The sequence below is a fragment of the Ideonella benzenivorans genome (genome assembly GCF_020387415.1).
Classification (GTDB): domain Bacteria; phylum Pseudomonadota; class Gammaproteobacteria; order Burkholderiales; family Burkholderiaceae_C; genus Ideonella; species Ideonella benzenivorans.
On record NZ_JAGWCB010000008.1, the window covers coordinates 308,417 to 422,510 of the forward strand.

Below are 114,094 nucleotides of genomic sequence, written 5' to 3' on the forward strand. Positions count from 1 at the left end.
GGACCTGGATCGACGATGCCCCCTGGGGCTTCGCGCCGTTCCACTACGGGCGCTGGGTCTACTGGGGCACGCGCTGGGTCTGGGTGCCGGGCCACTATGTGCGCCGGCCGGTCTATGCGCCGGCGCTGGTGGGCTGGGTCGGCGGGCCGGGCTGGAGCGTCACGGTCAACACCGGGGCTCCCACGGTGGGCTGGGTGCCGCTGGCCCCGCGCGAGGTCTATGTGCCGGTCTATGGCTACTCGCCGCTGTACTACCAGCGCATCAACGTCGGCCAGCCCCTGCCGCCGCAGCGCCATCCGCTGCCGGGGGCACGGCCGCCGATCGACCTGCGCAACCGCTGGGCGCCGGGCGGCTACACCGCGGTGCCAGCCCCAGTGATCCAGGCCCAGCAGCCGGTCTGGCGCGCGCTGCGCCCGCAGGAGCCGGACGCCGCAGGCCGTGGCGCCCTGGTGCCGATGCAACCGCCACCGCGCCCCTCCCAACCGACCCCGGTCCCGGGACGTGGCGAAGGGCATGGCCGTGCACCCAGCCTGCCACCGAACTGGAAACCCGTGCCCTGGCCCGGCAGTGGCCAGCCGCCCTCGGGCGGCAGTGGTGAGCGCACGCCACCCGTGCGCAAGCCCTTGCCGATCCCGGTGACGCCAACCACGCCCTCCGTGCCGGCCCAGCAACCGGCCTGGCCCAGCGCGCCGATCCACGATCGGCCTGCGGCCCCCCAGCCCACCGCGCCGGGGCCGCGCTTCCATGAAACGCCGCGTGAGGACACCCACCGTCCGCCCCCCCGGCCGACGGTGCCGGCGCCGTCGGTCGCGCCGTCGCCCCGGGCCGAGCAGCCGGCCTGGCCCGGCACGGTGAATCGCCCGGGGGGGCCGTCGGGCGAGCGCGACCTTCCTGCTGAAGACCGGGGGAATGTCCGCCAGCCGCAGCCAGTGCGGCGCCCACCCCAGCCCGTACGACCGGTGCCGATGCAGCCACCGGCTGCGCAGCCGCCGGTCCGGTCGCCGGCGCCGGCCTACCAGCCGGTGCCCGTCCGTCCGGCCCCGCCGGCCAACAACGGGGCCAACCGCGATGGGCTCGGCGGCAAGGCGCCGGGGCGGAGTGACGAAGACAAGCCCCGCGACCCGGCGCAGCGTTGAAGGGCAGGGTCAGCGCAGCAAGGGCTGCAGCGCCGGCCAGACGTTGTCCAGCAGCAGCGGGTGCGCCTTGGCCAGCGGATGGATGCGGTCGGCCTGGAACCAGGCATCGGCATCGGGCCGGTCGGCCACGCCCTTGAGCAGAAAGGGCACCAGCGCGGTGTGGCGTTCGCGGGCCACGCTGCCGAACACGCCCGCGAAGTCGCGGGTGTAGGCCGCGCCATAGTTGGGCGGCACCTGCATGCCCAGCAGCAGCACCTTGGCCCCGGCGCTTTGCGCGGCCTCGGTGATGTGCAGCAGGTTGTCGCGCGTGCCGGTCAGCGGCAGGCCGCGCAGCGCATCGTTGCCGCCCAGCTCCACCACCACGATCCGGGGTCGGTGCTTTTGCAGCAGCGCCGGCAGGCGGCTGCGACCACCCGCGGTGGTGTCGCCGCTGATGCTGGCGTTCACCACCTGCCAGGGCTTGCCCGCCTGGGCCAGGCGCTGGGCCAACAAGGCCACCCAGCCGGTGCCGCGGGCCAGGCCGTATTCCGCCGACAGGCTGTCGCCCAGCACCAGCAGCGTGCCCGGTGCCTTGGCCGCCAGCGCCGGCCAGGGCAGGGCCGCCGCCACCAGCAGGCTACAGTGCATGCTCAGCCACCTGCGACGTGTCACGCCGCCCATCCTGTCGTTCCGACCTTGCCTCATGAATTCACCCATCATCGCCGTCGAACACCTCACCAAGCGGGTGAGTGATGCCACCGGAACCCTGACCATTCTCCACGACATCAGTTTCACGCTGCAGGCGCGGGAATCGGTGGCCATCGTCGGGGCCTCCGGTTCGGGCAAGAGCACCTTGCTGGGGCTGCTGGCCGGCCTGGATGTGCCCACCGAAGGCACGGTGCGCCTGGGCGGTGAGGATCTGTTCGTCCTGGACGAGGACGCCCGTGCTGCGCTGCGGGCCCGGCAACTGGGCTTCGTGTTCCAGAGCTTTCAGCTGCTGTCCAACCGAACCGCGCTGGAGAACGTGATGCTGCCACTGGAACTGGCGGGCCGGCGCGATGCGCGCGCAGCGGCGGCGGACATGCTGCAGCGTGTGGGGCTGGGGCAGCGCCTGGGGCACTACCCCAAGCTGCTGTCCGGCGGCGAGCAGCAGCGGGTGGCGTTGGCGCGGGCCTTCGTGGTGCAGCCCAAGGTGCTGCTGGCCGACGAGCCCACCGGCAGCCTGGACCACGCCACGGGCGAGACGGTGATGCAGCTGATGTTCGAGCTCAACCGCGAGCGGGGCACGACGCTGGTGCTGGTGACGCACGACCGCAGCATCGCTGCCCGTTGCGACCGGCAGCTGCTGATCGACGCCGGCCGGCTGGTGGCCCAGGGCGAAACCCTGCAGGCCTGAGAGCCGACCGGATCCGTCAGTGGGCGGGTTGGCCGCGCAGCCGGCCAATCAGGCTGACGCCCACCAGCACCAGCGCGCCCGCCAGCACCCCGAGCAGCGCCGGCACGAGCAGCCGGACCATGGGCGCCAACCCGGCCGCGCTGGCTTCGGCCAGGGCCTCGACACCGTGGTGCAGGAACGGCAGGCCGTGCGCCAGGATGCCGCCGCCCACCAGGAACATGGCCGCCGTGCCCAGCACGCTGAGGGTCTTCATCAACCACGGCGCGGCCTGCAGCAGGCCGCGGCCCAGGGTGCGCACAGCGTTCCAGCCAGCCCCTTGCCCCGGCAGCCGGGACAGGGCCAGTCCCGCGTCGTCCATCTTCACGATGGCCGCAACCAGGCCGTAGACCCCCAGGGTCAGCACCACGGCCACCAGCGCCATGACACCGAACTGGGTGGCCAGCGGCGCCCCGCTCACGCTGCCCAGCGTGAGGGTGATGATCTCGGCCGACAGGATGAAGTCGGTGCGGATGGCCCCCTTGATCTTGTCCTTCTCCAGGGCCACCAGGTCCACCGAAGGATCGGCCAGGGCGCTGATCAGCGCCGCGTGTTCGGCATCCGGCGCCGCGCCGTGGCGCAGCCGGTGCCAGACCTTCTCGAAGCCCTCGAAGCAGAGGTAGGCGCCGCCCAGCATCAGCAGCGGCGTGATCAGCCAGGGCGCCCAGGCGCTGATGGCCAGCGCCGCGGGCACCAGGATGGCCTTGTTCACCAGCGAACCCTTGGCCACCGCCCAGACCACCGGCAGCTCCCGGCTGGCGTCCACCCCGGTCACCTGCTGGGCGTTGAGAGCCAGGTCGTCGCCCAGCACACCGGCGGTCTTCTTCGCGGCCACCTTGGTCAGCACCGAGATGTCGTCGAGCACGGTGGTGATGTCGTCAATCAGCGCAAGCAGGTTGGCAGCAGCCATATCGGGGCAGAGGAAGGGAGAGGAGTCGGGATGCTAACCGGCGGGACGGGCCCGGCGGCCGCGCACCGCCAAAAAACAAGGCACCCGAGGGTGCCTTGCGCAGGGGGGGCCGGGGGCTTATTCGCCGGCCGAGAACTTGTAGTCGGTCTTGGCCGCGTTCTTCAGATCTTCCTGGTACTTCTGCAGCTTGGTCTGGGCCAGGCGCTGCAGGATCTGGGGCTTCACTTCTTCGAAGGCCGGGAACTTGGCTTCGCGGGTGTCTTCCAGTTTGATGATGTGGTAGCCGAACTGGGTCTTCACCGGGGCCTGGGTGTATTCACCCTTCTTCAGCGTTGCCAGGGCCTGGCCGAATTCCGGCACATAGGTCTCGGGCTTGGCGAAGTCCAGGTCGCCGCCGTTCTCGGCCGAGCCGGGGTCCTTGGAGTTCTTCTTGGCCAGCTCTTCGAAGCTGGCGCCGGCCTTCAGCTGCTCGATCAGCTTCTTGGCTTCGTCCTCGGTTTCCACCAGGATGTGGCGGGCGTGGTACTCGGTGCCGGAAGAGGCCACCTTGATCTTCTCGTACTCGGCACGGGCCTCCTCATCGGTGGGCTGGTGCTTCTTCTGGTACTCGGTGAACAGCTCGCGGATCAGCACGGTCTGGCGCAGCAGTTCCAGCTGGGCCTTGTAGTCGGCGGTGGCGGCGATGCCTTGCTTCTCGGCGGCCTGGGCGAAGATCTCACGCAGCACCACTTCATCGCGGGCGCGGGATTCCATTTCCGGCGTGACCGGCTGGCCGCCGCGGTTGGCCTGCTGCAGCAGGGTGGTCACGCGGGCCTTGGGGACCGGCTTGCCATTGACGATGGCGATGTTCTGGGCCTGGGCCGCCAGCGGCAGGATCACGGCCGTGGCCGCCAGCAGGACAGTGGACTTCAGCTTCATGGTGGATGTCGCCTTTCGGGGGACTCTTGTCTTCAGGAAAAGGAATGACAGCAGAGGAGGGCGCGAAGCGGTACGGCAGGTCGACGTGAAACCCACGTGAAGTCCGTCCGATGCCTGAAGCGCCCGGGGCTCAGTGTTCGCCCGGTGCGCGGGTGTCCAGCGCCAGCGCGTGGATTCCCTGGGTCATCAGGTCGCGCAGGGCATCATACACAAGGCGGTGACGGGCCACCCGGCCCACCCCCACGAATCGTTCGCTGACGATGCGCACGCTGAAATGGCTGCCCTCTCCGGCACCGGCGTGACCGGCATGGGCGGCGCTGTCGTCGCGCACCTCCAGCGCCTGGGGCGCCAGCGCGGCTTGCAGGGCGGCTTCGATGCCGGCGGCGGTGGGATGGCTCATGGGGTGCTCTGGTGGGAATCGGCCGCGGCGCCATCTTCCGGTACGGATTCCGGCAGGTGGCGGCTGATGTAGACCCCCTGGGCCAGCATGAACAGCAGCATCAGGCCGGTGGCGCCGAACAGCTTGAAGTCCACCCAGGTCTCGGTCGTGAAGCTGTAGGCCACCCACAGGTTGAGCAGACCCATCAGCGCGAAGAAGGCGATCCAGGCGAAGTTCAGGCGGCGCCAGAGGGCGTCGGGCAGCGGCAGCTCCTGGCCCAGCGTGCTGCGCAGCAGGTTCTTGCCGAACAGCGCCTGGCTGGCCCACAACGCCAGACCGAAAGCCCAGTACAGGCCGCTGGGCTTCCACTTGATGAAGGTTTCGTTGTGGAACCAGATGGTCAGCCCGCCCAGGCCGACGACCAGCGCCAGGCTGAACCACAGCATCAGGTCGACCTTGCGGCCGCGGGCCTTCAGGTAGACCACCTGGGTCAGGGTGGCGACGATCACGACCAGGGTGGCCAGCAGCACCGGCGCTTCCTTGGGGGCGACCACGCCACCGGAGACCAGGCCCCCGAAATACTGCGTGGCAAAGGCTCCGGCCCAGTCCTGGTGCCCATCCGCATAGCGGAAGGTGGCAAAGAACAGAACGATGGGCAACAGGTCGAACAGAAGTTTCATGGCGTTCCGGAATCCGGCGCAAAGTGTATCGCTGCCGAATTGATGCAGAAGCGCTCACCGGTGGGGGCGGGGCCGTCATCGAACACATGCCCCAGGTGCGAGCCACAGTGGGCGCAGCGCACCTCGACCCGGGTCATGCCGTGAGAGGTGTCGACCACGCGCTCGACCCGGCCTTCCTCGATGGCTTGGCTGTAGCTGGGCCAGCCGCAGCCGGCGTCGAACTTGGTGTCCGCGCTGAACAAGGCCTGGCCGCAGCCCACGCAGCGGTAGACGCCAGGCTCCCAGTGGTTCCAGTAGACGCCAGTGAAGGCGCGCTCGGTGGCCGCCTGGCGGGCCACGGCAAACTGCACCGGATCCAGCTGGGCGCGCCATTCGGCTTCGGTCTTGTGGACCGGGTAGCGGGCGTCGTCATGGTCGTGTGGGTCGTCGCGAGAAGAGTCGTTCATGAGGAGCAGGACACGGAAAGTTGCTGCGCCCAGTCGGGCGGGAAACCGGCATCGGCAGCCGTGCCGCTGTCGTCGTCAAAGGGGCGGCTCAGCACCGCCAGCAGGCGTTGGACCTCGCTGAAGTCACCTTGTTCCGCGCGCTGGATCGCGGTCTCGGCCAAGTGGTTGCGCAGCACCACCCGCGGGTTGGCCCGGCGCATTGCGGCCTGGCGCGCGCTGTCCACACTGTGCTCGGCGGCCAGCCGGGCGGCATAGCGCGCGGCCCAGGGATCGAAGGCGCTGCGGTCCAGGAACACGTCGCGCACCGACCCGACCGCCTGGGGCGAGAACTCGCACAGGCGCCGCATCGCGATGGTGTAGTCCGCCTTCTGTGCCTCCAACAGGCGCAGCCAGTCGTTGACGAGGTCCTGGTCCTCGGCATGGGTTTCCCGCAGGCCGAGCTTGGCGCGCATCTGGGCGGCCAGGGCCTCGCCGAACACCGGCTCGAAGGCGGCCAACTCGGCGCGGATGGCGGCCACGTCTTCGGGCGTGCCCTGGCCGTCCCCCACCAGCGGCACCAGCGCCTGGGCGAAGGCATGCAGGTTCCACCAGGCCACCTTGGGCTGGCGGGCGTAGGCATAGAGGCCACCTTCGTCCGAATGGTTGCAGATGTGCTGCGGGTCGAACGCATCCAGGAAACCGAAGGGGCCGTAGTCGATCGTCAGGCCCAGCAGCGACATGTTGTCGGTGTTCATCACCCCGTGGCAGAAGCCCACCGCCTGCCACTGGGCCATCAGGCGGGCGGTACGCCGGGTCACCTCGCCCAGCAGGGCCAGCACCGGCTGGGCGGCCTCGCGGCAGGCCGGAAAGTGGTGCTCGATCGCATGCTCGGCCAGTTGCCGCAGCTCGTCATAGCGACCCTGGTGGTAGAAGTGCTCGAAGTGACCGAAGCGCAGGAAGCTGGGGGCCACGCGGGTGACCACGGCCGCGCTTTCCACCCGCTCGCGCCGCACCGGCAGGGTGGAGCCGGTCAGGCACAGGCCCCGGCTGGTCGGGATGCCCAGGTGGTGCATGGCTTCGGAGCACAGAAATTCGCGGATCGACGAGCGCAGCACCGCCCGCCCGTCGCCCATGCGCGAGTACGGCGTGCGCCCGGCACCCTTGAGTTGCAGTTCCATGGGGCCCTGCGGTGTCTCGACTTCGCCCAGCAGCAAGGCACGGCCATCGCCCAATTGACCGGCCCAGACACCGAACTGGTGGCCGCTGTACACGGAGGCCAGCGGCGCCATGCCCGCCCAGGTGGCGTTGCCGCTGAAGACCTGCAGGGCCTCCGGCCACCGCTGCCACCAGTCGGCAGGCCAGCCCAGCAGGGCGGCGCAGTCTTCGCTGGTGGCCACCCAGTGCGGATCTGGCAGGCCAGCGCCGTGCATCTGGGTGTGGAAGGTCGGGCCCAGCGCCGCAAAACGGTTGGGCCAACGCGCCGCCTCCGGCGGCGGCGGCAGGCGCGACGAGAGGGGAGGGCTGCGGTCGTTCATTTCCGGCAGTGTAGGCATGGCGGGGGAGCCCGACCGGAGGTGGGGCTTTCCGCGTCCGGCGGCACCACGGCTGCCGTCCTGGGGAGGGTGCGGGCTCAGGGTTTGCGAGAAGATGCCCGCATGAGCCACCCCGTTCCGACGCCCCAGGCCTTCCCGATCCCCATCCCCTTCGCCCATCACCTGGGCCTGCAGTTCTACGGTTGCACCGAGGACACCGCCGAGGTGAGGGTCTGGCTGCAGCCACCGCACCTGAACGGCTGGGGCGTGGCGCATGGTGGGCTGCTGCTGACGATGATGGACATCTCGATGGCCTTGGCCGCGCGCAGCGGTCACATGGAGGGACCGGGCGTGGCCACCATTGAGCTCAAGACCAGCTTCCTGCGGCCGGCAGAGGGCGAACTCCGGGGCATCGGGACCGTGCTGCAACGCACCGTGAGCATGGCCTTCTGCGAGGGGCGGGTGCTCAACGCCCAGGGGGATTTGTGCGCCCATGCCACCGCCACCTTCAAGTTCCTGGGCGGTGCCACGCCGCCGGCCCGTCCGCCGCGCTGAAGGACGGGAAGGGCGGGCCTGCGGTGGACAATCCCGTCCACGATGACGACGAGCCTGCCTGACATCCGCTGGACCTGGTGCCGCTTTCCCGACCTGGGTCTGCAGGATCTTTACGACGCGCTGCAACTGCGCGCCCGCGTGTTCATCCTGGAACAGGGCCCCTATCTGGATCCGGACGGCCTGGACCAGCACAGCTGGCACCTGCTGGGGCGCCTGGGCAGCGACTGGAACGGCCTGCCGGCCGGCACATTGGTGCTGTATCTGCGGGCGGTGGAGCCAGGGCAGAAGTTCGACGAGCCGGCCCTGGGCCGGGTGGTGAACCACCCTGCGGTGCGGGGCCTCGGCCTGGGCCGGGTGCTCGTGGGGGAGGGCGTGCGCCGCTGCGACCTGACCTGGCCCGGCCAGGCCAACCGCATCAGCGCGCAGGCCCATCTGGGCGATTTCTACGGCAGCTTCGGCTACCAGCCGGTGGGCCCGGTCTACCTGGAAGACGACATCCCGCACCAGGAGATGCTGCGGCCGGCTGCGGCTTGGGCATAGGCCAAGGTCGCCGGCGCTGCTTCAGCACCTTGTCACGGATTCTCCCTACAACGGGAGGGCGGGGCCGGATGTCCCAGTGCCCGCTGCTGTGGAGACTCCGATGACCAGCCTTCCCCGTATCCGTGTTGCGCGCGCCCTGGCGGCGGGCGCCTTGTCGGCTGTTGCGCTGAGTGCCTGCGCCACCGGCCTGGGCGACTATGAAATCGGTCTGTGGGGTGATATGCCCTATTCGGACCTGCAGGCCCAGGTGGGCGTGCCCAACCTGATCGCCGACATGAACGCCCATGCCCTGGCCTTCACCGTGCATGACGGTGACCTCAAGGCCGGCAACAGCACCGCAGGCTCCGTCACGCCCACCACCTGCAGCGATGCGCTCTACACCCAGGGCCTGGGCTACTTCAACGCACTGCGGGCGCCGGCCATGCTGACGCCGGGCGACAACGACTGGACGGACTGCGACCGCTCGTCGAACGGGGGCTACAACGCGCTGGAGCGTCTGGACCATGAGCGTCAGGTCTTCTTCTCGACGCCGTATTCGATGGGACAGCGCCGCCTGCGCCAGGAGGTGCAGACCGACAGGCTGTGCCTGGACCACAACGGCGCGGCCACCGCCTGCGTGGAGAACCGCCGCTGGACTTACCGCAACGTCACCTACGTCACCGTGAACGTGCAGGGCTCGTGCAACAACCTGTGCGACACCGCACCGGATGCCGCCGAGTGGACGGCGCGCAACAACGCCAACATCGTCTGGCTGCAGCAGAGCTTCGCGCAGGCCAAGGCGCGGGGTTCGGCGGCCATCATGCTGATTTCGCAGGCCAACCCGGGCTGGGACCAGGCCGACCCGACCCGCGCGCCGCTGCGCGACCCCAAGACGCTGGCCGAGACCGATGGCCAGCCCGATGGCTTCCAGGCCTACCTGCTGGCCCTGCGCGACCTCACCATCGACTTCCAGAAGCCGGTGGCCTATGTGCACGGCGATTCGCACTACCAGCGCATCGACAAACCTTTCCTGGACGCCCAGGGCCGCCGCCTGGAGAACTTCACCCGCGTGGAAACCTTCGGTGACAACGCGGGCAATGGCACCAACGACGTCCACTGGCTGCGGGTGCGGGTGCGCCCCGAGACGCGCGAGGTGTTCTCCTACCAGCCGATGATCGTGCCGGCCAACCGCGTGGCCGTTCCCGCGCCCTGAAAGAGGCGCCGGGAAAGGCGCCGCGGCCGGTCGCGGACCGAGGTCCGGCCGCGGATCTGGCACACTGCCGCGCTTTCCCGGTCTCTTGCGCGGGCGGCAGCCTGCGCCTTCAGGTTTTGGACAAGATTCTTCTGCAGATTGCCGCCGAACTGAGCGTTCGGCCGGCTCAGGTGAAAGCCGCCGTGGACCTTCTGGACGGTGGCGCCACGGTGCCCTTCATCGCCCGCTACCGCAAGGAGGCCACCGACGGCCTGGACGACATCCAGCTGCGCGAGCTGGAAGCCCGGCTGGGCTACCTGCGCGAGCTGGAGGAGCGCCGCGAGGCGGTGCTCAAGAGCATCGACGAACAGGGCAAGCTCACGCCGGAGCTGCGCGCCGCCATCGAGGCCGCGCCCACCAAGCAGGAGCTGGAAGACCTCTACCTGCCCTACAAGCCCAAGCGTCGCACCAAGGGCATGATCGCCCGCGAGGCGGGGCTGGAGCCGCTGGCCGACAAGCTGTTTGCCGACCCCAGCCTGGACCCGATGGCCGAGGCCGCCGCCTTCCTCAACCCGGACGCCGGCTTTGCCGACGCCTTCGCGGTGCTGGACGGTGTGCGCGACCTGCTGTCCGAGCGCTGGGCCGAGGACGCCACCCTGGTGGGCAAGCTGCGCGAATGGCTGTGGGCCGAGGGCCTGTTCCAGTCCAAGCTGGCCCCGGGCAAGGACGAGAACCACCCGGACCACAGCAAGTTCCGCGACTACTTCGACTACGACGAGCCCATCCGCACCGTGCCCAGCCACCGCGCGCTGGCGGTCTTCCGCGGCCGCACGCTGGAGATCCTGGACGCCAAGCTGGTGCTCGACGAAGAAGTCGTGCCGGGCCAGCCCACGCTGGCCGAAGGCCGCATCGCCCAGCACCTGGGCTGGCGCCACGCCAAGCGCGCCGGCGACGAGCTGATCCGCAAGACCATCGCCTGGACCTGGAAGGTCAAGCTGTCGATGAGCTTGGAGCGGGACCTGTTCGGCCGTCTGCGTGAAGAGGCCGAGAAGGTCGCCATCAAGGTGTTTGCCGAGAACCTGCGCGACCTGCTGCTGGCCGCGCCCGCCGGCAAGCGGGTGGTGATGGGCCTGGACCCGGGTATCCGCACCGGGGTGAAGGTGGCGGTGGTGAGCGACACCGGCAAGGTGCTGGCCACGGCCACCGTCTACCCGCACGAGCCCAAGTGCGACTGGGAAGGCAGCTTGCACACCCTGGGCCGCCTGGTGGCCACCCACGGCGTGAACCTGATCGCCATCGGCAACGGCACCGCCAGCCGCGAGACGGACAAGCTGGCGGCAGACCTGATCAAGCGCATCCAGGGCATGGCCCCGGACGTGAAGCTGGAGAAGGTGGTGGTCAGCGAGGCCGGCGCCTCGGTCTACTCGGCCTCCGAATTCGCCTCCAAGGAGTTGCCGGACCTGGACGTGAGCCTGCGCGGCGCGGTGTCCATCGCCCGCCGCCTGCAGGACCCGCTGGCCGAGCTGGTGAAGATCGAGCCCAAGAGCATCGGCGTGGGCCAGTACCAGCACGACGTGAACCAGAGCGAACTGGCCCGCACGCTGGATGCGGTGGTGGAAGACTGCGTGAACTCGGTGGGCGTGGACCTGAACACCGCCTCGGCCCCGTTGCTGGCCCAGGTCTCGGGCCTGTCCACCGCGGTGGCCAACAGCATCGTGCGCTGGCGCGACGCCAACGGCGCCTTCCGCAACCGCCAGCAGCTGCTGGACGTGGCCGGCCTGGGCGCCAAGACCTTCGAGCAGGCCGCGGGCTTCCTGCGCATCCGCGATGGCGACAACCCGCTGGACCTGTCGGGTGTGCACCCGGAAACCTACCCGGTGGTCGAGAAGATCATCGCCGCGGCCGGCCGGCCGATCCAAGAGCTGATCGGCAATGCGGACGTGATCCGCAAGCTGCGGCCCGAGGCCTTCGCCGACGAGAAGTTCGGCGCCATCACGGTCAAGGACATCCTGGCCGAGCTGGAAAAGCCCGGCCGCGACCCGCGCCCGGACTTCAAGGTGGCCCGCTTCAACGACGGCGTCGAGGACATCAAGGACCTGCAGGAGGGCATGGTGCTCGAAGGCACGGTGTCCAACGTGGCCCAGTTCGGCGCCTTCGTGGACCTGGGCGTGCACCAGGACGGCCTGGTGCATGTGAGCCAGCTGTCCAACAAGTTCGTCAACGATGCCCGCGAGGTGGTCAAGACCGGCGACATCGTCAAGGTCAAGGTGCTGGAGGTCGATCTGGCCCGCAAGCGCATCAGCCTGACGATGAAGCTCGACGCCGCCGCGCCCGGGCCGAAGAGCGGCAGCCGTGGCGACAACAGCTACCGTCCCGCCGCGCGAGGCGAGCGAGCCCAGTCCGGTCGTGGCCACCAGGCCGAGGCGCCGAGCGCGATGGCCGCGGCTTTCGCCAAGCTCAAGCGCTGAGCGGGCGGCGCCGGGCATGGCGATGAAGGCCCTGCGTGTCCTGGCCGGTCCGGCCGCGCTGGCACGCCTGCGCCAGGGCCCGCTCACGTCGGCCGAGGTGCGAGTGGTACCGGGCGCCGCCGGTGGCCCCAAGGGCCTGATCCTGGGCCCGCTGGACCAGTTCCTGTTCGGCGATTGGCTGCCGCGCGGCGGCCACACGGTGCATCTGCTGGGCGCCTCGATCGGCTCCTGGCGCATGACGGCCGCCTGCCTGCCCGACCCGGTGGCTGCCCTGCGGCGGCTGAGCGAGGACTACATCACCCAGCGCTACGAGCATGCACCGGGCCAGCCGCCGCTGCCCAGCCATGTCAGCACGGTGTTTGGCGCCAAGCTGCAAGAGCACTTTGGCGGCCAGGAGGCGGCGTTGCTGGCCCACCCGCGGTACCGGCTGCATGTCTTCACCAGCCACGGCCGCCGTTGGCTGCGGCGCGAGACCACCCGCTGGCGAACCAGCCTGGGCTATGGCGCGGCCTTTGCCAGCAACCTGGTCACCCGCTCGGCCCTGGGCGGCTGGCTGGAGCGGGTGGTGTTCTCCGACCCGCGCGACGCGCTGCCGCTGCCACTGAACGACCTCCGCGGCGTGCAGGTGCCACTGACGCCACAGAACCTGATCCCCGCGGTGCTGGCCAGTTGTGCGATCCCGTTCTGGCTGGATGCGGTGCATGACATCCCGGGCGCACCCGCCGGTGCCTACTGGGACGGTGGCATCACCGACTACCACCTGCACTTGCGCTACGACCGACTGCTGGCCGGCGAGGGGGGCGATCCGGGCTGGGTGCTGTACCCGCACTTCCAGCCCACGCTGGTGCCGGGTTGGTTGGACAAATCCCTGCGTTGGCGCCATCGGGCCACCGGCGCATTGGACCGTGTGGTGGTGCTCGCGCCCCGGCCCGAGTGGCTGGCCACGCTGCCTGGGGGGCGCCTGCCCAGCCGCGAGGACTTCAAGGTCCACCTGGACGACGATGCGGCACGCGAGCAGGCCTGGCGCCGCGCGGTGGCCGAGAGCCAGCGCCTGGCCGACGAGTTCCAGGCCTGGGTGGACGGCAGGGCCACGCCCGAGCTGCAGCTCTTGCCCTGAGCCGGACCGGTCAACCCGCGGGTTCGACCTCCGGCTGGGGCGGCGCCGCAACGGTCACGTCCTGCCGGCCCTGTCGCGCCGCCACCATCCACGCAGCCGCCCGCTCGGCCATCATGATGACCGGGGCGTTGGTGTTGCCGCTGACGATGCGGGGCATCGCCGAGGCGTCCACCACCCGCAGGCCCGACAGGCCGTGCACCTTCATCTGGGCGTCCACCACCGCCAGCGGGTCGGCGCCCATGCGGCAACTGCCCACCGGGTGGTAGATGGTGTCGGCGTGGTTGCGGATGAATTCGGCGATGGCCTGCGGGTCTTGCGCCTGCGCCAAGGGGCCGCGTTCCTGGCCCCCGAGGGCCGCCATGGCGGGCTGGGCCAGCAGGCGGCGGGTCTGCTGCACGCCACTGACCAGCCGGTCAAGGTCGTCACCCTCGGCCAGGAAGGCCGGGTCGATCACCGGGGCGGCCTGCGGGTCGGCGCTGGCCAGCGTCACCCGCCCACGGCTCTGGGGCCGCAGCAGGCACACATGCACCGAGTAGCCGTGGCCCCACACCGCGCTGCGCCCGTGGTTGACCAGTTGGCCCACCACGAAATGCCACTGCAGGTCCGGCACGGCCTCGTCCGGCCGGCTGCGGAAGAAGCCACCCGCTTCGGCGAAGTTGGAGGTCAGCAGGCCGCGCCGCTCGCGCCGCCACTGGCCGATGGCGCGGGCGATGTCCCAGCCACCCCCCAGGCTCAGGCCGAAACTCTCGCGCGCCTGGGGCGCCTTCAACACCATCACCACGTCCGGGTGGTCGTGCAGGTTGCGGCCCACGCCGGGCAGGGCGTGGCGCACTTCGATGCCATGGCGCTGCAGCTCGATCGGGTCGCCCACGCCCGAGAGCATCAGCAGCTGCGGCGACTGGAAGGCGCCGGCGCACAGGGCCACCTCCTGGCGGGCCATCAGCCGCAGGCGCTGACCGCGCTGCAGCAGTTCCACGCCGCGCACCTGCCGGCCGTCGAGAATCAGCCGCTCGGCCCGGGCTTCGGTGAAGACCTGCAGATTGGGGCGGCCCAGATGAGGGCTCAGGTAGCCTTTGGCGGCGCTGAAGCGCTCGCCGTTCTTGTGCGTGACCTGGTACATCCCCACGCCTTCGAACGTGGCGCCGTTGAAGTCCGGGTTGACCGGCCAGCCAGCTTGGCGGCCGGCTTCGACGAATCGGCGCGACAGCGGGTTGGGGTCGCACAGGTCCATCACATGCAGTGGGCCGCCCTGGCCATGCCAGGCGTCGGCGCCGCGCGCGTTGTCCTCGGCCCGCTGGAACCAGGGCAGCACGCTGCCCCAGTCCCAACCGGGGTTGCCGGCGGTGGCCCAGGCGTCGTAGTCGCTGCGGTGGCCACGGATGTAGATCATCGCGTTGATCGAGCTGGAGCCCCCCAGCACCTTGCCGCGGGGCTGGTAGCCGCGCCGGCCATTCAGTCCGGGCTGGGGTGTGGTCTCAAAGCACCAGTTGGCCTGGCCGGTGCGGGCCATCACGCCCAGGCCTGCCGGGCAGTGGATCAGCACGCTGTGGTCGGCCGGGCCGGCCTCCAGCAAGGCGACGGACACCGAAGGGTCTTCACTGAGCCGGCCGGCCAGCACCGAGCCGGCGCTGCCGCCACCGACGATGAGGTAGTCGAAGGTCTGGGACGGGGGAAGGGGAGTCATGGGCAACATCGGTTGGGGGTTCCAGGCGAGGGCAGTGTCCGAAGCCCGGCTGCGTGCTTCCACCGATGGCCATGACAGCCGATCGTCCTAAAGTGACAAGCGCGGGTTTGTCCGGCCTGCTGTCCGACGTTCCACCATGTCTGCTGCCGCCCGCCTGCCCGAAACCGATGCTCTGATCCATCCGGTCTATGCCCGGATGCTGCGGCGTCTGCTGTTGCAGACCGCGGTGGATCCGGCGCCAGTGCTGGCGGCGGCGGGGCTGTCGGCCGAGACCCTGGATCAGGAGGACCGGCCCCTTTCGTTGGACACCACCCAGCGGCTGGCACAGGCGGCGATGACCGCCACGGGGCGCCCCTGGTTGGGGCTGGACCTGGGCGGGCAGACGCCCGTGTCCATGCATGGGTTGATCGGCTATGCGGCGGTGACGGCGCCGGACCTGGGCGCGGTGTTGCAGGTGTTCGCGCGCTACAGCACGGTGCGCAATGAGGCCTTGGTCTGGTCGCTGGAATCGGGCGAGGCCGGGGGCGCCGTGCTGCGCGGGCGCGAATGCGCGGACTGGGGCGCTGCACGCGGCTTCTACCTGGACGCCGTGGTGAGTGCGACGCTGCGCTTGGTGGAGGCGGCACTGGGGGAGTTGCCCGACGGGTTGTGGGTGGACTGGCCGCTGCCGGCCCCGCCGTGGTTGGCGCAGTACCAGCGCTTTGCGCCGGTGCGCTTCCGTTTCGCGGCGGCAGCGCTGGCGGTGTCTGCCGAGGCCCCTGCGCTGGCCTGGCCCTGCCTGGGGGCGGATCCACGCGCTCATGCCGCGGCCTGTCGGGCCTGTGAGGCCGAGTTGCGCACCTTGGCCGAACGCAGCCTGTCCCGGCGCGTGGCCGGTTTGCTGCGCAGCCAGCCGGCCGGGCGCTATCCCAGCCTGACCGAGGTTGCGGTTCATTGCGCACTGGGGCGCCGAACCCTGATGCGTCGCCTGGCGGCCGAAGGCACCTCTTTTCAGGCGCTGCTGGACGAGGCCCGGCAGGCGCGGGCACTTTGGCTGCTGCGCCGCACCCGCCTGCCGGTGGAAGAGGTGGCGGCCCAACTGGGGCTGGCCGACACCTCGAACTTCAGCCGCACCGTCCGACGCTGGTTTGGGTGCACGCCGGGCGAACTGCGTCGGCAGGCACCCGCTGCTGCCGGTGAAGCGGTGCAGCCGGGCTATACTTGATGCCTCAATCACCCACAGCACAGAACCGGGAAAGGCAGCACGGGTTATGACACCGCGAACTCGCTCGATCTTCTTCCAAGAGGTCTGATCGGCCGCGGTGCACTTCTGCGTCTTTCGTTTGTGCTTTCGCAACGCGGCCCCGGTGGCCGCGTTTTGCTTTTCTGCGCCGGCCGCTTCGGACCTCGCCCGACACAGGCTCTGCCTTTGGCAGGGCGTCCCCTCTGAAAAATTCAGCACGGCACCGGTTGGTGCCCCATGAGGAGTTCCTGATGCTCACGATCACCTTGCCCGATGGCTCGAAACGCGAATACCCGGCCCCGCTGACGGTGGCCGAGGTGGCGGCGTCCATCGGCACCGGCCTGGCCAAGGCCGCCCTGGGCGGCAAGGTCGGCAGCGGCGAGGCGGCCAAGCTGGTCGATACCAGCTACCGCATTGAGGCGGACACGGCGCTGGCCATCATCACCGACAAGCAGCCCGAGGGGCTGGAGATGATCCGCCACTCGACGGCCCACTTGCTGGCCTATGCGGTCAAGCAGCTGTTCCCCGAGGCCCAGGTGACCATCGGCCCGGTGATCGAGAACGGTTTCTATTACGACTTCGCCTACAAGCGCCCGTTCACGCCGGAAGACCTGGCCGCCATCGAGAAGAAGATGGCCGAGCTGGCCAAGAAGGACGAGCCGGTGGTGCGCCGCGTGCTGCCGCGTGACGAGGCGGTGGCCCACTTCAAGGGCATGGGCGAAGCCTACAAGGCCGAGATCATCGGCAGCATCCCGACCGATCAGGACGTCTCGCTCTACCGCGAGGGCGACTTCGAGGACCTGTGCCGCGGCCCGCACGTGCCCAGCACCGGCAAGCTCAAGCACTTCAAGCTGATGAAGGTGGCCGGCGCCTACTGGCGCGGCGATCACCGCAACGAGATGCTGCAGCGCATCTACGGCACGGCCTGGGCCAGCAAGGACGAACTGCAGCAGTACCTGCACATGCTGGAAGAGGCCGAGAAGCGCGACCACCGCAAGCTCGGCCGCGAACTGGATCTGTTCCACATCGACGAGCATTCGCCGGGCACCGTGTTCTGGCATCCCAAGGGCTGGTCGGTCTGGCAGGAAGTCGAGCAGTACATGCGCCGTGTCTACCGCGACAACGGCTACCAGGAGGTCAAGGGCCCGCAGATCCTGGACAAGGGCCTGTGGGAGAAGACCGGCCACTGGGACAAGTACCGCGAGAACATGTTCACGACGGAATCGGAAAAGCGCGACTACGCGCTCAAGCCGATGAACTGCCCGGGCCACATCCTGATCTTCAAGCAGGGCATCAAGAGCTACCGCGACCTGCCGCTGCGCTATGGTGAATTCGGCGCCTGCCACCGCAACGAGCCCACCGGCGGCCTGCACGGCATCATGCGGGTGCGCGCCTTCACGCAGGACGATGGCCACATCTTCTGCACCGAGGACATGATCCTTGATGAGTGCGTGGCCTACACCGAGCTGCTGCAGAAGGTCTACAAGGACTTCGGCTTCACGGACATCCTCTACAAGGTCGCCACGCGGCCGGAAAAACGCATCGGCGCCGAGGAGATCTGGGACAAGGCCGAACATGCCCTGATGGAGAGCCTGCGCCGCTCCGGTTGCGATTACGTCATTGCCCCGGGCGATGGCGCCTTCTACGGCCCGAAGATCGAATACACGCTGAAGGACGCGCTGGGCCGCCAGTGGCAGTGCGGCACGATGCAGGTCGACTTCTCGATGGCGCAGCGCCTGGACGCCGAGTACGTGGCCGAGGATGGTTCCCGCAAGCACCCGGTGATGCTGCACCGCGCCATCGTCGGCAGCCTGGAGCGTTTCATCGGCATTCTGATCGAGCAGCACGCCGGTGCGCTGCCCGTCTGGCTGGCGCCGACGCAGGTCGTGGTGTCCTCGATCACCGATGCCCAGGCGGACTACGTGGAAAGCGTGGTGAAAGCGCTGCAAAAACAAGGAGTTAGGGCGCTGGCGGATTTGCGTAACGAGAAAATTACGTATAAAATCCGCGAGCACTCGTTGCAGAAGGTTCCGTACATCCTCGTCGTGGGTGACAAGGAGAAGGCAAGCGGGGCCGTCGCGGTGCGCGCCCGAGGCAACCAGGACCTGGGTGTCATGTCCCTCGCAGAGTTCCAAGAGAAGCTCGCGAACGACATCGCCACCAAGGTTTGAGGCAACCTCGGTTTTTTGCGTTCCAGTCTTTTCTAACGGGGTTTTCCTCTTGCCGGAAAGCCCGCATGAGGGGTTTTCACCATCGCTACCTTTGCCGACCGTCGGATGCCGAACGTCGAGCGCAAGCATCGACTCAACCGCGAGATCACCGCACTCCAGGTGCGACTGAATGGCGTGGAGAACGAGCCGTTGGGCATCGTCAGCATTCAGGAAGCCTTGCGGCTGTCAGCCGAGCACGACGTCGATCTGGTCGAAATTGCTGCCCAGGCCGATCCGCCGGTATGCCGGCTGATGGACTATGGCAAGTTCAAGTACCAGGAGCAAAAGCGCGCTGCCGAGGCCAAGGCCAAGCAGAAGGTCATCGAGGTGAAGGAAGTCAAATTCCGTCCGGGCACGGACGAAGGCGACTACAACATCAAGATGCGCAATCTGCGCCGCTTCATCGCCGAGGATGGCGACAAGGGCAAGGTCACGCTGCGCTTCCGCGGACGTGAAATCACCCACCAGGACATCGGCATGCGCTTGCTGGAACGCATTCGCGACGAGCTGGCCGATGTGGCGGTGGTGGAGCACATGCCCAAGCTCGAAGGTCGCCAGATGATCATGGTGCTGGCCCCGAAGAAGAAGTAAGCGTTTTCAAGGTTTCACCGCCCGGTCTGGTCATCGGGTGGTTGAAGAGAAGCCACTGCAGGCCATCAAGTGCAGCGTAGCCGCGCTGCCGCCCAGCAGAGGTGTCATAAAAGGAGCATTCACATGCCCAAGATGAAGACCAAGAGCAGCGCGAAGAAGCGTTTTCGCGTCCGTCCGGGTGGCACCGTCAAGCGCGGTCAAGCCTTCAAGCGTCACATCCTGACCAAGAAGTCCACCAAGAACAAGCGTCACCTGCGTGGTGCAGTGACTGTGCATGAGACCAACATGGGTCACATGGCGCAGATGCTGCCGTTCGCCGGCCTGTAATCCACCAAGACTGAAGGAGAAATCACATGCCTCGCGTCAAACGTGGTGTTACCGCCCGCGCTCGTCATAAGAAGGTTCTGGCCCTGGCCAAGGGTTTCCGCGGCCGCCGCAAGAACGTCTTCCGCATCGCCAAGCAGGCGGTGATGAAGGCGGGCCAGTACGCCTACCGTGACCGCCGTGCCAAGAAGCGCGTGTTCCGCCAACTGTGGATCGCCCGTATCAATGCCGGCGCCCGCAGCCTGGGACTGACCTACAGCAAGTTCATGGCTGGTCTGAAGAAGGCCTCGATCGACATCGACCGCAAGGTCCTGTCGGACATGGCCATCCACGATCCGGCCGCTTTTGCCGCCATCGTCGACAAGGTGAAGGCCCAGCTTGCTTGATAACCCTGCTGGGTGACCGGGGCCTGCTCTGCAGGCTTTGGGAACCCTCTCAGGCTCTCAAAGGCCGTCACCCCCGGTGTCGGCCTTTTTTCATTGATTTGCACCGAACATGAACGATCTCGACCAACTGGTGGGTGCCGCGCAGGCAGATTTCGCCGCGGCCGCCACGCCAGCCGAGCTGGAAAACGCCAAGGCCCGTTATCTGGGCAAGGCCGGTCAGGTGACCGAACTCCTCAAGGGCATGGCTGCCTTGTCGCATGAGGAGAAGAAGACCCGCGGGGCCGAGATCAACCAGACCAAGCAGCGCATCGAGGCGCTGCTGACCGCGCGCCGCCAGGCCCTGGCCGAAGCCGAAATGCAGGCCCATCTGAAGGCCGAGGCGCTGGACGTGACGCTGCCCGGTCGCCAGCATGGCGTGGGTGGCCTGCACCCGGTCTCCCGCACGCTGGAGCGCATCGAGGCCATCTTCGGCTCCATGGGCTTCGAGGTGGCCGACGGCCCCGAGATCGAGGAGGACTGGTTCAACTTCACCGCGCTGAACACGCCGGCCGACCACCCCGCGCGCTCGATGCACGACACCTTCTACGCCGACACGAAGGCGCCGGACGGCAGCGGCCACCTGCTGCGCACCCACACCAGCCCGATGCAGGTGCGCCATGCGGTGCAGCATGTGAAGCGCCACGCCGCCGCGCTGGCGGCCGGTCAGGCCATGCCCGAGATCCGCGTCATCGCGCCGGGCCGCACCTACCGGGTGGACAGCGACGCCACCCACTCGCCGATGTTCCACCAGTGCGAAGGCCTGTGGATCGGCGAGAACGTGTCCTTCAAGGACCTGAAGTCGGTCTTTGCCGACTTCTTCCGCAACTTCTTCGAGACCGACGACCTGGAGATCCGCTTCCGCCCGTCGTTCTTCCCGTTCACCGAGCCCTCGGCCGAGGTGGACATCGCCTTCGCTTCCGGCCCCCTCAAGGGCCGCTGGCTGGAGGTGGCCGGCTCCGGCCAGGTACATCCGAACGTGGTGCGCAACTTCGGCCTGGACCCGGAGCGTTACATCGGCTTTGCCTTCGGCATGGGCCCGGACCGGCTGACCATGCTGCGTTACGGCGTGAACGACCTGCGCCTGTTCTTCGACGGTGACCTGCGCTTCCTGAGCCAGTTCAAGTGAGCCGGGCAGGGCGGTCCACCGTCCTGCCGCTTCCGCCGTTTTCCAGAACATCTTCGGATTCCCATCATGCAATTCCCTGAATCCTGGTTGCGCGAGTTCTGCAACCCGCCCATCACCACCCAAGAACTGGCCGACCTGCTGACCATGGCCGGGCTGGAGGTGGAAGAACTGCGGCCGGCCGCCCCCGCGTTCAGCAAGATCGTCGTCGCCGAGATCGTCGAGGCCGAGCAGCATCCCAATGCTGACCGCCTGCGCGTGTGCCGGGTCGATGCCGGCGCGCACAGCAAGGATGGTCTGCTGCAGATCGTCTGTGGCGCGCCCAATGCCCGCGTGGGCATCCGCGTGCCGCTGGCATTGGTGGGCGCCGAGCTGCCCCCGGGCGAGGATGGCAAGCCTTTCCAGATCAAGGTGGGCAAGCTGCGCGGCGTGGAGAGCTTCGGCATGCTGTGCTCGGCCCGCGAGCTGCAGCTCAGCGAGGACCACGGCGGCCTGCTGGAACTGCCGGCCGATGCCCCGCTGGGCCAGGACATCCGTCAGTACCTGAACCTGGACGACACGCTGTTCACCCTCAAGCTCACGCCCAACCTGGCGCATTGCCTGAGCGTGTATGGCGTGGCGCGCGAGGTCTCCGCGCTGACCGGCACGCCGCTGAACACGCCCCGCTTCGATGCGGTGGCGCCTGCGCTGCAGGACACGCTGGCGGTGGACGTGCAGGCCGCGGACCTGTGTGGCCGCTTCTCCGGCCGTATCGTGCGGGGCGTCAACACGAAGGCCCAGACGCCGGCCTGGATGGTGCAACGCCTGGCGCGTTGCGGCCAGCGCTCGGTCAGCCCACTGGTGGACATCTCCAACTACGTGATGTTCGAACTGGGCCGCCCGTCGCACATCTTCGACCTGGACAAGATCCACGGCGGTCTGCAGGTGCGCTGGGGCCGGGCTGGTGAGACGCTCAAGCTGCTCAACGGCAACACCATCACGGTCGATGGCCAGGTCGGCGTGATCGCCGACGACCAGGCCGTCGAATCGCTGGCCGGCATCATGGGCGGTGATGCGACCGCGGTGTCCGACGACACCCGCAACATTTACATTGAGGCGGCCTTCTGGTGGCCCTCGGCCATCGCCGGCCGCTCGCGCCGCTTCAACTTCTCGACCGATGCCGGCCACCGCTTCGAGCGCGGCGTGGATCCGCAGCAGACGGTGGAGCACATCGAGCGCATCACCGCGCTGGTGCAGCAGATCTGCGGCGGCCAGGCCGGCCCGATCACCGACGTGCAGCCGGCCATGCCCGAGCGCAAGCCGGTGCGCCTGCGCGTGGCCCGCGCGGCCAAGGTCATCGGCATGCCCGTCACCCAGGCCGAATGCGCTGGCGTGATGCAGCGCCTGGGCCTGCGCTTCACGGAAGGCGAGGGCGAGCTGACCGTCACGCCGCCGTCCTGGCGTTTCGACCTCACGATCGAGGAAGACCTGATCGAGGAAGTGGTGCGCGTGCTGGGTTACCAGCGCCTGCCGGCCACGCCGCCGCTGGCCCCGGTGACGGTGAAGGTCCGCCCGGAAGCGCGTCGCAGCGGCCATGCCGTGCGCCATGCGCTGGCCGCCCTGGGCTACCAGGAGACGATCAACTTCAGCTTTGTCGAAGAGCGTTGGGAGCGTGAGCTCTCGGGCAATGACGACCCGATCAAGGTGCTGAACCCGATCGCCGCCCCGCTGGCGGTGATGCGTTCCAGCCTGATGGGTAGCCTGGTCAATGTGCTCAAGTACAACCTGGCCCGCCGCGCCGCGCGGGTGCGGGTGTTCGAGGTCGGGCGTGTGTTCTGGCGCGACGCCGCCGTGGCCTCCACCGACACCAGCGTGGCCGGCGTGAACCAGCCCATGCATGTCGGCGGTCTGGCCTATGGCCAGGCCCTGCCGCTGCAATGGGGCGAGGTGGAGCGCAACGTCGACTTCTTTGACGTGAAGGGCGATGTCGAGTCGCTGCTGGCACCGTACAAGGCGAGCTACCAGGTGGCCGAGCATCCGGCCATGCATCCGGGCCGTTGCGCGGCCGTGCTGCTGGATGGGGTGGTGATCGGCCATGTGGGCGAACTGCATCCCAAGTGGCGCCAAGCTTATGATCTGCCGCAGGCGCCGGTGCTGTTCGAGCTCGACATGGCGGCGGTGCAGGCCCGTCCGGTGCCGGTGGCCCAGCCGGTGCCGCGTCAGCAAAGCACCTTCCGTGACCTGGCGCTGGTGGTGTCGGACAAGGTCTCCCACGAGGCCCTGACCAACACCTTGCGTGACGACCCGCAAGGGCTGGTGCGTGGTGCGGTGCTGTTCGACATCTACAAGCCGGCCCAGCCCACGGCCGACATTCCGGCGGGCGAACGCAGCCTGGCTGTGCGCCTGGAACTGCTGGACAACGAGACCACGCTCAACGACGAGCGCATCGAGGCGGTGATGGCCGCTGCGGTGGCCCGTGTGCAGTCGGCCCATGCGGCTCGCCTGCGCGGTTGATACGCAACAAAAAGGAACCCATGAGCATGGACTCCCAGGACGACCTGCCCGGCGGTGAGCGCGTGCTGCTCACCTCCGTCGAGACGCCCACGCTGACCAAGGCCGAGCTGTCCGAACTGCTGTTCGAGCGGCTGGGCCTGAACAAGCGGGAATCGAAGGACATGGTGGAAGCCTTCTTCGACATCCTCACCGACGCCCTCGTCAAGGGGGAGGATGTGAAGCTCTCCGGGTTCGGGAATTTTGCAATTCGTCGCAAAGCCCCGCGCCCGGGACGGAACCCCCGCACCGGCGAATCGATCCCAATCAAGGCCCGCAATGTCGTGACCTTCCATGCCAGCGCCAAGCTCAAGGCGGTGGTGCAGGGAGAAGTCCCGCCGTCGCAGGACTTCGAGTAAAGTTTTCTGCCCAGCATGCCTTCGCCATCTCGGCCGAAGGTTTCAAGGCTGTTGAACCACCATGTCAGACGCCCCCCGCGAGCTGCCGGCCATTCCCGCCAAGCGCTACTTCACCATTGGTGAGGTGAGCGAGCTGTGCGGCGTGAAGCCTTATGTGCTGCGTTACTGGGAACAGGAATTCACCCAGCTGCGGCCGATGAAGCGACGCGGCAACCGGCGCTACTACCAGCACCATGAGGTGCTGCTGATCCGCCGCATCCGCGAGTTGCTGTACGACCAAGGCTTCACCATCAGTGGCGCCCGCAACCGCCTGTTGGAGGCGGGGGCTGAGCCGACGCCGGTGGTGCCACTGGCCGCCGAGGCGGAGGGTGATGACGCGGTGACCCTCGCCGAGCCGATCGGGGCGGTTCCCGTGGCGGCACTGTCCCACCATGTCGCGATGGCCGAGTTGAGCGTGCGTCCGCCGCTGCCGGCCAACCCCAGCCTGGCCCAGCTGCGCGACGAATTGCAGTCCATTCACGAACTCCTTTCCATCTGACAAATTTTCGGTATATACTTTTAGCTTCAGTCGGGGTGTAGCGCAGCCTGGTAGCGCACTTGCATGGGGTGCAAGGGGTCGCGAGTTCGAATCCCGCCACCCCGACCAAAGAAAAGCAAAGCCCGGTTCCGAAAGGAGCCGGGCTTTTTGCGTTGTGGCGCCTGGCTCGCTGCTTGAGCCTGCAGCCTGGCAAGCTCACGGCCGATTGCATCCGCCCGATACTTGCACCATGAGCGCAACCCTTCCCACCGGTCTGCTGGTTCTGCACGGCAACCGCGCCGAACTGCTGGCCGACACCGTCGCCGGCTGGCTGGCCCGTCAGCCGCTGGGACCGCTGGAAGACGAGATCATGCTGGTGCAGAGCAACGGCATGGCCGAATGGCTGAAGATGACGCTGGCCAGCACGCAGGGCGTGTGTGCCGCGTCGCGGGTGGAACTGCCAGCGCGCTTCCAGTGGTGGCTGTACCGCCAGGTGCTGGGCCGTGATGGTGTGCCGCGCGAGTCGCCGCTGGACAAGGCGGCGCTGACCTGGCGCTTGGTGCGGCTGTTGCCCGCGCTGTGCGACCAGCCGGGCTTCGCCCCGGTGGCGGGCTTTCTGCACGACGACGACCCGGACCGCTTGCTGCAACTGGCCCGCCGGCTGGCGGACCTGCTGGACCAGTACCAGGTCTACCGGGCCGATTGGCTGGAGGACTGGGCCGAAGGGCGGGACGTGCTGCGCAATGGCCATGGCCAGGCCCCGGCGGTGCCGCCGGACCAGCGTTGGCAGCCCTTGCTGTGGCGCGCCTTGCTGGCGTCGGTGGGGCCGGATGCGCTGGGCGCCTTGCGCCCCCGCTTGCACGGCTTGGTGCTGAGCCGTCTGCGGGAGGCCGGCCCGCTGGCCGGGCGTCTGCCGCGCCGCATCGTGCTGTTCGGCATGACCCATGTGCCGCTGCCCACGCTGGAGCTGCTGGCCGCGCTGGCCGGCCACAGCCAGGTGGTGCTGGCGGTGCCCAACCCCTGTCGCTACCACTGGGCCGACATCATCGACGGGCGGGAGCTGCTGCGCCAGCAGCGCCATCGCCAGCCCTTTCGCCAGGGGCGTGACCTGTCGCAGACCCCGCTGGAGGCGCTGCACCTGCATGCCCACCCACTGCTGGCCGCCTGGGGGCGCCAGGGTCGGGACTTCGTGCGCCAGCTCGATGCCTTCGACGATGCGGAGCAGGCACGCCAGCGCTTCGCCCTTCCGCGCATCGACCTGTTCGACGAGGAGGGGGCGGACGATGGTGCGGTCACGTTGCCGCTGCTGCGCCAGGTGCAGGCCCACATCCGCGACCTGACACCGCTGGCCGAACATCCCCATCCGACGCTGGCGCCCGAAGACCGCTCCATCGTCTTCCACATCGCCCACAGCGCGATGCGTGAAATGGAGGTGCTGCACGACCAGCTGCTGGCCTTGCTGGCCCAGCCGGCCGCCCCGGGTGCCCGACCCCTGGCGCCGCGCGACGTCGTCGTGATGGTGCCCGACATCGAGGCCATGGCACCCGCCGTGCACGCGGTGTTCGGCCAGTACGGCCGACACGATCCGCGCCACATCCCGTTTGACATCGCCGACCTGAGCGCGCGACGCAGCAGTCCGGTGGTGGCCGCGCTGGAATGGCTGCTGTACCTGCCCCAGCAGCGTTGCACCGCCAGCGAGCTGCGCGACCTGCTGGAGGTGCCGGCGCTGGGGGCGCGCTTTGGCCTGTCGCAGGAGACGCTGCCGCGGCTGGTGCAGTGGATGGGCGATGCGGGGCTGCGCTGGGGCCTGTCCGAGGCCCAGCGCAGCCGTCTGGGCTTGCCCGAATGCGGGCCGGCCAACAGTGCCTGGTGGGCCATGCGCCGCATGCTGATGGGCTATGCCAGTGGCGAGGCAGCGCCGGCGCAGGACAGGCCGGATGCCGAGCCGTTCGCCGGCATCGAGCCCCATGCCGACGTGGCTGGCCTGGAGGCCGAGCTGGCCGGCGGGCTGGCCGAGCTGCTGACCCGCCTGAACCACTGGTGGCCGGTGCTGGACACGGCCGCCACGCCGGCCAAATGGGCCGAGCGCGGGCGCCAGTTGCTGGCCCAGCTGTTTCGCGCCACCAACGAGGACGAGCGCCAGGCCCTGCAGGCGCTGGACGAGGCCTTGTCGCACTGGCTGCGTGACTGCGCGCTGGCCGGCTTCGACCAGCCGGTGCCGCTGGCCGTGGCCCGCGAGGCCTGGCTGGAGGCGCTGGAGGAACCGGCGCTCAACCGCCGTTTCCGCGCCGGCGGCGTCACCTTCTGCACCCTGATGCCGATGCGCGCGATCCCCTTCGAGGTGGTGTGCCTGCTGGGCATGAACGAGGGTGACTATCCCCGCCGCGCGCCGCGCAGCGACTTCGACCTGATGGCCCAGCCCGGCCAGGCCCGGCCCGGTGACCGCGCCCGGCGCGATGACGACCGCCAGCTGATGCTGGAGGCCTTGCTGTCGGCCCGCCGGCAGCTGTATGTGAGCTGGACCGGCCGCAGCGTGCGCGACAACACCGCGCAGCCGCCGTCCGTGCTGGTGGCCCAACTGCGCGACTACCTGGCCGCGGGCTGGAGCCCGCAGGCGGTGGCCGAGCGCACCACGGAACATCCGCTGCAACCCTTCAGCCGGCGCTATTTCGAGCCCGGCACGCCGCTGCTCACCTATGCCCGCGAATGGCGGCAGGCCCATGTGGCGCAAGAAGAGGGCGCGCTGACGCCCGTGGCGCCGGCCGAGGCGGCGCGGGAAGAAGAGACCGCGCCCACCACGCTGACGCTGGAGGCGCTGGCCCGCTTTCTGCGCAACCCGGTCCAGGCCCATTTCCGCCATCGGCTGGGGGTGGTGTTCGAGGCGGAACAGGCCGCGGCCGAGGACGAGGAATGCTTTGCGCTGGACGGCCTGGCGGCCTACGGGCTGATCGACCAGCTGATGGGGCAGGCGCTGGCCGCGCTGCAGGTGGCCACGACGCCACTGGGCGAGGCCAGCGTGCAGGCCCAGGTGGCGCGGCTGCGGCGCCAGGGCGCCTTGCCCTTGGGTGGGCCCGGCGAACGCACCGCGCGTGAACTGGGCGAGGCCTTGCAGGCCATGTTGAGCGCCTGGCAGCGCGAGCTGAGCCAATGGCCGGACCTCGCGCCCCACCTGCCGGTGGAGGCCCAGTCCGGCCCGGTGCAGCTGCAGGACTGGTTGCAGGGCCTGCGCCGCCAGGGGACCAGCCTGCCCGTGGCCCTGCTGCCCACCGCGCGCCGCCTGTGCAAGGGCAGCCTGGACGACCCCGCCCCCAGGCCCGAGGCGCTGTTGCAGCCCTGGCTGATCACGCTGGCGGCGGCGGCCATGGGCACCCCGGTTTCGGCCGTGCTGGTGGGGCGGGATGCCACCGTGCGCTGCACGCCACCCGAGCCGGCGCAGGCCCGGCAGCTGCTGCCGCAGCTGCTGGCCGCCTGGCAGGCCGGCATGGCGGCGCCGCTGCCGGTGGCCGCGCGCACTGCGCTGGCCTGGGTCAGCGACGAGCGCCCCACGCCGCAGGAGGTCTACGACGGTAGCTTCAACACGGAAGGCGAGGGCCGCGAGGCCTGCCTGGCGCGCTTGTACCCGGACCACGAGGCGCTGACGGCCGACGGCCAGTTCGCCCACTGGGCCGAGGCGCTGTACCGGCCGTGGTGGCAATGGGTGCGCACACAGACTCGGATCGAGGTGCACGGCAGCGGGCTGCTGGATGCCGAAGCAGCTGAAGATCGGGAGGACCGCGCTTGAGCCACCCCCTGCACCCCCTGCGCTTCCCGTTGGCGGGCAGCCAGCTGATCGAAGCCAGTGCTGGCACCGGCAAGACCTGGACGATCGCGGCGCTCTACCTGCGGCTGGTGCTGGGCCACGGTGACGCCTTGGCGTTCTCGGGCGGCCCCTTGCGGCCGGACCAGATCCTGGTGATGACCTTCACCCGGGCCGCCACGCGCGAGCTGTCCGACCGCATCCGGGCCCGGCTGTTGGAAGCGGCGCAAGCCTTCCGGGCGCCGGAGGACCAGACGGTGTCCGACCCGCTGCTGGCCGAGCTGCTGGCCGCCTACCCCGATGCCGGTGAGCGCCAACGCGCCGCCTGGCGGCTGGCCCTGGCGGCCGAGGGCATGGACGATGCCGCGATCCACACCATCGACGCCTGGTGCCAGCGCATGTTGCGCGAGCACGCCTTCGACAGCGGCCAGCTGTTCGAGGAAGAGCTGGCCCCCGACGAGGCCCAACTGCTGACCCAGGCGGTGCACGACCACTGGCGGCGCCAGGTCTATCCGCTCACCGGCGAGGCGCTGGACACGGCCCTGGCGCTCTGGCCCCGGGTCGAGGCGCTGGAAGCCGATGTGGCCCCCTTGCTGGACCTGCCGCGTCCGGCCGATGCGGGGCAGGGCACGCTGGGCGAGGTGCTGGCCCGCGCCACCCAGGGCCGCGCCGAAGCCCTGGCGCGCTTGCGCGTCGGCTGGACCGAGCAGGCCGCCGGCCTGCGCGACTGGTTGCTGACCCAGCTGGCCGACCACAAGGCCGACTGGGACGGCCGCAAGCTGAAAGCGGCCAACGTCACCGGCTGGCTGGACACACTGGCGGCCTGGGCGCAGGGCGACTCCGCGGTGGGCGAGCTACCCGACCTCAAAGCCGGCTGGAATCGCCTGAGCCAGGCCGGCCTGCGCGAGGCCCGCAAGCCCGGGGCACCGGAGCCAGCCTGGCCGCCGTCGCTGGCGGCGCTGGAAGCCCTGGCGGCGTCATTGACCACCTTGCCCTCGGTGACGGAGGCGCCGCGGCTGCATGCGGCCGCCCGCATTGCCGATCGCCTGGCCCTGCTCAAGCGCCAAGCGGCCCAGTTCGGCTTTGCCGACCTGCAGCGCCGCCTGCTGCAGGCCTTGCAGGGGCCGCGTGGCGAGGCGCTGCGCCAGCGCATCATCGGCCAGACGCCGGTGGCCCTGGTGGATGAATTCCAGGACACCTCGGCGTTGCAGTACGCGCTGTTCGACGGCCTCTACCGCGTGTCGGCCAACAACCCGGCCACAGCGCTGCTGCTGATCGGCGACCCCAAGCAGTCCATCTACCGCTTCCGCGGCGCGGACATCGGCAGCTACCTGCAGGCCCGCGAGGCCACCGAGGGCCGCCACCACATGCTGGGCACGAACTACCGCTCGACCCAGGCGCTGGTGGCGGCCGTCAACCACTGCTTCGCCCAGGCGGAGGCCCGGCCCGGCGCGGGCGCCTTCGACTACCGCGACCCGCAGACCGGGCACAACCCGGTGCCGTTCGAGACGGTGGCTGCCCAGGGCCGGCCCGAGCGCTTCGTGCATGCCGGGCAGGCGGTGCCGGCGCTGACCTGGGTGCACGACCTGCAACCGGCCTCGGCCGACGGCCACCTGCGGCCCTTTGCCGAGCGCTGCGCCGAGCAGATCGTGCAGTGGCTCAACGAGCCGGCCACCGGCTTCGAGCGCGCGGGCCAACCGCTGCAGCGCCTGCGGCCGGCCGACATCGCCGTGCTGGTGCGCAGCGGCCGCGAGGCGCGGGCGGTGCGCCAGGCGCTGCGCCGGCGGCAGGTGGCCTCGGTCTACCTGTCGGACCGGGAATCGGTGCTGGCCAGCGACGAAGCGGCCGACCTGTTGCGCTGGCTGCGCGCGGTTGCCCAACCGCAGGACACCCGGCTGGTGCGGGCGGCGCTGGCCACCACCACGGTCGGCCTGTCGCTCGACACGCTGGCGCGCCTGGCCGACGATGACGAGGCCTTCGACGCCTATGCGGAGCAGATGCGGGCGCTGCAGGCCATCTGGCAGGGGCAGGGCGTGCTGCCCTTGCTGCGCCAGACCGTGCACCGGCTGCAGCTGGCCGCGCGTTGGCTGTCGCAGCCCGAAGGCGAGCGCCGTCTGACCAATGTGCTGCACCTGGCCGAACTGCTGCAGACCCAGAGTGCCCAGCTGGAGGGCGAGCAGGCCCTGATCCGCTGGCTGGCCGAGGCCATCGACGATGCCCAGCAGGGCCGGGGCAGTGGCGGGGACGAGCAGATCGTCCGCCTGGAAAGCGATGCCGATCTGGTGCAGGTCATCACCGTGCACAAGAGCAAGGGGCTGGAGTACCCGGTGGTCTGCCTGCCCTTTGCCGCCAGCGTGCGCCAGGCCGACAAGAAGAGCACGCCCTTCGTGCTGCGCGAGGCCACGCCGGGCGGCGGCCTGCAGCTCAAGCTGGCGCCCGATGAGGAGGACCTGCTCTGGGCCGAGCGGGAGCGGCTGCGCGAGGACCTGCGCCTGTTCTACGTGGCCCTGACCCGGGCCCGCCATGCGCTGTGGCTGGGTCTGCCGGCCCTGACGATCGGCAACAGCAAGGAGTGCAAGACCCACCGCAGCGCGGCCGGCTGGCTGGTTGCGGGGCCCGAGGCCCGCACGCCCGAGGCCCTGGGCGCGGCGCTGCAGGCCATGGCCGAGGGCTGCCCGTCCATGGCTTTGCAGGCCGCGGCGGCGGACATTCCGGTCACCCCGCTGGCCCCGCGGGAGCCGCCGCCGGCTCTGGTCGAGGCGCCGGTCTACGACGCCACCTTCGACCGCCGTTGGGGCATCGGCAGCTTTTCGGCCCTGGTGCGCGATCTGGGCGGGCTGGACGGCACCGGTGGCCTGGCCGCCACCCATGCCTGGCGGCCGGCGGACGACGAAGTCACCGCGACGCCCGAGGGCGCGGCGCGGCCACCGGAGGCCACTGCGGCGCCCTGGCACCGTTTCGAGCGCGGCGCGCTGGCCGGCAACTTCCTGCACGACCAGCTCGAATGGCTGGCGGGCGAAGGCTTTGCGCAGGCCGAGGCCCCGGGCGTGGCCGAGGCGCTGCGCCGGCGCATCGAGCGCAGCGGCCGGGCCGAGGCGGCCCCTGACGTGCTGCAGTGGCTGCAAACCCTGTGCCGCACCCCCTTGCCGGGGCTGGAGGCGCCGCTGGCAGCGCTCACCGAGTTGCTCCCCGAGATGGAGTTCTGGCTGCCGGCCGAATGCCTGCCGGTGGCCGAGCTGGACGCCCTGTGCCGTGCCCACCTGCTGCCCGGGCGCGATCGTCCGGCCCTGACCGCGCGCGAGCTGCACGGCATGCTGATGGGCTTTGCCGATCTGGTGTTCGCCCACGATGGCCGCTACTGGGTGCTGGACTACAAGAGCAACCAGCTGGGGCCGGATGGCGCGGCCTACAGCGGCCGGGCGCTGGAGGACGCGATGCTGCAGCACCGCTATGACGTGCAGGCGGCGCTCTACCTGCTGGCCCTGCACCGGCTGCTGCGGGCTCGGCTGGGCGACGCCTACCAGCCCGAGACCCAGCTGGGCGGTGCGCTCTACCTGTTCCTGCGCGGCATCGACGGCCCCACCCGCGGTGCCCTGCACCTGCCGCCGCCGATGGCCTTGCTGGACGCCCTGGACCGCTGGTTGGGGCAAGGCGAGGAGACTTCATGCTGAGTGATGCATTGACCCTGCCGCTGTTTGGCGACGACCCGCCACCGGCCACGCCGGTGCCCGACCGCGCGGCCCTGCTGGCGACCCTGCAAGCCTGGATGGATGCCGGCTGGCTGCGTCGGCTGGACTGGGCCCTGGCCAACTTGGTGGCCGAGCTGGACCCCGCGGCCGAGCCGGCGGTGCTGCTGTTGAGCGCCGTGCTGGCCCAGTTGGAAGGCCACGGCCACACCGGGCTGGACCTGCACGCGCTGGCCGAGCGGCCGGAGACGGTGCTGGCCTGGCCCAGCGAAGGGCTGCAGGCCTTTCAAACCCTGTGGCAGGACGGTGTGGGCAGCGTGACGGCCGCCACCCAGGCCCTGGCCCGCAGCACGGCCGTGCGTGGGGTGGCGGTTGCGGCCGATGGCGGCCAGCCCCTGGTGCTGGACGGTGACATGCTCTACCTGCGTCGCTACTGGCACCACGAACGCGCGGTGGCTCAGGCGGTGAACCAGCGCTGCGCGGCCGAGACCGTGCTGGAGGCCGCCGCGGTGGCCCGGGCCCGGGACTGGCTGGACCGCCTGTTCCCGCCCGCTGCCGAAGCGGCGGCGGGGCCGGACTGGCAGAAGGCCGCCTGCGCCCTGGCGCTGCGCGGCCAGCTCACCGTGATCACCGGCGGGCCCGGCACCGGCAAGACCTACACCGCCGCCCGGCTGCTGGCCCTGCTGCTGGCCCAGGCGGACGACCCGCAACGCCTGCGGGTGGCCCTGGCGGCCCCGACCGGCAAGGCGGCGGCCCGCCTGAAGCAGGCCATCGACAGCGCCTTGACCGGCCTGCAGCAGCGCCTGGGCGAGGCGCTGGACCTGCGCGGCCTGACCGAGCGCATCGGCGCCGCCCGCACGCTGCACGCCTTGCTGGGCGCCCGGCCGGACACCCGCGCCTTCCGCCACCATGCGCAGAACCCGCTGGAACTGGACGTGCTGATCGTCGACGAGGCCTCGATGATCCACCTGGAGATGATGGCCGCCGTGCTGGCCGCGCTGCCGCCCACGGCCCGGCTGGTGCTGCTGGGCGACAAGGACCAGCTGGCCTCGGTGGAGGCCGGGGCGGTGCTGGGCGACCTGTGCCGGGATGCCCAGGCCGGCCGCTACGACGCGGCCAGCGCCGCTTACCTGCAGGCGGCGGCCGGCGTGGCGGTGCCGCCTGCCTTCACCGACCCGCAGGGCCCGGCCCTGGCTCAGCACACGGTGATGCTGCGCGAGAGCCGCCGCTTTGGCGGCGACATCGGGCGCCTGGCCCTGGCTGTCAACGCCGGCGACGCGGCCACCGTGCAGACCCTGCTGGCCCAGCCGCCGGGCGGCGCCGTGCAGGCCTTGCAAGGGGGCGCGCCGGACGCGGTGCTGGCCCTGGCGCGCGCTGGCCGGGCCGGCGCACCGGGCGGCTATGGCGCCTATGTGGCGCTGCTGGCCCAGGCGCCGGCCGGTGCGGACGGGGTGGCCACGCCGGCCGCTCACGAAGACTGGGTGCGCCGCGTGCTGCAGGCCTTCGACCGTTGCCGCCTGCTGTGCGCCGTGCGCGAAGGCCCGTGGGGCACCGACGGGCTGAACCGGGCCGTGCCGCAGGCGCTGCGCTCCCTGGGGCTGAAGGCGCAAGGGGAGTGGTACGTGGGCCGGCCGGTGATGGTGACCCGCAACGACCCGACGCTGGGGGTGTTCAACGGCGACATCGGCATGGTGCTGCCCAGCGCCCGGGGCGGTACCTTGCGCGCCTGGTTCCTGGACGGCGACCAGCTGCGTTCGGTCGGTGTCGGGCGCCTGGCCCATGTCGAGACCGCATTCGCCATGACGGTGCACAAGAGCCAGGGTTCGGAGTTCGCGCACACCGTCCTGGTGCTGCCGGAGCAGGCCGGGCCCTTGCTCAGCCGGGAACTGGTCTACACCGGCATCACCCGGGCCCGCGAGGCCTTCACGCTGGTGGCGGCCCGTGCCGGTGCGCTGGAGGCGGCGATGGCCCAGCCGACCCGGCGGGTCAGCGGTCTTCTCCGGATGCTGGGGCAGGCTGGGTCTCGGCCGGCCGCAGCTCTTCCACCCGCAGACCTTCCTTGAGCAGGGCGCGGCGGAGCCACTCGGGGTGGGCGCCGCTGCCGTCCCAGGTCTCGCCGGTCACCGGGTGGCGGTACTTCACCGGCCGCGGCCCGGCGGGCGCCTCGGGCGCCACGACCGGGGTCGGCGCCTCCAGGTCCTCGACCGTGATGCCCCAGTACTCCATCAAGGCCTGGATGCGCGCCAGCACCGCCGCACGTTCGCGGCGGGACAAGGGCAAGGACGGGGCCTCGACGTCCGGGGGCAGTGGCATTTCGCCGCCGAAGGGGTGAAGCGGTTCACCCGGCGGGGGCGGCTCGGCGTCGTGCATGGACTGCTTTGAAAACAAAAACGGCGCACCGTGTTTGACGGTGCGCCGATCAGGCGATTTCAGGGTTTCTTGGTCGCCAGCATCTCTTCGAGCTCTTTGCACGAAGGCGCGCACACGGCTTGGGATTTACCGAGCAGCTTGCGCGATTTCAGCTGAGCCCGGGGGCGATGCTTGCCACACAGGAAACACGACATCGTGGCGGCGCCGAAGGCACCTGTCGCGGAGAAGGGGGAACCCGCCACTTTCGAGCGGTAACGCAGACCACCGGCGTCGATGGCGGTCTTGGGATCGTCCTTGGCCAAATACGCTCCTCAAACGAAAAAGTACAACAACCGGTTCAGCAGGGCGGGTTGCCTTATGGGTACCCAGGCCAGCCTCGATAACCTCTTATTATCGCTCGTCTGCACAAATCGGGCCAGCCTTCTGTGCCAGTAATTACCCGTGAACTGGGGATATTCGGCCTGGAGCGGGCTGGCGTTTGATCTGACCCAAGAAATGGCCAGGTGTTCCGCGCCGGAACACACTGGCATCGGGGCTTGTCCCAGGCTTCTGACCCGGGCACGGGCTGCCTAAGCTGCGTGGCATGCCGGGGAGGCGGACATGGGGTCCGCATCGGTCCGGCCCCTTCGACGCGAGCTGCCATGCATCCCCAGTCCTCCACCGCCGCCTTCCTGCAGGCCCGCCAGTTCCTGCAAGACCACCGGGAAGACTACGACACCGCCTACGCCGGTTTCCGCTGGCCGGCGCTGGACCGCTTCAACTGGGCCCTGGACTATTTCGACGTGATGGCGCGCGACAACCCGGCCACCGCGCTCTGGATCGTCGAGGAGGACGGGCGGGAGGAGAAGCTGAGCTTCGCTCAACTGTCGCAGCGTTCCAGCCAGGCGGCCAACTGGCTGCGCGCCCAGGGCGTGCGGCGCGGTGACCGCGTGCTGCTGATGCTGGCCAACGAGCGGCCGCTGTGGGAGGCCATGCTGGGCCTGATCAAGCTGGGCGCGGTGATGATCCCGGCCACCACGCTGCTGGTGGGCGACGATCTGCGCGACCGCTTCGACCGGGGCGATGTGAGGCATGTGATCGTAGGCCACGCCCATGCCGCCAAGTTCGACGAGATGCCTGGCGCCTACACCCGCATCGTGGTGGGGGCCGAGGTGGCGGGCTGGCAGCGCTTCGAGCAGGCCTACAGCACCCCGGTGGACTTCACGCCCGAGGGGGAGACCCGGGCGACCGACCCCTTGCTGCTCTACTTCACCTCTGGCACCACCTCCAAGCCCAAGCTGGTGCTGCACAGCCACCAGAGCTACCCGGTGGGGCATCTGTCGACGATGTACTGGATCGGCCTGAAGCCCGGCGACATCCACCTGAACATCTCCTCGCCGGGCTGGGCCAAGCATGCCTGGAGCTGCTTCTTCGCCCCCTGGAACGCCGGGGCCTGTGTGTTCATCTACAACTACAGCCGCTTCCAGGCACCGGCGCTGCTGGACGTGTTGCGCGACAAGGGCGTGACCTCGCTGTGCGCGCCGCCCACGGTGTGGCGCATGCTGATCCAGCAGGATCTTTCGGCCTGGAAGGTGGCGCTGCGCGAGCTGGTGGGGGCGGGCGAGCCACTCAACCCCGAGGTCATCGAACGGGTGCGCCAGGCCTGGGGCCTGACCATCCGCGACGGCTTTGGCCAGTCGGAAACCACCTGCCAGATCGGCAACACGCCTGGGCAGCTGGTGAAGGAGGGCAGCATGGGCCGCCCGCTGCCGGGCTACCGGGTGGTGCTGCTGGACATCGACGACCAACCCGCCGAGGAAGGCGAGGTGAGCCTGGAACTGGGCGAGGCCCGCCCGCTGGGCCTGATGCTGGGCTATGCGGGCGACCCGGAAAAGACGGCCCAGGTGATGCGCAACGGCCGCTACCGCACCGGCGACGTGGCCCAGCGCGATGCCCAGGGCTACATCACCTATGTCGGCCGGGCCGACGACGTGTTCAAGTCCTCGGACTACCGGCTCAGCCCCTTCGAGCTGGAGTCGGTGCTGATCGAGCATCCCGATGTGGTGGAGGCGGCGGTCATCCCCAGCCCGGACCCGCTGCGCCTGTCGGTGCCCAAGGCCGTGATCGTGCTGCGCGACGAGGTGGTGGCCGGGCCCGAGGCGGCGCTGTCCATCTTCCAGTTCTGCCGCGAGCACCTGGCACCCTACAAGCGCATCCGCCGCATCGAGTTCGCCACGCTGCCCAAGACCATCTCCGGCAAGATCCAGCGCGCGGTGCTGCGCAAGGGCGAGGCCGCCCGCGTGGCCGAGGGCCAGCGCGGCGCGTTGGAATTCTGGGAGGAGGATTTCCCCGCATTGGCGAAGCGCTGACAGCGGCTAGGCTGGGCACTGTGCCTGCCGCAGTCCTGGCGGTGTCCGGGCCTTCTCGTTCATGTCGCCACCTGTTTCTCTGACGACCCTCACCGCCGGCCCCTTTTTCTCGACGCCCGAACAGCGATGGGCGCTCGCGCGCGAACGCTTCTTCGATCAGGGGCAGCGCCCCACCGGCCTGGTGCCCGAGGCGGTGCTGCAGTCCTGGATCCGCTGCCAGACCCTGGGGTTGCAGGCCGACCGGTGGCCGGGGACGACGATGATTTCTGGGCTGCGGCTGGACACGGCCCGCCGCCATGCCCGGGACCTGCGGCAGGCCGCCGAGGCGCCGTTGCAGGAACTCCGGCAGGCCTTGCGGGCCAGCGCGATCGGGATCGCCCTGGTCGACCCGAAGGGGGTGTTGCTGGAAGCTTGGTCAGGCGCCCCCGGGCTGACGGCCGGTGAAGACTGGTCCGAGGCCGCCCAGGGCGGCACCGCGGTGGCCCTGGCGCTGCAGCTGGGGCAGCCCCAGCAGGTGCGTGGCCCGGAACATTTCTTCCAGGTGCAGGCAGGGCAGCAGAGCGCTGCAGCGCCGGTGCTGGACCGACAGGGGCAGGTGGCGGGGGGGCTGTTGTTGGTGGCTCAGGCGGAGGGTTTTGGCTTCGACCCGGTGGCGGTGGCGGGCCAGTATGCTTCCGCGATCGAGCACCGCTTGCTGCGGCTGCAGGCGGGGACGGAGGCCCTGGTGCTGGAATTCCAGACCTCGCCCGAACTGTTGGGCACGCCGCTGGCCGGCCTGTTGTGCATCGACGCACCGGACCGGGTGGCCTGGCTCAACGGCGTGGCGCGCCGCCTGACCGGGGTGGTGGGGGAGGTGCTGCCCGACGTGCCGACCCTGCTGGGCCTGGGCGGAGCCGCACTGGCGGCCTGGGCCCAGGACCCACAGGCCCGCCCCCTGGGCTTGCCCAACGGCCTCACGGTCTGGCTGCGGCCAGCCGCGCGGCGGACGCCACCGACCCTGCCGGAAGTGCCGGCCGCGGAGCCGCCCACCCCCGAGGCGCCCGCCGCCGAACGGCTGGACGAGGCCAGCCGCGCCTTGATCGACCGCACGCTGAGCGCCTGTGCCGGCAATGTGTCCCAGGCGGCCAAGCAACTGGGCATTTCGCGGGGCCGCATCTACCGGCATCTGCAGACGCAGGGGCGGGCCCGTGACCCCGTGGAAAGGAACCCGTCGTGAGCACAGACCTTGTGGACGCCCCGGTGACGGTGGAGGGGGTGGCCGGCTTCCTGGCCGCCCGCCGCTGGTTGCTGGACCATCGCGAGGACCTGGCCACCGCCCGCGCCGGCTTTCGCTGGCCGCGGCTGGAACGCTTCAACTGGGCGCTGGACTATTTCGACCCGATGGCCCGTGGCAATGACGCGGTGGCGCTGTGGATCGTGCATGAGGACGGCCGGGAGGAGCGGGTGAGCTTTGCCGAGCTGTCCCGGCGCTCCCACCAGGTGGCGGTGTGGCTGCGCAGCCAGGGCATCCAGCGGGGGGACCGGGTGCTGCTGATGCTGGGCAACGAGCGGGCGCTGTGGGAATCGATGCTGGCCTTGATGAAGCTGGGGGCGGTCATCGTGCCGGCCACCGCCCAGCTGGTGCCGCAGGACCTGGCCGACCGCTTTGCCCGGGGCGAGGTGCGCCATGTGATCTGCGCCGCCCACCAGCGCGGGAAGTTCGAGGCCATCGCCGGCGACTACACCCGCATCGTGGTCGGGCAGGCGGCCCCGGGCTGGCGGGCCTACGATGAGTCCGCTGCGGCCTCGACCGATTTCCAGCCCGAGGGCGAGACCCGGGCCAGTGACCCGCTGCTGCTGTACTTCACCTCCGGCACCACCACCCAGCCCAAGCTGGTCGCCCACAGCCATGAGAGCTATCCCGTCGGCCATCTGTCCACCATGTACTGGCTGGGCCTGCGGCCGGGCGACCTGCACCTGAACATCTCCAGCCCGGGCTGGGCCAAGCACGCCTGGAGCACCTTCTTCGCGCCCTGGAATGCGGGAGCTGGCGTGTTCGTGCTGAACCGGTCCCGCTTCAGTGCGCCGGCGCTGTTGCAGGCCCTGGCCACCCATCCGGTCCGCTCGATGTGTGCCCCGCCGACGGTGTGGCGCATGCTGCTGCAGGATGGGCTGGGGCCGCGCCCGGTGTCGCTCACCGATGTGCTCAGCGCCGGTGAGCCCCTGCAGGCCGACCTGATCCAGGCGGTGCGTGCGCACTGGGGGCTGTGCCTGCGCGATGGCTATGGCCAGACCGAGACGACCTGCCAGATCGGCAATCCGCCCGGGTGCCCGCTGATTCCCGGCTGCATGGGCTGGCCCATGCCCGGCTACCGAGTGGAGCTGCTGGAAGCCGAGGACCACCCGGCCCGCGAAGGCGAGATCAGCCTGCCACTGGATGGCCCGCTGCCGCCCTTGATGCTGGGCTACGCCCACGACCCGGAGCGCAACGGCCGCGCCACCCGGGCCGGCCACTACCGCACCGGGGACTTGGCGCGGCGTGATGCCGACGGCGGCTTCTACTACCTGAGCCGGGCCGACGATGTGTTCAAGTCCTCCGACTACCGCATCAGCCCGCCGGAGGTGGAGGCGGTGTTGCTGCAGCATCCGGCCGTGGCGGATGTGGCGGTGGTGCCCTATCCGGACGAGACCCGTCTGGCCTATCCCAAGGCCTATGTGAGCCTGAAGCCGGGCTGGACGCCCGGCCCGGCGCTGGCCCAGGACCTGATGCGCTTCGGACGCGAGCACCTGGCGCCCTACAAGCGGGTGCGGCGGATCGAATTTGCCGAGCTGCCGCGCACCATTTCCGGCAAGGTGCAGCGCGGCCTGCTGCGGGCCCGTGAGCTGGGTCGGGCCGCCTGCGGCACCCGGGCCGCGCAAGAATACCGGGAAGAGGACGACGGGGCCGCTTGAGGCCGCCGTGCTTACTGGGCGCGCAGCGCCTGCGCCACCTCGGCCGCACTGGGGCGTTGCTGCGGTACGGGGCTCAGGCAGGCATCGCGCAGCGCGGCCAGGGCCGGCGCGGGCGCCTCGGTGCAGCGTTCCAGCAGTTCCTCCAGCAGGCAGCCCAGGGCACGCACGTCCAGCCGCTGCAGGGCCAAGGCCTGGGCGGTCGGCAGCGGGGCCAGCAAGGTGGCGGCGCCGAAGTCGCCCAGGCGGGCGTGGCCCGCTGCATCGTGCAGGATGTTGTGGGCGTAGAAGTCCCCGTGGGCCAGGCCGCGCGCATGCAGATGGCTGAGCGCCGACGCCATGTCGCTCGCCAGTTGGCGCACGGCGGCGGGCGAGAGGCGCAGCGCCTGCGGGTAAATGTCCCGGGTGCAGGAGGCTAGGCTGGGCGGGCCGGCCAGCGGCTGGAACTCGGCCCCGATGAGCGGCATCAGCAGCCCCTGGGCCTGGGCGGGATGGCCGGTGAGCCGGGCCTGCACCGCGATCAGCGCGGGGTGGGTGCCGGCCTGCAACCAGGTCGCCAGCTCGGTGCCGGGCAGACCGTCGCTGGTCAGCTCGCCCTTGAACACTTTCAGCGCGGCGTCGTGGCCTGCCGCACCGCGGACGTGGTGGATCTGGCCGGAGGCGCCTTCGCCCAGCAGCCGCAGACACTGCAGGGTGGACCAGGCGACCTCCGGCAGTTCGGAGTGCTGCCGCACTGCCGCCTCCTGGTCCAGGCTCATCGGGTTGCCGCCACAGGCCAGCCAGGCCAGGCGGGGCAGGGCCAGCAGGCCGTCGGGCAGGGCGGTCAGCTGGTTGGCGGCGATGCGCACCAGCTCCAACTGCTGGCAATCGGCCAGGCTGTCCGGCAGGGATTGCAGTCGGTTGCCGGCCAGGGCCAGCTTCTGCAGCCGTTCACGCTGCCCCAGGGCCTCCGGCAGCGTCTCGAGTTGGTTGTCGGTCAGGATCAGCCAGCGCAGACGGGGTGGCAAGGCGGCGGCCGGCACCTCGCGGATCTGGTTGGCCTTGAAGCCGATCATCTCCAGCGACGGACAGCGCCCCAGCACCTCGGGCAGGCGGGTGAAGCGGTTGTTCGAGCAGAACAGGATGCGCAGGCGGTGCAGCCGGGGCAGGTCTTCCGGCAGTGTGTCCAGCGCGTTGCCGCTCAGGTCCAGCACCTCCAGCGTGTCGGCCAGATCGTAGACCTCGGCGGGCAGTTCGCGCAGACCGCAGCCGGTCAGCGTCAGGCGGTGCGTGTCCGGGCTCAGGCCTTCGCGCAGCGATTCAAGCGGGTTCAAACGAGGGCTCCCGGCGCAGGCTCAAGAAAAAAGCCCCATTCACTTGCGCGAATGAGGCTTCAGATTTGGCTCCCCGACCTGGGCTCGAACCAGGGACCTACGGATTAACAGTCCGGCGCTCTACCAACTGAGCTATCGGGGAACGGTATTTATGTCAGCCAAGGCATGCGGTGGCACCTTGGCGTCTTGTCAGTGTCTGAGTGACACCTTCGAATTTTGGCTCCCCGACCTGGGCTCGAACCAGGGACCTACGGATTAACAGTCCGGCGCTCTACCAACTGAGCTATCGGGGAAGTGAAGCCTTAGATTATAGACACAGCTCTGGATGTCTTACAAGCGGGCCTGCAAAGAAATTCGAAACGTGCGGGGATCGACCGGGTAGAGGTAGACGTGGTCGTACTGGGTGGGGCTTTCCTTCCAGGCCCGCACGTCGAACAGGTTGTCGACCCCGGCCCGCAGGGTGTAGTGCGTGCGCGCGCCATGCCATTGGTAGCGGGTGGCCAGGCCCCAGGTGGTCCAGCTGGGCAACTGCAGGCTGTTGTCGGCCAGCACCTCGCGCTGGCCCTGGTGCTGCACGCTGGCCTGCAGGCTGAGGCCGGGCCAGGCTGGCACGGCATAGTCCAGCGCGGCGCGCAGGGTCTGGCGGGGCACGTTGGTCGGCGTGCGTTCGTTCAGGCCGGCGTCGCTGGAGCCTTCGCGGCGCGCGCGCAGCCACATCGCGCCGGTGTCCAGGGTCCAGGCGTCCCAGTGGCCCGACAGGCTGGCCTCCAGGCCGCGGTGGTGGTCGTTGCCATCCTGGACCTGGGTGCAGCTGCTGTTGCAGTCGCCAACGTCCCGGGTGGCCGGGCGGTGGATGTCAAAGCCGGTGAGGCTCCAGGCCCAGGTGTTGTCGGCGTATTTCAGGCCCAGTTCGGACTGACGGCTCTTTTGGGTGCGGCCCTGGCCGGCGTTGCTGTAGGTGGGCAGGTTGGGCACCACCGAGCTTTCCGCACCCTGGCCCCAGCTGGCGTAAGCCATCAAGGCCGGGGTGAGCTGCTGGCTCAGCGCCAGCCAGGGGGTGGTGAAGGCCTGGGTCGAAGCCGTCGCCTCACTGCCATCGATCCGCACCGTGTCACGGTGCAGCGTGGTGTGGCGCAGGCCCAGCCACAGGCGCGTGGGTTCGGCCAGGGTCACCACGTCCCGCAGCGACCATTCCAGGCTGCGCTCGGTGCGGTTGGTGTTGGCGCCAGACGCGTCTGGGTTTGCGGGCAGCTGTACGCTGCCATCCATTAGGCCGCGGCCTTCCACCTGGTTGAAGGCTTGGGGGCCAAAGCGGCCGTGGTAGTCGTCCCACAGCACGCCGAGGGCGAGCTCATGCGCCATCCCGCCCCACTGGGCCTTGCCCTGCAGTTCGGAGGACACGGCCCGGCTGGTGCGGTGCTCGTGCTCGCTGCGGTAGTCGTAGAGGTCGAAGCTGCCGTCGCTGCAGTAGCTACTGGGAAGGGCTATTCCGCAGCCGAAGGGGAAGGCGGCCCGGTCGTTGTTGGTCAGGCGCTGCACCATGGCCTGGGTCTGCAGCCGCCAGTCGCGGTCGAGCTGCTGGGTCCAGCGCAGGCTGGCGGTGCTGCCGTCGAACACCACCGGCAGGCTCCAGCGCTGGTTGTTCAGGTTGATGCGCGGGTTGATGCTGCCGGCCTGGGGCAGCACGCCGCCCAGCAGGCTGAACCCCGGCTGGCTGGGCTGGGACTGGTGGCTGAGCTCCACCTCGGCCTCGAGCAGCGTCTCGGGCGAGACGCGCAGCGTGCCGGCCGCAGCCAGCAGGTGGCGGTGGCCTTGCGCGTCGCGCAGCGCCGGGTCCAGCTTCTCGACCGAGGCGTTCAGGCGCAACCCGGCCTGGCCCTGGCTGCCCAGGGTCTGGTCGATGTCGGCTGCGGCCTTCAGGCTGCCGCGCTGGGTGTAGCCGACGAAGAAGGTCTTCTGATCCCCGCGGGGGCGTTTGACCACGAAATCCACCAGCCCACCGGGGGCGCTGGTGCCGGCCTGGATGCCGCTGGTGCCGCGCAGCAGGTCGACCCGCTCCTTGTTGTCGAGCGAGATGGCGGTCTCGGCGTTGATCGGCAGGCCGTCGCGGCGGTAGTTGAAACGGTTGTCCAACGCATAGCCGCGCAGGCTGAACGAGGCCCAGTAGCCGGCCGAGTTGTACGCATCACCCAGGCCCGGGTCCAGGCGGGTCAGCTCGTTCAGGGCGGTGATGCCGGCATCTTGCAGAGTGGCCTGGCTGTAGCCGGCGGTCTGGAACGGTGCGCGGGCGGCGGGCACATCGCCAAAGCCCGCCACGCCGGTCGAGGGCGCGGTCAGCGCCTGGCCGGTGACGGTCACCACGCGGGCGGGTTCGGTCGGCGTTGTCTGCGCCCAGGCGGTGGAGCCGATCAGGCCCAGGGCCAGGCACAAGGGCGTGCGGGAAGGAAGGGAACGGCAAGCAGCCATCGTGGACATTCCATGTCGATGGCAGAGAGGCAAGTGTCAGGAGAGGCGATACCGCACGAACGGCGGCACGCGACAAACACGGCTTCCCTGCGCGAGGATTACCTCAATCAGGTTCAAAGGGACTCTCTCAGTCGGTCTGCCGAAGCAGGCCAACACCCCCAGCGAAGTGGCCGCGTGTTCACACGGCCGGCATGGATTATCGCCCGGACATGCGCCAGACACGCTTTGAGCGTGACGGTCAGACAACAAAAAGCCCGCCAGGGGCGGGCTCTTGGAGCGGATCAGCAAGGCGACCTGTTGGCCGCCGACGATCAGCGGATGATCTCGCCGATCTTGTTCTTGCGGTCCTTCCACTCTTCCGCATCGGGCAGCGGGGCCTTGCGCTTGGTGATGCTGGGCCAGACCTTGGCCAGTTCAGCATTCAGACCGATGTAGGCCTGTTGGTCGGCGGGCACGTCTTCCTCGGGCAGGATGGCGTTCACCGGGCACTCGGGGATGCAGACGGCGCAGTCGATGCACTCGTCCGGGTCGATGGCCAGGAAATTGGGACCTTCGCGGAAGCAATCCACAGGGCAAACATCGACGCAGTCGGTGTACTTGCAACGGACGCAGGCTTCGGTGACGACGTGGGTCATGGGGCGAACTGTGATGGATGAAAGAAGAGATGCGCCCCCGGAAAAGGAACGCGGGTCAGGCAGGCACGCAAACACCCACCCTGACCAACAATGAAATTCTAAGTCCTGTCGGCCTCGCTGGATTGATGGGAGTCAATCGCAGCCAGTGACGCCGGCTGGGCGCGGGCCGCTGGCGTGGCCCCCACGCCGACGATGACCACGGCCGGTCGGCCGGCGTGGGCCGAGGTCGCCTCGGCCAGAGAGGCCACCGTGTGGAGCGAACTGCGCGCGTCGGGGCAACCCGCCCGCGACACCACACTGACCGGGGTGGTGTCCGGCCATCCACACTGCAGCAGGCTGTCGGCCAGGCCTGGCAGCTGTTGACCCGCCATGTAGAACACCTCGGTGTCGGCATGGTGGCCCGCCTGCAGGGCGTGCTGCAAGGTCATGGCCGTGGTCAGGGCCACGGTGCGGCCGCCGCCCCGCCGGGTCAGCGGGCGCTGGCTTTGGGCCGCCGCCGCCAGCGCGGCCGTCACCCCCGGGATGACCTCGCAGTCGATGCCGGCCTGCGCCAGCACTTGCAGCTCCTCTTCCAGGCGACCAAACAGGCTGGGGTCGCCCCCCTTGAGCCGGGCCACCGCCCGGCCGGCCAGCGCGTGCTCGACCAGCAGGGCGTTGATGTGGGCCTGGCCCGTGGCATGGGCAAAGCCGCGCTTGCCCACGTCGATCCACTGCGCATGGGGCGCATGGGCCCGCAGGGCCGGGTCGGTCAGGGCATCGGCCAGCACCACCTCGGCCTGTTCCAGGGCCCGCAGCCCGCGCACCGTGATCAGATCGGCGGCGCCGGGACCGGCACCGATGAAGACAACGCGACCCAAGGGCATGCGAGGTTCAGGCGTGGGCCGGGGCCTCTTTCCGGGGGGGATCGACCGGGTGGGCGGCGCTGACGTGCAGGCCGCATTCCTTGGCCTTCTCGTCTTCCCACCACCAGCGGCCGGCGCGGAAGTCCTCGCCCACCGCAATGGCGCGGGTGCAGGGTGCGCAGCCGATGCTGGGCATGAACTGGTCGTGCAGGTCGTTGTAGGGCACCTCGTGGCTGGCGATGTAGTGCCACACATCGGCCCAGGTCCAATCGACCAGCGGGTTGTATTTGGCGCGGCCGTTCGGCTCAATCTCATGGGCCGGCATGTCGGCCCGGTTCTTCGATTGCTCGTGGCGCAGGCCGGTGACCCAGGCCGTGCGCCCATCGAGCATGCGGCCCAGCGGCTCCAGCTTGCGGACCTGGCAGCAGCCCTTGCGCAACGCCAGGCTCTGGTACATGGCCTTCTCACCGTTCTGGCGCACGAACTGGATCACGGCCTCCGTGCGGGGGCGGTAGACCTCGACCGACAAGCCATAACGCAGCTCGATCTTCGGAATCAGCGCGAGCGTTTCGGGGTGCAGGGCGCCCGTGTCCAGCGTGCCAATGGCGATGGGGATTTGATGGCGGGCGATCAGGTCGGTCAGCACCATGTCCTCGGCGCCCAGGCTGTTGGCCAGCACCACCCGACCGGGGTGCTCGGCGGCGGCGCGGCGCAGCCAGTCGAGCGCGGCTTGCACGCGCGATTCGTGGCCGGGGGTGTGGCGGGCGTAGAGCTCAATGGCACTGGCGCGGGCAGCGCCGGGCAGCACGGACAGGTCGGTCATGTCAGGCCATTCTTGCAAATTGGGGGCGGGGCTCACGCACATCGCCCTGGTAGTGATCGGTGATGAGGCCCAGCGCGCGGCGGGCACTGGCCTCGTTCTCGCCGGCGCGCAGCACCACCGCGGTGAAACCGGTGCGGGCCAGCAGCGGCAGCATGTCCACCAGCACGTCGCCCGTGGCGCGGATCTCGCCGGCAAAGCGCAGGCGGGCACGCAGCAGACGGGCTTGGCTGTATGCACGGCCATCGGTCCACTTGGGGAAGGGCAGGGTGATCAGGGCCAGGCGGGGCAGATCGCTGGCCAGGTCCTCCACCTCATCGGTGTTGGCCAGGGCCAGGCCCACGGGCAGATCGGCCGGCCAGGTGGCGCGCGCGGCCTGCCATTGGGCGACGCTCAGCAGCGCATGGGCCACCGGCTGGGCCGGCCCCTCACCGTCCAGGCGCTGCCAGCGGTCTTGTTGGGCTTGGATGAATTGCATGACGGTCCTCACACGGTCTCGGTTTCGGCCGTGGCGGGCTGGGCGGTGGCCTGGCGCACGGCATCGGTGGCCGCGCGCAGCGGCGCGATGCCGAGGCGGCGCACGGTGTCGACGAAGTGCTCACCCGGCGCCTTGTGGGCTTGGTAGACCTCGATCAAGGCCTCGACCACATCGGCCACTTCTTCGGCCGCGAAGGCCGGGCCGATGACCTTGCCGGGCACCGCCGGGCCAGACAGCTGGCTGCCATCGGAGCCACCCACCGACACCTGGTACCACTCCTTGCCGTCCTTGTCGACGCCGAGCACGCCGATGTGGCCGGTGTGGTGGTGGCCGCAGGAATTCATGCAGCCGCTGATGTGCAGGTCGATGGGCCCCAGCTCGTAGACCGCGTCCAGATCGGCGAAGCGCTCGCTGATGTCGGCCGCCACCGGGATGGAGCGGGCATTGGCCAGGGCGCAGAAGTCGCCGCCCGGGCAGGCGATGATGTCGGTGAGCAGGCCGATGTTGGGCGTGGCGAAACCGGCCTCGCGGGCGGCGTGCCAGACGGCCAGCAGATCGGCCTCGCGCACCCAGGGCAGCAGCAGGTTCTGCTCGTGGGTCACGCGCAACTCGCCCAGCGAGTAGCGGTCGGCCATGGTCGCGGCAATGTCCATCTGCTCGGCCGTCACATCGCCCGGGGCCTGGCCGGCGCGCTTGAGCGACAGGGTCACGGCGCGGTAGCCCGGCACGCGGTGGGCGTGCACGTTGCGCTCCAGCCAGCGCAGAAAGGCCGGCGGGGTCTGGCCGCCGCGGTGCGGGTCGAAGCCGTTGGTGGCCGGACGCACGCCCGCCGGGTCGACGAAGCTGCGCGACACGCGTTCCAGCTCGCCCACCGGGATGATGTGCTCACGGCCGTCAGCGTCCTGGTTCAGGATCTTGTCGAACTCGGCATTCACCGCGTCGAAGAACTTCTGCCCCTCGGCCTTCACCAGGATCTTGATGCGGGCCTTGTAGAGGTTGTCGCGCCGGCCGAAACGGTTGTAGACGCGGACGATGGCTTCCAGGTAGACCAGGATCTCCTGCCAGGGCACGAAGGCGTTGATCACCGAGCCGATGACGGGCGTGCGGCCCATGCCACCACCGACATAGACCTTGAAGCCGACCTCGCCGGCCTTGTTCTTGAGCAGTTGCAGGCCGACGTCATGCCAGGCAATGGCGGCGCGGTCCTCGGCGGCACCGCTTACCGCGATCTTGAACTTGCGCGGCAGGAAGGCGAATTCGGGCTGCAGCGTGCTCCACTGGCGCAGGATCTCGCAGTAGGGGCGGGGATCGACGATCTCGTCCGGGGCGATGCCGGCCAGCGCATCGCTGGTGATGTTGCGGATGCAGTTGCCCGAGGTCTGAATGCCGTGCATGTCCACCTCGGCCAGCAGGTCCATGGCATCGGCCGAGCGCTCCAGCGGGATCCAGTTGAACTGCAGGTTCTGGCGCGTGGTGAAGTGACCGAAACCGCGGTCGAGCTCGCGGGCGATCACCGCGAGCTGCCGCAGCTGGGCCGAGGACAGCTCGCCATAGGGCACGGCCACCCGCAGCATCGGCGCATGGCGCTGGATGTACCAGCCGTTCTGCAGCCGCAGCGGGCGGAAATCGTCGTCGGCCAACTCCCCCTTCAGGTTGCGTTCAAGCTGATCGCGGAACTGGGCGGCCCGTTGGTGGACGACTTGGCGGTCAAAGGAGGTGTACTGGTACATGGCGCAGAGTGCGGGCGCTGGAACGGGTCGGATTGACCCATGGCCATGACTCTAGGGAGGATCCATATTCCAGAAAAGAATTTTTAAGTTGAATGCTTATTTCCGATATCGATATGCGAAAGAGGAGCAGCCCACCGCAGGCCTAGAATCTCCGCCATGCCATCCGCGTTTGTTCCGGCCCGCCGCCTCCTGTTGAGCGGCCTGGGCGCCGGTGTCCTGGCGCTGGCCGGTTGCCAGACGCCTTCCACCCCGCCTTCCGTTCCCCCCAAGCCGCCCACCCCCCCTCGGCCCCCCCGCATCGGGCTGGCCCTTGGCGGAGGGGCGGCCCGTGGGTTTGCCCACATCGGGGTCATCCAGGTGCTCGAAGAGCACGGCATCCGACCTGATCTGGTCGTCGGCACCTCGGCGGGCAGCTTGGTGGCCGCGCTGTATGCCTCTGGCAAGAACGGCACCGAACTGGCCAGCCTGGCCCGCAGCATGGACGAGTCGGCGCTGACCGACTGGGCCTTCCCGGGACGAGGCCTGTTGCGCGGCGAGGCCCTGGCCCGTTATGTCCACACCCAGACCGGTGGACGCCTCATCGAGCAGATGCCGATGCCCCTGGGCATCGTGGCCACCGATGCCGGCAATGGCAACCCGGTGATGTTTCGGCGTGGGGACACGGGGACGGCCGTGCGTGCCTCCAGTGCGGTCCCGGCCGTCTTCCAACCGGTGCGCATTGGCAGTCGCGAGTATGTGGACGGGGGGCTGGTCAGTCCGGTGCCGGTCCGCTATGCGCGTGAAATGGGAGCCGACTTGGTGATCGCGGTGGATATTTCATCGCCACCGGACCCGAATTCCATCGGTGATGCCTTCCACCTGCTGATGCAGACCTTTTCGATCATGGGTCGCAGCATCAACCGCTGGGAATTGAAGGACGCGGACATCGTGATCCGGCCCGCGCTGGTGGGCGTGTCGAGTTCGGATTTCTCGGCCCGCATGAAGGCGCTGCAGTTCGGGCGGGAGGCCGCACAGGCCCAGCTCGGTACCCTGAAGGCCCGCATCGCCGCGCTCACGCGCTGAACCGCGGCCAAAGAAAAGCCCGGCGCGAAGGCCGGGCTGAAGGTACCTTGAGAGTGAGTCTCAGGAAAGGTACCGAGGAGACGTGTCTCCCATGGAGGCCAGGGCGGTGGCAACTGCCGAGGCACTCGGGAAGACCCGCAGCAGGGAAGGAAGTTCCCCACCACAGAGTCTGCGGACCTGTCAGGCCGCGGTGCGACGCGGCGCCTTGGGGGCCGCCTGGGCCGCCTTGACGGCCGTGTTGGTCATGGCCTGGAAGTTGGCTTCGGCCACGTCAGCGGCTTGCTTGGCGGCCTTGTGCACCGACTCGTAGGCGTTGTTGGCGGCGGCCATGGCCGACTTCACCAGGGCGACAGCGTTCTCGGTGCCGGCCGGGGCGTTCTTGACCGCGGTGTCCACACCGGCCATGAACTTCTTCTGGGTGTCAGCCAGCTGGGCTTCGATGGCCTTGGTCATCTCGGCATTGGTGCTGGCGGCGATGTCGTACAGGTGACGGCTGTAGGCAGCAACCTTTTCGGCCGCGGGTTGCAGCAGGCTGGCTTGCAGCGACAGCAGTTCCTGCGGATCCTTGGCGGCGATCGCGGCCTTGGCGGTTTCAGCGGCTTCGCCCATCGAGGCCTTGGCCACTTGCATGTTCAGTTCGACGAGCTTCTCCATGCCTTCGAAGGCCTTGCCCGCCAAATCCATGGCGGTTTCAACATTGGCCTTTTGGGAAGCGATCACTTGTTCGGCAGTCAGCATGTCAGTCTCCAAAGGTGAGGGTCAGGGTTTCAAACACCGTGCAGCCCAGCGGGTCTTGAACAGCCACCCAGAGGGTTTGTGCGCTGCAACATGGAGAGAAGTATAGGTGGCGGCTTCTGGAAAGCAAGCGCCGTTTTGTTGCATTGCATCAATCTAGTGACGACACTCTAAATCCCTGGCTGACCGAACTTCGGCGGGGGCGGCGGCAGAATCGGCGCCGATGCAGGCCTTCACCTCGGACCACCATGCGCTGCCATTGCCGCCGGGGCATCGCTTTCCGATGCCCAAGTACGCGCTGTTGCGCCAGGCGGTCGAGACGCAACTGCCCGAGGTGCAACTGCAGCCCGCCCCGGCGGCCAGCGAAGGCGAGTTGCTGCTGGCGCACACGCCCGAGCATGTCTGCGCGGTGCTGGAAGGCTGGCTGAGCCCGGCCCAGCAGCGGGAGATCGGCTTTCCCTGGTCCGAGCGCATGGCCGAGCGCTCGCGCCGCTCGGTGGGGGCGACCATCGCGGCGGCCCGCGCGGCGTTGGCCGAGGGCGTGGCCGTCAACCTGGCCGGGGGCACGCACCATGCCAGCGCGGACCGCGGTTCGGGCTACTGCGTGTTCAACGACGTGGCGGTGGCCGCCCGGCTGATGCAGGCCGAGTGGCACCGCCGTCATGCCAGCCTGCTGCGGGTGCTGGTGATCGACCTGGACGTGCACCAGGGCAACGGCACGGCCGCGATCTTTGCCGACGACCCGACGGTGTTCACGCTGTCGCTGCACGGCGAGCGCAACTTCCCGTTTCGCAAGGTGGCAGGTGACCTGGATGTCGAACTGCCCGATGGCTGCACCGATGCGGCCTATCTCCAGGCGCTGGACGCCGCACTGGCGCAGACCTGGCACCGCCACGCTGCCCAGCCGCCGGGCCTGGCCTTTTACCTGGCCGGGGCCGATCCGCACGAGGGCGACCGGCTGGGTCGCCTGAAGCTCAGCGCCGCGGGGCTGGCCGAGCGGGACCGACGCGTGCTGGCCGCCCTGCGGGAGCGCCGCATTCCGGTGGCTCTGACCATGGCCGGTGGCTATGGCCGGGACATCGGGCAGACCGTGGCGCTGCAGCTGGAAACCGTGCGCCAGGCCGCGCAGGCCTGGGAGGCCTGGCCGGTGGTGGGGCTGTCCCAGGGCACGCACAATCCGACGACGCGCTGACTCCCTGCGCCGGCCCCTTGTTCGACCGCAACCGAACCTTCCGGATGAACCCCTCTCAGCCTTCCCGTCCCACCATCCTGGTCGCTCGACCGGTCTTTCCCGACACCGTGGCCCGGCTGCGGCAGCACTTCGAGGTGGACGTCCACGACAGCGAGACGCCGCTGCAGGGCGACGCCCTGGCGCGGCGCCTGCAGGGGAAATCGGGGGTCTTCGTGGCCGGTGTCGAACCCATCGACGCCGCGCTGCTGGCGGCCTGCCCCGAGCTCAAGGCCGTGTGCAGCATGGCGGTGGGCTACAACAATATCGATGTGGCCGCCTGCACCGCCCGCGGGGTGCTGGTGACCAATGCCCCCGGGGTGCTGACCGAGACCACGGCAGACTTTGGCTTCGCGCTGATGATGGCCACCGCCCGGCGCATCGGCGAGGCCGAGCGCTTTCTGCGCCGCGGCGAATGGACCCATTGGTCCTACGACCTGATGGCCGGCCAGGACATCCATGGCGCCACGTTGGGGGTGCTGGGCATGGGCCGCATCGGCCAGGCGGTGGCGCGGCGCGGCGCGCTGGGCTTTGGCATGAAGGTGGTCTATCACAACCGCAGCCACCTGCCCGAGGCCGAGGAGGCGGCCCTGGGAGCCCGTTGGCTGCCCCTGCCCGAGCTGATGGCCCAGGCCGATCACCTGGTCATCGTGGTGCCGTACGGCCCGGCCAGCCACCATCTGGTGGGCCGCGAGCAGTTGGCCTGGATGAAGCCGACCGCGACGCTGACCAACATCGCCCGCGGCGGCGTGGTGGATGACGCCGCGCTGGCCGAGGCCCTGCGGGCTGGCCAGCTGGCCGCCGCCGGGCTGGACGTGTTCGAGGGCGAACCGCAGGTGCATCCGGCCTTGCTGACGCTGCCCAACGTGGTGCTGACGCCGCACATCGCCAGCGCCAGCCTGGCGACCCGGCGGGCCATGGCCGATCTGGCCGCCGACAACCTGATCGCGGCGCTGACCGGCCAGCCGCCGCTGACGGCCCTCAACCCCGAGGTGCTGGCCCGCGGCTGAGACAATCGCCGCCATGTCCTTGTCTCCCTTTGAACTCAGCACCCTGGTGCTGCTGGGTCTGTTGCTGCTGGCGGTGCTGGCCTTGTGGTTGCGTGCCGGCGGCACCGAACCGTCGGGTGTGCCGGATGCGTTGGAACGTCTGGAGCGCGAGCTCCGCGCCGAGGTCCAGTCGAGTGCCCGCACCGTGCGGATGGAGCAGTCCCAGGCGCTGGCCCAGTTGCAGCAAGGCCTGGTACACCAGGCCGGCGACGCGGCCCGCACCCTGGCCCAGGCCCGCGAGGCCCAGGACATGGCGCTGCAGCGCCTGGCCGATGCCCTGGGACAGCAGCTCAAGGCGGTGACCGAGGCCATCGAACGCCGGCTGCTGTCGCTGCAGGACGGCAACGAGAAGAAGCTCGAGCAGATGCGGGTCACCGTCGACGAGAAGCTGCACGCCACGCTGGAGCAGCGCCTGGGCGAGAGCTTCCGCCAGGTGGCCGAACGCCTGGAGCTGGTGCACAAGGGCCTGGGCGAGATGCAGGGCCTGGCACGCGATGTCGGCTCACTCAACCGGGTGCTGACCAACGTGAAATCGCGCGGGGTGTTTGGCGAACTGCAGCTGGCGGCCCTGCTGGAGCAGGTGATGACGCCCGAGCAGTACGCCGCCAACGTCGAGACCGTGCCGGGCAGCGGCACCCGGGTCGAGTTTGCGATCCGACTACCGGGCCGCCGCGACGATGGCCAGCCGATGTGGCTGCCCATCGACGCCAAGTTCCCGCGTGAAGACTACGAGCGGCTGCTGCAGGCGCAGGACCAGGCCGACCCGGTGGCGGCCGAGGCGGCGGGCCGGGCGCTGGAAGGCCGGCTGCGCGCCGAGGCCCGCAGCATCCGTGAGAAGTACGTGGCGCCACCGCACACCACGGATTTCGCCATCCTGTTCCTGCCCACCGAAGGCCTGTATGCGGAAGCCCTGCGCCGGCCCGGGCTGATGGAGGCGCTGCAGCGCGATCACCGCATCACGCTGGCCGGCCCGACCACCTTGCTGGCCACGCTCAGCAGCCTGCAGATGGGCTTTCGCAGCCTGGCCCTGGAGCGACGCAGCGCCGAGGTCTGGGACGTGCTGGGCGCGGTCAAGACCGAGTTCGCCAAGTTCGGCGAAGTGCTGGCCAAGACCAAGAAGAAACTGGAAGAGGCCAGCGCCACCATCGACAGCGCGGAGGTGCGCACCCGCGCGATGGCCCGCAAGCTCAAGGGCGTGGAACAGCTGCCCGACGCGCAGGCCCGTCAGCTGCTGGGCAGCGAGGCTGACGGCAGCGACGCCTGAGGCGGCAGGGTCAGAAGCGGATGGCGGGCGTGCCGGGGGCCGTTGGCGCGTTCCGGTTTTCCAGCGCCGGGCCGGGCGCGGAGGCTGGCACCGCGCCCGGCGGCACCGGATTGGCGGCCCCCACCAGCGGGGTGGGCAGCGGGCGGCGGTAGCCGGCTGGCAGCACCGAGGTCTTCGGGTAGCCCGCGGCATCCAGATAGCTGTTCCACTCGTTGAGCGAACCGGACTTGATCTGCTGGCTGCCCACCGTCAGCATCGGCAGGCTGCGCCCCCCGCTCAGCTGGACATAGGCCTCCAGATCGAGGCTGCTTTCCACCCGCTTCTCACTGAACGGAACACCGCGCTGCACCAGCAACTCGCGGCCGATGTCGCAGGGCGGGCAGCTCTTGGCCGCATACAGCGTCACCGGAAAGCGGCTGACCGCCTGCCGCAGCGCCGGCGGCAGGGCCGCCAGTTCCGCACCGCCGCTGCCCACCGCGCCGTGGCCGGACATCACCTGGACCTGGGCCTGGCTGGAGGTCGGCGGCCGGTCGGTGTAGGTGACCTTGCCGTCCGGTCCGATGACCTTGTACTGGGCCATCGCCAGCGGCGACAGACCCAGACAGCACAGGGCGACAAGGCGGGCAGTGTTCGGTGTCATGGGCGGTCAAGCAGTCAATACAAGGCGAAAGGACTATACGCTGCGGGCGGGGAGCCGGCTTCAAGCCATGCCTTGATGCCGCAGCAGCGCGTCGATGCTGGGTTCACGGCCGCGGAAGGCCTTGAAGCTCTCGATGGCGGGACGGGCGCCACCCGCCTCCAGGATTTCGCAACGGTAGCGCCGCCCGGTGTCCGGGTTGAGCACGCCTTCTTCCTCGAAGGCGCTCCAGGCATCGGCCGACAGCACCTCGGCCCACTTGTAGGAGTAGTAGCCGGCCGAGTAGCCACCCGCGAAGATGTGCGAGAAGGTGTGGGCCATGCGGTTGAAGGCCGGCACCGGCAGCAGCGAGACCTCCTGCCGCACCTCGTTGAGGATGGCCTGGACGCGCTGCGGGGCATCGGCCTCGGTGTGCAGGCGCATGTCGAACAGGCCGAACTCGACCTGGCGCAGTGTCTGCAGACCACTCTGGAAGTTCTTGGCCGCCAGCATCTTGTCGAACAGCGCCCGCGGCAGCGGCTCGCCGCTGTCCACATGGGCGCTCAGGTGGCGGATCACCTCCCATTCCCAGCAGAAGTTCTCCATGAACTGGCTGGGCAGCTCCACCGCGTCCCACTCGACACCATCGATGCCGGACACGCCCATCTCGTCCACCTGCGTCAGCATGTGGTGCAGGCCGTGGCCGAACTCGTGGAAGAGGGTGGTCACCTCGTCATGGGTCAGCAGGGCCGGCTTGTCGCCCACGGGGGACGAGAAGTTGCACACCAGGTAGGCCACCGGGGTCTGCAGCTGGTGCGAGTCGGCGCGCAGCCAGCGGCTGCGGGCGCTGTCCATCCAGGCGCCCGGGCGCTTGCCGGGGCGGGCATGGGGATCCAGGTAGAACTCGCCCACCACCTGGCCGGCCCGCTCGATGCGGAAGAAGCGCACCGACGGGTGCCAGACCGGTGCCTCGGCCGGCTGGATGCGCACCTCGAACAGGGTCTCGGCGATGTGGAACAGGCCGTCCAGCACCTTGGGCAGCGGCAGGTAGGCCTTCACCTCCTGGTCGCTGAAGGCATAGCGGGCCTCCTTGAGCTTCTCGCCCGCATAGGCCAGGTCCCAGGCCTGCAGGTCGGTCAGGCCCAGTTCGCGGGCGGCGAAGTCGCGCAGATCGGCCAGGTCCTTCTCGGCACTCGGGCGGGCGCGCTGGGCCAGGTCGCGCAGGAAGTGCAGCACCTCGGCCGGGGTGCCGGCCATCTTGGGCGCCAGCGACACCTCGGCCGCATTGGCAAAGCCCAGCAGGGTGGCTTCCTCGGCACGCAGGGTGAGCAACTCGCTCATCACCGCGGTGTTGTCGCGCTCGGCCGGGCCCAGCTCGCTGGCGCGGGTCACATAGGCGGTGTAGAGGGTTTCACGCAGGGCCCGGTTGCGGGCGTACTGCATCACCGGGAAGTAGCTCGGGAAGTGCAGCGTCAGCTTGTGGCCGGGCTTGCCTTCGGCTTCGGCGGCGGCGCGGGCTGCAGCGACCACGTCGGCCGGCACGCCGTCAAGTTCCTCGGCGGTGGCGTAATGGGCAAAGGCGTCGGTGGCGTCCAGCACATGGTTGGAGAAGGCCTGCGACAGCTCGGCCATCCGGTCCTGGAGGGCCATGAAGCGGGCCTTGGCCTCGCCCTGCAGGTCGGCCCCGCCCAGGCGGAAGTCGCGCAGCGCGTGGGCCAGCGCCTGCCGGCGGGCCGGGCTCAGGGCGGCCGCGGCCGGGCTGGCCGCGATGGCCTTGTACTTGGCGTACAGGCGCTCATCGCTGCCCTGGCGGGTGTAGAACTCGGTGATCTTGGGCAGGTTCTCCGCATGCACCGCCCGCAGTTCGGGCGTGTCGGCCACATGGGCCAGGTGGTTGACCACACCCCAGGCCCGGCCCAGACGTTCCACCGGCACTTCCAGCACCAGCGACAGCGCGTCGTAGTCGGCCGGCACGTCCGGCCCCACCGCGCGGTCCAGCGCCGCGTTGGCCTCAGCCAGCAGCACGTCGATGGCCGGCGTCACATGTTCAGGGCGCACGGCCGCGAAGTCGGTGAGCGGGGTGGTTTCCAGCAGCGGATTGGTCATCAGCAAAGTCCTGTCCAGGGCGCGGTGGCGCCGTTTCCTATCAAACCTGTCGGGCGGCCCGTTCGGCGGCTTCCAGGGTGTTCACCAGCAGCATCGTGATGGTCATCGGGCCCACGCCACCCGGCACCGGGGTGAGGTGCGAGGCCACGGCGCTGACCGAGGCAAAGTCCACGTCGCCACAGAGTTTGCCTTCGTCATTGCGGTTGATGCCCACGTCGATCACGATGGCCCCGGGCTTGACCATGTCACCGGTCAGCGTGTTGCGGCGGCCCACGGCCGCCACCACCACGTCGGCCTGGCGGGTGTGATAGCCCAGGTCCGGGGTGCCACTGTGGCAGATGGTGACGGTGGCGTTGGCTTGCAAGAGCAGCAGGGCCATCGGCTTGCCAACGGTGTTGCTGCGGCCGATCACCACTGCATGCTTGCCCTTGAGCGACACGCCGGTGCTTTCGATCAGCTTCATGCAGCCATAGGGCGTGCAGGGGCGAAAGCCCTCCAGGCCCGCCATCAGTTCACCGGCGGACAGCACCGAATAGCCATCCACGTCCTTGGCGGTGGCGATCGCCTCGATCACCTTGTGCGGGTCGATGTGCTTGGGCAGGGGCATCTGCACCAGGATGCCGTGGATGGTCGGATCAGCGTTGAGCGCGGCGATGCGCTCCAGCAACGCGGCCTCGGTCAGGCTGGCGTCGTACTTCTCGAACACCGAATGCACGCCGCTGTCCTGGCAGGCCTTGACCTTGTTGCGCACATAGACGGCCGAAGCGGGGTCGTCGCCGACCAGGATGACCGCCAGGCCGGGCGGGTGACCCTGGGCGGTGAGGGCGGCCGCGCGCTGCGCGACCTCGGCACGGAGTTGGCGGGACAGGGCGTTGCCGTCGATCACTTGGGCGGTCATGGGCGGTTCTCTTTCAAGTCTGGGAAGGATCGGGTGCAGGGCGGTTCGAAAACGGCGGTCCGAAAATGGGAAAGGGGCCTCGAAGGCCCCATGTTCCCGATGCGGCCTGTGGACTCAGGCCTTGTGTGTGGCGCCCAGGGCGATCTTGAGCAGATCGGCCACGGTGTTCGCATTGAGTTTTTCCATGATGTTGGCCCGGTGGGCCTCCACCGTCTTGATGCTGATGCCCAGGTCGTCGGCGATCTGCTTGTTCAGGCGGCCGGCGACGATGCGTTCCAGCACCTGGGCTTCGCGGGTGGTCAGGCGCGACAACAAGGCGTCTCGGCTGGCCTGCTCCTGGTGCTGCGAGAAGGCTTGGCGAGCCAGGTCCAGCATGCGCTCGACCAGGGCGACCAGTTCCTCTTCCTTGAAGGGCTTCTCGATGAAATCCATCGCGCCCTTCTTCATCGTGTTCACGGCCATCGGCACGTCGCCGTGGCCGGTGATGAACACGACCGGCAGCGGGCTCTTGCGCTCCAGCAGGCGGTCCTGCAGGTCCAGGCCGCTCATGCCCTCCATCCGGATGTCGGTGATCAGGCAGGCCACCTCGCGGGGGTCAAAGCGCGAGAGAAAGGACTCGGCGGACTCGAAGCACTTGACGCGGTAGTCCTTGCCTTCCAGCAGCCATTGCAAGGAATCACGAACGGCCTCGTCATCGTCCACGACGTAGACAGTACCCTTTTTTGGAATCAGGCTCATGGTGCAGCGGCGTGAGGGTTGGACGCAGAAACGGCGGACGACACCCGGGGTGCCGGCAGACGCTCCGCAGGGGGAGTCTGATCGACCGGCAAGGTGAAGGCGAACCTGCACCCGGTCACGGTCGATCCATTGTAGAGGTTCTCGGCTCGCATCCGGCCCTGGTGCGACTCGATGATCGAGCGGCACAAGGACAGGCCGATACCGAGGCCCTCGGCCTTGGTGGAGAAGAAGGCTTCGAACAGGCGCGAGATCACGTCCTCGCGCATGCCCGGGCCGGCATCGGTGACGGAGAACTCGATGACGTGGCCTTCGTCGGTGGATTGCCGGGGCACCACCTGCAGCTCGATGTGGCGCCGCTCGGTGGGCATGTCGGCGGTGTCGATGGCCTCGGCCGCGTTCTTCAGCAGGTTCATCAGCACCTGCTCGATCAGGATCGGATCGACCCGCAGCAGTGGCAGGCGCTGGGCCACATAGGTGTGGATCGAGACCTTGCGGCGGCGCAGCTCGATGCCGGCCAGCTCCACCGCGTCCTCGACGATGTCCTGCGCCTTCGCCAGCTGGCGCTGCGGCTCGCTCTTCTTGACGAAGGCCCGGATGCGGTGGATGACCTGGCCGGCCCGTTCGGCCTGCCGAGCCGTCTTCTGCAGCGCGGCCACCAGCTCCTCGGTGGTGATGGCGTTGTTGCGCACCCGGCTGACGATGCCGTTGCAGTAGTTGGTGATGGCCGTCAGCGGCTGGTTGAGCTCGTGGGCCACCGAGGAGGCCATTTCACCCATCGTGACCAGCCGGCTGGTGACCTGGGCCCGCTCAGCCTGTTGCTGCGCCTGTTCCTCGATGCGGCGCCGGGCCGTGATGTCGGTGGCGATCAGCATCTGCGCCAGGCGGCCGTCGGTCCACTGCAGGTAGCGGGTGCGGACATCGAACCACATCTGCAACGATTCGACATACACCTCGCGGGGGTGGGTGCCGATGTCGGTCAGCTCCTGGGTCGGCAGGCCGGACATGGCATCCACGTCGTCTTCCGGCACCTCGGTGTAGCCCGCATCGCCGTTGGCCAGCAGGTCATGACCGCGCGCGTCGGCGCCGAACCAGAGCCGGTAAGAGCGGTTGGCGAACAGCAACTCGCCTTGTTGCACCGACAGCACCGACACCGCCGCATCCAGCCCTTCCAGCACGGTGGTGAAGCGCTCGTGCGAGGCCGAGAGCTGGTCGCGGATGCGCTTGGCCTCGGTGATGTTGGTCATCGAGGTCATCCAGCCGGTCTGCTGGCCGCGCGGGTCGATCAGCGGCGAGACGTACAGCCGGGCGTCGAAGTTCGAGCCATCCTTGCGCTGGACCTTGACCTCGATGCCCCCGGCCGGGCTGCGCCCCTGCAGCTCCTGCTGGAAGATGCGCATGTGCTCGTCCACCCGGTCGCTGGGCCAGTAGGGGAAGGGCGGCAGCATGTCCAGCAGGTCCGACTCGGCATAGCCGGTCATCGCACAGAAGGCCGGGTTGACGTAGGTGACCCGGCCATCCATGTCGGTGGCACGCATGCCGGTGAGCATGGAGTTCTCCATCGCCCGCCGGAAGTTGGTCTCGTTGATCAGCGCGTTCTGGATCTGGGCCCGGCGCCGCATGTGGCGCCAGGTGGCCAGCAGGGTCCAGACCGTCAGGGCCGACAGCGCCACCACCATCCAGAACAAGGTGTTGCCCACCAGCCCGGCCGAGGTCCGATAGCCCTGGCCGCGCAGCACCAGGCCGTTGGCCGCCGGGGTCAGGGGCAGGTCGATGCTCATCGAGGGCGGCGCCTCGCGCCGACCGGGCAGGTTGGTGACGGTGCTGACCAGGGGGCTGAAGTCCGCGCCCAGGATGCTGATCGGGTGCCGCCCGGTGACTTCGGCCGGTACCACGCTGCGCAACAAGGCGTCCAGCCCGTACTCGGCCACCAGCACACCGGCAAAAGCGCCACGGTCGATGATGGGCACCTGGACCTGGAACAGCCACAGGCCGTCCGGGTCCTTGAACGGCCGTGAATAGGCCGGCTGACGGCTGTTGCGGGCCGCATCGAACGCGGCTTCGGCGGCCAGGGGGAGGGGGGCCGCCAGGCCATTGGCGACACTGCCCTGCGTCGCGTCGCCGCTGTCGTCCAACCCGGCCGCGGATTGCAGCGCCTGGGCCGCCTTCAGCTCGCCGTGCGCGTTGCGCCAGGCCAGTGAGCGGACATCCGGGCGGGCCTGCAGAAAGCTGGCCGCCTGGTTCACGAACTGATCGGGGGTGATCGCCCGGGTAGCCACCTCGCGTGCAATGCGCAAGAGTTGCTCCTGGTTGTCCACCAGGTGCAGACGGATCTGCTGCTGGGCCACCTCGGTGTCCCGTCGCAGCAGTTCGGCGGCGCGGGTGGTCTCTTCGTTGCGCAGGTACCAGAACGCCACCGTGATGGCGGCCAGGAACAGCAGCACGGAGCTCAGTGGCGCCAGGGTGGCAAGACGGTCCTGGCGCGAAGGAGACAGGCGGCTCCACCAGCGGCGGAGCACCCGGTTCAGGCGCCCCGAAGGCCAGGGAGGAAACGCATCACGGAAAAATTGCATCAACGTGAATTATCAAAGGGGGACCGGGCCTCCCCGGGGTCTCCCGCCGCGATTTGGCCTGGGGTTTTCACCGATTGGAGCGTTGTTTCTTGATCGGCATCGTATCGCATCATGAAATCAACATTCGCCATTTGAAAATTCAAGCGGGCTATGCAACACTCCGCCCGCAATCCGAAACCCCTTCATTGCGGGCCGCTTCCACTTGGCCTGCACAACCCAGGAGACAAGCATGTCCGCTCTGCCCGAATCCTCCATGGGCACCCCGGCCAACGATGCCGACGCCCAGGAGACCCGTGAATGGCTTGATGCCCTGACCGCCGTCATCCAGGCCGAAGGCCGTGAGCGGGGTCACTTCCTTCTGGAGCAGTTGCTGGAGCAGGCGCGCCAGAACAGCATCGACATGCCGTTCTCGGCCACCACGGGCTATGTGAACACGATCGAGCCCGACGAGGAAGCCCGCTCCCCCGGCAATCTGGACCTCGAGGGCCGACTGCGCGCCTACATGCGCTGGAACGCCATGGCCATGGTGGTCAAGGCCAACCGCCTGCACCCTGAGGATGGCGGCGACCTGGGCGGCCACATCTCCTCCTTCGCCTCGCTGGCCCACATGCTGGCCGCCGGCTTCAACCACTTCTGGCACGCCGACGACACCGACCAGGGGGGCCAGCACGGTGGCGATCTGCTCTACATCCAGGGCCACAGCGCGCCGGGCATCTACGCCCGCGCCTTCCTGGAAGGCCGCATCAACGAAGAGCAGTTGCTCAACTTCCGCCAGGAGGTCCACGGCAAGGGCCTGTCGAGCTACCCGCATCCGAAGCTGATGCCCGAGTTCTGGCAGTTCCCGACCGTCTCGATGGGCCTGGGCCCCTTGATGGCCATCTACCAGGCCCGTTTCCTGAAGTACCTGCATGCCCGCGGCATTGCCGACACCTCCGAGCGCAAGGTCTGGGCCTTCCTGGGCGATGGCGAAATGGACGAGCCCGAAAGCCTGGGCGCCATCGGTCTGGCCGCGCGTGAAGGCCTGGACAACCTGATCTTCGTCGTCAACTGCAACCTGCAGCGCCTGGACGGCCCGGTGCGCGGCAACGGCAAGATCATCCAGGAACTTGAGGGCGACTTCCGCGGCTCGGGCTGGAACGTGATCAAGCTGATCTGGGGCAGCAACTGGGATCCGCTGCTGGCGCGCGACAAGGACGGTGCGCTGCGCAAGCTGATGATGGACACGCTGGACGGCGACTACCAGGCCTACAAGGCCAACGACGGTGCCTTCGTCCGCAAGCACTTCTTCGAGCGCGACCCGCGCACGGCCAAGCTGGTCGAGCACATGAGCGACGACGACATCTGGGCGCTGCGCCGCGGCGGCCACGATGCGCAGAAGGTGTATGCCGCCTTCCACCGCGCCTTCCACCACAAGGGGCAACCCTCCGTGCTGCTGGTCAAGACGATCAAGGGCTACGGCATGGGCAAGAGCGGCGAAGGCAAGAACACCGCGCACCAGACCAAGAAGCTGACCGACGAGGACATCAAGTACTTCCGCGACCGCTTCAACATCCCCATTCCCGACAGCGAGCTGGCCAAGATCCCGTTCTACAAGCCGGCCGATGACACGCCGGAGATGCAGTACCTGCACGCCCGCCGCAAGGAACTAGGCGGCTACCTGCCGCACCGCCGCACCAAAGCGACCGAGCAGTTCACCGTGCCGTCGCTGGAGATCTTCAAGGCGGTGCTGGAACCGACGGCCGCCGGGCGCGAGATCTCGACGACCCAGGCCTATGTGCGCTTCCTGACCCAGCTGCTGCGGGATCAGGCCATCGGGCCGCGCGTGGTGCCCATCCTGGTGGACGAGGCCCGCACCTTCGGCATGGAAGGCCTGTTCCGCCAGATTGGCATCTACAACCCCAAGGGCCAGCTCTACACCCCGGTCGACCGTGACCAGGTCATGTACTACAAGGAAGAGGCCAACGGCCAGATCCTGCAGGAAGGCATCAACGAGGCCGGCGGCATGGCCAGCTGGATTGCCGCGGCCACCAGCTACAGCACGAACAACCGGATCATGATCCCGTTCTTCGTGTACTACTCGATGTTCGGCTTCCAGCGCATCGGCGACCTGGCCTGGGCGGCCGGCGACATGCAGGCCCGCGGCTTCCTGCTGGGCGGCACCTCGGGCCGGACCACGCTGAACGGCGAGGGTCTGCAGCACGAGGATGGCCACAGCCACATCCTGGCCGGCACGATCCCCAACTGCGTCAGCTACGACCCGACCTTCGCGCACGAAGTGGCGGTGATCATGCACCATGGCTTGAAGCGCATGGTCGAGAAGCAGGACAACGTCTACTTCTACATCACGCTGCTCAATGAGAACTACGCGATGCCGGGCCTGAAGCCGGGCACCGAAGAGCAGATCATCAAGGGCATGTACCTGCTGGAGGAAGGCGCCAAGAAGACCCCGCGCGTCAACCTGCTGGGCAGCGGCACCATCCTGCGTGAATCGCTGGCCGCCCGCGAACTGCTGGGCGCCGACTGGGGCGTGGCCGCCAACGTCTGGAGCTGCCCGAGCTTCAACGAGCTGGCCCGCGATGGTCAGGACTGCGAGCGCTGGAACCTGCTGCACCCGACCGAGACGCCGAAGGTGCCCTTCGTCACCGAACAGCTCGCGCCGCACGCCGGTCCGGTGGTCGCTTCGACCGACTACATCAAGGCCTATGCCGAGCAGATCCGCGCCTTCATCCCCAAGGGCCGCAGCTACAAGGTGCTGGGAACCGATGGCTTCGGCCGCAGCGATTTCCGCAGCGAACTGCGCAAGCATTTCGAGGTGAACCGCCATTACATCGTGGTGGCCGCGCTGAAGGCGCTGGCCGACGAGGGCACCGTGCCCGCCACGGTGGTGGCCGAGGCCATCGCGAAGTACGGCCTGGACGCCGACAAGATCAACCCGCTGCACGCCTGACGCAGCCACGGAGACACAGACATGGCATTGGTGGAAGTGAAGGTCCCCGACATCGGGGATTTCAAGGACGTCGCCGTGATCGAGGTGCTGGTCAAGCCGGGTGACACCATCCGGGCCGAACAGAGCCTGGTCACCGTCGAGTCGGACAAGGCTTCGATGGAGATCCCGTCCAGCCACGCCGGCGTGGTCAAGGAGATCAAGGTCGGGTTGGGCGACAAGGTCAGCGAAGGCAGCCTGCTGTTGCTGCTGGAAACGGCCGACAGCGCCGCCGTGCCGGCGCCGGCCGCTGCGCCGGCGGTGGCCGCAGCACCGGCGCCCGCACCCGTGGCCGCCGCCCCCGTGGCGGCAGCGGCGGTGTCCGGCCCGGTCGAGGTGCGCGTGCCCGACATCGGCGACTTCAAGGACGTGGCCGTGATCGAGCTGCTGGTCAAGCCGGGCGACACGGTGAAGGCTGAACAGAGCCTGATCACCGTCGAGTCGGACAAGGCCTCGATGGAGATCCCGTCCAGCGCCGCCGGCGTGGTCAAGGAACTGAAGGTGGCCCTGGGTGACAAGATCAACCAGGGCAGCCTGATCGCGGTGCTCGAAGGTGTGGCCACGGCCCCCGCAGCGGCTGTGGCGGCGGCACCGGTGAGCGCCTCTGCGTCAGTCCCGACCGCTGTGCCGGCGGCGGTGGCCACCCCGGCCATGGCCTCGGCCGCCTTGCCGGCCCACATGCCGACGGTAGCCCCCAGTGCGACCTTGCCGCACGCTTCGCCCAGCATCCGCAAGCTGGCCCGCGAGCTGGGGGTGCCGCTGGCCGAGGTGAAGGGCAGTGGCCCCAAGGGCCGCATCACGGTCGAGGACCTGCAGGGCTTCGTCAAGCGCGTGATGGCCGGCCAGATGCAGACGGCGGCCCAGAAGGCCGCGGCGCCGGCGGCAGAGCAGGGCGGTGGCATCCCCGGCCTGTTGCCCTGGCCCAAGGTCGACTTCGCCAAGTTCGGCGAGATCGAGACGGTGGCCCTGTCGCGCATCAAGAAGCTCAGCGGCGCCAACCTGGCACGCAACTGGGTGATGATCCCCGCGGTCACCTACCACGAGGATGCCGACATCACCGGCCTGGAAGCCTTCCGCGTCCAGATCAACAAGGAGAACGAGAAGGCCGGCGGCACCAAGCTGACCATGCTCGCCTTCCTGGTCAAGGCCTGCGTCAAGGCGCTGCAGAAGTTCCCCGAGTTCAACAGCTCGCTGGACGGCGACAACCTGGTCTACAAGAAGTACTTCCACATCGCCTTTGCGGCCGACACGCCCAATGGCCTGGTGGTGCCGGTGATCAAGGACGCCGACAAGAAGAGCGTGATCGAGATCGCCGCCGAATCGGCCGCGCTGGCCAAAAAGGCCCGCGACGGCAAGCTGGGCCCGGCCGACATGCAGGGCGCCTGCTTCACGATCTCCAGCCTGGGCGGTATCGGTGGCACCTATTTCTCGCCGATCATCAACGCGCCCGAGGTGGCCATCCTGGGCGTCAACAAGAGCGTGATGAAGCCGGTCTGGGACGGCAAGGCCTTCCAGCCGCAGCTGACCCTGCCGCTGTCGCTGACCGCCGACCACCGCGTGATCGACGGCGCCCTGGCCACCCGTTTCAACGTCTATCTGGCGCAGTTGCTGGCGGATTTCCGCCGCATCGCCCTCTGAGCGGGAGCACAGCATGGCATTGATCGACGTGCGTGTGCCGGACATCGGCGACTTCAAGGACGTGGCCATCATCGAGTTGCTGGTCAAGCCGGGCGACACGGTGAAGGCCGAGCAGAGCCTGATCACCGTCGAGTCCGACAAGGCCTCGATGGAGATTCCCAGCAGCCACGCCGGGGTGGTCAAGGAACTGAAGGTGGCCCTGGGCGACAAGGTCAGCCAGGGCAGCGTGATCCTGACGCTGGAAGCGGCCGACGCCGCTGTGGCGGCACCGGTGGCGGCCCCCGTGGCAGCAGCACCTGCGGCTGCACCGGCCCCCGCGCCGGTGGCGGCCCCCGTCGCCGCCGGCAGCTATGCCGGCCCGGTGGATTTGAGCTGCGATGTGCTGGTGCTGGGTGGCGGCCCCGGCGGCTACTCGGCTGCCTTCCGCGCTGCCGACCTGGGCCTGAACGTGGTGGTGGTCGAGCGCTATCCGACCCTGGGCGGTGTCTGCCTGAACGTGGGCTGCATCCCCTCCAAGGCGCTGCTGCACGTGGCCGCCGTGATGGACGAGGTCAAGCATCTGGCCGACGCAGGCATCGCCTACGCTGAACCGGCAGTGGACATCGACAAGCTGCGCGGCCACAAGGAGAAGGTGGTCGGCAAGCTCACCGGCGGCCTGGGCGCCATGGCCAAGATGCGCAAGGTCACGATCGTGCGCGGCTACGGCAGCTTCATCGACCCGTACCACCTGCAGGTGGACGAGACCACCGGCCCGGGGCAGGACCGCAGTGGTGGCCGCAAGGTGGTCAAGTTCGGCCACGCCATCATCGCCGCGGGTTCGCAGGCGGTGCGCCTGCCGTTCTTCCCGGCCGATGAGCGCATCGTCGATTCCACCGGCGCGCTGAACCTGAAGGCCGTGCCCAAGAAGATGCTGATCGTCGGCGGCGGCATCATCGGCCTCGAAATGGGCACCGTCTACTCCACCCTGGGCGCCCGCCTGGACGTGGTGGAGATGCTGGACGGCCTGATGCAGGGCGCCGACCGCGACCTGGTCAAGGTGTGGCAGAAGATGAACGCGCCGCGCTTCGACAACATCATGTTGAAGACCAAGACGGTGGGGGCCGAAGCCACGCCCGAAGGCATCAAGGTGAAGTTCGAGGCCGCCGACGGCACGGTCAGCGAGCAGGTCTACGACCTGGTGCTGCAGGCTGTGGGCCGCACGCCCAACGGCAAGAAGATCGGTGCTGAGGCCGCTGGCGTGGCGGTGGGCGAGCGCGGCTTCATCCCGGTGGACGTGCAGCTGCGCACCAACGTGCCGCACATCTTCGCCATCGGCGACGTGGTGGGCCAGCCCATGCTGGCGCACAAGGCGGTGCACGAGGGCCATGTGGCGGCCGAGGTCATCGCCGGCACGGTCAAGGGCGATGCCGCGCTGGCCAAGAGCCAGTTCGATGCCCGCGTGATCCCCAGCGTGGCCTACACCGATCCCGAGGTGGCCTGGGTGGGTCTGACCGAGGACCAGGCCAAGGCCCAGGGCATCCCGGTCAAGAAGGGCCTGTTCCCCTGGACAGCCTCGGGCCGCGCCATCGCCAACGGCCGCGACGAGGGCTTCACCAAGCTGCTGTTCGACGATTCGCCCGAGGCCCATGGCCACGGCCGCATCCTGGGCGGCGGCATCGTCGGCACCCATGCAGGCGACATGATCGGCGAGATCGCGCTGGCCATCGAGATGGGCGCGGACGCGGTGGACATCGGCGCCACCATCCACCCGCACCCCACGCTCGGCGAAAGCCTGGGCATGGCGGCCGAGGTGGCACACGGCAGCTGCACCGACCTGCCGCCGCAGCGCCGCTGATCCCCTTCGACAACGGCCACAGGGGACCCTCGGGTCCCCTTTTTTGTGCCGCCAGCCTGGCGCGGCCCCGCTTTTTCAGGGCTTTCGCGCCAGAGGGCCAGGGTATAAGGGCGGCTGAGGAGAGCCCATGAGTCTGATCCGCCAAATCTGGCTGTTGCTGCTGCTGACCCTGATCCTGGCCTTTGGCAGTGCGTTCGGCCTGTCCGTGTTCTCGGTGCGCGGAAATCTGTCCACCCAGATCAGTCTGAAGAACCAGGACAGCGCCCAGTCGCTGGCCCAGATCCTGGCACAGCAAGGTCAGTTGCCTGCGATGGTGGTGACGCTGGAGCGGCAGTTCGAACTGGGCGCCTACCAGCAGCTGCGTCTGTTGGATGCCCAAGGGCTGCCCGTGCTGGAGCGCGAGGCCCCCCCGGCCACCGATGCGGTGCCCGACTGGTTCGTCCGCTGGGTGGACCTGACGCCCTCGGTGGGAACGGCAACCTTGCATCAGGGGGCCCTCAAGCTCGGCACCCTGGAGGTGCGCAGCAGCACCCAGTTCGCCGTGCGTGAGCTCTGGCAGAGCTGTCGGCGCAGCCTGCTGGCGATGGCGGCCCTGGCCGCGCTGCTGGGCGGGCTGGCGGGGTGGGTGTTGTCCCGCCTGCGGACCCCGCTGGCAGCCACGGTGGCGCAGGCGCATGCGCTGACGGAACGTCGTTTCGTGGTCGTCAGCGAACCGGCCATTCCCGAGTTGCGCCAGCTGACCCGGGCCATGAACCTGATGGTCGACCGGCTCAAAGCCATGTTCGAGGAACAGGCCGGGCAGGTCGAGCACTGGCGCCGGCAGGCCCATGCCGATCCGATGACCGGGGTGTCCAACCGGGCCCACTTCATGACCCGGCTCAAGCTGATGCTGCAGTCCGAGGATGGGGCCAATGGCGGCGCGCTGCTGTTGGTGCGGGTGATGGACCTGCAGGGCCTGAACCGCCGCCTGGGCCGCCAACGCACGGACGAGGTGCTGCGGGAGACGGCTCACACCATCCTGGATTCGGTCGGGGGGCTGAGCACCTTTGAAGTGGGCCGCTTGAATGGCTCGGACTTCGCCATCGTGCTGCCGGATGTGGGCAGCCTGCGGGAACCGGCGATGGACGTGACGGCCCGCCTGCGCAGCCTGTGGCGAGGGCAGACGCCGACGGTCACGGCGGTGGTGGGGGCCGTGCGCTGGTGGCACGGCGCACCGATCTCAGCCTTGCTGGCAGCGGCCGACCATGCACTGGCCTGCGCCGAAGGCCGGGGGCCATTCGCCGTCGAGCTGGACGACAGCGGCGACGGCCTGGCGCTGGGCGAAGATGCCTGGCGCCAGATGCTGCACGCGGCCCTCGAAGGCGGGCAGGCCCGTCTGGCCGAGTTCCCCTTGGTGGACGCCAGCGCGGCCGTGGTGCACCTGGAGTGCCCGCTGCGCCTGCCGCTGAAGGCGGCCGAGGTGCCGGCCCCGGCGTCCGAATGGCTGCCCATGGCCAAGCGCACCCAGCTGACCGCCCAGGTGGACCTCGCGGCGGTGGATCTGGCGCTGCAGGCGATTGACAAGGACCAGATGGCCCGGGCCGTCAACCTCAGCCCGCGCTCCTTGCAGGACAGCGACCTGATGCCGCGCCTGCGAATGCTGCTGGAGCGCCATGCAGCCAGCGCACCGGGGCTGTGGCTGGAAGTGGACGAGCAGGGCGCGCTGAGCCAAATGACCCAGTTGCGTGAACTGGTGGGACTGGCCCATGCCCGGGGGACCCGGGTCGGGCTGGAACATGCCGGTCACCACCTGTCCGATCCCGCGCTGCTGCTGGAGGCCGGGCTGGACTTCGTGAAGCTCGACGCCAGCGTCACCGAGGGCCTGGCCGAGGACGAAGCCCTGGGCCAGCACGCCGAGGCCCTGACCCGCATGCTGCACGGCATCGGGCTGAAGGTCTATGCCGAAGGCGTGGCGCGGGCGGAGGACGCCGCGGCGCTGTGGCAGGCCGGTGTGGACGGCATCACCGGCCCGGTGGCCCGTGCCTGAGGCCCCAGGGGCCGGGGCTCAGGGGATGTCGGCCGAGTGGATCTCGAAACGGCCCGCGCGGCGGTTGTCGAAGTAAAGGCGCAGCGTCTCGCGCACGGTGCGGAAGGCCAGCTCATCCCAGGGCACCTCGTGCTCATGAAACAGCCGTGCCTCCAGGGTCTCGGGGCCGGGGTCCAGATGGGTGTCCAGCATGCGGGCGCGGTAGAACAGATGGACTTGCCCCACGCGCACCACGTTGAGCAGCGTGAACAGGCCTTCCAGGACCACATGGGCGCCGGATTCCTCGACGGTTTCGCGCAAAGCCCCCTCGGCGGTGGTCTCTCCCAGCTCCATGAAGCCGGCCGGCAGGGTCCACAGGCCAAGGCGCGGTTCGATCGCGCGCTTGCACAGCAGCACCTGATCCTGCCAGACGGGGACCGTGCCGACCACGTTGAGCGGATTCTCGTAGTGCACCAGCCCGCAGGCCGTGCAGACCGCGCGGGGGCGGTTGTCGTCGGGGGGGACGCGGTATTCGGTGGGCGCGCCGCAGACGCGGCAGTGGCAGATGGAGCGCACAGGCAGCATGGCTGCAGAGTGTAAGGGGCGGGCGGTGGCATCATGCCCGCACCACACGCTTGTGGAGACGCTCGCCCCATGGAACTCTTCAATTACTACCGATCATCAGCCTCCTACCGCGTCCGGATCGGCCTGGCCCTGAAGGGCCTGGACTACGCCTACCACCCGGTTCATCTGGGCCGGGGGGAGCAGCACGGCGAGTCCTACGCCGCTGTGTCGCCCACCCGCCTGGTGCCCTTGCTGCGCGATGGCGACCACAGCCTGCACCAGTCCCTGGCCATCCTGGAGTACCTGGACGAGACCCACCCCGAGCCGCCCCTGTTGCCCAAGACGCCCGCCGAGCGGGCCCGGGTGCGGGCCTTGGCCATGGACATCGCCTGCGAGATCCACCCGCTCAACAACACCCGGGTGCTGCGCTTCCTGGTGAAGGACCTGGGCTTGTCGGAGGAAGACAAGCTGCGCTGGTACCGGCACTGGGTCGAAAGTGGACTGGCCACCCTGGAGGCCCAGCTGGCCCAGGTGCCGCACCGCTATGCCTGTGGTGAAAAGCCCGGTCTGGTCGACTGCGTGCTGGTGCCGCAAATCTTCAATGCCCGACGCTTCGACTGCCGGCTGGACCACGTGCCCCAGGTGATGCGCGTGTTCGAGGCCTGCATGGCCCTGCCGGCCTTCGACCAAACCCAACCGAAGTACTGTCCCGATGCCGAATGAACTTCATCCCGATTGGTTGGTCGCCAACGGGCTGCCCCCCCAGGTGCGCGGATTGATGGCCACGCGGGCCGGCGGTGTCAGCCTGGGCGCCTGCCAGGGGCTCAACCTGCGTTCGGTTGAGCTGCCGCGGGCCACCGAGGACGATCCGGACCACATCCGTGAGAACCAGCGCCGCTTTGCCCTGGCGATGGCGCCCGCCGCCCCGGTCTATCTGAACCAGGTGCACGGGGCCGACGTGATCCGGCTGCGCCGGGATCAGCTGCCGGCGCCGGGCACCTATCCGGTGGCGGATGCCAGCCTCACCACCGACCGCGGTGTGGCCTGTACCGTGCTGGTGGCCGATTGCCTGCCGGTGCTGCTGGCAGCCCCGGAGGGGCGGGGAGTGGCGGCCGCCCATGCGGGCTGGCGTGGCTTGGCGGGTGGGGTGGTGGACAACACGGTGGCCGCGCTGTGCGCGGCTGCCGATTGCGCGCCGTCGGACCTGTCGGTCTGGCTGGGGGCCTGCATCGGTCCGGATCGCTTCGAGGTCGGCGGCGAGGTGCGCGAGGCCTTCCTGGCCCAGGCCAGCCACACCGAGGATCGCTTTCGCGCCACCGGCACCCCGGGCAAATGGTGGGCCGATCTGCCAGGCCTGGCGCGCGAGCGCCTGCTCCACCTGGGCGTGCAACAGGTCAGTGGCGGACAGTGGTGCACGGTCCGCGATCCATCACGTTTCTTCTCGTTCCGGCGCGATCGGGACACGGGCCGACACGCTGCTGCCATCTGGATCGTCTGAAATGGCCACCGCAGCCTCTGCCGCACGCTGACGGGCCCGGCGGCGCGCAGGGGTGCCCAGGATGTAGAGCACCACGCCCAGGGGCAGCACGCCGTAGAGCAACAAGGTGAACAAGGCGCCAAGCACCGTGCCCTGGCTGGAGGTGGCCTCGGCCAGTGTCATTAGGGCAACGACGAAGGCCCAGGCGATGGCGACGATATACATTCGGGTGGATGGGGAGGAGACGCAGACCGTACGGGCGGACGTATCCTTCATTGTGACCGCGTGACGGAGACCACTGTGGTGAAGAAGAAGGCAGACTCATCCCCGGCGTCAGAGACGCCCAACCCCGCGGATGCCTTCGGGGCCGCCATCGGGGGCATGTGGAAATCGATGGCCGGTGTGAGCGTCCCGGCCAGCGTGCTGTCCCAGGTGCAGGCGGATTACCTGCGGGACGCCACGCTGTTGTGGAACAGCGTGCTGGGGCCGGCCGCCGGAGAGGGGACCACCCCCTTGCCGCCGGTGAAGGATCGACGCTTCAGCGCCCCGGACTGGCAGCAACAGCCGACCACCGACTACCTGGCGCGGATGTACCTGCTCAACGCCCGGGCGCTGGCCCAGATGGCCGATGCCGTGCAGGGCGATGAGAAGACACGGGCCCGCATCCGCTTTGCGGTGCAGCAATGGATCGACGCCGCCAGCCCCAGCAACTACCTGGCCCTCAATCCCGAGGCCCTGCGCAAGGCCATGGAGAGTGGCGGCGGCAGCATCCTGCAGGGCCTGCAGCACCTCTGGGAAGACCTGCGGCAGGGGCATGTGTCCCAGACCGACACCACCCAGTTCGAGGTGGGGCGCAATGTGGCCACCACGGAAGGTGCGGTGGTCTATGAGAGCGAGCTGTTCCAGCTCATCGAGTACAAGCCATTGACCGCCAAGGTGAACGAGCGGCCGCTGCTGATGGTGCCGCCGTGCATCAACAAGTACTACATCATGGACCTGCAGCCGGCCAACTCGCTGGTGCGCTATGCGGTGGCCCAGGGCAACCGCGTATTCATGCTGAGCTGGCGCAACCCGGACCCCAGCCTGGCCAGCCGCACCTGGGATGACTACATCGACCATGCGGTGATCGAGGCCATCCACACGGTGCAGGCCATTGCCGGGGCCAAGCAGATCAACACGCTGGGCTTCTGCGTGGGCGGCACCATGCTGGCCACGGCGCTGGCCGTGCTGGCCGGGCGAGGCGAGGAGCCGGCCGCGTCGATGACCCTGCTGACCACCTTGCTGGACTACACCGACACCGGGGTGCTGGACGTGTTTGTCGACGAAGCCGCGGTGCAGTTGCGCGAAATGACCATCGGCGACCAAGCCCCCGGCGGCCCCGGCCTGCTCAAGGGTCAGGAGCTGGCCGCCGCGTTCAACTTCCTGCGGCCCAACGACCTGATCTGGAATTACGTCGTCGGCAACTACCTGAAGGGGGAGATGCCACCCGCCTTCGACCTGCTCTACTGGAACGGCGACTGCACCAACCTGCCCGGGCCGATGTACTGCTGGTACCTGCGCCACACCTACCTGGAAAACCAGTTGCGCGAACCCGGCGCGCTGACGGTCTGCGGCCAGCCGCTGGACCTGGGCAAGGTGACCATCCCCGTCTATCTCTACGCCTCGCGGGACGATCACATCGTGCCGTGGCAGAGCGCCTATGGCTCCACCCACATCTTCCACGGCCCGCGTCGCTTCACACTGGGAGCCAGCGGCCACATCGCCGGGGTGATCAACCCGCCAGAAGCCCGCAAGCGCAACCACTGGGTCCGAGACGATCTGCCGGCCACGGCCGATGAATGGCTGGCGGGCGCCCGCGAAGAGGCCGGCAGCTGGTGGACGGATTGGTCAGGCTGGCTGGCTGGGCAGGGTGGGCGCCAAGTGGCCGCTCCCAAGACCTACGGTGGCCGAGGCTACAAGGCCATCGAACCCGCCCCTGGACGCTACGTGCGCACGCCGGCCTGAATCGCCGGCCGGAGAGGGATTGTCCCGAGGGTGCTGCGGTGCAGCAAAGGCCATAGTGCTTCAGAGTGACTTCATTTCCAGACCAGAGAGGAGAGACAGACCATGGCACAACAGAAATTGGCGTACGTGACGGGGGGCATGGGAGGCATCGGCACCGCCATCTGTCAGCGGCTGGCTCAGAATGGCTTCAAGGTGATCGCCGGCTGTGGTCCCAGCCGCGACTACGAGAAATGGCTGGCCGAGCAAAAGGCGCAGGGCTTTGCGTTCCATGCTTCGGTGGGCAACGTGGCGGATTGGGACTCGACCGTGGCGGCCTTCGCCCAGGCCAAGGAGACGCATGGCCCGATTGACGTGCTGGTGAACAACGCCGGCATCACCCGCGACCGCATGTTCCTGAAGATGAGCAAGGACGACTGGGACGCGGTGATCAGCACCAACCTGACCTCCATGTTCAACGTCACCAAGCAGGTGGTGGGCGACATGGTGGAGCGGGGCTGGGGCCGCATCGTTCAGATCTCGTCGGTCAACGGCGTCAAGGGCCAGGCCGGCCAGACCAACTACTCGGCCGCCAAGGCCGGCATGCACGGCTTCACGATGGCCCTGGCGCAGGAACTGGCGGTCAAGGGCGTCACGGTGAACACCGTGAGCCCCGGCTACATTGGCACCGACATGGTCCGGGCCATCAAGCCAGAGGTGCTGGAGAAGATCGTGGCCAGCATCCCGGTCAAGCGCCTGGGCAAGCCCGAGGAGATCGCCTCCATCGTCGGCTGGCTGGCCGGAGAGGACTCCGGCTTCACCACCGGGGCGGACTTCTCCTGCAACGGTGGCCTGCACATGGGCTGAGCACCAGAACACCGACAACAGCAAGGCCGGACTCCTCCTCGTCGGGGGGGACCCGGCCTTTGTGCTGTCTGGCGCCCGCTCAGAAGGCCATGTAACGGCCCGGTTTGTGGTTCACGGCCAGCGCGAAGTTCATGGCAGCCGCCCCCAGGATCGACAGCGCCAGGCGCGGCAGATCGACCCACGGCAAAGAAGCCAGCAAGATGGTGGCATCCAGGGCCAGCTGCACCTTGCCGGCCCGCCAGCCAAAGCGCTCCTGCAACCAGAGCACCACGGCGTTGAGCCCGCCCAGGCTGGCGCGGTGACGGAACAGGATGATGAAGCCCGTGCCGATCAACAGCCCGCCGGCCAGGGCCGCGAACAAGGGATGCACCCGATCGAAGTGCAGCCAGCGGGGCATCCATTCGCTCAGCCAGGACAGCAGCGTGACCGCCAGCATGGTCTTGACGGTGAAGCGCGTGCCCAGCCGCCGCCAGGCCAGCCAGTAGAAGGGCAGGTTGATCGCAAAGAACACCGGGCCAAAGGACCAACCCGTCATCAGGCGGGTCAGCAGGGCGATGCCGACCGTGCCGCCGGTCATCAGGCCGACCTGGCGGAACATGGCCAAGCCGATGGCGACGAACAAGGTGCCGATCAGCAGCCCCTGGACATCTTCAAACAGCGTGTGCTTGTGCAGCGGTGCCTCGCTGCCGGTGGTGGCTGCAGCGCTCATTCGATGATGCCTGCCATGAAGAACTTGATCAGTCCCTTGGCCGCAAAGCCCAACAACCCCACCCCCAGGCCCAGCAACAGCACGAAGGTGCCAAAGCGGCCGGCCTTCGATTCCCGCGCCAGCTGCAGGATGATGAACACCATGTAGAGCATGAAGGCCGTGACCCCGAAGGTCAGGCCAAACCATGCGATTTGCTCTTCTGTGAAACCGAACATCTAACCATCTCGCTCCGCCCAGGCAGAGCCGTCCACAACATCCCGGTAGGCATGCCAGCTGGCATGCCCCAACCAAGGAACGATCACGATCAATCCCACCATGGCCGTGGCCATGCCCACGGCCGTCAGCCCCAGCAGCAGCACCGCCCACAAGGCCAGCGCGGCGGGATGCTCCAGCACCACCTTCCAACTGGTGAGGACGGCCCCCAGCACGCCGATCGGCCGATCCAGCAGCAAGGGCATCGCCACCACGGTTGAGGCAAACACCGGCGCTGCCAGCAGGGCCCCCAGGGCCAGCCAGGATTCGAACACGAAGCCGTCCCGTGCCAGCACCACCTCACGCAAGAAATCTTCCAGCGTTTCCACGCGCCGCGGCACCAGTCCGGTGACCAGCAGGGCCGAGGTCATCACCCAGCCGGTGCCGGCAAAAGCCAGAAGGATACCGAAAACCACCAACCGGCCATCCCGCGGCGCCCAGCATGCCAGCGCGGTGTTCAGGTTCGGTGACCGGCCCCGCGCCAGGTCGTGGCTCACGGCGTACAGGCCGGTGACCAGCAGCGGCGCCACCAACAGGAAGCCGCTGAAGGCACCGATCAGCAACCAGAAGTGCCGCCACGCCATCGCCAGCAGCAGGGTGCCAAACAGCGCTGCCACCAGGCCGTGCAGCAGGCCGGGCCCGGGGCAGCGCCACAGGTCTTGCCAGCCTCGCGCCAACCAAGCCAGGGGCCGCCACAGCGGCAGACTGCGTACCCGGTAGCTGCGGGACTCCAGCAGGGCCTTCTCGGCCAGGCGCAGGGACATGGCGGATCTCCTGACATGCACGTCGGGCGCCCCGGGGCGGGGCCCCTGGCGAGGAGTGTCGGGGCCGCATCGACCGGCTGCCACCGGGGCGATCCCGTACCCGGACGCCCGGTGTCGGGCCAGTCACCGCGGTGGGGCCAGCACGTCCAGCAGCTCGCTCTCGACCTGCAACTGCGTCTTGGGCAGCTGCATGGCCTGGCCGCAGACCAGGAAGGTGTCTTCCACCCGTTCGCCCAGGGTGCTCACCTTGGCCAGCTGCAGGCTGATCTGGTGCTGCCCCAGCACGCGGGCAATGGCGTACAGCAGGCCCGGGCGGTCGCTGGCACTGACCGAGAGCAGCCAGCGCTGACGCCGTTCGTCCGGGCGCAGGTTCACCCGCGGTTTGACCGGGAAGGAGCGCACACGCCGCGACACCCGGCCGCGGGGCACCGATTCGGGCAGTGGCGCGGTGCTGGCCAGGGCCTGGACCGCCTGGGTCTCGACCAGCGAGATCATGTCCCGGTAGGCCGAAGGCTCGGGATCGTCGATCGCCGAGCTGACCACCTGGAAGGTGTCCAGCGCATAGCCCAGGCGGGTGGTGTGCACCTTGGCGTCCTGGATCGAGAAGCCGGCGCCGTCGAAGTAGCCACAGATGCGGGCGAACAGATCGGGCCGGTCTGGCGCGTAGACCAGCACCTGCAGGCCTTCGCCGATGGTCGAGGGCCGCGCACGGACGATCGGCTCCTTGGACTGCAGATAACGCCACAGCGAGCGGGCATGCCAGGCCACCTCCGAAGCGTCATGGCGCGCGAAGTAGCTGACCTCCAGCGTGTTCCACAGCGGCTCCTCGGTGCCGGGCAGCGCGGAGTGCAGGGCCAGCAGATGGCGGGCCTCCTGCTTGCGGGCCTCGATCTCGGCATCGGCGTTGGGCGTGGTGCCGCCCAATGCGCGCAGCGTCATGCGGAAGAGGTCTTCCAGCAGTTTGGCCTTCCAGGCGTTCCAGACCTTGGGGCTGGTGCCGCGGATGTCGGCCACCGTCAGCAGATACAGGCCGCTCAGGCGCCGGGCATCGCCCATCTTCTGCGCGAAGCGGGCGATGACGTCCGGATCCGACAGGTCTTCCTTCTGGGCCACCCGGCTCATGGTCAGGTGCTCGTGCACCAAGAACTCGACCAGGGCGGAGTCGGTCTTGTCCAGACCGTGGTCACGGCAGAAGCGCCGCACCTCGACCGCCCCCAGCTCGGAATGGTCCCCGCCCCGGCCTTTGGCCACGTCGTGGAACAGGGCGGCGATGTAGAGCAGCCAGGGCTTGTCCCAGTTGGCCGCCAGCTGGCTGCACTGCGGGTACTCGTGCGCATGCTCCGGAATGAAGAAGCGGCGCACGTTGCGCAGCACCATCAGGATGTGCTGGTCCACGGTGTAGACGTGGAACAGGTCGTGCTGCATGCGCCCGACGATGCCGCGGAACACCCACAGGTAGCGCCCCAGCACCGAGGTCTGGTTCATCAGCCGGAAGGCGTGGGTCTGGCCGTCGTGCTGCTGCAGGATCTCCATGAACAGCGCCCGGTTGAACGGGTCGCGCCGGAAGGCGCTGTTCATCACGCCGCGGGCGTTGTAGAGCGCGCGCAGTGTCCGGGCCGACAGCCCCTTGACCCCCGGCGTCTGCTGGTAGACCAGGAAGGTCTCGAGGATGGCGTGCGGGTTGTCGAGGTAGAGGTTGTCGTGGGCCACCTCGATCATGCCGGCCCGGTCCAGGAAGCGGGCATTGATCGGCCGCATCGGCGCGCTTTCGGACCCGCTCACCCGCTCCTCGATGTTGAGCATCAGGATCTGGTTGAGCTGGGTGACCGCCTTGGCCGCCCAGTAGTAGCGGTGCATCAGCACTTCGGAGGCCCGCTCGCTGCCACTGGCGTGGAAGCCGAAACTCTCGGCCACCGCGGTCTGCAGGTCGAACACCAGCCGGTCCTCGCGCCGCCCGGCCACCAGGTGCAGCCGGCAGCGGATCAGCTTCAGGATGCCTTCGTTGCGCTGCAGCTGCTTGACCTCGAACGGCGTGATCAGGCCCTTGGACGCCAGCTCGGCCCAGGTCTTGCCCAGCCGGGCCGCCCGGGCCACCCACATCACCACCTGCAGATCACGCAGGCCGCCCGGGCTTTCCTTGCTGTTGGGCTCCAGCGCGTAGGGCGTGTCCTCGTACTTCTCGTGCCGCTGGCGCATCTCCAGCATCTTGGCCCGGAAGAAGGCCGCCGGATCGACCGCGTCCAGCGTCTGCTGGGCAAACTGCTTGTAGATCCGCCGCGGGCCGCACAGCAGACGGCTTTCCAGCAGGGCGGTCTGCACGGTGACATCGGCCCGGGCTTCGGTCACGCATTCGGCCAGGGTCCGCACCGAGGAGCCGATCTCCAGCCCCACATCCCAGCAGGCGGTGATGAAGTCGGAAACGGCCGACTTCACCTGCTCATCCTGCGCCTGCCCCGCGGGCAGCAGCACCAGCACGTCCACGTCGGAGTAGGGGAACAGCTCCCCCCGCCCATAGCCCCCCACAGCCATCAGCGCCGCCTGCGAGGGCAGGCCGGACTGGCGCCAAAGCCGGACCAGCGTACCGTCCACATGCCGGGCCAGCAGCTTCATCAACCGCACAGCGCCGGTGATGGTCGGCCGGGCGGCGCGGAAGTGGTCCAGCAGCTCCGCCTTGCCCTGCTTGAATTGGGCGCGGATCTCCGCAATGGACAAGGGACTGGCCTCCGCCGAGGGGAAGGCGAGGGGGGTGTCGGCGTGGGCCATGGTACTGCGGTGGCCGGAGGCGTCAGGCGTTGACGAAGGCGGGGGGCGCGGGGGTACCGGCCGACAGGGTCAGCACCTCGTAGCCGGTCTCCGTGACCAGCACCGTGTGCTCCCACTGGGCCGACAGGGAGCGGTCCTTGGTGACGATGGCCCAGCCGTCGGGCCCTTCCTTGATCTCGCGCCGGCCGGCGTTGAGCATCGGCTCGATCGTGATCGTCATGCCGGCCTTGAGCTCTTCGAGCGTACCGGGGCGGCCGTAATGCAGCACCTGCGGCTCCTCATGGAAACCGTGGCCGATGCCGTGGCCGCAGAACTCGCGGACCACCGACAGGCCGTTGTTCTCGGCAAAGGTCTGGATGGCGTGGCCGATGTCGCCCAGGCGGGCGCCCGCATGCACCTGCATGATGCCCTTCCACATAGCCTCGTAGGTCAGCTGGCACAGCCGCTTGGCCGCGATCGACCCTTCGCCCACGATGAACATCCGGCTGGAATCGCCATGCCAGCCATCCTTGATGACCGTGATGTCCAGGTTCACGATGTCGCCGTTTTTGAGCGGCTTGTCGTTCGGGATGCCGTGGCAGACCTGGTGGTTGATCGAGGTGCAGATCGACTTCGGGTACGGCTTGTGCCCCGGCGGCGCGTAGTTCAGCGGCGCGGGAATGGCCTTCTGTTCGTACACGATCAGGTCGTGGGCCAGCTTGTCCAGCTCATTGGTGGTCACGCCCGGCTTCACATGTTCGGCCAGCATGTCCAGCACCTCGGACGTCAGGCGTCCGGCCACGCGCATGCCCTCAATGTCGGCAGCACTCTTGATGGTAATGGTCATGCTGGAATTATCCCATCGCGTCGTAAAATTGCTGGTTTCCATGGCCACGCCAGTGCTTTAGTTCAGTACCGGATGTGGCCTGTGTCACGACGGCACCGACCGCCTCAGACCGCCGCCAACCGACGGGATTCCATGTCCACAGCTCCCAAGCACCTGATGCACTTCGAGGGCGGCAACGCCCTGTCCGCCTTCCGCGCTGCCGCGCTCCTGCCCCGCCTGCAAGCCGCCTGCCCGCGCATCACCGGGGTGACGGCCCGCCATGTGCACTGGGTGTGGTCCGATGCACCGCTGGCACCGGAGGCCCAGGCCAAGCTGGCCGAGCTGCTGAACTATGGGGACCCCGCCCTGGGTGACGAGGGCACGCTGGTGCTGGTGATGCCCCGACTGGGCACGGTCTCGCCCTGGGCCTCCAAGGCCACCGACATCGCCCACAACTGCGGCCTGGCCATCCACCGGGTCGAACGGGTCACCGAGTACCGGTTGCAGCTCAAGAGCGGCTTGGTGAGCAGCCTGACCGGCGGCGCCAAGCCACTGAGCACCGAGGAACTGCAGGCCTGCGCGCTGCTGCTGCACGACCGCATGACCGAGAGTGTGGCCTTCGAGCGCGAGGCCGCAGCCCACCTGTTCGACGAGAAGCCGGCCGAGCCGATGGCCCACGTGGACGTGCTGGGGCAGGGGCGATCGGCGCTGGAGGCGGCGAACGTCACCTTCGGCCTGGCGCTGTCGGACGACGAAATCGACTACCTGGTCCAGGCCTTCACCGGCCTGCAGCGCAACCCGACCGACGTCGAGCTGATGATGTTCGCCCAGGCCAACAGCGAACACTGCCGGCACAAGATCTTCAACGCCGAGTTCGTCATCGACGGCGAGAAGCAGCCGCTGTCGATGTTCGGCATGATCCGCAACACCGAGAAGCTCAACCCGCAGCACACGGTCATCGCCTACAACGACAACGCGGCGGTGATGGAGGGCTGCGTGGTGCAGCGCTGGCTGCCTGCCGGTTACCAAGACGCCCCCGTGTATGGCGCCCGCGAGGAACGGGTCCATGTGCTGATGAAGGTGGAGACCCACAACCACCCCACGGCCATCTCGCCGTTCCCGGGCGCCTCCACCGGCGCCGGGGGCGAGATCCGCGACGAGGGCGCCACCGGCCGGGGTTCGCGCCCCAAGGCGGGTCTGACCGGCTTCAGCGTCTCGAACCTGCATCTGCCGGACACGAATGAGCCCTGGGAAGCCCAGCCCTACGGCAAGCCCGAGCACATCGCCAGCCCGCTGCAGATCATGACCGAAGGCCCGCTGGGCGGCGCGGCCTTCAACAACGAGTTCGGCCGGCCCAACCTGGCGGGCTACTTCCGCGTCTACGAGCAGACGGTGGGCGAGGGCGCGCAGGCCATCCGCCGCGGCTACCACAAGCCCATCATGATCGCCGGCGGCCTGGGCACGATCAGCGACAACCAGACCCAGAAGCTGCCGTTTGGCGCCGGCACGCTGCTGGTGCAACTGGGCGGGCCGGGCATGCGCATCGGCATGGGCGGCGGCGCCGCCAGCTCGATGGCGGCCGGCACCAACACCGCAGCGCTGGACTTCGATTCGGTGCAGCGCGGCAACCCTGAAATCCAGCGCCGGGCGCAGGAAGTCATCAACCACTGCTGGACGCTGGGCGAGGCCAACCCCGTGCTGGCCATCCATGACGTGGGGGCCGGCGGCATCTCCAACGCCTTCCCTGAGCTGGTGGACGGCGCCGAGAAGGGCGCCCGCTTCGACCTGCGCAAGGTGCCGCTGGAAGAGTCTGGCCTGGCACCCAAGGAAATCTGGTGCAACGAGAGCCAGGAGCGCTATGTGCTGGCCGTCGACCCGGCCCGGTTGGATGCCTTCGACGCCATGTGCCGGCGGGAACGCTGCCCCTACGCGGTGGTGGGCGTGGCCACCGATGACAAGGAACTGATCCTGGAGGACGGTCCCGAGGGCGAGAAGGTCATCGACATGCCCATGGACGTGCTGCTGGGCAAGCCGCCCAAGATGCAGCGCGACGTGACGCGGGTCGAACGCACGTTGGCGCCGCTGAACCTGACCGGCGTGGCGCTGAACGAAGCCGCCCGCAATGTGCTGCGCCATCCCACCGTGGCCAGCAAGCGCTTCCTGATCACCATCGGCGACCGCACCGTGGGCGGCCTGAACCACCGTGACCAGATGGTCGGCCCCTGGCAGGTGCCGGTGGCCGACTGCGCGGTGACGCTGGCCGACTTCGCCGGTTTCCGCGGCGAGGCGATGAGCATGGGCGAGCGCACGCCGCTGGCGGCGCTGGACGCCCCGGCCTCGGGCCGCATGGCGGTGGCCGAGGCCATCACCAACCTGCTGGCCGCGCCCTTCGAACTCTCGCGCGTCAAGCTCAGCTGCAACTGGATGGCCGCCTGCGGCGAGCCGGGCGAGGATGCCGCCCTCTATGAAACGGTCAAGGCCGTGGGCATGGAGTTGTGCCCGGCCCTGGGCGTGAGCGTGCCGGTGGGCAAGGACAGCCTGTCCATGCGCACCCGCTGGAGCGAAGAGGGCCAGACCCAGCAAGTCGTGGCCCCGGTGTCGCTGATCGTCTCGGCCTTCGTGACCCTGGACGACGTGCGCGGCACACTGACGCCGCAGCTGCAGGACGGTGACACCACCCTGATCCTGGTGGACCTGGGCAACGCCCAGCGCCGCATGGGCGGCTCCATCCTGGCGCAGACCCTGCAGCAGTTCGGCGATGCCGTGCCCGACCTGGACGATCCGGCCCAGCTCAAGGCCCTGGTGGCCGCCGTCAACCAGTTGCGTACCGAAGGCAAGCTGTTGGCCTACCACGACCGCTCCGACGGCGGTCTGTGGGCGGCGGCCTGCGAGATGGCCTTTGCCGGCCACCGCGGTGTCAGCCTGAACGTGGACATGCTGGTCTTCGAGGGCGACGGCATCAGCGACAGCCGTGCCGACACCGGCGACGCCAAGAACTGGGCCACCCAGGTCAGCGGCCGCCGCGACGAGCTGACCTTGCAAGCCCTGTTCAACGAAGAACTCGGCGCCCTGCTGCAGGTGAAGACCGCCGACCGCGATGCGGTGCTGGCCACGCTGCGCGCGCATGGCCTGTCCACCTGCAGCCACGTGGTGGGCAAGCCCAACGACAAGGGCGTGATCGAGGTCTGGCGCGATGCCAAGAGCCAGTTTGCCGCCCCGCTGACCGAGCTGCAGCAGATCTGGGACGAGGTGAGCTGGCGCATCGCCCGCCTGCGCGACAACCCGGCCGGAGCCGACCAGGAGCACGCCGGCGCGGGGGGCGAGGACCCGGGCCTGCACCTGGCACTGAGCTTCGACCCGGCCGAGGACGTGGCCGCCCCATACATCGCCAAGGCCCGGCCCAAGGTGGCCATCCTGCGCGAGCAGGGCGTCAACAGCCATGTGGAGACCAGCCATGTGTTCGCGCTGGCCGGCTTCGACGCGCATGACGTGCACATGAGCGATCTGCAGTCCGGCCGTGTGCCGCTGTCGCAGTTCCAGGGCTTCGTGGCCTGCGGCGGCTTCAGCTATGGCGACACCCTGGGCGCCGGCGAGGGCTGGGCCCGCTCCATCCTGTTCAACCCGGCGCTGGCCGAGCAGTTCCAGGCCTTCTTCGGCCGCAGTGACACCTTCGCGCTGGGCATCTGCAACGGCTGCCAGATGATGGCGGCACTGAGCCCCATCATTCCGGGGGCCGAAGCCTGGCCCAAGTTCACCCGCAACAAGAGCGAGCAGTTCGAGGCCCGCCTGGCGCAGGTCGAGGTGCTGGACAGCCCGTCGATCTTCTTCCAGGGCATGGCCGGCAGCCGCCTGCCCATCGCCACCGCACACGGCGAGGGTTTTGCCGACTTCTCGCAGCGCGGCGACGTCAACCAGGTCCATCAGGCCATGCGTTATGTGGATGGCCATGGCCAGCCCACCGAGGTCTACCCGTTCAACCCGAACGGCAGCCCGGGCGGCCTGACCTCGGTCACCACGGCGGACGGCCGCTTCACGGTGCTGATGCCCCACCCGGAGCGGGTGTTCCGCAATGTGCTGATGAGCTGGAACGGCGGCGACATCAGCGCCTACAGCCCCTGGATGCGCATGTTCCGCAACGCGCGCAAGTGGGTGGGCTGATCACGCAGGAGACCGTCATGCTGAAGCCTTGGCTGCTGGCTGGATGGATGGTGCTGATGTCGGGAGCCGCGTGGGCGGACATCACGCTCTACCAGGATGCGAACTTCCAGGGGCGTGCCCAGTCCACCTCGGGCGAGGTGTCCGACCTGCGCGACATCGGCTTCAACGACCGGGTCTCGTCCATCATCGTGCGGGGCGGGCGCTGGGTGGCCTGCAGCGATGCGCACTTTCGGGGGCAATGCGTCAGCCTCGCTCCGGGCGGCTATCCCTCGCTGTCCGAAATGGGGTTGAACGACCGCCTCTCCTCGGTGCGGCCTGAGTCGAACGGCTGGGGCGACGGGGCCTGGCAGGACGGAGGTGAACACGCCATCGACCTGTACGAGCACAACAACTTCCGGGGGCGCTCGCTGGACGCCAGCCAAGGCCTGGCCGATCTGAGCCAGGCGAACTTCAACGATCGTGTCTCTTCTGTGGTCATCCGGCGCGGGCAGTGGGAACTGTGCAGCGATGCGGATTTCCGTGGCCGCTGCATCACCGTGGGGCCTGGCCAGTACCCTGATCTGTCACGCTGGAATCTGAACGACACGCTGTCGTCGGTGCGGCCGGTGCGTCGGCGTGGCTTCTGGGGCGACTGAGCCGCTGCGGCGCCAGGCTGTCGGCGCATTCCGACAAGCGATCGGGCGGCTGGCTGATGGCCTGGTCGGCGCGACGGCGCGAAGCTGACGTCCTGGCCACTGCCAGGAGACCCTCATGACCACTCACACCTCTGTTCGCTGCGTTTCGATTGCCATCCTGGGCCTGTCGGCCCTGTCCCTGACCGGCTGTGCCGGCATGAGCCAGCGCTCCAAGGACACTGCGGTTGGTGCCGGTTTGGGCGCCGTGGCCGGCTCGGTGATCACCGGCGGCACCACGGCCGGCGCCATCGGCGGCGCCGTCATCGGCGGCGTGATCGGCCACGAAAACGGCAAGCGGTAACGCCTGGGCGCGCGCTCAGAGGCGGGCGCCCAGGCGCACGCCCTGGTCGATGGCCCGCTTGGCATCGAGCTCACCGGCTTCCTGAGCACCGCCGATCACATGCACCTGCAGGCCGGCGGCTTCCAGCGGCTGCTGCAGGCTGCGCAGTGATTCCTGCCCGGCACAGAGCACCACCGTGTCCACCTCCAGCCAGCGCAGGTTGTCGCGTCGCTCACCGTCGGACACCTGCAGACCGGCATCGCCAATGCGCTCGTAGTTCACGCCACCGACAAACTTCACACCGCGCTGTTTCAATGCAGCACGGTGGATCCAACCGGTGGTCTTGCCCAGCCCGGCGCCCAGCTTGCCGGCACGGCGCTGCAACAGCAGCACATCCCGCGGTGACCGGTGGACCGGCAGGGCGCCTTCCACCAGGCCGCCCCGGGCCAGGGCCGGGTCCGTCACACCCCATTCCGCCAGCCAGGCAGGCAGGTCGAGCGCGCTGGAGCGCCCCGTCTGGGTCAGGAATTCCGCCACATCAAAGCCGATGCCGCCGGCGCCGATGATGGCCACACGGTCGCCCACGTGCGCGCCCTGCAGCACATCCACATAGCTGAGCACCTTGGGGTGCTCCTGTCCCGGGATGCGGGGGTTGCGCGGCAGCACGCCGGTGGCCAGCACCACCTCGTGGAAACCATCGTGCACCAGGTGCTCGGCCTGCACCCGGCGCCCCAGGTGCAGGTACACGCCGGTAACGTCCAGGCGCCGGCGCCAGTAGCGCAACGTCTCATGGAACTCTTCCTTGCCTGGCACCTGCTTGGCCAGGTTGAGCTGCCCGCCGATCTCCTGCGCAGCCTCGAACAGATGCACCTCGTGGCCGCGCTCGGCCAGCGTGGTGGCCGCTGCCAGGCCGGCCGGCCCGGCGCCAACCACGGCCAAGCGTCTGGGCGCATGGACCGGCAGGATGCGCAGCGTCGTCTCATGCGCCGCACGCGGATTCACCAGGCAACTGGCCAGCCGGTTGGCGAAGATGTGGTCCAGGCAGGCCTGGTTGCAGGCGATGCAGGTGTTGATCTCATCGGCCCGGCCGTCGTGGGCCTTGCGCACGAAGTCCGGATCGGCCAGCAGCGGGCGGGCCATCGACACCATGTCCGCATAGCCTTCGGCCAGCAGCACCTCCGCCGTTTCGGGCGTGTTGATGCGGTTGCTCGCCACCACCGGGATCTTCAGTTCGGCCCGCATCTTCTTGGCCAGCCAGGCAAAGGCGGCCCGCGGCACACTGGTGGCGATGGTCGGCACCCGGGCCTCGTGCCAGCCGATGCCGGTGTTGATGATCGTGGCACCGGCGGCTTCCAGGGCCCGGCCCAGCTGCACCACCTCGGCCCAACTGGAGCCGCCCGGCACCAGGTCGATCATCGAGAGGCGGAAGATCAGGATGAAATCCGGCCCCACCGCCTCGCGGGTGCGTCGGACGATCTCCACCGGAAAGCGCATGCGCTGCGCATAGGGGCCGCCCCATGCGTCGTCCCGCTGGTTGGTCGCCGCGGCCAGGAACTGGTTGATCAGGTAGCCTTCGCTGCCCATGATCTCGACCCCGTCGTAGCCGGCCTCACGGGCCAGCACCGCGCAGCGGACGAAGGCGCGGATCTGCCGCTCGACACCGGCGCTGCTGAGCGCATGCGGCCGGAACGGCGAGATGGGCGAACGCAGGGCGCTGGGCGCCACGGCCAGCGGGTGGTAGGCATAGCGACCAGCGTGCAGGATCTGCAGCGCAATCTTGCCGCCCTCGTCGTGCACCGCCTGGGTGACGGCGCGGTGCCGACGCACCCCGGCCTGGGACGCCAGCAGGCCAGAGAACGGTTTGAGCCAACCCACCATGTTGGGCGCAAAACCACCGGTCACGATCAGCCCCACGTCACCCCGCGCACGCTCGGCAAAATAGGTGGCCAGGCGGCTCAGGTCCCGGCCATCCTCCAGGCCCGTGTGCATGGAGCCCATCAGGACCCGGTTCTTCAGCGTGGTGAATCCCAGGTCCAGGGGCTGGAGCAGGTGAGGGTAGCGACTCATCGGTGGGCAGAGTGGCCGCAAGGGCCAAGACGGCGGAACGCGCAGTGTGCACGTTCTATCGCCGGCGGCGTGTCACCGCGACACCACACCGTGGCAGGGACAGCCTGCCCGGGGGTTCAGAAATTGAAGACCTGGACCGAGCGGCGCAGGGCGTCGGTGCGGTGGTGCAGGACCTCGACCGCGGCGGCGGTCTGTTCCACCAGTGCGGCATTGGCCTGGGTCATCTGCTCCAGATCGGCCACCGCGGTGTTCACCTCGGACAGGCCGGTGGATTGCTCGGCGGTGGCAGCGCTGATCTCGCGGATCATCTCGCCCACGCGCTGCACCTCGGCCACGGTGCGGTGGATGGTCTGGTTGGCGTCGGCCACCTGCCGGGTGCCTTGTTCGACCTGCTCGACCGAGCGGCCGATCAGCGCGCGGATCTCGGTGGCGGCCTCGCCGCTGCGGCGGGCCAGGGCGCGCACCTCGCCGGCCACCACGGCAAAGCCGCGGCCCTGTTCACCGGCGCGGGCGGCTTCCACCGCGGCATTCAGGGCCAGGATGTTGGTCTGGAAGGCCAGGCTCTCGATGATCTGCACGATGCTGGCCACCTTGTGCGAGGCCTCGTCGATGGAACTGATGGTGGTGCCGACCCGGGTCATCGCCTCACCGCCCTGGGTGGCGGCCGACGCCGTGTCCAGGCTCTGGCGCTGGACCTGGGCCGCCGTCTGGGCCGTCTGCTGCACCGTGCCGGCCATCTGCTCCATCGACGCGGCCGTGCGCTGAACGGCGCTGGCCTGGGCCTCGGTGCGCTCGGACAGGTCCTTGCTGCCGCGGGCGATCTCCCCAATGGAGTCGGTCGTGCCGGCCACCTCTGCGCGGGCATCCCCGATGACGGCCCGCAGGTTCATCTGGATGTGGCTGAGTGCGCGGGTCAGCCCGCTGAGCGGGTGCGGGTGGACCTGGTCGATGCTCGACGCGAGGTTGCAGCCCGCCAGGTCGTTGGCGAATTGCTCGGCATCGTCCATGCGGCGCTGCACGCTCTGGTGGAACCAGGTCACGACCACAGCCGACCCAAGCGCGGCGGTGGCCGCCGCCGCCCAGATCGGTGCAGCGGGCACCAACGCAGAGGCCCCCAGCATGCAGACCACCACGGCCCCCAGCCCCGCCGCCAGCCGCTGGGTCAGCGTCAGGCGATGCAGCAGGTTGGGCAGATCCCGCGGCCCGAGGTAGCGCACGCGTCCCGCATGCAGCTTCAGCCGGTGCCGCCCGGTTTCCCGTCCCTGTGTGATCTGCGCGTACAGCGCCTCGGCAGCACGGACGTCCTCGGGGCTGGCTTCTTCCCGCACCGACATGTAGCCGGTGGGCTTGCCGTTTTTCATGATGGGCACGACATGCGCCATCACCCAGTAGTGGTCCCCGTTCTTGCGGCGGTTCTTCACCACGCCGGACCAGGGGCGGCCCCGCCCGATCGTCGACCACATGTCCTTGAACGCCTCCGGCGGCATGTCGGGATGGCGAATCAGGTTGTGGGGTTGATGGATCAACTCGTCGTATTCATACCCACTGACCTCCACGAAGGCCCGGTTGCAGTGGGTGATGCGACCCTGCTCGTCCGTCGTGGAGACCAACAAACTGCCCGCAGGGATGGGAAACTGCTGCTGCGTGACAGGCAGGTTGACGCGCATGGAAGGGTTCCTCTGACAACTTCTTCGGTATCACCGCCGTGGCAGGCGTGGCTTCGATAGACTGTAAACAGGCATCCCGGGGGCAAGCAGCCAATAAGCCGGGATGAACTCCCTTATCTCCGAACCGCCCTCATGCCGATCTCGTCCGATGCCCTGGAACAGCGCCTTGTCGATCTGGAGGTCAAGCTCAGCTTCACCGACGATCTGCTGGAACACCTCAATGCCACGGTCGCCCGGCAGCAGGAGCAGATCGACCTCCTGCTGCGGGAGTTGCTGCAGCTGCGTCGGCAGTCCGATGCCGAGGCCAGCCCCACGTTCCGAAGCCTGCGCGATGAAATCCCTCCGCACTACTGATGGGCCCGCTCCCGGGCGAGCTGCGGCATGACGGAGCGCCTGCAGGCCCTGCTGCAGCGGCTGCACGAGGTCGAAACCGACATTGAGCAGGAGGTCGCCCGGCACCGGGAGGAATTGCAGGTCCGGCTGACCGAGACCGGCGTGCAGTTCGAGCAGTCGGTGCTGGCGCGGCAGAAGGCCCTGCGGCGCCGGCTGGGCCGTTATGTGGCCGATGCCCCGCCGCTGTTCGTGCTGACCACCCCGGTGATCTACGCCGGCATCGTGCCGTTTCTGTTGCTGGATCTGTTCGTCACGCTCTACCAGTGGATCTGCTTTCCGGTCTACGGCATTGCCAAGGTCCGTCGGGCCGAGCATCTGGTGTTCGACCGCGGCAGCCTGGCCTACCTCAACCTGATTGAAAAGCTCAACTGCGCCTACTGCAGCTATGGCAACGGCGTGCTGGCCTACGCCCGCGAGATCGCGGCCCGGACCGAGCAATACTGGTGCCCCATCAAGCATGCCCGGCGGGTGCTGGGCAGCCACCCCCACTACCGCCACTTCACCGACTACGGCGATGCGCAGGCCTGGCTGCAGGAGCTGGAGCGCCTGCGCCGCGAACTGGCGCCCGGCGCCGACAACACCCCGCCCCAGGCCTGAGCCCAGGTCCGCGGAATCCACCTCACCACCATGCCCATCACCCAAAAACACACCTGGAATCTCAGCTACTGGTTCATCGCCGTCCTGATGCTGTTGACCCTGCAGGACCTGTGGCAGAGTGCCCGCGAGGTCGAGGCGGTGCCGTACAGCGCCTTCGAGCAGGCCCTGGCCGACGGCAAGATCGCCGAGGTGCAGGTCTCGGACCGCCAGCTGACCGGCAGGCTCAAGACGCCGCAGGGCAGCAAGGTGCTGCTGGTCACCAACCGGGTCGAGTCGGACATCGCCGCCCGGCTGGACGCCTACCACGTGCCGTACAGCCGGGTCATCGAGAGCACCTTCCTGCGCGACCTGCTGTCCTGGATCGTGCCGGCCGCCGTGTTCTTCGGGCTCTGGTTCTTCGTGTTCCGGCGTTTTGCCGACAAGGCCGGTGGCGGGCTGGGCGGCTTCATGGCCATCGGCAAGAGCCGCGCGAAGGTCTATGTGCAGACCGACACCGGTGTGACCTTTGCCGACGTGGCCGGGGTGGATGAGGCCCGGGCCGAGTTGGCCGAGGTGGTGGATTTTCTGAAACACCCCGAGGCCTTCGGCCGCCTGGGCGCACACATTCCCAAGGGCGTGCTGCTGGTCGGCCCCCCGGGCACCGGCAAGACCCTGCTGGCCCGCGCGGTGGCGGGGGAGGCCGGGGTGCCGTTCTTCTCGATCTCGGGCAGCGAATTCGTCGAGATGTTCGTCGGGGTGGGCGCCGCGCGGGTGCGTGACCTGTTCGAGCAGGCCCGGGCCCAGGCGCCGGCCATCATCTTCATCGACGAGCTGGATGCCCTGGGCCGCGCCCGTGGTGCCTTTCCCGGGCTGGGCGGGCACGACGAGAAGGAGCAGACCCTCAACCAGCTGCTGGTCGAGATGGACGGCTTCGATGCCAAGGCCGGTCTGATCATCCTGGCCGCCACCAACCGGCCGGAGATCCTCGACCCGGCGCTGCTGCGCGCCGGCCGCTTCGACCGCCAGGTGCTGGTGGATCGGCCCGACAAGAAGGGGCGGCTGGACATCCTGAAGGTGCATGTGCGCAAGATCACCCTGGCGCCCGACCTGAAGCTCGACGAGGTGGCGGCCCTGACGCCCGGCTTCTCCGGCGCCGACCTGGCCAACCTGGTCAACGAGGCGGCGCTGGTGGCCACCCGCCGGCAGGCCAGCGAAGTGACGCTGGCCGACTTCACCGCCGCGGTGGAGCGGATCGTCGCCGGCCTGGAAAAGAAGAACCGCCTGCTGATCCCCAAGGAGCGTCACACCGTGGCCGTCCATGAGATGGGCCACACCCTGGTGGCGCTGACCCAGCCGGGGACCGACCCGGTGCACAAGGTCAGCATCATCCCGCGCGGCATCGGCTCGCTGGGCTACACCATCCAGCGTCCGACCGAGGACCGCTACCTGATGACCAAGGTCGAACTGGACCGCAAGATGGCGGTGCTGTTGGGCGGCCGGGCGGCGGAGATGCTGGTCTTTGGCGAGCTTTCCACCGGTGCCTCGGACGATCTGGCCAAGGCCACCGACCTGGCGCGCGAAATGGTGATGCGCTATGGCATGGACCCGGAGATCGGTTTTGTCGCCTACGAAACCCAGCGCAACGCCATGCTGGAGGGCGGGGAGGGGGCCAGCCCGCAACCGGCGGTCACCCATGTCTCGGAGCAGACCCAGGAGCGCATCGACCAGGCCATCCGTGCCCTGGTGATGGGCGCCTTCGAGCGGGCCACCACCTTGCTGACGCAGCACCGGGCGGTGCTGGACGAGGGCGCCGCCGAACTGCTGCAGCACGAAACCCTGGACGAGGCCGCGCTGAAGCGGCTGACCGGCGGCCTTCAGCCGGCCGCGGTCTGACGGCGGGGTCGCGTCCGGTAGAACTGGATCGGCACCCCTTCCCGGACGGCTGTGCGCTCGGCGGCCTGGGCCTGATTCAGGATGTTCTTCTTGATCCGGCCCACGACATGCATCTCGCAGGGCTTGCAGTCAAAGCGCAGCGTCAGCACCTCGTCGCCGTTCTGGAGGGTCAGCGGCTCGGCCCGCACCGTGCCCTGCACCCCCGTCACGCCCTTGGCCTGTTTGGGGCACAGGCTGAGCGAGTAGCGCACGCAGTGCTTGGTGATCATCAGGCTGGCGTCGCCCAGGGCCTCGTGGCTCTCGTAGGCAGCCTCGATGATCTTCACCCCATGGCGGGCGTAGAAATCGCGCGCCTTCTGGTTGTAGACGTTGGCCAGGTAGCTCAGGGTGTCCTCGGGAAAGGGCACCGGGGGCTCGACGGGCGGCCGCCGGGCCAGACGCTCACGCCCGGCCTCGCGCGTGGCCTCCAGCGCCGCCACCGCGTCGCGGCGCAAGGCGTTCAGCGCCGCCGCTGGCAGGAACCAGGGCTGGCTCAGCGACAGCGCGATGTCGCGGGCCCGGAAGATTGTGCTGCCCAGCTTGGCCAGCCCCTCGCGCAGCGCAGCCTCGGCCCGCTCGGGCTGCTGGGCGGGCTCATGGGGATGCGCCAGCGTGGCCTGCGCTGAATACCCGTCCTCGTCTGTTGCGGTGAGCGCCAGGCCGGTCGGTGTCTCCGACAGGTGCCAATCCAGCGCGATGCGCCGGTCGCTGCTCTTCTTGCGCAGTACCCGGTCCCAGGCCATGTCCCGGTTGCGCATCAACACCGTGCCGCGGCGCAGATCCTTCAGCTCGGCCAGCGGGTCCTTGGGCACCACCCTGAACCGCCGGCCGTTGGCGTCCAGCGGCTCGGCGGTGTTGATCGGCACGCCGCGCAGCTCCTGCTGCAGATCGAACCAGGTGATGGCGTCGCCGTTGTTCAGCGCACCGATGCCGGCATCGAGCTCGACCTCCAGATGGTCCACCCCGACACGGGCGACATGGCCCAGCGGCAGGCCGGCGTGCTTGGGGGTGTCGAAAGCGCCGATGTCCTGCTGGCGGCCCTGCACGAAGTAGTCGGTGCTGCCCCGGTTGAAGTTGCGGTCTGGATCCGGTGTGAACAGAAAGCTCGTCCGGCCGCTGGAGGCGGGGGCCAGGTCGGTGCGCTCCTCCAGCAACTGGTCCAGCAGGCGCCGGTAATGGGCAGTGATGTTCTTCACATAGCCCATGTCCTTGTAGCGCCCCTCGATCTTGAAGCTGCGCACGCCCGCATCCACCAGCGCCGCCAGGTTGGCGGACTGGTTGTTGTCCTTCATCGACAGCACATGCTTTTCATGGGCCACGATGCGGCCCTGGGTGTCCGTCACCGTCCACGGCAGGCGGCAGGCCTGGGAGCAATCGCCCCGGTTGGCGCTGCGGCCGGTCTGGGCGTGGCTCACATAGCACTGGCCGGAATAGGCCACGCAGAGGGCACCATGCACAAAGAACTCGACCACCGTGCCGGCAGGCAGGGCGTCGGCCACCGCCCGGATCTGGGGCAAGCTCAGTTCCCGCGCCAGCACGACCTGGGAGAAGCCGGATGCCGCCAGGAAGCGCGCTTTCTCGACCGAGCGGATGTCGCACTGGGTGCTGGCATGCAGCTGGATCGGCGGCAGGTCGATCTCCAGCAGCCCCATGTCCTGGATGATGAGCGCATCCACCCCGGCCTCGTACACCTGCCAGGCCATGCGACGGGCCGACTCGAGTTCGTCGTCGCGCAAGATGGTGTTGAGGGTGATGAAGATCTTGCTGCCGAACCGATGGGCATGCCGGACCAGACGCTCGATGTCCTCGATCGGGTTGCCCGCTGAAGCGCGTGCACCAAAACCGGGCCCTCCGATGTAGACCGCGTCGGCGCCATGGTTGATCGCCTCGATGCCGATCTCGGCATCCCGGGCTGGCGCAAGCAGTTCCAGTTGGCGGGTTCGGTCAGACAGTCTCATGGGGCCGCATGGTACCGAGCTTCCGACGGGCGGCGCCGTCTCCTCTGCCCAAGGGATGTCATCGTATTTTCTGTGATGGATGTCACCGGTACTTTCACTTCATCCTTGGGGGGGGGTGCTTCAACCTGGTGCACCCCAGGATGCACACTGTTACATCAGGCCTGCCGACCGTGGTCGGGCCCGGGAGTGAAGGAAGATTTCATGATGGTGAAAAGCGCGAAACGCGATCGATCAAGCGGGCACCCGTTGCCGTGGTGGCAATGGGGGGCGGTGGCGTTTCTGACGCTGGGTGCCGCCGCTGCGCATGCAGGAACGGAGGTGCAGGTCAGCACCACGAACATCTTTGATTACGAGTTCGACTGGGGTCGCAACGGCGTGAACTGCCCGAGCTGCAACCAAGGTGCTGGTAACAGCCGTCTGGCCTTCATCGACAACACCTACAAGCTGTGGGTGGCTTCGGTCGATCCGGCCACAGGCAACTTCATCCCGGCCAATGGCAAGGGGGTGCAAGTCGACAACCGAGCCGCCCCGGCAGCCCTGTACCTGAACGGTCCGGAATGGGTACGCTCGGCGTTGGGGTCGCAGATCGTCTACACCCGCTTCCAGCCAGGGGTGCCGATTTCAGACGCCTCGGCGAATCTGGCCACCGCCACCGACCTGTCAGGAGGCGGCTGGGCTGTGACGACCTTGGACAACAGTCTGGGCAAGGTCAACCCGATGGGATCCTCCGATTTGGCCGACCCCGTCCCCTATCTGCACTATCAGAACACCTCGACGTCCTACGCCTTCAGCCGGCTGGAGAACAACCCGGCCAGCGAGTTGCCGATCACGGTCAGCGGTGTCGGGGATGCCAGCTCCTTCCGGCGCTCGGTCGATGGCACGAACAAGGTCATCGTTTCGGGCATGGCGGCATCGGGCTATTACCAGCTGTTCCTGTATGACGCCACCACCGGCGTGAGCGAACAGATCACCAACGAGAAGGCGAACATCAAGGGAGCCTCGATGTGGTCCGCCCCGGAGTATGGCGGGGACTACGTGATCGCGGCGGTGCGCAATGGGGCCGCGATCGTCATCTATCGCCAGCTGACCAATGGCGACGGCAGCAAGACCTGGACGAAGGTCCTCAAGCAGACGCTGCCGGTTGCCACACCCTATGTCTGGTCGCCGGAGTACTTCGTGCACAACGGCAAGTCCTACGTGTTCTTCCAGATGAACACGTCGCCGGACTGGAGCGACTACACCCAGCCCAACCTGCTGGGCATGATGGGCATCACGACCGACAACGCCAAGATCAAGAAACTGGTGTCCAGCGGTGCGCCTTCCCGCGCCCGCGAAGATCCCGAGTACTTCATCACAGAGCAGGGGCCGTTCATCTACTACAACCGCTACAAGTACGATGGCACCAAGCTCACCTCCGAAGGCATCTGGCGCGTCGATACGGGCCTGGGGCCAGCGGTGACGCCCCAATTGAGCGCCAGCAAACGCTGAGCAGCGCAGCGCGCATCGATCAAAGCCAGCCCTTGCGGCTGGCTTTTTTCTTGTGTCACTTGCGTGAGCCTCGGGACGCCCCTGTCAGCACATACGCGAATAGGCGAGCCGCTTGCCCTTGCCTAGGATCCGATCGCAGTTCCTGTAGACATGGGGTTTGCGGGATCAGCGCAGGGGCGCTCGGCATGTCCATTCCAGAACAGCCCGAACCTTCCGAACCTTTGTTCGGCATCACCGAACTGTGCCGGGAGTTCGGGATCACCTTGCGGGCCATCCGTTTCTACGAAGACAAGGGGCTGCTGCAACCCCGGCGTGTCAATGGGTCACGGGTGTACAGCCAGCGCGACCGTTCGCGGCTGGTGCTGATCCTGCGGGCCAAGTCACTGGGCGCGTCGCTGGCCCAGATCCGCCACTACCTGGATCTTTATGGGGCGCTGGAACTGCAGGACACCTCCCGCCTGCGAACGGCCGAAGAGGAGCTGCAGCGGGCAGTGACCAGCCTGGAACACCAGCAGGCCGACATCTCCGCGACACTGCAGGAGCTGCGCCAGATCCACCAAGGGGTTCAGCTGCGGCTGCGAAATCAGGCCTGATCCACCGTCAGCCGTGGTCGCTGGAACAGCTCGATGGCCGCATGGGCCACCTGGCGGGTGTCCAGCCAGGCATAGGTGCCGACGCCGGCCGCCCCCAGCAGGGGCACCCAGCGTGAGGCACTTCGCTTGGCCACCCGGCGGGTGAGGACCAGCCCCACGGCCCGTGCGGCCTGCTGCAGGGCCGCGGCACTGGCCTCCTGGACCAGCAGACGGTCACTGGCCCGCGCCACCAGATCCCGCACGGCCTGGGCTGCGGCATGGCGGAACAGGCAGTAGAGCATCTGTTCCCGCGTCGGGGCGTGCGGCACGCCGTAGACCGCGGCAATGTCGGACACCATCTGGGCCTGGAGGCGCCAGACGGTCATCAGCTCCGGCAGGATGGTCAGCCAACCCAGCGGGCCAGTCGGCAAGGCGAGGGTGCCGGCCGTCAGCGCCGCCTTGGCCGAGGCCACCCGCATCAGCCGGCCGGCTTCGGCGCGGGGCCGGCTGCTGGCTTCTTCCTTGGTCGGAGGCACCCGGGCCACCAGATCCAGCAGGGCATCGGTCAAGCGATCGCTCACGGAGAAGGACTTGTCAGGCATGGCATCACGATTCTGAAGTGGGCAATCCAACGGAGAGGACCTTACTCCGTCCCCACGGTTCCGTGGTTGGATGGTGTATTCCAGCAACATCGGCTTCAAGACGCTGCGCTATCGTGCTGCGCCGTGCAAGCGATTCCTGCTCCTTCTTCCGCCGCTCAGTCTCCCCGCCGCTTCGACCGGCTGGACACCTTGCGTGGCCTGGCCATCGTCTGGATGGCCTCGTTCCACTTCTGCTTTGACCTGAACCACTACGGCCTGCTGCATCCGGTCCAGCACTTTCCGTCGGACCCCTTCTGGACGGTTCAGCGCACCTGCATCGTCACCCTGTTCCTGTTGTGTGCAGGCATGGGCCAGGCGGTGGCCCTGCAGGCGGGGCAGGGCTGGCCCCGCTTCTGGCGGCGTTGGGCCCGCGTGGCCGGCTGTGCGGCGCTGGTGTCGATCGGCTCGGCCGTCATGTTTCCAGAGAGCTGGATCAGCTTCGGCGTGCTGCACGGCATGGCGGTGATGCTGCTGATCGTGCGGGTGACCGTGCCCCCCCTGCGGCGGCGTCTGGGCCGTGGGGCGGTGCCGCTGCTGATCGTGTTGGGGTTGCTGGCCCTGCGCCTGCCTGGCTGGGCCCAGGCCCCGGTGTTCAACACCCGCTGGCTGAACTGGACGGGCCTGGTCACGCAACTGCCCTACACGGAAGACTATGTGCCCGTCCTGCCCTGGCTGGGGGTCATGCTGTGGGGCGTGGCCGCCGGCCTGCTGCTGCTGACACACCGCCGGCACTGGCTGGCCGGGCCGGTGCCTGCGGCCCTGCGGCCGCTGGCGGTGCTGGGCCGTTGGTCCCTGAGTTTCTACATGCTGCACCAGCCCTTGCTGATCGGCGCGGTGCTGGCCTGGCTGGCGTTTGCGAAGATGTAGCCGGGGAGTCTCCCGCGTCCGCTTGCCATCAAGGACAATCCGGGCATGTCCCAACGTGTCCTCTACGGTTTTCACGCCGTCACCGTGCGGCTCAAGACCGCGCCAGAATCCATCACCGAAATCCACCTCGACGCCCGGCGGCGCGATGCGCGCATGCGCGGCTTCATCGAGCGGGCCCGCGAGGCGGGCATTGCGCTGGTGGAGAGCGATGACGAGCAACTGAGCAAGATGTCGGGCGGCCCGCGCCACCAGGGCGTGGTGGCCCGCGTGACGGCCCTCAAGCCGCGCCACTCGCTTGACGAGGTGCTGGAAGAGGTCGAGGCGGCGAAGGCCGACCCGGCGCTGGTGCTGGTGCTGGATGGCGTCACCGATCCGCACAACCTGGGCGCCTGCCTGCGGGTGTGCGATGGCGCCGGCGCCCACGCCGTGCTGGCCCCGACCGACCATGCCGTGGGCATCAATGGCACCGTGGCCAAGGTGGCCTCCGGCGCTGCCGAGACGGTGCCCTACCTGATGGTGACCAACCTGGCCCGGGCGCTGGGCGAGATGAAGGAACGCGGCGTGCGCATCATCGGCACCAGCGACGATGCCGAGCACACGCTCTATGACCTGGACCTGACCGGGCCGGTGGCGCTGGTGCTCGGCGCCGAGGACAAGGGCATGCGCCAGCTGACCCGCAAGACCTGCGACCAACTGGTCAGCATCCCGATGGCCGGTGCGGTGGAGAGCCTCAACGTCTCGGTGGCGGCCGCCGTCTGCCTGTACGAGGCCCGTCGCCAGCGCCTGCACCAGCAGGCCACCACCACCCCTGCGGCCTGAGCCTGACAGACGGCCGCCGCGGGCCGCCGCGACGGTCCGTCCTACACTGCCCGCTGTTGTTCACCTTTCGATCGAATTCTCACCATGCCCGTCATCGCCGTCACCCATCCGCTGGTCCGTCACAAGATCGGTCTGCTGCGCGAGGCCGATATCTCGACCAAGAAGTTCCGCGAGCTGACCGGGGAGATCGCCCGTCTGCTGGCCTATGAGGCCACCTCGGACTTCCCGCTGGAGAAGGTGACCATCAACTGCTGGAGCGGCCCGATCGAGGTCGACCAGATCGCTGGCCGCAAGGTCACCGTGGTGCCCATCCTGCGGGCCGGCCTGGGCATGCTCGACGGCGTGCTGGACATGATCCCGAACGCCAAGATCAGCGTCGTCGGCCTGGCCCGTGACCACGAGACGCTGCAGCCGGTGCACTACTTCGAGAAGTTCGTCGGTGAGCTGGACCAGCGCACCGCGCTGATCGTCGATCCGATGCTGGCCACGGCCGGCTCGATGATCGCCACGGTGGACCTGCTCAAGCGCCGGGGCTGCCGGGACATCCGGGCCCTGATCATGGTGGCCGCGCCCGAAGGCATTGCCGCGCTCGAGAAGGCCCACCCCGACGTGCGTTGCTGGACCGCCGCGGTGGACAGCCACCTCAACGAGGACGGCTACATCATCCCCGGCCTGGGTGACGCCGGCGACAAGATCTTCGGCACCAAGGACGAAGGCACCCGCTGAGGGGAGGGGGCCGGCCGGCCCTCAGACCCAGCCCAACACGCCGGCGGCTGCGCCGACGGCGATCAGCCACACCGGGGAGATCCGGCTGCGCCAGCTCAGCACCAGGCTGCCCAGCATCAGCACCAGCGCCACGGGCTGGTGCAGCAGAGGCTGGGCCAGCAAGGCCCCGGAGACGATCAGCAACCCCAGCGTCACCGGCACCATGCCGGCGATGAAGGCCTGCACCCCGCGGGTGTCGCGGTGGCGAGCGCCCCAGCGGGTCACGGCCAGGGTCAGCACCGTGCTGGGGATCAGCATGCCGATCAACGACACGGCCGCCCCCGGCAGCCCACCGGCGGCGTAGCCGACCACCGGGATGAACATCAGGTTCGGCCCGGGCGAGGCCTGGGCCAGCGCCACGGCCGAGGTGAAATCCGCACCGCTCAGCCAGCCGCGGTCGACCACGACAAAGCGCTGCAGTTCCGGTGCGGTGGCCATCGCGCCGCCGATGGCCAGCAGGGACAGCATCAGGCAGTGCAGGAACAGATCGGCCAGCCCGGCCCAACCCAGGGCGCCGCTCACGGGGTGGGCTCCGTCGTGGAGGCCGTCTGGCCCAGACAGCGCCAGGCCAACAGACAAGACAGCCCGCCCAACAGCACGATGACTGCCACCAGCGGCCAGCGCCACCAGCCTGTGGCCAGCACCACCAGCAGAGTCACCGGCACCCAGCGGCGGCGCCCGAGCGGGTTGCGCCGCAAGGCCGGCAGCAGCTTCAACGCAATGGCCATCACCAGCCCGGCCGAGACCGCCCCCATGCCGCGCACGGCGCCGGCCACGGCCGGCACTGCCGCGAACTGCTGGTACAGCGCTGCGAAGGCCAACACCAGGATCAGCGGCAGCAACAGCATGCCCGCCAGGGCGGCGAGCGCCCCCCGCAGGCCGAAATAGCGGTCGCCCACCATCAGCGACAGGTTGACCACGTTGGGGCCCGGCAGCACCTGACCCACCGACAGCAGCTCGGCAAACTCCTCGACCCGCAGCCAACCCAGGCGCTCCACCAGCTCGCGCTGCGCAATCGGCAGCACGCCGCCAAACCCCATCAGCGACAACCGGGAGAAGGCGGTGAACAGCTGCAGGTTGGACGCCGGCCCTGGGCGGTCCCCCTCGGCCGGTGGCATCAACGCAGCACCTTCAGGGCCTCGGGGTTGATGATGTGGGTGGGGGTGCCGTTGCAGAAGTTGACGACGTTTTCAAACGCGGCGGCGAAGTAGCGCTCGTAGTTGTCGAGCTCGACGTAGCCGATGTGCGGCGTGCAGACCGCGTTCTCCAGACGCAGCAGCGGATGCCCCTGCAGGATCGGTTCGCTCTCGAACACATCCACCGCCGCCATGCCGGGCCGGCCCCGGTTCAGCGCCGCCACCAACGCGGAATCCTCGACCAGCTCGGCCCGCGAGGTGTTGACGAACAGGGCGGTGGGCTTCATGCGGCTCAGGTCGTCCAGCGTCACGACATGGCGGGTGCGGTCGGACAGGCGCAGGTGCACGCTCAGCACATCGCTCTGCTCGAACAAGGCCTCACGGCTGTCGAACACCGCCCAGCCATCGGCCAGGGCCCGTTCACGGCTCTCGTCGCTGGCCCAGATGCGCACGTCCATGTCGAAGGCACGGCCGTACCCGGCGACGATGCGCCCGATCTGGCCATAACCCCAGACGCCGAGCACCTTGCCACGCAGCTGCACGCCCAGACCGAAATTGGGCGGCATGGAGGCCGACTTCAGCCCCGACTGCTGCCAGGCGCCGTGCTTGAGGTTGCCGATGTACTGGGGCAGGCGGCGCATCGCCGCCATGATCAAGGCCCAGGTCAGCTCGGCCGGCGCGTAGGGCGAGCCATGGCCTTCCGCCACCGCGATGCCCAGGCGCGTGCAGGCCTCCACATCAATGTGGGAGCCCACCCGCCCGGTTTGGGCTATGAGACGCAGCTTGGGCAGCTTTTCCAGCAGGGCCGCGGTGAAGTGGGTGCGTTCGCGGATGGCCACCAGCACCTCGGCATCGCGCAGCCGCACGGACAGTTGTCCCAGGCCTTTCACGGTGTTGGTGAAAACCTTGGCCTGCAGGTCATGCAACTGGCCGGCGCAAGCCAACTTGCGCACCGCGTCCTGGTAGTCGTCGAGGATGATGATGTTCACCCTCGGGATTGTGCCTTGTGCCTGTGCCTGTCTGGCCGGCTCCCCGCCTGTTCAGCGCCAGGCTTGCAACGCCGTGTTCACGGAGGAGGAGAACGCCCAAGACTGGGGCAGGTCGGCATCCAGCTGGTCGGGAACGCGCGTCTGCACATGGTCCATCAGCTGGTCCAGGCTGCGATAGAGCTCTGCCCGCATGCCCAGCGAGCGCGCGTCGTCCCCGCGCAGGGCGGACAGCACCGGGCCCCGCAGCAGCCACAGGTCCAGCGGCTCCTGAGCCTGGCGAACCTGCAGGCGCAGCCAGTCGCCCTTGCGGTCGCGCAGGGGAGTCACGGCCTTGAGGAACACCTGCTTCATCTCGACGAACAGGCGCCGTGCCGCCAACCGGGCCGCGCGATCGGCCGGCAGGCCGTAATCGATGGGTTCGAAGGCGCTGTCCACCCCCTCCGGTTCGACGTCAAAGGCCTGGCTGGGCAGGGTGTCGGCGAAGGCACGGGCGCTCACGTCAGAGGAAAGGGCTGGGATGGGCATGATGCTCGTTCGTCGATGCATGACCCGAGATGCGGGCCGGGAAGTGACGGTTCACCAAAGTCAGCCGCCGATCGGCTTCGGCTTGGCTGCGTTCACAGGCGATGAGGCTGTAGAGCTCGGTGCGCAGGTGCCAGAGCTCGCCCAGCGACGCGACATAGGTGGCGCGCAGCCGCAGGTCGCGAACCGCCGCGCCAGGCAGGTCATCCAGGGCGGCACAGAAGTCGCCGCGGGCCTGCGTCAGCAGTTCGGTCTCCCCGCCATCGGGATGGCCGACCCGAGACGGCCACCAGGTGGTCCAGACCGGCTCGGCGCCGCCCCAGCCCGGCGCGGCCGAAGCCGACGGCGGAACCACGGCCACCCGCCCCGATGTCGACGGGGCGGCGCGGCGGCGAAAGAGGCGGGCGAACCAGGGAGAGGCGCTCATGGAAGCTATGTCGGAAGCAGGCCACGGAACATGAGCACATTCTTTCGGAGGACGGTGGCCGGCAAAGGTGCGAAAAGCCGTCACCAGGGGGGGCTTCTTCCTCCCGGTCCTGGCGAGCAGGCCGCGGCGACCAGGGTCTTTGTCATCGCAGAAGACGCCTGGCGGGCGTAAGCTCCGCCGATGGCGCCCATCGGCCGGCGCCGCCTGGTCTTCCAGCCACCCTCAGAGGAGTACTGTCGATGAGCCGTTTGCCCGCGCACCCGTTTGCCAAGACCCTGGACACCTTCGAGACCCGGTCCGGGAAGCAGGGGCGCTTTTATTCGCTGCCCAAGCTGGCCCGCCAGTTTCCGAACGTCAAGCGGCTGCCGGTGTCGTTGCGCATCGTGCTGGAGGCGGTGCTGCGCCACTGCGACGGCCAGCGGGTGAGCAAGGAGCATGTGCAGCAGCTGGCCCAGTGGCAACCGAAGGCCCCGCGCAACGAGGAAATCCCCTTCGTCGTCGCCCGGGTGGTGCTGCAGGACTTCACCGGCGTGCCGCTGCTGGCCGATCTGGCCGCCATGCGCAACGTGGCCGCCGAACTGGGCAAGCCGCCCACCGCCATCGAGCCCCTGGTGCCGGTGGACCTGGTGGTCGACCACTCGGTGATGATCGACTACTTCGGCAGCAAGAAGGCGCTGGACCTGAACATGAAGCTGGAGTTCGAGCGCAACCGCGAGCGCTACGAGTTCATGAAGTGGGGCATGCAGGCCTTTGACACCTTCGGCGTCGTGCCCCCGGGCTTCGGCATCGTCCACCAGGTCAACCTGGAATACCTGGCCCGCGGCGTGCACAAGACGGGCCCCAAGGGCGACAAGCTCTACTACCCGGACACCCTGGTGGGCACCGACAGCCACACCACGATGATCAACGGCATCGGCGTGGTGGGCTGGGGCGTGGGCGGCATCGAGGCCGAGGCCGGCATGCTGGGCCAACCGGTCTACTTCCTGACCCCGGACGTGGTCGGCGTGCACCTGACCGGTCGGCTGCGCGAAGGCGTGACCGCCACCGACCTGGTGCTCACCGTCACCGAGTTGCTGCGCAAGCAGAAGGTGGTGGGCAAGTTCGTCGAGTTTTTCGGCGAAGGCACGGCCAGTCTGTCGGTGCCCGACCGCGCCACCCTGGCCAACATGGCCCCGGAATACGGCGCCACCATGGGCTTCTTCCCGGTGGACGAACGCACGCTGGACTACTTCCAGGGCACCGGCCGCAAGAAGAGCGAGATTGAGGCCCTGGAAGCCTATTTCCGGGCCCAGGGCCTGTTCGGCGTGCCGGGCGAGGGCGACATCGACTATTCCGAGGTGGTGACGCTGGACCTGGAGTCGGTGACGCCTTCACTGGCCGGCCCCAAGCGCCCGCAGGACCGCATCGAGATCACGCACCTGTCCAGCCGCTTCAACGAGCTGTTCTCGGCCCCGGCCAGCGCCAACGGCTTCAACCAGCCGGCCGAGAAGCTGGACCAGGCCTTTGCCACCAGCGACGGCACCGAGCTGCACAACGGTGACGTGCTGATCGCCGCCATCACCTCCTGCACCAACACCTCCAACCCCAGCGTGATGCTGGCCGCCGGCCTGCTGGCCAAGAAGGCGGTGGAGGCAGGCCTGACGGTGGGGCCGCACATCAAGACCTCGCTGGCCCCAGGCTCGCGCATCGTCACCGAGTACCTGACCCGCACCGGTCTGCTGCCTTATCTGGAGAAGCTGGGCTTCAACGTGGCGGCCTACGGTTGCACCACCTGCATCGGCAACGCCGGTGACCTGGCCGCGCCGATCAACGAGGCCATCACCAGCAACGACCTGGTGGCCTGCGCGGTGCTGTCGGGCAACCGCAACTTCGAGGCCCGCATCCACCCGCTGATCAAGGCCAACTTCCTGGCCTCGCCGCCGCTGGTGGTGGCCTATGCCATCGCCGGCAACGTCCGCAAGGACCTGATGACCCAGCCGCTGGGCCAGGGCAAGAAGGGCAAGGACATCTACCTGGGCGACATCTGGCCCAGCAGCGAGGAGATCGACAAGCTGCTGCGCCACGCGATGCGGCCCAAGGCCTTCCGCGAGAACTACGCGCAGGTCGGCCGCAAGCCGGGCAAGCTCTGGGAGCAGATCCAGGGCAGCACCGGCGAGGTCTATCCCTGGCCCACCAGCGGCTACATCGCCCGCCCGCCGTTCTTCGACGGCTTTGAGCTGACGCCCACCCCGCGTGAAGCGAGCGTGCAGGGCGCCCGCATCATGGCGCTGTTCGGCGACTCGATCACCACCGACCACATCTCGCCGGCTGGCTCGATCAAGCCGGATTCTCCGGCCGGCCGCTATCTGCAGGGACTGGGCATCCAGCCGGTGGACTTCAACAGCTATGGCTCACGCCGCGGCAACCACGAGGTGATGATGCGCGGCACCTTTGCCAACGTGCGCATCAAGAACCTGATGCTGCCGCCCACTGAGGACGGCAGCCGGGTGGAGGGCGGCTACACCCTGATGCAGCTGCCGGGCGAGACGCAGGGCCAGCGCCTGGCCATCTACGACGCCGCCATGGCCTACCAGGCCGCGGGCGTGCCCACCGTGATCTTTGCCGGTGAGGAGTACGGCACCGGCTCCAGCCGCGACTGGGCGGCCAAGGGCACCCGGCTGCAGGGCATCCGCGCGGTGGTGGCGCGCAGCTACGAGCGCATCCACCGCAGCAACCTGGTGGGCATGGGCGTGCTGCCGCTGCAGTTCCAGGGCAGCGACAGCTGGTCGTCCCTGGGGCTGACGGGCAGCGAGGTGATCGACATCCGCCTGGAGGGCGAGCTGACCCCGCAACGCGAGGCCACGCTGGTCATCCACCGGGCCGATGGCAGCACGCAGGAGGTGACGCTGACACTGCGCATCGACACCCCGATCGAGGTGGAGTACTACCGCCACGGCGGCATCCTGCCTTACGTGTTGCGGCAGTTGCTGGCCTGACCAGGCTCAGAACCGCAGCGACACCTCGCCCAGGCCGTCGAAGGCGACGGTGACGGTGTCGCCGGCCTGGGCGTCCAGCAGGCCAACCCAGGTGCCGGTGGTGACCACCGTGCCCGCGGGCAGCACCGCGCCATCGCGCGTGGCATGGCGCAACCAAGCGGGCAAGACGGCGGTCGGCCGGCCGAGCGGGTGGCTGCCCCGGCACTCAACCGGTGCGGCCGCGCCCACCCGCGCCACGCAGCGCTGGGCGGACCAATCTCGTTCCGGCGCGAACGGATGCCACGCCCCCAGCACCAGCGCACCGTGCGACTGACCATCGGCCAGCCGCAGCAGCGGCGCCGCGGCCGGGCCTTCCGCCCAACGGGAATCGACCACCTCGACCGACACGGCCAGGGCCTCGATCAGTGCGGCGGCCGCCGTCTCATCCAGCGAAGCCGCCCGCGCGGCATCCACCGCCACGCCCAGGCGCAGCGCGATCTCGGCCTCGATGCCGCGGCGGCGCAACGGCAGGTCGCGCAGATCCGCCGGGCTGGGCCGCACACCGGCAGGCGACAGCGGGGCGTGCGTGACCGTGTCCAGCGTGCCACCGCCGGACTTCCAGGCCTGCGCCGGCCGGTCGGCCCACCAGCCCAGCTGGCGGCCCACGGCGAGTTGCACCGCATAGGCGTCGTCCGGCGTGGCCAGGGCCTCGGCCAGGCCCCGGCTGTCGGCAGGTTGATGGGTGCGGTGGGCGGCGCACAGCGCGCTCACCACCTCGGCGGCGGTGGCGGTTGGATTCAGTGTCATTCTGGAACGGAGGTTCAGCGGGGCAGGTTCAGCGTGCCCTTCTGATCGAAGGGAATCCGGCCCAGGCCGGTGCCGATCTGGCCATGCAGCTCATAAGGCACGCCCTGGCCATCGCCCTTGTCCAGACCCTTGCCCTCGGCCAGGCCCCAGGCCTGCTTGAGCAGGTTGATCGTGGACACGGTGACGGGGATCTCCACCATCGTCTCCCCATAGCGGGGCAGGGTGCCCTTGGCATTGGTCACGCCACTGGCGACGGCCTTGCCGGCCAGCTTCAGGTCCAAGGTCAGGCCGTCGTAGTCGATCGCGGTGGCATTCGGGTTCTGCACCCGCAGGCGCAGCAGAAAGCGCATCTCCAGCCCCTTGCCGGGCAGACTCTCCAGGTCGGCCACCGTCACGCGCGGCGCCGTCAGGCCGAAGCCGGCACAAGCCACCAGCAGCAGGGCGCCGACCAGGGCGAGCAGGCGGCCACGCCAGGCCCACAGCATGAAAGGACGGTGGGACGACAAGGTGGAAGACATGGCAACTTTCAAGGAGAGGAACACCTGGACTGCAACGCGCCGGCTAGGCCCCGGGTGGACAGCAGGCACCGGGCGGATCGTCCTGGGCCAGGCCGTCGAGGATGGGGCAGTCCGGCCGGTCGTCGCCATGGCAGCAGGCCACCAGGTGCGAGAGCGTGGTCTTCATGGCCTGCAGCTCCTGCACCTTGCGCTCCAGCGCCTCGATGTGCGCCTGCGCCAGGGCCTTGACCTGCCGGCTGGACCGGCCCCGATCCTGCCACAGGCTCAGCAGTTCGCCGATCTGCGGGATGCCAAAGCCCAGGTCCCGCGCATGCCGGATGAAGCCCAGCGTGTGCACATCGCGCTCGCTGTACTGCCGGTAGCCCGCATCGGTGCGGGGCGCCGCCGCCAGCAGGCCCACGGATTCATAGTGCCGGATCATCTTGGCCGACACGCCCGAGACGCGGGCCGCTTCGCCGATGTTCATGCTGGTTCCTCCGTGGTGGCATCGGGATGGCTGGCTGCCGCCGGCCGCCAGCGCCGCAGCAGCAGCGCATTGCTGACCACGCTGACGCTGCTGAAGGCCATGGCGGCGCCGGCCACCACCGGGTTGAGCAGCCCGAAGGCCGCCAGCGGAATGCCCACCACGTTGTAGACGAAGGCCCAGAACAGACCCCGCCGCAGCGTGCTGTGGGTGCGGCGGGAGATGTCCAGCGCATCGGCCACCAGCACCGGGTTGCCGCGCATCAGGGTGATGCCGGCCGTCTCCATCGCCACATCGGTGCCGGTGGCCATGGCAATGCCCACGTCGGCCGCCGCCAGGGCCGGCGCGTCGTTGATGCCGTCGCCCACCATGGCCACCACCTGGCCCTGGGCCTTCAGGCCCTGGACGATGCGGGCCTTGTCCTCGGGCAGCACCTGGGCGTGCACCTCGTCGATGCCCAGCGCCCGGGCCACCTGCTGGGCCGCGCCCGCGTTGTCGCCGGTGAGCATCACCGTGCGCACACCCAGGGCCTGCAGCCGGGCCACCGCCGCCCGTGCCACCGGCTTGACCGCGTCACCGAAGGCCAGCAGGCCCAACAACACGGTGCTCCCTTCCTGGGCCTGCAGCAGCCAGGACACGGTGCGGCCCTCCTCCTCCAGGCGCCGGGCATCGTCGGCCAGCGGGCCGGCCTCCAGCCCGCGTTCCTGCAGCAGCCGGGCGCTGCCCAGCAGCAGGCGTTCGCCCCCCAGCAAGCCCTGCAGGCCGCGGCCGGGCAGGGCGCTCACCTCGGTGGCGGCAGGCAGGGCGGCGGGGAACATGCCGGCCACGCGCGCCATCACCGCCTTGGCCAACGGGTGTTCGCTGGCCTGCTGCAGGCCAGCCGCGCGCACCAGCACCGAGGCCTCGGTCTGGCCCGGGGCCGGCAGCACCGCCACCAGGCTGGGGCGCCCCTCGGTCAGGGTGCCAGTCTTGTCGAAGGCCACGGTGGTGACCGCATGCGCCAGCTCCAGCGCCTGGGCGTCCTTGATGAGGATGCCGTGGCGCGCCGCCACACCGGTGCCGGCCATGATGGCCGTGGGCGTGGCCAGGCCCAGCGCGCAGGGGCAGGCGATGACCAGCACCGACACCGCGTTGATCAGCGCCGGCTCCCAGTCGCTGCCCGCCAGCAGCCAGCCGGCAAAGGTGAGGGCGGCCACCCCGAGCACTGCGGGCACGAAGACCGCCGCCACCTGGTCCACCAGACGCTGGATGGGCGCCTTGCCGGCTTGGGCCGATTCGACCAGCCGGATGATGCGGGCCAGCGTGGTTTCGGCGCCGATCGCGGTGGTGCGCACGGTCAGCGCGCCCTCGCCGTTGATGGCGCCGCCGGTCACCCGGCTGTCCACCGTCTTGACGACGGGGCGGCTCTCCCCGGTGATCAACGATTCATCCACATGGCTGCGCCCCTCGGTGACCACACCATCCACCGCCACGCGCTCGCCCGGGCGCACCTGCACCACGTCGCCCACCCGCACCTGCGCCACCGGCAGGTCCAACGCCTGGCCATCGCGCAACACGCGGGCGGTGTCGGGCCGCAGGGCATTGAGCGCGCGAATGGCATCGGTCGTCTGGCGCTTGGCCCGGGCCTCCAGCCACTTGCCCAGCAGCACCAGGGTGATGACCGCCGCCGAGGCTTCAAAGTAAAGGTGCGGCATAGCGTCCACGCCCCAGCTGCGCCAGAGCAGGTAGAGCGACAGGCCGTAGGCCGCCGAGGTGCCCAGGGCCACCAGCAGATCCATGTTCCCGCTGGCCGCGCGGGCGGCCTTCCAGCCCTCCCGGTAGAAGTGGCGGCCAAACCAGAATTGCACCGGCGTGGCCAGGGCCAGCTGCCAGAGCCCACTCAGCATCCAGTGCACACCGGCCAGCTGCAGCAGCATGGGCAGCATCAGTGGCACCGTCAGCACCGCGCTGGCCGCCACCGTCCAGCCGCTGGGCAGCTTGCTCAGGGTGGGCGGCTGGCTCTCCACCACGGGCTGGGCGCCATAGCCGGCCTTTTCCACGGCGGCCAGCAACGGCGCCAACTGCAACGCGGCGTCGCCCGTCACCTGAGCCCGCTCGGTGGCCAGGTTGACCTGGGCCTCGGCCACGCCGGGCACCTTTTTCAGCGCTTTCTCCACCCGCATCACGCAGGAAGCGCAGCTCATGCCTTCGATCTGGAGCTTGAATTCTTGGGACGGAGAGGAAGAGGCCATGGAATGACGCAACGCGCCTCGCTGAAGTGACACCGACATGCTCAAGCCTCCCATCATAGGAAGGTCAAGCCAACACGGCATAGGCCTCACCCCGAGACCGGACGTGGCACACTGGCATTGACCTTCCCACGATGGGAAGGAACACAGTGGACGCATGCCGGTCATGCGGACCGGTGTTAGAGGAGATGCCATGAGCCAGTTTCTTGTTCCCGACATGACCTGCGGCCACTGCGTGAAAGCCATCACCGCCGCGGTCACCGAGGCCGATCCGGCCGCCACGCTGCAGATCGACCTGCCCAGCCACCGTGTCACCGTCACCAGCCAGAAGCTGAGCGACGACGCCGTGATGGAAACCCTGCGCGAAGCCGGCTACACCCCGGCGCTGCAGGCCGCCTGACCCAAGAACCCGCCCGCCGTGACCACCACGCTTGCCGACGGCCTGGCCCGTCATCTGGCCCAGGTGCGCGGCCAGGCCGTCGAGCGGGCGGAGACCCACATCTCCTGGCTGCTGTTCTGCGGCGAAGACGCCTACAAGCTGAAGAAGCCGGTCAACCTCGGTTTCGTCGACTTCAGCACCGCCGAACGCCGGGCTTGGTACTGCCAAGAAGAGTGGCGCTTGAACCGCCGACTGGCCCCCGCGCTGTACCTGGGGGTCGAGCCCGTCACCGGCAGTGCCGAGGCGGCTGAACTGCAGGGCAGCGGCCCCGTGATCGACCATGTGCTGCACATGCGCCGCTTCGCGGCCGATGCGCTGTGGAGCGACCGACTGGCCCAGCACCAGCTGAGCGCCGACACGGTGACCACCCTGGGCGAGCGCCTGGCGCACTTTCACCAACAGGCGCCTGCCGCCCCGGTGGCAGGGCCCTACGGCCAGCCCGACGTCGTCCTGGGGGCCGTCACCACCGTGCTGAACACGCTGCAGCGCTGGCCAGAACTGCAGCCGCGCGCCGCCGCCCTGAACGACTGGGTGCAGCAGCAGGCTGAGCAACAGGGGCCCTGGTGGCAACAGCGCCTGGCGACCGGTCATGTGCGCGAAGGCCACGGCGACCTGCACCTGGGCAACGTGGTGACGCTGCCCGAGGGGCCCATTCCCTTTGATTGCATCGAGTTCGACCCGGCCCTGCGCTGGATCGACACCATGAACGACCTGGGCTTTCTGACCATGGACCTGCAGGCCCATGGCCGCTCAGACCTGGCCTTTGCCCTGCTGGACGGCTATCTGAGCGTGTCTGGCGACTGGGACGGCATGCGCGGCCTGCGTTTCTACGAGGTGTATCGCGCGCTGGTCCGCGCCATGGTGGCGGGTCTGCGGGAACGGCAGGGCGCCGCCCCGACGGCGGGGGAGCCCGACTATCTGGCCTGGGCGGAAACCCAGACCCGGCCGCGGAGCGGGCAGGGCGCACCGCTGCTGATCACCCATGGCCTGTCCGGGTCAGGCAAATCCACCTGGGCACGGGCGCTGCTGCAAGCGGCGGGGGCATTGCGCCTGCGCTCGGACGTGGAACGCAAGCGCCTGTTCGGCCTGCAGCCGTTGGAGGATTCCCGCGCCCACGGGCTGGACATCTACACGGCCGAGGCCACCCGGCAGACCTTCGACACCTTGGCGAGCCGCGCCCGGGCGTTGCTGCAGGCGGGCTATCCGGTGATCGTCGACGCCGCCTTCCTTCAGCAGGGCCAACGGGCCACCTTCGCCGCCCTGGCCCAGGAACTGGGCAGCCCCTGGCTGATCCTGGATTGCCAGGCCCCGCAGGCGGAGTTGCAGGCGCGGCTGGCCGCGCGCAGCCAGCAGGGCGGCGACCCCTCTGAAGCCGATGGCCAGGTGCTGCTGCGGCAGTACGACCATGCGGAACCCTTGAGCGCCGCAGAGCAGCAACAGGCCATCGCCGTCACCCACTGCACGCCCGAAGGCGTGCAACAGGTGATCCAGCGCTGGTTCTCCGCCGCCAGGCGGTGACGATCAGCGCGGCGCTTCGGCGTGGCGCACCAGCAGCACCGGCACGGGTGCGTGGCGCACCACCAGCTCGGCATCGCTGCCCAGGGTCAGGCGGCTCAGGCCGCGGCGGCCGTGCGTGCCCATCACGATCAAGTCGCAACCGGCCTTGCCGGCTTCTTCGACCACCACGTCCGCGACGCGGCCACCGATGACCTCACGCTCCACCGAGTCCGCGGAGACCCCGGCAGCCTTGGCCGTCTCCAGCGCCTTGGCCAGCACTTCCTTGCCGTAGCGCCGCAGATCCTCCTGGACCTCTTCGTAGCTGGCCGCGGCCGCGAAATCCACCAGCATCGGGTACTGGTCGACCACATACAGCAGGTGCAACGCGGTGGAACTGCCAGCGGCCAGCTTGATGGCCTCGTTCAAGCCGCATTCGGCAGTCGGGCTGCCATCCACAGGAACCAGGATTTTCTTGTACATGAAGATCTCCACTGCGTAGGGTTCGCCCTGAAAGGACGCCGCGCACGATGCGCCGACAGGCAACATGCCGTCGATCCATCAGATGCTAAACCAAGCAGGGGGCCCATTGCCGTCCCTGTGTGCTGATGTAAGGTGTCTCCAGGCGCGCAGACGCTAGGGAGGAAACAATGGAACGGGAGCGCATCGAACCCGAATGGGGGAGGGCAGCAGAGGTCAGCTTCCTGCAGCCCCAGGGCGTGGGCGGGATTCTGTTGACAGTGGCAGTGGCTGTACTGGTGGGTTCCCAGACGCGAAGCGCAGCTTCTTTAAAATTACATACGTCAGCACAGCGTAAACCGGCTGTAGCCAGCGTGGCTATAGCCGTTAATATCACATTCATTTTCCCGATCTTCACTCAGGAAATTTAATTTCTCGTTTATTAGGGAAGGTCTTCAAAAACCCGTTCATGAGCCCTGTGGCCGAATAAATCAGGGGTGAGATTTCGCGATGTGCAAGGCTTGCCTGCGCCTCACGCCAGCTGCTAGTCGGCAGCGGGGTTTTGCAGACCTTCCTCAGGCGAAGAGCAGGCTCTCGCAGTTGGTGCAACGCGCCGCAGCCGGCGAGACCGTAACTTCAGGCCTGATCCAGCAGCGCCCATTACTCGTCCTCTGACTGCCCTTGCTTGCGGACAATGCTCACGTCAGCACCATCGCATAGACCTTGTCTTCGAGGTCAGTGCGGATTTCGTCTAGATCACGATTTGTGAAATCGGCTTTGGTCTTCTGAAGACGCTCTCTCCAGCCTTCGCCTGGGCTTGGATTGCGTACTTGCGTGGGTAGGCCATGTTCTGCTCCCAAGTAATACATGGCCGTATTTACTGAGCATGGCGAACAGAAGGCCGCCTGAGCCACGGAATGAGTCAACTGAAATAACGGAATAGTTCGTGCAGCAGGCCGCCCAGCCCGCCGGCCCCGAGAAGTACACCACCGAGCCTCGGGGCTTTGATGAGAAAAAGTGCCCAAAGCTTCATTGCTGGCGGATCGCCAACAAAGGCTTGCATGAGGTCTGCGTCAGGGGACGAGCGCTTAGGTTGCTTTGGGCTTGGCATGGTGTTCCGGGGCTGGTGAACGCATCTCGGTGCAGAAATGGTACTGACTTCAGAACAGACGGCCAGCCCTGGCAGGGGTGCTAGGCGCTCAGCCGACCGCCTCAGCAATTGAGCAAGTGGGTTTCCTCTTACTGCCACACGACTGCCGGAACATCCTCACCCCCTAGGTGCTAGAGGAGGGAAGAACACCTGGGAACTTGTCCCGGATGGTGCAGGCGGCGGGTTGCATCACCCGTGCGTGTCTTGAAGAACGGCACGCCGTCGTGTAGTTCGGCAGTCGTGTTCACCTTGTTGCTGTCGATGCACCCGATGTGGCAGGAAGCTGACCTTGGCCTAGGACTTGCGCACGCAGTTGTTTCAGGTAGAACATGATGCCGTCCGGGTAGTGGCGGATGTCATTCGGGCGTTTTTGAAGTACTCGCCTTAGCTCTTCGAGCAGCCCAGTACGCTTTCGAGCGTTCACTCTGCGCCTGACGCCTAGCGTCGTTGCCTTCCCAGGACGCTTTAGAGCGTTCCTTGTGCTTGGCTATGGCTTCCGGTGTTGACCAGTACGCTTGTAGAGCTTGGTTGCTTGCGGCTCTTGGCGTGCTTGATGCGGCCGGCCTCAAGACGCATGGTGCAGAGCGCCCAGGTGATCCTGCACCGGCTGCCGCGAAGGGCAACCGAAGACTCATCCCACTAGGGCAGCTGCTACCTGAAGTGCGGCGCACGCGCCGCATTCCGCAGTGCCTTCAGTTCATTGAGGTACTTCCTCGTTTCATGGCTCAAACTAAATAGGTAACGGGTTAACTCGGCGCACTCTTCATAGAGCACTGGGTCAGAGGTCCGATCTAAACGTGTCGTCACGGAGAGTTGGGAACGCGCGGCCTCTTCTCTATCCTCGAGAAGGATACGAAATTCTGATATTCGCGCTGAAATTGATTCGCGATACATGCAAATCCCCAAATAGAAAGAGAAAGACATGGACATGCGGCGGCCAATGAGCATTGAAAATATACTCAATGGAAGTAGAGGGTTGGTAGATTGAGAAGCAAGAGCCAGTAGCTCTTGGCCCCGGGAATGGCTGACGCTGACGCCGTGGCGGTCACAGCGAGAGAAAAGTTGATCGACCGAGCGCGACTGATCGCTCAAGCAGCACAGCCCCAATGATTCACAAAGGCTCTCGGCTGTCAAGGAGCAGCGGGACGAGTGGCTAGAAGAGTAGCGCCAGTGTAGTGACCCTGCACCCGATTCAGTACCGTTCAGAAGTAGAAACTTCCGGCTCTTCAGGTATCGCAGCTCTGGGTGTTGACCGGCAGCTGCGGGCGAAATCCGCTGGAGTAGTTTGCCTCGGCCTCAGCGGGCGGGATGTGGCCTATGGGCTCAAGCAGGCGATGGTGGTTGAACCAGGACACCCACTTGACGCGGAACAGCGCGTCATCAAGGTCCTCGCAGAACGGAATTGCCCCTCGCTAGGACTATGTTGACGCGAAACGGCTCATCGGAGGGTGTGTTTCTTGTCGGGCAGCTAGCCGGCGCAGTCGACTAAAAAGCCGTCCAGTAAATTTGACATAATATACATTGTCGTGCATTCAGATGGATGAAGAGGAGGCTTCCGAGGCACCCCATCCACCGCATCCACTCACGCCTCAACCGCCCCGGTGACCAGCAGCCCGCAATGCAATGCGATGTGCACCAGGCCGGCCAAGGTGGCCACGCCCAGCTTTTCCTTGATCACGCTCTGATGGTTGGCGACGGTCTTGGGGCTCAGGTGCAAGGCCTGGGCGCAGTGCGCGGCCGACGCACCGCGGGCAATGAGCTGAAAGATCTCGAATTCCCGCTGCGTGAGCGAGGCCAGGCGCTCGTGTGCGCCGCCCGCATCGTGCGCAGGCTCGCGCCACGGCGCCGGGTCGATGTAGCGCTCACCCCGCATGACGCTGTCGACGGCGTCGATCAACCGTTCCGGCGGGCTGCTCTTGGTGACGAAGCCGCTGGCCCCTTGGTCGAAGGCCCGTTCGGCCAGCATCTCGCTGTCGTGCATGCTGAACACGATCACCCGGGCCTGGGGATCGGCCTCGCGCAGGCGCCGCAGCAGTTCCAGACCGCCGCTGCCCGGCATGGCGATGTCGGTGATGGTCAGGTCCGGGGCGTGATGACGGTGGGCGGCCCAGGCCTCGTCCACCGAACCGGCCTGGGCGACGACTTGGGCGCGGCCTTCCAGTTCAAGCAGGCGCTGGTAGCCGGCCCGAACCACCGGATGGTCGTCCACCAACAGGATGCGGATCATGGCGTCGCCCCCAGCGGCAGCGTCATCGAAAGCACCGTGCCCCCGCTGGCAGCGCGTCGGGTCTCCAGCCGGCCGCCCAACAGGGCCGCCCGCTCCGCGGCCCCCAGCAACCCCAGACCCGGGGTCCTCGCCGCAGGATCGAAGCCCCGGCCATCGTCCTCCACGGTCAGGGCCAGCCCCTCGCGGCAGCTCAGCGCCAACTGCACGCAGCGGGCCTCGGCATGGCGCGCGACATTGGAAAGCGCCTCCTGCGCCACCCGGTACACGGCCATCTCGATCTCGGCGCTCAGCGCGGGGCAAGCGCTGTCCAACGCCAGTTGGCAGCGGATGCCGGTCCTCAGCTGATGGGCGGTTGCCAGCGACTGCAGCGCCGCCAGCAGCCCCAATTCGTCCAACTCGGCAGGACGCAGTCGGCGAAGAAGGCCGCGCAGGCGATCCAGCAGATGCAGGGCCGAATCGGAGGCCCGCAAGGCCGCCGCGCGCAGGGCTTCGCCCTCAACGGCGCGGCGCAGGATGCTGGCCTCGATGCGGATCGCCGTGCAGTCCTGGGCCAGTTCGTCGTGCAGTTCGCGGGCCAGGGCCTTGCGCTCACGCTCCTGCACCTCGATCAACTGCCGGGCCAATGCCTGGTTGCGGGCCAGCAGCGCGGCCGTTTCCCGCTGGCGCCGCCACCCAAACCAGGCCAGCCCCAGGCCCAGCACGACCAGCACCAGCGGCAATTCGTCCAGCTGCAAAACCTCCCAGCGCGCCGTGGCCCGGGTCAGCTGCTCCTGCCATTCGAAGGTCGCAGCCAGCCACCAGGTCAGCAGCGTGACGGTGGCCAGCCAGCGCAGGTCGCTGCGGCTGTGCGCAACGGCGGGACGAGGGGCGAGCGAGCGG

General features: G+C 68.6%; 95 protein-coding genes, 3 tRNA genes and 1 riboswitch (2 of these 99 cut by a window edge). Of the genes, 49 read left to right on the forward strand and 49 right to left on the reverse strand.

All coding sequences use genetic code 11. From position 1 onward, the window contains the following. A protein-coding gene (locus KGA65_RS07110; protein WP_225862447.1) for a DUF6600 domain-containing protein crosses the window boundary here: on the forward strand, positions 1 to 1,136 show its 3' portion. It extends 826 nt beyond the left edge of the window; 1,136 of the gene's 1,962 nt are visible here — the last part of the coding sequence; the start codon falls outside the window, past its left edge; the stop codon is at positions 1,134 to 1,136. A 9-nt stretch (positions 1,137 to 1,145) separates the two neighbouring features. Here KGA65_RS07110 and KGA65_RS07115 read toward each other — a convergent pair whose 3' ends face one another. After that, a complete protein-coding gene (locus KGA65_RS07115; protein WP_225862448.1) occupies positions 1,146 to 1,763 on the reverse strand; it encodes an arylesterase in 618 nt (205 codons plus the stop codon). Positions 1,764 to 1,818: 55 nt separating this feature from the next. Between KGA65_RS07115 and KGA65_RS07120 the strand changes: the two genes are divergently transcribed. Next, on the forward strand, positions 1,819 to 2,511 hold the full coding sequence (locus tag KGA65_RS07120) for an ABC transporter ATP-binding protein (protein ID WP_225862449.1): 693 nt from the start codon (positions 1,819 to 1,821) through the stop codon (positions 2,509 to 2,511). Positions 2,512 to 2,527: 16 nt separating this feature from the next. Here the strand turns inward: KGA65_RS07120 and KGA65_RS07125 are convergent, their stop codons facing one another. The 6 genes from KGA65_RS07125 to KGA65_RS07150 all read right to left on the reverse strand — a co-directional run bounded on the left by KGA65_RS07125 (position 2,528) and on the right by KGA65_RS07150 (position 7,394). Further along, complete coding sequence (locus KGA65_RS07125; protein WP_225862450.1) at positions 2,528 to 3,457, reverse strand: DUF808 domain-containing protein; 930 nt, start codon at positions 3,455 to 3,457, stop codon at positions 2,528 to 2,530. A 117-nt stretch (positions 3,458 to 3,574) separates the two neighbouring features. Then, on the reverse strand, positions 3,575 to 4,375 hold the full coding sequence (locus KGA65_RS07130; protein WP_225862451.1) for a peptidylprolyl isomerase: 801 nt from the start codon (positions 4,373 to 4,375) through the stop codon (positions 3,575 to 3,577). A 130-nt stretch (positions 4,376 to 4,505) separates the two neighbouring features. Further along, positions 4,506 to 4,775: a BolA family protein gene (locus KGA65_RS07135; RefSeq protein ID WP_225862452.1), complete on the reverse strand. Its 270-nt coding sequence runs from the start codon at positions 4,773 to 4,775 to the stop codon at positions 4,506 to 4,508. Beyond that, positions 4,772 to 5,434 carry a septation protein A gene (locus tag KGA65_RS07140; protein ID WP_225862453.1) on the reverse strand — a complete coding sequence of 221 codons (663 nt, stop codon included), beginning with the start codon at positions 5,432 to 5,434 and terminating at the stop codon, positions 4,772 to 4,774. The genes KGA65_RS07135 and KGA65_RS07140 overlap by 4 nt, the downstream gene beginning before the upstream one ends. Then, a complete protein-coding gene (gene msrB, locus KGA65_RS07145) occupies positions 5,431 to 5,880 on the reverse strand; it encodes a peptide-methionine (R)-S-oxide reductase MsrB (protein ID WP_225862454.1) in 450 nt (149 codons plus the stop codon). The genes KGA65_RS07140 and msrB overlap by 4 nt, the downstream gene beginning before the upstream one ends. Further along, complete coding sequence (locus tag KGA65_RS07150) at positions 5,877 to 7,394, reverse strand: protein adenylyltransferase SelO (protein ID WP_225862455.1); 1,518 nt, start codon at positions 7,392 to 7,394, stop codon at positions 5,877 to 5,879. Before KGA65_RS07150 ends, msrB begins: the two co-directional genes overlap by 4 nt. Positions 7,395 to 7,514: 120 nt before the next feature. Here KGA65_RS07150 and KGA65_RS07155 point away from each other — a divergent pair, with 120 nt between their 5' ends. From KGA65_RS07155 to KGA65_RS07175, 5 genes are all read left to right on the forward strand, one after another. Continuing rightward, a complete protein-coding gene (locus tag KGA65_RS07155; protein ID WP_225862456.1) occupies positions 7,515 to 7,946 on the forward strand; it encodes a PaaI family thioesterase in 432 nt (143 codons plus the stop codon). A gap of 42 nt (positions 7,947 to 7,988) precedes the next feature. Continuing rightward, positions 7,989 to 8,486 carry a GNAT family N-acetyltransferase gene (locus KGA65_RS07160; RefSeq protein ID WP_225862457.1) on the forward strand — a complete coding sequence of 166 codons (498 nt, stop codon included), beginning with the start codon at positions 7,989 to 7,991 and terminating at the stop codon, positions 8,484 to 8,486. A gap of 100 nt (positions 8,487 to 8,586) precedes the next feature. Beyond that, positions 8,587 to 9,678: a hypothetical protein gene (locus KGA65_RS07165; protein WP_225862458.1), complete on the forward strand. Its 1,092-nt coding sequence runs from the start codon at positions 8,587 to 8,589 to the stop codon at positions 9,676 to 9,678. A 116-nt stretch (positions 9,679 to 9,794) separates the two neighbouring features. After that, a complete protein-coding gene (locus KGA65_RS07170; protein ID WP_225862459.1) occupies positions 9,795 to 12,125 on the forward strand; it encodes a Tex family protein in 2,331 nt (776 codons plus the stop codon). A gap of 22 nt (positions 12,126 to 12,147) precedes the next feature. Beyond that, the gene (locus tag KGA65_RS07175; protein WP_225862653.1) at positions 12,148 to 13,242 is read left to right on the forward strand and encodes a patatin-like phospholipase family protein; all 1,095 of its coding nucleotides are present in this window, start codon (positions 12,148 to 12,150) and stop codon (positions 13,240 to 13,242) included. A 10-nt stretch (positions 13,243 to 13,252) separates the two neighbouring features. Here KGA65_RS07175 and KGA65_RS07180 read toward each other — a convergent pair whose 3' ends face one another. Next, positions 13,253 to 14,926, reverse strand: a complete 1,674-nt coding sequence (locus KGA65_RS07180) for a GMC family oxidoreductase (protein ID WP_225862460.1) — start codon at positions 14,924 to 14,926, stop codon at positions 13,253 to 13,255. Between the two features lie 136 nt (positions 14,927 to 15,062). Here KGA65_RS07180 and KGA65_RS07185 point away from each other — a divergent pair, with 136 nt between their 5' ends. The 13 genes from KGA65_RS07185 (at position 15,063) to recD (ending at position 33,771) form a co-directional block, all read left to right on the forward strand. Further along, on the forward strand, positions 15,063 to 16,130 hold the full coding sequence (locus KGA65_RS07185; RefSeq protein WP_225862461.1) for an AraC family transcriptional regulator: 1,068 nt from the start codon (positions 15,063 to 15,065) through the stop codon (positions 16,128 to 16,130). 269 nt (positions 16,131 to 16,399) lie between these two features. Next, complete coding sequence (gene thrS / locus KGA65_RS07190) at positions 16,400 to 18,319, forward strand: threonine--tRNA ligase (protein WP_225862462.1); 1,920 nt, start codon at positions 16,400 to 16,402, stop codon at positions 18,317 to 18,319. 105 nt (positions 18,320 to 18,424) lie between these two features. After that, the gene (infC, locus tag KGA65_RS07195) at positions 18,425 to 18,949 is read left to right on the forward strand and encodes a translation initiation factor IF-3 (RefSeq protein ID WP_225862463.1); all 525 of its coding nucleotides are present in this window, start codon (positions 18,425 to 18,427) and stop codon (positions 18,947 to 18,949) included. Positions 18,950 to 19,072: 123 nt separating this feature from the next. Next, positions 19,073 to 19,276, forward strand: coding sequence for a 50S ribosomal protein L35 (gene rpmI / locus KGA65_RS07200; protein WP_225862464.1), 204 nt, complete (start codon positions 19,073 to 19,075; stop codon positions 19,274 to 19,276). 26 nt (positions 19,277 to 19,302) lie between these two features. Further along, positions 19,303 to 19,659, forward strand: coding sequence for a 50S ribosomal protein L20 (gene rplT, locus KGA65_RS07205; RefSeq protein WP_022981258.1), 357 nt, complete (start codon positions 19,303 to 19,305; stop codon positions 19,657 to 19,659). Between the two features lie 109 nt (positions 19,660 to 19,768). After that, positions 19,769 to 20,824, forward strand: coding sequence for a phenylalanine--tRNA ligase subunit alpha (gene pheS / locus KGA65_RS07210; RefSeq protein ID WP_225862465.1), 1,056 nt, complete (start codon positions 19,769 to 19,771; stop codon positions 20,822 to 20,824). Between the two features lie 66 nt (positions 20,825 to 20,890). Continuing rightward, positions 20,891 to 23,314, forward strand: coding sequence for a phenylalanine--tRNA ligase subunit beta (gene pheT, locus KGA65_RS07215; RefSeq protein WP_225862466.1), 2,424 nt, complete (start codon positions 20,891 to 20,893; stop codon positions 23,312 to 23,314). A 26-nt stretch (positions 23,315 to 23,340) separates the two neighbouring features. Further along, entirely contained in the window at positions 23,341 to 23,709 is a 369-nt protein-coding gene (locus tag KGA65_RS07220; RefSeq protein ID WP_225862467.1) for an integration host factor subunit alpha, read from the forward strand. A 61-nt stretch (positions 23,710 to 23,770) separates the two neighbouring features. Continuing rightward, the gene (locus KGA65_RS07225; RefSeq protein ID WP_225862468.1) at positions 23,771 to 24,247 is read left to right on the forward strand and encodes a MerR family transcriptional regulator; all 477 of its coding nucleotides are present in this window, start codon (positions 23,771 to 23,773) and stop codon (positions 24,245 to 24,247) included. 31 nt (positions 24,248 to 24,278) lie between these two features. Beyond that, positions 24,279 to 24,355, forward strand: a tRNA-Pro gene (locus KGA65_RS07230). A 121-nt stretch (positions 24,356 to 24,476) separates the two neighbouring features. Next, positions 24,477 to 28,007, forward strand: coding sequence for an exodeoxyribonuclease V subunit gamma (gene recC, locus KGA65_RS07235; RefSeq protein WP_225862469.1), 3,531 nt, complete (start codon positions 24,477 to 24,479; stop codon positions 28,005 to 28,007). Then, positions 28,004 to 31,693, forward strand: coding sequence for an exodeoxyribonuclease V subunit beta (gene recB, locus KGA65_RS07240; RefSeq protein ID WP_225862470.1), 3,690 nt, complete (start codon positions 28,004 to 28,006; stop codon positions 31,691 to 31,693). Before recC ends, recB begins: the two co-directional genes overlap by 4 nt. After that, positions 31,687 to 33,771 carry an exodeoxyribonuclease V subunit alpha gene (recD, locus tag KGA65_RS07245; protein ID WP_225862471.1) on the forward strand — a complete coding sequence of 695 codons (2,085 nt, stop codon included), beginning with the start codon at positions 31,687 to 31,689 and terminating at the stop codon, positions 33,769 to 33,771. Before recB ends, recD begins: the two co-directional genes overlap by 7 nt. Here the strand turns inward: recD and KGA65_RS07250 are convergent. Then, a complete protein-coding gene (locus KGA65_RS07250; protein ID WP_225862472.1) occupies positions 33,695 to 34,021 on the reverse strand; it encodes an H-NS histone family protein in 327 nt (108 codons plus the stop codon). The two genes, recD and KGA65_RS07250, sit on opposite strands and share 77 nt — an antisense overlap. Positions 34,022 to 34,137: 116 nt before the next feature. Beyond that, a complete protein-coding gene (locus KGA65_RS07255) occupies positions 34,138 to 34,380 on the reverse strand; it encodes a hypothetical protein (RefSeq protein WP_225862473.1) in 243 nt (80 codons plus the stop codon). Between the two features lie 339 nt (positions 34,381 to 34,719). On the opposite strand from KGA65_RS07255, the gene KGA65_RS07260 reads away from it, so the two are divergent. The 3 genes from KGA65_RS07260 (at position 34,720) to KGA65_RS07270 (ending at position 39,357) form a co-directional block, all read left to right on the forward strand. After that, positions 34,720 to 36,426, forward strand: coding sequence for an AMP-binding protein (locus tag KGA65_RS07260; protein WP_225862474.1), 1,707 nt, complete (start codon positions 34,720 to 34,722; stop codon positions 36,424 to 36,426). Between the two features lie 61 nt (positions 36,427 to 36,487). After that, on the forward strand, positions 36,488 to 37,642 hold the full coding sequence (locus KGA65_RS07265; RefSeq protein WP_225862475.1) for a helix-turn-helix domain-containing protein: 1,155 nt from the start codon (positions 36,488 to 36,490) through the stop codon (positions 37,640 to 37,642). Positions 37,643 to 37,671: 29 nt separating this feature from the next. Next, entirely contained in the window at positions 37,672 to 39,357 is a 1,686-nt protein-coding gene (locus tag KGA65_RS07270) for an AMP-binding protein (RefSeq protein WP_375142617.1), read from the forward strand. Positions 39,358 to 39,368: 11 nt separating this feature from the next. Here KGA65_RS07270 and KGA65_RS07275 read toward each other — a convergent pair whose 3' ends face one another. The 9 genes from KGA65_RS07275 to KGA65_RS07315 all read right to left on the reverse strand — a co-directional run bounded on the left by KGA65_RS07275 (position 39,369) and on the right by KGA65_RS07315 (position 47,638). After that, complete coding sequence (locus KGA65_RS07275) at positions 39,369 to 40,667, reverse strand: leucine-rich repeat-containing protein kinase family protein (protein WP_225862477.1); 1,299 nt, start codon at positions 40,665 to 40,667, stop codon at positions 39,369 to 39,371. A gap of 66 nt (positions 40,668 to 40,733) precedes the next feature. After that, positions 40,734 to 40,809 (reverse strand) — tRNA-Asn (locus KGA65_RS07280). Between the two features lie 75 nt (positions 40,810 to 40,884). After that, a tRNA-Asn gene (locus KGA65_RS07285) sits at positions 40,885 to 40,960 on the reverse strand. A gap of 37 nt (positions 40,961 to 40,997) precedes the next feature. Beyond that, positions 40,998 to 43,133, reverse strand: coding sequence for a TonB-dependent siderophore receptor (locus KGA65_RS07290; protein WP_225862478.1), 2,136 nt, complete (start codon positions 43,131 to 43,133; stop codon positions 40,998 to 41,000). Between the two features lie 67 nt (positions 43,134 to 43,200). Continuing rightward, positions 43,201 to 43,303: riboswitch (TPP riboswitch) on the reverse strand. A 141-nt stretch (positions 43,304 to 43,444) separates the two neighbouring features. After that, entirely contained in the window at positions 43,445 to 43,768 is a 324-nt protein-coding gene (fdxA, locus tag KGA65_RS07295; RefSeq protein WP_225862479.1) for a ferredoxin FdxA, read from the reverse strand. Between the two features lie 98 nt (positions 43,769 to 43,866). Next, positions 43,867 to 44,625, reverse strand: a complete 759-nt coding sequence (cobA, locus tag KGA65_RS07300) for a uroporphyrinogen-III C-methyltransferase (RefSeq protein WP_225862654.1) — start codon at positions 44,623 to 44,625, stop codon at positions 43,867 to 43,869. Positions 44,626 to 44,638: 13 nt separating this feature from the next. Then, a complete protein-coding gene (locus KGA65_RS07305; RefSeq protein WP_225862480.1) occupies positions 44,639 to 45,433 on the reverse strand; it encodes a phosphoadenylyl-sulfate reductase in 795 nt (264 codons plus the stop codon). Between the two features lies 1 nt (position 45,434). Further along, positions 45,435 to 45,908 (reverse strand): DUF934 domain-containing protein, encoded by a 474-nt coding sequence (locus KGA65_RS07310; protein ID WP_225862481.1) that lies wholly within the window; start codon positions 45,906 to 45,908, stop codon positions 45,435 to 45,437. A gap of 8 nt (positions 45,909 to 45,916) precedes the next feature. Further along, positions 45,917 to 47,638 carry a nitrite/sulfite reductase gene (locus tag KGA65_RS07315; protein ID WP_225862482.1) on the reverse strand — a complete coding sequence of 574 codons (1,722 nt, stop codon included), beginning with the start codon at positions 47,636 to 47,638 and terminating at the stop codon, positions 45,917 to 45,919. A gap of 156 nt (positions 47,639 to 47,794) precedes the next feature. Between KGA65_RS07315 and KGA65_RS07320 the strand changes: the two genes are divergently transcribed. Beyond that, entirely contained in the window at positions 47,795 to 48,700 is a 906-nt protein-coding gene (locus tag KGA65_RS07320) for a patatin-like phospholipase family protein (RefSeq protein WP_225862483.1), read from the forward strand. A 180-nt stretch (positions 48,701 to 48,880) separates the two neighbouring features. Here the strand turns inward: KGA65_RS07320 and phaP are convergent, their stop codons facing one another. Further along, positions 48,881 to 49,438: a TIGR01841 family phasin gene (phaP, locus tag KGA65_RS07325; protein ID WP_225862484.1), complete on the reverse strand. Its 558-nt coding sequence runs from the start codon at positions 49,436 to 49,438 to the stop codon at positions 48,881 to 48,883. 220 nt (positions 49,439 to 49,658) lie between these two features. Between phaP and KGA65_RS07330 the strand changes: the two genes are divergently transcribed. From KGA65_RS07330 to KGA65_RS07340, 3 genes are read left to right on the forward strand one after another with little or no spacing between them, the layout of a single operon-like run. Continuing rightward, positions 49,659 to 50,627 (forward strand): histone deacetylase family protein, encoded by a 969-nt coding sequence (locus tag KGA65_RS07330; protein WP_225862485.1) that lies wholly within the window; start codon positions 49,659 to 49,661, stop codon positions 50,625 to 50,627. Positions 50,628 to 50,671: 44 nt separating this feature from the next. Beyond that, the gene (locus tag KGA65_RS07335) at positions 50,672 to 51,673 is read left to right on the forward strand and encodes a 2-hydroxyacid dehydrogenase (RefSeq protein WP_225862486.1); all 1,002 of its coding nucleotides are present in this window, start codon (positions 50,672 to 50,674) and stop codon (positions 51,671 to 51,673) included. 13 nt (positions 51,674 to 51,686) lie between these two features. Next, a complete protein-coding gene (locus tag KGA65_RS07340; protein ID WP_225862487.1) occupies positions 51,687 to 52,976 on the forward strand; it encodes a DNA recombination protein RmuC in 1,290 nt (429 codons plus the stop codon). Between the two features lie 10 nt (positions 52,977 to 52,986). Here KGA65_RS07340 and KGA65_RS07345 read toward each other — a convergent pair whose 3' ends face one another. The 5 genes from KGA65_RS07345 to KGA65_RS07365 form a co-directional block, all read right to left on the reverse strand. Further along, the gene (locus KGA65_RS07345; RefSeq protein WP_225862488.1) at positions 52,987 to 53,616 is read right to left on the reverse strand and encodes a glutaredoxin domain-containing protein; all 630 of its coding nucleotides are present in this window, start codon (positions 53,614 to 53,616) and stop codon (positions 52,987 to 52,989) included. Between the two features lie 60 nt (positions 53,617 to 53,676). After that, positions 53,677 to 55,698, reverse strand: a complete 2,022-nt coding sequence (locus KGA65_RS07350) for a M3 family metallopeptidase (RefSeq protein ID WP_225862489.1) — start codon at positions 55,696 to 55,698, stop codon at positions 53,677 to 53,679. 40 nt (positions 55,699 to 55,738) lie between these two features. Further along, positions 55,739 to 56,596 (reverse strand): bifunctional methylenetetrahydrofolate dehydrogenase/methenyltetrahydrofolate cyclohydrolase FolD, encoded by an 858-nt coding sequence (folD, locus tag KGA65_RS07355; RefSeq protein ID WP_225862490.1) that lies wholly within the window; start codon positions 56,594 to 56,596, stop codon positions 55,739 to 55,741. Positions 56,597 to 56,710: 114 nt separating this feature from the next. After that, positions 56,711 to 57,334 (reverse strand): response regulator transcription factor, encoded by a 624-nt coding sequence (locus tag KGA65_RS07360; protein ID WP_225862491.1) that lies wholly within the window; start codon positions 57,332 to 57,334, stop codon positions 56,711 to 56,713. Then, positions 57,331 to 59,904 (reverse strand): PAS domain-containing sensor histidine kinase, encoded by a 2,574-nt coding sequence (locus KGA65_RS07365; RefSeq protein WP_225862492.1) that lies wholly within the window; start codon positions 59,902 to 59,904, stop codon positions 57,331 to 57,333. Before KGA65_RS07365 ends, KGA65_RS07360 begins: the two co-directional genes overlap by 4 nt. 229 nt (positions 59,905 to 60,133) lie before the next feature. Here KGA65_RS07365 and aceE point away from each other — a divergent pair, with 229 nt between their 5' ends. The 4 genes from aceE to KGA65_RS07385 all read left to right on the forward strand — a co-directional run bounded on the left by aceE (position 60,134) and on the right by KGA65_RS07385 (position 68,385). Next, positions 60,134 to 62,851 carry a pyruvate dehydrogenase (acetyl-transferring), homodimeric type gene (aceE, locus tag KGA65_RS07370; RefSeq protein ID WP_225862493.1) on the forward strand — a complete coding sequence of 906 codons (2,718 nt, stop codon included), beginning with the start codon at positions 60,134 to 60,136 and terminating at the stop codon, positions 62,849 to 62,851. A 21-nt stretch (positions 62,852 to 62,872) separates the two neighbouring features. Next, positions 62,873 to 64,525: a dihydrolipoyllysine-residue acetyltransferase gene (aceF, locus tag KGA65_RS07375; protein ID WP_225862494.1), complete on the forward strand. Its 1,653-nt coding sequence runs from the start codon at positions 62,873 to 62,875 to the stop codon at positions 64,523 to 64,525. Positions 64,526 to 64,538: 13 nt separating this feature from the next. Beyond that, the gene (gene lpdA, locus KGA65_RS07380; RefSeq protein WP_225862495.1) at positions 64,539 to 66,359 is read left to right on the forward strand and encodes a dihydrolipoyl dehydrogenase; all 1,821 of its coding nucleotides are present in this window, start codon (positions 64,539 to 64,541) and stop codon (positions 66,357 to 66,359) included. 127 nt (positions 66,360 to 66,486) lie between these two features. Next, complete coding sequence (locus KGA65_RS07385; RefSeq protein WP_225862496.1) at positions 66,487 to 68,385, forward strand: EAL domain-containing protein; 1,899 nt, start codon at positions 66,487 to 66,489, stop codon at positions 68,383 to 68,385. 18 nt (positions 68,386 to 68,403) lie between these two features. On the opposite strand, the gene KGA65_RS07390 is transcribed toward KGA65_RS07385, so the two are convergent. Further along, positions 68,404 to 68,949 carry an NUDIX hydrolase gene (locus tag KGA65_RS07390; protein ID WP_225862497.1) on the reverse strand — a complete coding sequence of 182 codons (546 nt, stop codon included), beginning with the start codon at positions 68,947 to 68,949 and terminating at the stop codon, positions 68,404 to 68,406. Between the two features lie 69 nt (positions 68,950 to 69,018). Between KGA65_RS07390 and maiA the strand changes: the two genes are divergently transcribed. Beyond that, positions 69,019 to 69,651: a maleylacetoacetate isomerase gene (maiA, locus tag KGA65_RS07395; protein WP_225862498.1), complete on the forward strand. Its 633-nt coding sequence runs from the start codon at positions 69,019 to 69,021 to the stop codon at positions 69,649 to 69,651. Beyond that, the gene (pgeF, locus tag KGA65_RS07400; RefSeq protein ID WP_225862499.1) at positions 69,641 to 70,426 is read left to right on the forward strand and encodes a peptidoglycan editing factor PgeF; all 786 of its coding nucleotides are present in this window, start codon (positions 69,641 to 69,643) and stop codon (positions 70,424 to 70,426) included. The genes maiA and pgeF overlap by 11 nt, the downstream gene beginning before the upstream one ends. On the opposite strand, the gene KGA65_RS07405 is transcribed toward pgeF, so the two are convergent. Beyond that, positions 70,358 to 70,630, reverse strand: coding sequence for a hypothetical protein (locus KGA65_RS07405; RefSeq protein WP_225862500.1), 273 nt, complete (start codon positions 70,628 to 70,630; stop codon positions 70,358 to 70,360). The genes pgeF and KGA65_RS07405 overlap by 69 nt on opposite strands. A gap of 156 nt (positions 70,631 to 70,786) precedes the next feature. Here KGA65_RS07405 and phaC point away from each other — a divergent pair, with 156 nt between their 5' ends. Together phaC and phbB are read left to right on the forward strand one after the other, a co-directional pair. Then, positions 70,787 to 72,409, forward strand: a complete 1,623-nt coding sequence (phaC, locus tag KGA65_RS07410) for a class I poly(R)-hydroxyalkanoic acid synthase (protein WP_225862655.1) — start codon at positions 70,787 to 70,789, stop codon at positions 72,407 to 72,409. A 102-nt stretch (positions 72,410 to 72,511) separates the two neighbouring features. After that, the gene (gene phbB, locus KGA65_RS07415) at positions 72,512 to 73,252 is read left to right on the forward strand and encodes an acetoacetyl-CoA reductase (RefSeq protein WP_225862501.1); all 741 of its coding nucleotides are present in this window, start codon (positions 72,512 to 72,514) and stop codon (positions 73,250 to 73,252) included. 79 nt (positions 73,253 to 73,331) lie between these two features. Here the strand turns inward: phbB and KGA65_RS07420 are convergent, their stop codons facing one another. From KGA65_RS07420 to map, 5 genes are all read right to left on the reverse strand, one after another. Then, positions 73,332 to 73,961 carry a YitT family protein gene (locus KGA65_RS07420; protein ID WP_225862502.1) on the reverse strand — a complete coding sequence of 210 codons (630 nt, stop codon included), beginning with the start codon at positions 73,959 to 73,961 and terminating at the stop codon, positions 73,332 to 73,334. Then, entirely contained in the window at positions 73,958 to 74,176 is a 219-nt protein-coding gene (locus KGA65_RS07425; protein WP_225862503.1) for a DUF2788 domain-containing protein, read from the reverse strand. Before KGA65_RS07425 ends, KGA65_RS07420 begins: the two co-directional genes overlap by 4 nt. Then, positions 74,177 to 74,977 (reverse strand): DUF2189 domain-containing protein, encoded by an 801-nt coding sequence (locus KGA65_RS07430; RefSeq protein ID WP_225862504.1) that lies wholly within the window; start codon positions 74,975 to 74,977, stop codon positions 74,177 to 74,179. Positions 74,978 to 75,100: 123 nt separating this feature from the next. Beyond that, the gene (locus tag KGA65_RS07435) at positions 75,101 to 77,740 is read right to left on the reverse strand and encodes a [protein-PII] uridylyltransferase (RefSeq protein WP_225862505.1); all 2,640 of its coding nucleotides are present in this window, start codon (positions 77,738 to 77,740) and stop codon (positions 75,101 to 75,103) included. A gap of 22 nt (positions 77,741 to 77,762) precedes the next feature. After that, entirely contained in the window at positions 77,763 to 78,566 is an 804-nt protein-coding gene (map, locus tag KGA65_RS07440; RefSeq protein ID WP_225862506.1) for a type I methionyl aminopeptidase, read from the reverse strand. A 132-nt stretch (positions 78,567 to 78,698) separates the two neighbouring features. On the opposite strand from map, the gene purL reads away from it, so the two are divergent. The 3 genes from purL (at position 78,699) to KGA65_RS07455 (ending at position 83,678) form a co-directional block, all read left to right on the forward strand. Then, positions 78,699 to 82,703, forward strand: coding sequence for a phosphoribosylformylglycinamidine synthase (purL, locus tag KGA65_RS07445; RefSeq protein ID WP_225862507.1), 4,005 nt, complete (start codon positions 78,699 to 78,701; stop codon positions 82,701 to 82,703). A 17-nt stretch (positions 82,704 to 82,720) separates the two neighbouring features. After that, positions 82,721 to 83,338, forward strand: coding sequence for a beta/gamma-crystallin (locus KGA65_RS07450; RefSeq protein WP_225862508.1), 618 nt, complete (start codon positions 82,721 to 82,723; stop codon positions 83,336 to 83,338). A gap of 115 nt (positions 83,339 to 83,453) precedes the next feature. Further along, entirely contained in the window at positions 83,454 to 83,678 is a 225-nt protein-coding gene (locus tag KGA65_RS07455) for a YMGG-like glycine zipper-containing protein (protein WP_225862509.1), read from the forward strand. Between the two features lie 15 nt (positions 83,679 to 83,693). On the opposite strand, the gene KGA65_RS07460 is transcribed toward KGA65_RS07455, so the two are convergent. After that, positions 83,694 to 85,724 carry an oxidoreductase gene (locus KGA65_RS07460; RefSeq protein WP_225862510.1) on the reverse strand — a complete coding sequence of 677 codons (2,031 nt, stop codon included), beginning with the start codon at positions 85,722 to 85,724 and terminating at the stop codon, positions 83,694 to 83,696. 116 nt (positions 85,725 to 85,840) lie between these two features. Beyond that, positions 85,841 to 87,391, reverse strand: a complete 1,551-nt coding sequence (locus KGA65_RS07465; RefSeq protein ID WP_225862511.1) for a methyl-accepting chemotaxis protein — start codon at positions 87,389 to 87,391, stop codon at positions 85,841 to 85,843. 132 nt (positions 87,392 to 87,523) lie between these two features. Between KGA65_RS07465 and KGA65_RS07470 the strand changes: the two genes are divergently transcribed. Genes KGA65_RS07470 through ftsH form a run of 3 tightly spaced genes read left to right on the forward strand, consistent with a single transcriptional unit; the run spans position 87,524 to position 90,253 of the window. Further along, positions 87,524 to 87,745, forward strand: coding sequence for a SlyX family protein (locus KGA65_RS07470; protein ID WP_225862512.1), 222 nt, complete (start codon positions 87,524 to 87,526; stop codon positions 87,743 to 87,745). Positions 87,746 to 87,772: 27 nt separating this feature from the next. Continuing rightward, positions 87,773 to 88,381: a hypothetical protein gene (locus tag KGA65_RS07475; protein WP_225862513.1), complete on the forward strand. Its 609-nt coding sequence runs from the start codon at positions 87,773 to 87,775 to the stop codon at positions 88,379 to 88,381. Between the two features lie 30 nt (positions 88,382 to 88,411). Further along, positions 88,412 to 90,253: an ATP-dependent zinc metalloprotease FtsH gene (gene ftsH / locus KGA65_RS07480; protein WP_255650469.1), complete on the forward strand. Its 1,842-nt coding sequence runs from the start codon at positions 88,412 to 88,414 to the stop codon at positions 90,251 to 90,253. Here ftsH and KGA65_RS07485 read toward each other — a convergent pair. Beyond that, the gene (locus tag KGA65_RS07485; RefSeq protein WP_375142618.1) at positions 90,235 to 92,244 is read right to left on the reverse strand and encodes a peptidase U32 family protein; all 2,010 of its coding nucleotides are present in this window, start codon (positions 92,242 to 92,244) and stop codon (positions 90,235 to 90,237) included. The two genes, ftsH and KGA65_RS07485, sit on opposite strands and share 19 nt — an antisense overlap. A 207-nt stretch (positions 92,245 to 92,451) precedes the next feature. Between KGA65_RS07485 and KGA65_RS07490 the strand changes: the two genes are divergently transcribed. Beyond that, positions 92,452 to 93,738: a hypothetical protein gene (locus KGA65_RS07490; RefSeq protein ID WP_225862515.1), complete on the forward strand. Its 1,287-nt coding sequence runs from the start codon at positions 92,452 to 92,454 to the stop codon at positions 93,736 to 93,738. Positions 93,739 to 93,923: 185 nt separating this feature from the next. Then, positions 93,924 to 94,331, forward strand: coding sequence for a MerR family transcriptional regulator (locus KGA65_RS07495; RefSeq protein ID WP_225862516.1), 408 nt, complete (start codon positions 93,924 to 93,926; stop codon positions 94,329 to 94,331). Here the strand turns inward: KGA65_RS07495 and KGA65_RS07500 are convergent. Further along, positions 94,322 to 94,912, reverse strand: a complete 591-nt coding sequence (locus tag KGA65_RS07500; protein WP_225862517.1) for an EcsC family protein — start codon at positions 94,910 to 94,912, stop codon at positions 94,322 to 94,324. The genes KGA65_RS07495 and KGA65_RS07500 overlap by 10 nt on opposite strands. A gap of 123 nt (positions 94,913 to 95,035) precedes the next feature. Here KGA65_RS07500 and KGA65_RS07505 point away from each other — a divergent pair, with 123 nt between their 5' ends. The 3 genes from KGA65_RS07505 (at position 95,036) to upp (ending at position 97,363) form a co-directional block, all read left to right on the forward strand. After that, a complete protein-coding gene (locus KGA65_RS07505; RefSeq protein WP_225862518.1) occupies positions 95,036 to 95,818 on the forward strand; it encodes a heparan-alpha-glucosaminide N-acetyltransferase in 783 nt (260 codons plus the stop codon). 45 nt (positions 95,819 to 95,863) lie between these two features. Further along, positions 95,864 to 96,637 carry a 23S rRNA (guanosine(2251)-2'-O)-methyltransferase RlmB gene (gene rlmB, locus KGA65_RS07510; RefSeq protein WP_225862519.1) on the forward strand — a complete coding sequence of 258 codons (774 nt, stop codon included), beginning with the start codon at positions 95,864 to 95,866 and terminating at the stop codon, positions 96,635 to 96,637. A gap of 84 nt (positions 96,638 to 96,721) precedes the next feature. Then, the gene (upp, locus tag KGA65_RS07515) at positions 96,722 to 97,363 is read left to right on the forward strand and encodes a uracil phosphoribosyltransferase (protein ID WP_225862520.1); all 642 of its coding nucleotides are present in this window, start codon (positions 96,722 to 96,724) and stop codon (positions 97,361 to 97,363) included. Positions 97,364 to 97,384: 21 nt separating this feature from the next. On the opposite strand, the gene KGA65_RS07520 is transcribed toward upp, so the two are convergent. From KGA65_RS07520 to KGA65_RS07540, 5 genes are read right to left on the reverse strand one after another with little or no spacing between them, the layout of a single operon-like run. Continuing rightward, on the reverse strand, positions 97,385 to 97,924 hold the full coding sequence (locus KGA65_RS07520; protein WP_225862521.1) for a chromate transporter: 540 nt from the start codon (positions 97,922 to 97,924) through the stop codon (positions 97,385 to 97,387). Beyond that, entirely contained in the window at positions 97,921 to 98,520 is a 600-nt protein-coding gene (locus KGA65_RS07525) for a chromate transporter (protein ID WP_225862522.1), read from the reverse strand. The genes KGA65_RS07520 and KGA65_RS07525 overlap by 4 nt, the downstream gene beginning before the upstream one ends. Then, positions 98,520 to 99,527: a D-2-hydroxyacid dehydrogenase family protein gene (locus KGA65_RS07530; protein ID WP_225862523.1), complete on the reverse strand. Its 1,008-nt coding sequence runs from the start codon at positions 99,525 to 99,527 to the stop codon at positions 98,520 to 98,522. The genes KGA65_RS07525 and KGA65_RS07530 overlap by 1 nt, the downstream gene beginning before the upstream one ends. A 51-nt stretch (positions 99,528 to 99,578) precedes the next feature. Continuing rightward, on the reverse strand, positions 99,579 to 100,052 hold the full coding sequence (locus tag KGA65_RS07535) for a hypothetical protein (RefSeq protein WP_225862524.1): 474 nt from the start codon (positions 100,050 to 100,052) through the stop codon (positions 99,579 to 99,581). Next, complete coding sequence (locus tag KGA65_RS07540) at positions 100,027 to 100,476, reverse strand: hypothetical protein (protein ID WP_225862525.1); 450 nt, start codon at positions 100,474 to 100,476, stop codon at positions 100,027 to 100,029. The genes KGA65_RS07535 and KGA65_RS07540 overlap by 26 nt, the downstream gene beginning before the upstream one ends. 239 nt (positions 100,477 to 100,715) lie before the next feature. On the opposite strand from KGA65_RS07540, the gene acnA reads away from it, so the two are divergent. Continuing rightward, positions 100,716 to 103,451 (forward strand): aconitate hydratase AcnA, encoded by a 2,736-nt coding sequence (acnA, locus tag KGA65_RS07545; RefSeq protein WP_225862526.1) that lies wholly within the window; start codon positions 100,716 to 100,718, stop codon positions 103,449 to 103,451. 6 nt (positions 103,452 to 103,457) lie between these two features. Here acnA and KGA65_RS07550 read toward each other — a convergent pair whose 3' ends face one another. From KGA65_RS07550 to KGA65_RS07565, 4 genes are read right to left on the reverse strand one after another with little or no spacing between them, the layout of a single operon-like run. Further along, on the reverse strand, positions 103,458 to 104,237 hold the full coding sequence (locus KGA65_RS07550; RefSeq protein ID WP_225862527.1) for a fumarylacetoacetate hydrolase family protein: 780 nt from the start codon (positions 104,235 to 104,237) through the stop codon (positions 103,458 to 103,460). 14 nt (positions 104,238 to 104,251) lie between these two features. Continuing rightward, positions 104,252 to 104,755: an LEA/WHy family protein gene (locus KGA65_RS07555; RefSeq protein WP_225862528.1), complete on the reverse strand. Its 504-nt coding sequence runs from the start codon at positions 104,753 to 104,755 to the stop codon at positions 104,252 to 104,254. Between the two features lie 43 nt (positions 104,756 to 104,798). Then, the gene (gene cueR / locus KGA65_RS07560; RefSeq protein WP_225862529.1) at positions 104,799 to 105,221 is read right to left on the reverse strand and encodes a Cu(I)-responsive transcriptional regulator; all 423 of its coding nucleotides are present in this window, start codon (positions 105,219 to 105,221) and stop codon (positions 104,799 to 104,801) included. Continuing rightward, positions 105,218 to 107,449, reverse strand: a complete 2,232-nt coding sequence (locus KGA65_RS07565) for a heavy metal translocating P-type ATPase (RefSeq protein ID WP_225862530.1) — start codon at positions 107,447 to 107,449, stop codon at positions 105,218 to 105,220. The genes cueR and KGA65_RS07565 overlap by 4 nt, the downstream gene beginning before the upstream one ends. Positions 107,450 to 107,639: 190 nt before the next feature. On the opposite strand from KGA65_RS07565, the gene KGA65_RS07570 reads away from it, so the two are divergent. Further along, on the forward strand, positions 107,640 to 107,846 hold the full coding sequence (locus KGA65_RS07570; protein ID WP_225862531.1) for a heavy-metal-associated domain-containing protein: 207 nt from the start codon (positions 107,640 to 107,642) through the stop codon (positions 107,844 to 107,846). 18 nt (positions 107,847 to 107,864) lie between these two features. After that, the gene (locus KGA65_RS07575) at positions 107,865 to 109,403 is read left to right on the forward strand and encodes a bifunctional aminoglycoside phosphotransferase/ATP-binding protein (protein WP_225862532.1); all 1,539 of its coding nucleotides are present in this window, start codon (positions 107,865 to 107,867) and stop codon (positions 109,401 to 109,403) included. 3 nt (positions 109,404 to 109,406) lie between these two features. On the opposite strand, the gene KGA65_RS07580 is transcribed toward KGA65_RS07575, so the two are convergent. From KGA65_RS07580 to KGA65_RS07595, 4 genes are all read right to left on the reverse strand, one after another. Beyond that, a complete protein-coding gene (locus KGA65_RS07580) occupies positions 109,407 to 109,862 on the reverse strand; it encodes a universal stress protein (RefSeq protein WP_225862533.1) in 456 nt (151 codons plus the stop codon). A gap of 898 nt (positions 109,863 to 110,760) precedes the next feature. Beyond that, positions 110,761 to 110,901, reverse strand: a complete 141-nt coding sequence (locus KGA65_RS07585) for a hypothetical protein (RefSeq protein ID WP_225862534.1) — start codon at positions 110,899 to 110,901, stop codon at positions 110,761 to 110,763. Between the two features lie 1,669 nt (positions 110,902 to 112,570). Beyond that, positions 112,571 to 113,215, reverse strand: a complete 645-nt coding sequence (locus tag KGA65_RS07590) for a response regulator transcription factor (protein WP_225862535.1) — start codon at positions 113,213 to 113,215, stop codon at positions 112,571 to 112,573. Beyond that, a protein-coding gene (locus KGA65_RS07595) for an ATP-binding protein (RefSeq protein WP_225862536.1) crosses the window boundary here: on the reverse strand, positions 113,212 to 114,094 show its 3' portion. Its footprint extends 8 nt past the window's final position; the window shows 883 of its 891 coding nt (coding positions 9-891); the start codon falls outside the window, past its right edge — the gene reads right to left on this strand; the stop codon is at positions 113,212 to 113,214. The genes KGA65_RS07590 and KGA65_RS07595 overlap by 4 nt, the downstream gene beginning before the upstream one ends.

Coding starts and splice junctions, on each gene's coding strand:
- KGA65_RS07165 (WP_225862458.1), top strand. CDS start 8,587: ATGACCAGCCTTCCCCGTATCCGTGTTGCGCGCGCCCTGGCGGCGGGC.
- KGA65_RS07385 (WP_225862496.1), top strand. CDS start 66,487: ATGAGTCTGATCCGCCAAATCTGGCTGTTGCTGCTGCTGACCCTGATC.
- KGA65_RS07185 (WP_225862461.1), top strand. CDS start 15,063: ATGTCTGCTGCCGCCCGCCTGCCCGAAACCGATGCTCTGATCCATCCG.
- aceF (WP_225862494.1), top strand. CDS start 62,873: ATGGCATTGGTGGAAGTGAAGGTCCCCGACATCGGGGATTTCAAGGAC.
- map (WP_225862506.1), bottom strand. CDS start 78,566: ATGACCATTACCATCAAGAGTGCTGCCGACATTGAGGGCATGCGCGTG.
- KGA65_RS07365 (WP_225862492.1), bottom strand. CDS start 59,904: ATGCAATTTTTCCGTGATGCGTTTCCTCCCTGGCCTTCGGGGCGCCTG.
- KGA65_RS07155 (WP_225862456.1), top strand. CDS start 7,515: ATGAGCCACCCCGTTCCGACGCCCCAGGCCTTCCCGATCCCCATCCCC.
- KGA65_RS07115 (WP_225862448.1), bottom strand. CDS start 1,763: ATGCACTGTAGCCTGCTGGTGGCGGCGGCCCTGCCCTGGCCGGCGCTG.
- KGA65_RS07540 (WP_225862525.1), bottom strand. CDS start 100,476: ATGAGCGCCTCTCCCTGGTTCGCCCGCCTCTTTCGCCGCCGCGCCGCC.
- KGA65_RS07345 (WP_225862488.1), bottom strand. CDS start 53,616: ATGACACCGAACACTGCCCGCCTTGTCGCCCTGTGCTGTCTGGGTCTG.
- KGA65_RS07350 (WP_225862489.1), bottom strand. CDS start 55,698: ATGACCAATCCGCTGCTGGAAACCACCCCGCTCACCGACTTCGCGGCC.
- KGA65_RS07150 (WP_225862455.1), bottom strand. CDS start 7,394: ATGAACGACCGCAGCCCTCCCCTCTCGTCGCGCCTGCCGCCGCCGCCG.
- recD (WP_225862471.1), top strand. CDS start 31,687: ATGCTGAGTGATGCATTGACCCTGCCGCTGTTTGGCGACGACCCGCCA.
- acnA (WP_225862526.1), top strand. CDS start 100,716: ATGAGCCGTTTGCCCGCGCACCCGTTTGCCAAGACCCTGGACACCTTC.
- phaP (WP_225862484.1), bottom strand. CDS start 49,438: ATGCTGACTGCCGAACAAGTGATCGCTTCCCAAAAGGCCAATGTTGAA.
- KGA65_RS07585 (WP_225862534.1), bottom strand. CDS start 110,901: ATGCAAGCCTTTGTTGGCGATCCGCCAGCAATGAAGCTTTGGGCACTT.
- KGA65_RS07250 (WP_225862472.1), bottom strand. CDS start 34,021: ATGCCACTGCCCCCGGACGTCGAGGCCCCGTCCTTGCCCTTGTCCCGC.
- KGA65_RS07550 (WP_225862527.1), bottom strand. CDS start 104,237: ATGACACTGAATCCAACCGCCACCGCCGCCGAGGTGGTGAGCGCGCTG.
- KGA65_RS07160 (WP_225862457.1), top strand. CDS start 7,989: ATGACGACGAGCCTGCCTGACATCCGCTGGACCTGGTGCCGCTTTCCC.
- KGA65_RS07120 (WP_225862449.1), top strand. CDS start 1,819: ATGAATTCACCCATCATCGCCGTCGAACACCTCACCAAGCGGGTGAGT.
- rpmI (WP_225862464.1), top strand. CDS start 19,073: ATGCCCAAGATGAAGACCAAGAGCAGCGCGAAGAAGCGTTTTCGCGTC.
- thrS (WP_225862462.1), top strand. CDS start 16,400: ATGCTCACGATCACCTTGCCCGATGGCTCGAAACGCGAATACCCGGCC.
- rlmB (WP_225862519.1), top strand. CDS start 95,864: ATGTCCCAACGTGTCCTCTACGGTTTTCACGCCGTCACCGTGCGGCTC.
- pheT (WP_225862466.1), top strand. CDS start 20,891: ATGCAATTCCCTGAATCCTGGTTGCGCGAGTTCTGCAACCCGCCCATC.
- purL (WP_225862507.1), top strand. CDS start 78,699: ATGTCCACAGCTCCCAAGCACCTGATGCACTTCGAGGGCGGCAACGCC.
- KGA65_RS07175 (WP_225862653.1), top strand. CDS start 12,148: ATGAAGGCCCTGCGTGTCCTGGCCGGTCCGGCCGCGCTGGCACGCCTG.
- KGA65_RS07525 (WP_225862522.1), bottom strand. CDS start 98,520: ATGCCACCGGCCGAGGGGGACCGCCCAGGGCCGGCGTCCAACCTGCAG.
- KGA65_RS07360 (WP_225862491.1), bottom strand. CDS start 57,334: ATGAGCCTGATTCCAAAAAAGGGTACTGTCTACGTCGTGGACGATGAC.
- KGA65_RS07130 (WP_225862451.1), bottom strand. CDS start 4,375: ATGAAGCTGAAGTCCACTGTCCTGCTGGCGGCCACGGCCGTGATCCTG.
- recC (WP_225862469.1), top strand. CDS start 24,477: ATGAGCGCAACCCTTCCCACCGGTCTGCTGGTTCTGCACGGCAACCGC.
- KGA65_RS07140 (WP_225862453.1), bottom strand. CDS start 5,434: ATGAAACTTCTGTTCGACCTGTTGCCCATCGTTCTGTTCTTTGCCACC.
- KGA65_RS07490 (WP_225862515.1), top strand. CDS start 92,452: ATGATGGTGAAAAGCGCGAAACGCGATCGATCAAGCGGGCACCCGTTG.
- KGA65_RS07135 (WP_225862452.1), bottom strand. CDS start 4,775: ATGAGCCATCCCACCGCCGCCGGCATCGAAGCCGCCCTGCAAGCCGCG.
- KGA65_RS07495 (WP_225862516.1), top strand. CDS start 93,924: ATGTCCATTCCAGAACAGCCCGAACCTTCCGAACCTTTGTTCGGCATC.
- KGA65_RS07435 (WP_225862505.1), bottom strand. CDS start 77,740: ATGGCCCACGCCGACACCCCCCTCGCCTTCCCCTCGGCGGAGGCCAGT.
- KGA65_RS07580 (WP_225862533.1), bottom strand. CDS start 109,862: ATGTACAAGAAAATCCTGGTTCCTGTGGATGGCAGCCCGACTGCCGAA.
- KGA65_RS07340 (WP_225862487.1), top strand. CDS start 51,687: ATGTCCTTGTCTCCCTTTGAACTCAGCACCCTGGTGCTGCTGGGTCTG.
- infC (WP_225862463.1), top strand. CDS start 18,425: ATGCCGAACGTCGAGCGCAAGCATCGACTCAACCGCGAGATCACCGCA.
- lpdA (WP_225862495.1), top strand. CDS start 64,539: ATGGCATTGATCGACGTGCGTGTGCCGGACATCGGCGACTTCAAGGAC.
- ftsH (WP_255650469.1), top strand. CDS start 88,412: ATGCCCATCACCCAAAAACACACCTGGAATCTCAGCTACTGGTTCATC.
- KGA65_RS07570 (WP_225862531.1), top strand. CDS start 107,640: ATGAGCCAGTTTCTTGTTCCCGACATGACCTGCGGCCACTGCGTGAAA.
- KGA65_RS07320 (WP_225862483.1), top strand. CDS start 47,795: ATGCCATCCGCGTTTGTTCCGGCCCGCCGCCTCCTGTTGAGCGGCCTG.
- KGA65_RS07500 (WP_225862517.1), bottom strand. CDS start 94,912: ATGCCTGACAAGTCCTTCTCCGTGAGCGATCGCTTGACCGATGCCCTG.
- KGA65_RS07460 (WP_225862510.1), bottom strand. CDS start 85,724: ATGAGTCGCTACCCTCACCTGCTCCAGCCCCTGGACCTGGGATTCACC.
- KGA65_RS07465 (WP_225862511.1), bottom strand. CDS start 87,391: ATGCGCGTCAACCTGCCTGTCACGCAGCAGCAGTTTCCCATCCCTGCG.
- aceE (WP_225862493.1), top strand. CDS start 60,134: ATGTCCGCTCTGCCCGAATCCTCCATGGGCACCCCGGCCAACGATGCC.
- KGA65_RS07330 (WP_225862485.1), top strand. CDS start 49,659: ATGCAGGCCTTCACCTCGGACCACCATGCGCTGCCATTGCCGCCGGGG.
- maiA (WP_225862498.1), top strand. CDS start 69,019: ATGGAACTCTTCAATTACTACCGATCATCAGCCTCCTACCGCGTCCGG.
- KGA65_RS07405 (WP_225862500.1), bottom strand. CDS start 70,630: ATGTATATCGTCGCCATCGCCTGGGCCTTCGTCGTTGCCCTAATGACA.
- phbB (WP_225862501.1), top strand. CDS start 72,512: ATGGCACAACAGAAATTGGCGTACGTGACGGGGGGCATGGGAGGCATC.
- KGA65_RS07125 (WP_225862450.1), bottom strand. CDS start 3,457: ATGGCTGCTGCCAACCTGCTTGCGCTGATTGACGACATCACCACCGTG.
- KGA65_RS07310 (WP_225862481.1), bottom strand. CDS start 45,908: ATGCAATTCATCCAAGCCCAACAAGACCGCTGGCAGCGCCTGGACGGT.
- fdxA (WP_225862479.1), bottom strand. CDS start 43,768: ATGACCCACGTCGTCACCGAAGCCTGCGTCCGTTGCAAGTACACCGAC.
- KGA65_RS07590 (WP_225862535.1), bottom strand. CDS start 113,215: ATGATCCGCATCCTGTTGGTGGACGACCATCCGGTGGTTCGGGCCGGC.
- KGA65_RS07305 (WP_225862480.1), bottom strand. CDS start 45,433: ATGACCGACCTGTCCGTGCTGCCCGGCGCTGCCCGCGCCAGTGCCATT.
- KGA65_RS07455 (WP_225862509.1), top strand. CDS start 83,454: ATGACCACTCACACCTCTGTTCGCTGCGTTTCGATTGCCATCCTGGGC.
- phaC (WP_225862655.1), top strand. CDS start 70,787: ATGTGGAAATCGATGGCCGGTGTGAGCGTCCCGGCCAGCGTGCTGTCC.
- pheS (WP_225862465.1), top strand. CDS start 19,769: ATGAACGATCTCGACCAACTGGTGGGTGCCGCGCAGGCAGATTTCGCC.
- KGA65_RS07555 (WP_225862528.1), bottom strand. CDS start 104,755: ATGTCTTCCACCTTGTCGTCCCACCGTCCTTTCATGCTGTGGGCCTGG.
- folD (WP_225862490.1), bottom strand. CDS start 56,596: ATGACCGCCCAAGTGATCGACGGCAACGCCCTGTCCCGCCAACTCCGT.
- KGA65_RS07315 (WP_225862482.1), bottom strand. CDS start 47,638: ATGTACCAGTACACCTCCTTTGACCGCCAAGTCGTCCACCAACGGGCC.
- cueR (WP_225862529.1), bottom strand. CDS start 105,221: ATGAACATCGGCGAAGCGGCCCGCGTCTCGGGCGTGTCGGCCAAGATG.
- msrB (WP_225862454.1), bottom strand. CDS start 5,880: ATGAACGACTCTTCTCGCGACGACCCACACGACCATGACGACGCCCGC.
- KGA65_RS07475 (WP_225862513.1), top strand. CDS start 87,773: ATGACGGAGCGCCTGCAGGCCCTGCTGCAGCGGCTGCACGAGGTCGAA.
- KGA65_RS07290 (WP_225862478.1), bottom strand. CDS start 43,133: ATGGCTGCTTGCCGTTCCCTTCCTTCCCGCACGCCCTTGTGCCTGGCC.
- KGA65_RS07225 (WP_225862468.1), top strand. CDS start 23,771: ATGTCAGACGCCCCCCGCGAGCTGCCGGCCATTCCCGCCAAGCGCTAC.
- KGA65_RS07470 (WP_225862512.1), top strand. CDS start 87,524: ATGCCGATCTCGTCCGATGCCCTGGAACAGCGCCTTGTCGATCTGGAG.
- KGA65_RS07420 (WP_225862502.1), bottom strand. CDS start 73,961: ATGAGCGCTGCAGCCACCACCGGCAGCGAGGCACCGCTGCACAAGCAC.
- KGA65_RS07260 (WP_225862474.1), top strand. CDS start 34,720: ATGCATCCCCAGTCCTCCACCGCCGCCTTCCTGCAGGCCCGCCAGTTC.
- KGA65_RS07535 (WP_225862524.1), bottom strand. CDS start 100,052: ATGCCCATCCCAGCCCTTTCCTCTGACGTGAGCGCCCGTGCCTTCGCC.
- KGA65_RS07180 (WP_225862460.1), bottom strand. CDS start 14,926: ATGACTCCCCTTCCCCCGTCCCAGACCTTCGACTACCTCATCGTCGGT.
- KGA65_RS07565 (WP_225862530.1), bottom strand. CDS start 107,449: ATGGCCTCTTCCTCTCCGTCCCAAGAATTCAAGCTCCAGATCGAAGGC.
- KGA65_RS07390 (WP_225862497.1), bottom strand. CDS start 68,949: ATGCTGCCTGTGCGCTCCATCTGCCACTGCCGCGTCTGCGGCGCGCCC.
- KGA65_RS07335 (WP_225862486.1), top strand. CDS start 50,672: ATGAACCCCTCTCAGCCTTCCCGTCCCACCATCCTGGTCGCTCGACCG.
- KGA65_RS07425 (WP_225862503.1), bottom strand. CDS start 74,176: ATGTTCGGTTTCACAGAAGAGCAAATCGCATGGTTTGGCCTGACCTTC.
- pgeF (WP_225862499.1), top strand. CDS start 69,641: ATGCCGAATGAACTTCATCCCGATTGGTTGGTCGCCAACGGGCTGCCC.
- KGA65_RS07220 (WP_225862467.1), top strand. CDS start 23,341: ATGGACTCCCAGGACGACCTGCCCGGCGGTGAGCGCGTGCTGCTCACC.
- rplT (WP_022981258.1), top strand. CDS start 19,303: ATGCCTCGCGTCAAACGTGGTGTTACCGCCCGCGCTCGTCATAAGAAG.
- KGA65_RS07430 (WP_225862504.1), bottom strand. CDS start 74,977: ATGTCCCTGCGCCTGGCCGAGAAGGCCCTGCTGGAGTCCCGCAGCTAC.
- upp (WP_225862520.1), top strand. CDS start 96,722: ATGCCCGTCATCGCCGTCACCCATCCGCTGGTCCGTCACAAGATCGGT.
- KGA65_RS07450 (WP_225862508.1), top strand. CDS start 82,721: ATGCTGAAGCCTTGGCTGCTGGCTGGATGGATGGTGCTGATGTCGGGA.
- KGA65_RS07265 (WP_225862475.1), top strand. CDS start 36,488: ATGTCGCCACCTGTTTCTCTGACGACCCTCACCGCCGGCCCCTTTTTC.